This window comes from Caldifarcimen microaerophilum (assembly GCF_055387105.1).
In genome coordinates, this window is record NZ_AP038914.1 from 631,123 (window position 1) to 745,079 (window position 113,957).

Here is a 113,957-nt window from a genome sequence, read left to right on the forward strand (position 1 = left end):
TGCCAGCGCTTTCCGCCCCGGGTGGCCACAAGCAGGACTTCCAGATCGCCGTTCCGGCGGCGGAAGACCACACCCCCAGCGGAATGTTCCCGGATCATGGCGCGGATCCCACCACAGTAAGAAGGGATCGGTTTCGTATGCCTGTGCGCCGGTAGGAGGGAAGCTGCGGATGTTCAAAGGTGCAGGCGGGTGGAAGGGCCACCACGTCCACACCCAGGGCCTTCAGGCGTTCCCGGATGGCCCGCAGGAGATCAAAGTGCAGGGCCTGGTGGTTCCGGAACATCCAGGGCCGGGCCCAGTCCGTGAAGGTCTCCCCCACCGGATAGCACCTTCCGCAGATACCGGGACCGATGGCGGCCTGGATGGATCCGGCATCGTCCAGCCGGTTCACACCCTCCTCCAGAATCCCCCGGACAAATCCCCGCCACCCCACGTGGAGCACGGCGTGGGTTCCGGGTCGGGCGGGAACCCAGAGCACCACGGGATAGCAGTCGGCCGTGCGAACCCCCAGGGCTTTCCCTTCCCGGGTCAGGAGGCCATCGCCCTCCCCCGGCGGTTCCCGGTCCACATCCACCACCCGGGCGCTGTGGATCTGGCGCAGGGTGAGCACGCCTTCGGGATGGTGTCCGGGCAGGAACACCTGCACGGGATACAATGCAAGACGAAAGCCCTGGGGCGTTTCTTCCCACATGGCTCAGGGGATCACCGGAACGGCTGCGGTTTTGGACCGGACCACCATGCGCATGGACGCCGGGGTCACGCCGTCCCCTCCCATCGTGGTGTGGAAGGCGGTGGCGGTGAGGGTAAGCACTGTGGTGTCCGCAATGCCCGATGTGAGCGTGTCGGGGAAGGTGAGGGTCAGGGGCGAGGTGGGGTCACCCACCACCGTATCCACATTCACCCCGCTTCCGGAAAGCTGAATCCGCACGCTGTCCGGTGCCCCGGTGAAGGAAAGGCTCACGGTGAAAGACTGGCCTGCCTGAACGGGACTGGGGTTCACCACCGGATCCTGAAGACTCGCCCCCTCGGGCACAAGGAGTTCCACCGCCTGACCCTCGTGATCAATCCGGAGCCGGCTGGATCCAAACTGAATGGACACCGGCGCGGGAACGGGGAGGGTGTCGGCGATGGGGAAGAAATACAGGTCCACCGTGTCCTGGAAGGGGAGCACCGTCCCGTCCAGCGAGACCTGTGCCGTTTTCACGACCCCCTGCTCGTCAGCCACATACACCAGCGCCGTCTGCACAGACGGATCCAGGTTCTCGGTGGGAAGGTCGATGCCCAGGGCCTGTTCCACCGGTCCCGTGGCCGGACCCACCTCACCGAACACGGCAAGCACCGTGAGGGTGGGAAGTTTTTCTTTCAGCCAGTCGCAGGACGAAAACCCCAGGGCCACGCCCAGGGCCACCAGCCACACACCGCGCTTCATTCCATGCCTCCTGTTTGGTTCGTCAATACATCAGGGCATAGGTCAGGATGTTGATCCCCATCCGGAAGGCTTCTTCCCGTTTTTCGGGCGGGTCGTTGTGGGAGGGGGTCCATCCGTCCGAGATGTTGGTGTTGTAGGTGTAAAACACCACAATCCGTCCCCGAAACACCAGGGCGAGCCCCTTCGGCGGTCCGGGGTAATGCTCGTGGATTTTCGGGAGCCCCTGAGGGAAGTCGTACACGATATGGTAGATGGGATGATCGAAGGGAACCTCGATCCAGGTGGCCTCCGGAAAGACCTTGCGCATCTCCCGGCGAAAGGCCTCGTCCATCCCGTAATCGTCGTCCGCATACAGAAACCCGCCCCGCTCCAGATACGTCCGGAGGTTCCGGGCTTCTTCTTCGGAGAAATAGATGTTGCCGTGGCCGGTGAGATACAGAAAGGGATAATCAAAGATGCGGGGATCGTCCAGGCGAAGAACCACCTGGGCGGTGTCCACCTCAAGGCCCACCCGCGCCCGGGCTTCCCGGGCCAGATTGGGGAGAACGTCGGGGTCGTTGTACCAGTCCCCGCCCCCGTCATACTGCACCCGGACCAGGGAGAAAGCCAGGAGAAACCAGAACGTCATGCGGGTCGAATGCGGAAAAAGAGCACACCCACGCGGATGCGATCCTCGGGGCCCACCGGTGTGGGTTCCGTGATCCGGACCCTGTTCACATACACGCCGTTGGTGGATCCAAGATCTTCCACGAAAACCGTGCCGTTCTGGACAAAAATCCGCATGTGCCTTCGGGAGACGAACTCTGCACCGGGAAATTCCGAAAGGTCCACATCCACCGGCCCGGTGGACCGGGAAAACCGCCCCACCACCAGCTCGCCCGTAAGGGGAATTTCTTGAAGCACCTCTTTTTTGTGCTTCACCACCAGCACCCACTGAGTTCCCACCGCTGTGGACGGTTTTTCCTCCAGGGGTGTGGTGCTGGGCTGTGACGGGGGCGTTTCCGGACGGGGTTTGTATTCCCGTGAAATGGGAAGGGGACGATCCTCATCAAACCCCACATCTTCCCCAAGGTTCTCCACAATCTCCACCGCAATGGTTGAGGTTTCGGGAGAAACCTCGGCCTCTACCATGAGCACGCCACAGACCGGGCAGGATTTTTCTTCGTTCTCCTTGTGCCCGCAAATCGGACAGATGAACATCCACACCTCCTTCTCGAAGGATGGAACATTCAGATTGTAAGCTCCGACTTCAAAACTGTCAACGGTGGTCGGCGAAGGGATCTCTGCCTGGTTCTTTCACGGGAGCGGAACCTTTCCGTTTCGCGACGGATGGCGTATAATTGAAGGGCTTTCAAAACGAGGAGGCCTGCGGTGAAACTTCTTTCGCTGTTTGAGGGCCTGGCGGTCACTTTTCGCCATATGTTTCGCAAACGCTTCACGGTGCAATATCCGGAGGAGCGAAAACCCCTGCCTCCCCGAGCCCGATGGCTCCTCAATCTCCAGCGCCATCCGGACGGCAAGGAGCGATGCGTGGGATGCATGCTCTGTGCGGCCATCTGCCCCACCGAGGCCCTGTATATCGTCGGCGAAGAAAACGATCCGGACAACCCCATCTCCCACGGGGAACGCTATGCGAAAATCTGGGATTACGACACAGGCCGCTGCATTTTCTGCGGATTCTGCGTGGAAGCCTGCCCTGAAGAGGCCATCATCATGATTCCCGACTTTGAACTCGCCCGGACCAACCGCCGCGACATGATCCTCCACAAAGAGGACATCACCGTCCCCGTGGACCAGCAACCCATCCTGGCCTGGCAGGGCTTCTATCGCGACGTGCCCGAATCCCACGGTCCGGTCACCCGCCCCCTGGCGAAACACCGGCGGTATGAGTCCTACCTCTGGAAACCCGTGAAGCTCTCCAAAGAGGCGAAGCGGGAACTCAAGTTCCTGGAAGGGCCTTTCGAGAAACTCCTGAAAAGCGGAGCGGATCAATGATCACCCTGTACGTCCTTTTCTCCCTTCTTGCCCTGGTGGCCGGGTTTTCGGTCATTCTCCAGCGAAACCCCGTGTACAGCGCCCTGTCCCTCCTTCTCTCCTTTGTGGCCATCGGCTTCACCATGATCCTCCTGGGGAGCCCCTTCCTGGGGGCGGTGTTCCTCATCATCTACGCTGGTGCCATCATCACCCTCTTCCTGTTTGTGCTCATGCTCCTGAACCTGCGCCAGCCCGCCTTCGACTTTGACTTTTCTCTGCGCTCCTTCGTGGGGGTGATCGCCGTGGCGGCGGTCTGGGCGGGCACCCTGTTCGCCCTCTTTCGAACTCCCTCCCTCCAGGTGCCCTTCCGGGTCCAGACGTCCTTCCAGGCTGCCTTTTACCGGGAAGGCCTGTTCGGTTCCTATCTCGTGCCCTTTGAAATCCTTTCGGTGCTTCTTCTCGTCGCCCTGGTTGCCGTGTTCGCCCTCACCCGCAGGGAGGAAACCCCATGAGTCTGGCGGCAGCCCTGTCTTTCCCGGTGACGCTGTTCTTTCTGGGCCTCCTGGGCCTGGTGCTCCGCCGGAATCTGATCGTGATCCTGATGTCCATGGAACTCATGCTCAACGCGGCGGGTCTGGCTCTGGTGGTGTTCCACGCGACTTTTCCCTCGCCTGAACCGGTGAGTCTGGTGCTTCTCTTCCTGGGACTTGCAGCGGCAGAGGTGGCCATCGGTCTCGCCCTCGCCATCAACCTGGTCCGGCTGAAGGATTCCCCGGACGTGGACCTTGCCCGCATGCTTCGAGGCTGAGGAGGATGGCCATGGAAGCCTATCTCATCGCGATGCTTCTTTTCCCCCTGGGTGGGGCCGTGCTGAATGGGGTGCTGGGACGGCTGTGGGCCCCTCGCGCCCACTGGATTGCCCTGCTGGGTATGGGTGGGGCCTGGCTGTTTGCGGTCCTGGCGGCCTTCCGGTTCGCCGGGGATCCCGTCCACATCGTTCTCTATCCCTGGCTACCGGTGGGGGACCTGAACCTGTCGGTGGGATTCTATTACGATGCCCTTACCATGGTGATGACCCTGACGGTCACCACCGTGGCTTTCCTCATCCACGTGTATTCCATCGGCTATATGCACGGGGATCCGGGGTATGCCCGGTTCTTCGCAGCCCTCAACCTCTTTGTCTTCGCCATGCTCCTGCTCGTGACGGCCGACAGCTATCTTCTGCTCTTTGTCGGCTGGGAAGGCGTGGGTCTGTGCTCCTATCTGCTCATCGGCCATGAATACCACCGCAAGGCTGCGGCGGACGCGGCCATCAAGGCCTTCGTGGTGAACCGGGTGGGGGACGCCGGCTTTCTGCTGGGCATGTTCCTCCTGTTTTCCCTCACCGGGACGCTGGTGTATCCGGAGGTGTTTGCCTATTTCCATCACCTTCACGTCCTCCCGGCCGTGCTCCCTCTCGTGGGCCTCCTCTTTTTCGTGGGTGCGACGGGCAAATCCGCCCAGATTCCCCTGTACGTCTGGCTTCCCGATGCCATGGAGGGTCCTACCCCCGTCTCCGCCCTGATCCACGCGGCCACCATGGTGACAGCCGGGGTGTATCTCATCGCCCGCTCCGCCCCCCTCTATGACCTCATCCCCCACATCGGGCATTTCATCGCCTGGATTGGCGGACTCACCGCCATCATGGCCGCCTTTTATGCCCTCACCCAGCGGGATCTCAAGCGGATTCTCGCCTATTCCACCATCAGTCAGCTGGGCTACATGTTCATGGCGGTGGGTCTGGGGGCCTATGCGGCGGGGATCTTTCACCTCTTCACCCACGCCTTCTTCAAGGCCCTCCTGTTTCTGGGTGCGGGGAGCGTGATGCACGCCACCCACGGGGTGCTGGACATCTTCCGCATGGGAGGGCTCCGCAAAAAGATGCCTCACACCTACTGGACCTTTCTCATCGCTTCCCTGGCCCTTGCGGGGATTCCCCCTCTTGCCGGCTTTTTCTCCAAAGACGAGATCCTGAAGGCCGCCTTTGGTCTGGACACGGGGCTGTGGTGGATCGGGACCCTCACCGCCCTGATGACCGCTTTCTACATGTTCCGGGCGGTAATCGTGGCCTTCCACGGAAAACCGCGGGATCCGGACGTGTTTGATCACGTCCACGAATCTCCCCCTGTGATGACCCTGCCTCTGTGGGCACTGGCCCTGGGGAGCCTCACCGTGGGCTTCCTCGCCGAGCCCTTCCACGCGTTCCTCCACAGCCTCTCCCACCGTGCGCTGCCGGAGATCCATGCCACACCGGTGGTGGTGGCCTCCATCGTGGCCGCGGTCCTGGGAATCGCCCTGGCCTATCAGATTTTCTTCGTGGGAAGCCCCTCAGGCGAGACCCTCGCCCGAAAATTCCGGCTCCTGTGGGTGCTCTCCTACCGGAAGCTCTTTGTGGACGAGATCTACGACTTCCTGATCCGCAAACCCTTCAAGGGGCTGGCCATCGGTCTCTATTACGCCGGGGATCGGGGCCTGATTGACGGCACCGTCCATCTGACCGCGTGGGTCCAGAAGGGGATGGGTGCCCTGCTTTCGAGATTTCAGAACGGGCTCGTGCGGGCCTATGTGGTCTGGACGCTGGTGGTGTTCGCCTATCTCGTGTGGGTGCTTCAATGAGCAAGGAGGAGAACGATGATTCAGACTGCCCGGGGGCGGATGGAAGCCCTTTCGGTTGTGGACACCCATCCATACTGGGTCACAAGCCTCTATCTTGATCTTTCCCCTCAGGCCCGGGTGGGGACACAGTATCTCATTGCCTTCAAAAACCTTGAGAAGAAAGCCCGGGCACGGCTTTCGGCCAGAGATCTCCCCTCGGAAGTTCGTGCGTCTCTGGAGGAGGATCTTCGTAAAATTGAGCAGTACCTTGTGCCGGACAACCTGAAAGGAATGCGGGGCATCGCCATTTTCTCTGCAAGCGGCAAAGGCCTTTTTGAGGTGTTTGCTCTCCCCATGGTCTACCGGAACCGTCTGGTCCAGGACCCCACCCCCTACATCCGGCAGCTCCGGGCCATCATCGAAGATTTCCGTCCCACCGTCCTCTTGCTCATTGACCGCACGGTTGCACGGGTGTTCTTCATCGGCCTGTCCGCTCCCCAGGAGGTGGCGGATTACATCTACCCTGGCGGGAAACTCCCCCCCAAATTTCACGAGGACGAGGGCCCCAGCTTCAAGGGACGGTCGGTGGGAGGTTCCGCCCTTCCGGCTCACGGGTACGGGGAGCACAAGTTCCAGCGGAAAGAAGAACTCGTCCTGCACAAGCATTATTCCGAGGTGAACCGGAAACTTCTCCAGCTCCTCACGGAGCGCCCCTTTGATCGTCTGGTCATCGCGGGCCCCAGGGGAGAGGTGGAGGCTTTCAAGGAGTATCTCCATCCCTATCTTTCCTCCCGTCTTGTGGGTGTGTTTCACCGGGATGTGCGCCACATCTCGCCTGCCGAACTTCAGGACCTTGCCTTTGAGGCCATTGAGGAAGCCGAGCGGCGGGACGAGGTTCGTCTGGTGGAGGAGTGGAAGGAAAAGATGCCGTCCGGATGGGCGATCGCCGGGGTGGATGCGGTGCTCAAAGCCCTCTTCTATGGTCAGGTTCGGACCCTCCTGGTGAACGAGGATTACGGTCAGCCGGGCTTCCGCTGTCCGGAGGGACTGCTGGCAGTGGATCGAAAAAGCCTCGAGGCGTACTGCCCCGCCGACCAGATCCTAGAGGTGGAAGATGTGGTGGATGACGCCATTGAGCAGGCCATCGACATGGGATCCCAGGTGAACATCCTTCGCCATCCGGAAACCAAAGAGGTCCTTCCCGACCTGGGAGCCATCCTCCGCTACCGGATTGGATAAGATGCCACGCAGGAAACGGGGGCTGGGTTCGTTCGGTGCGGAGTTTCAGCAACCCCGCCTCCGGGTGAACCTGGCCCCCCTGGTGGACATTTCCCTGTCCCTTGTGATCATGTTCATCGTCTCCATTCCTTTTTTGATTGAATCGGGCGTGTTTGTGAGCCGGGGAGCCGCCGGGGGGAAAACCCAGCAGGTGGTGTCCAAACCGAAAGAGAAAGTCACGGTGAACCTCCATCTCCGGGCGGACGGAACGGTGCTTCTCAACAACGACCCGGTGGCGTGGGACGATCTCCCGGAGCTCATTCGGGAGCTCATGAAGCGGAGCACCACGAAAACGGCGGTGGTGTCGGCAGATTCGGAGGCGGTGTATCGGGACGTGATCCGGCTCATTGATCTTGCCAAACTGAACGGGGCCCTGGACGTGGCCATCCTCAAACGAGCACGGCGGCGATGATCCAACGGTGGTTTGCAGGCGAGCCTTTTGACGAACCGGAAGTGGAGCTTTCGGACGTTCTCCTGCCCATGGCGGGGGTGGCCCTGCTCGTGCTCATTATGCTCATGATGGGGGCCCCCAACCTTCTCTCCCAGGCCAACGTGAAGGTGGACCTGCCGGAAGCCCACGTGGTGGAGGCGGAACTGGAGGATCAGATCACCCTGACCCTCACCCGGGACGGGAAGGTGTATCTCTATGACAACCCTGTGGACCGGAGCGTCCTGGTGGACACCATCCGGGCCCTTCAACTCCAGGATACGGTGGCCCCCTTTTACCGCCTGGTGCTCATCCGGGCCGACGAGGGTGTTCCCTTCGGTCAGGTTCTGGAACTTCTGGATGCATCCAAAAAGGCCGGCTCCAAGCGGGTGGCCCTGGGCGTGATCCAGGCGAAGGATTAGCCGGCGATTTCCCGTCTCACCGAAACTCCTCCCACGGAGGCGTCCGCCCCAGCAGTTCGGTGAGTTCCGCCACGTGGGGCGCGTAATATTGTCGAAGTCGCTCCCGGTTTTCCCCATCCAGGGGTGGGACCGTCGGTGCTCGGACCTCCCGGGTGAGGATGAACCAGTTCACGTCGTGCCGGCGTCCCCCCAAAAGGACTTTGCCCAGCCGGTGGACAGGCGGAAAGGCCCGAAGCCCCTGCAGCATCCAGGCCATCCATTGCTCCAGCCGGGGGACCTCCCCAGCGTGGTGGCGCTCAAAAGGAAGTTTTTGAGGTGTGACGCCCAGAAATCGCTGGATCCCGGCCAGGACCTCCTCCGGATGCTGCACCAGTTCTTCCAAGAAAAACACCCCCACCCGATCAAACCGCTCCCGATAGGCCCGGAGAATCCGGGCGTATTCCCCGGCCACCAGAAGATGCCCTCCCGGATGCACATCCCCGGTGAGGGGATGCCGGCGGGCAAAGGCCAGGGCCTCGTCCCGGAAAGCACGTTCGAGAAAGGTGGGGAGGTCTTCCCGGACGGCCCCTCGCCGGACGTACATGGCATATTCCGAATAGAACCGGTCCACCGGGTTCCGGAGAAGGACCAGGATCCGGAGATCGGGGAACGCCCCGGAAAGAATCTCGGGCATCCGGGGATGAAACCAGTATTGGGGTGTGATTTTCCCCATCACCTTCCAGGGTTTCGGGAACACGTCCTCCGCAAAGGCCCGCCACCGCCCGGGGTCAGGCGGATACAGGTCGAAAAAGGGAACCTCTTTCCCCCGGGGGAGGGTGAGGTCCGGATGATGCTTGAGGGCGGCGTGAAGGCTGGTGGTGCCGGCCTTGGGCACCCCCACCAGCAGAAAGTGCAGACGGGGTTCCAGTGCACCCATCAGGGAAAGCGGAAGCCCGCGTGGAGGCGAAAGGCGGTTTCGGTGCGGTTCACCCCCACCTGATGCCCTGCATTCGTGACGGCATCCAGCCGGACCTCGGCTCCGATCCAGGATCTCCGGTTCCAGAACAGCCCCTCAAGCCCTCCTCCCACCCGGTGCTCCACCACCCCCCACATGAAGTGAGAACCGGAAGGAAAGGCCGATGGTCCGCCGGGATACACGGGCCAGGGGGTGTGGATGGTGTTTTCCCCTTTGTTCCGGATCCAGGCACGGGCCGAGATCCGGAGACCCTTCCGGAGATGGCTTCCCTCCAGGAGGATCTCTTCCACATCCGGGCCCAGGGGGTGGCCCATGGGAAAGCCCTGGAAGACCCAGTTCTGAAAGCTCCCCTCGTGGAGATAGGTCCAGGCATTCACCCGGGTGTAGCGGGCAAGAAAGGACCAGGGCCCCCGGGGGTGAACAATGCCCAGCATCCAGGCAAGCTGGTCGGGTTCCAGGGTGGGCGGAGTTTCATACTGGGCATCGTCAATATAGAGCTCCCCGAAGAAAAGGGTTCGCCCGAACCAGGCGTGGATGGAAAGATCCCAGGAGATGTTGTCCAGTCCGCCCCGGTTGAAATGGCCGGCGAGATAAAAATAGAAAGGATTAAGGTAGTGAGCCTCGGGTGGGCGGTTTTTCCCCGTGTAGAGCACGATCTCTGAAAGACGCAGACGAAACCGCCTTGTGACGTATTCCAGACCGTGCACAGAAAGGTAGCGCCGGAAAATGTCCCCGGCTTCGGCATCCGGGTAATACACTGCATCCCGGGTGGAAAGTTTCCAGGCATCCAGACCGCTCACGGCAAAAAAGCCCCGGAGGTTGCGATACCGGTAGGCACCAAAGAGCATGTCCAGCGGGGGACCGGACGGCCCCAGCATCAGGGCGGAGGCGAGGTCTCCCCCCAGAATCAGGGGGCTGCGACCCACCATCAACCACAGGCTTCCCCGGGTGTAGCTGGCTGCGCCGGTCATGAGATCACCGGTGAGTTTGCGGTTTCCTGAGAGACTGCTCGTCCACACCCGGGCGGGATAGAGCCGGGGGGTGTCGGAGCGGACCACCCGGGCGTTCCAGGAGAGATGAAAGTCTCCGGCAGGAACGACAAGCCACCCCTCCGCCATCCCCCACCCTGCCGAATCCCGAAGGCCCTCTATCCAGAGCCCCAGGGAAGGGCCTTTGACCTCCTGCGGAACGAGAAGGTCATAAAGCATCCGGGCCTCAGGGGTCTCCGGCGGATTCAGAAGGCGGGTTTCCACAGGGACCTGGAGCATGTCGGGGAAAGAACGGGGACTCCGGGCGTAGAGTTCAAACCAGAGGGGCGTCATCCAGGGGCTGTGGGGAACCACCCAGGCCAGGAGCCAACCGATCATTCATACGCCTCCAGCACGTCTTTGAGCCAGGGACCGAGATGAAGAGGGGCGCGGTCGGGATGCTGCCAGCCCTCCCGGGTTTTCAAAATCAGGTGCAGACGGTCTTCTTTCAGGAGGTTACTCTGCTGGAGGTCCAGGGGAACGGTCCCGATGGCGATGAACAGGTGGGCGAATTCCAGGAAGGGCCGGATCTGGGCAAGACCCATGCCCGGCGCAAAGTGGATGCCATAGAGATGAAAACGGGCTTCCTGAAGCTCGAGATATGCATATTGCACCCGGTGGGATTTGGTCCGGGCAAAACGGGCAAGGCCCAGGTCCTCATAGAAGGCCTCCAGCCACTCCTCCCGGGGTGAAAGCACGGCCACGTTGACAAAGCGAAACCCGGTGAAGGGGAGAACCTTTCCGTCCTTGAGGAGGCGGAGCTGACCGGCTGCAAGAAACCGGCCCATCGCCCGGAGGATGAGAAGGTCCGGGAGGTCTTCAAACGTGTCCAGAAGTTCGCCCACCGTCCGGGGAACCGAGAGGTGTTCCACCAGGAGGCGCCCGATCTCTCCTTCCAGATGATCGGTGGTGCGTTCCAGATGGGCCTCCAGGGGGATGCGCCTGATCAGGGCAAAAAACTCGTCCGTCTGCTGCTGGAGATACACGAGGTCCGTCAGGGTCAGGGCAAGATCGGTTTCCTCGAGGGGGGCATGCTGGATGAACCGGAACACGGAGGTTCCCGGTGTGGCCCAGATGCGAAAGAGGGCCTTGTTCCGGCGAAACCGCCCCGCTCGTGCGCCCACCACCCTGCCCCCGTCCACAAACACCGTCCCCCTCCCCCGGAGTTCCAGGGCGCCCCGGAGCCGTTCGTCCAGCAGGACCCGCACCACGTCAAACAGGGAAAGGGCGTCCCGGGCGACAAGACCCTTAAGGATTTCGCGCGGCTGATGGTCCATGAGATGCCTCCTTCTTGAGTTCGTCCATCAAAAAGTCCTCCAGGGAGGGGATTTCCCGGAAAGCGGCATCCATCCATTTGCCGGGGCCCGGGATGAGAACGGGGATGCGCTGTTTCATCCCCCGGGTGGGGAGCGCCCCCAGGGCGAGCATGTGATCGGAAATGGAAAGAAGATGGCGGATATCCCGGATGGGCGCACCGGGGGTGAGATGGACGGCGTACACGTGCACCCGGAAGGGGGGAAGATCCCGCACCGCATAGTAGATGTGCCCGCCCCTTCGCTGGACCGAGCCATGGATTCCCAGTCCGTGGAAAAAGGCATAGATGGCGGCCAGGGTGCGGGAAAACACCAGCAGGTTTTTCCGTTCCAGTTCCAGCGTGGGGGCCGGGGTGGAAACCGAAAGGAACTGGCCCAGCACCCACCCCCGGACGGTCCGGAGGATCATGGTGTCCGAAAAGGGCAATCGGTCCAGAATTTCCTGAAGGGAAAGCCCCTCTTCATGCTGGGTGAGAAGGCTCACCAGGGCCGCCCCGATCTCGTTTACCTCATCCGGGGCTTTGGCCAGAGCAATTTTCGTGGTGGGCGGAAAGTCCTTGAGAAGCACCCGGAATCCGTCAATCCGCTCCTGGACCGAGAGGAGATCCACCTCCGTCACCCGGAGGCGATCATCCTGGATCTCGGGAGTGGCGAAAAAGGACACCACATCCTGATCGGCGTTGAGCCACACCCGCTCCAGGGCCTTTTCCCCCCGGTAATGGTTGATCTCTGCACCCACCACCAGCCCTTCCCGGAGAAAAATCCGTCCCTTCGCTTTCCGGAACAGGAGTTCCCCCGGCAGGCCCGTGTGGAGGGCAAACTGAACAGTCTCGAAGAGGGTGAGTCCCTCCTCGCCCAGAAAGCCCCGAAACACCTCAACTTTGCCCATGATCTCCATCCCCCCGTGCGAGAAGGTCACGATAGAGCAGTGCCTGCGCCGTGAATGTAAGGGGACCGGTGATCACGATCCCCACCAGAAAGGCCATCAATCCCACCAGGTTCACCAGCAGACCCACCAGACCGAAGGCCACAAGTTTCCAGAACACACCCCGGGTGATCTCCCAGGAGGTCTTCAGGGCCTCCAGGGCCTTCTGGCCTTCCACAATGGCAAAAAGGAAGAATTGAAGGCGGATCGCCCCATAGACGCCGGGCAGGATCAGGGCCAGAAGGCCGGCCACGACCGAGAGAACGACGAGGACATAGGCGCCCAGTGCCGAGGGGAGATAGGGATAACCCTCCAGAAGATCCGCCAGTCGGGGGGAGACCCCATCCACGGCTTTCAGAACGGAGCGCAAGAGACCCAGGGCCAGGGTGAACTGGATGAGATAGGAAAGCCCCACCAGAGCCAGGCGAAAGAACGCCTGGTCCGGGATTTCCGCAACATAGGAAAGGAACACGCTCACAACGAAATAGAGGGTGACCACACCCATCAGGGCCGGCATGCGGGTGATCACCCCCCAGGCTTCACGGTAATAGGAAAGAACGGGTTTCATCCCACAGCCTCCAGAACGGTGACCCGGTGCATCACGGGGGTTTTCCCTTCCAGTCGAAGATCAATATGATAGGGCACGGGGGCGGGGGTGGGACAATCCTCCCGCCCATGCACCCCCCGGGTTTCCTCCCGAAACAGCGCTGCCTCCACGATCCATCGGGGAAGAGAAGGTTCTTTCAAAACGGCAAGCAAATGCTCAAGCCTCTCCTTTGTCCGCAGAGGTCCGACCTCCCGATCCATCCGGCGCGAAAGATCCGGGGGAAGCTCGGGAACAGGCGGCGTCACCTCCTCAGGGTCCCGGGGCCGCGAAGATTTCAGACGAGCCGCCTGCTCGCCCGCCCGGGTCCCCCACACCAGCCCTTCCAGAAGGGAGTTGCTCCCCAGGCGGTTGGCACCATGGACGCCGGTCCAGGTGGCCTCACCCACAGCATACAGGCGGGGCACACCGGTTTCTCCTCGATGGTTCACCACAACGCCCCCGAGGGCATAATGGGCGGCGGGACGAACCGGAACATGGGGCCAGTGCTTCCGGACCCTCGGATAGATGTGGGGAAACCGCCGGGCAAAGGCCTCTTCCTCAAAGGCCGAAAGGTCCAGAATCACGTGATCTGTCCCGGTGGCCGCCATCTCCTGAACGATGGCCCGGGTGACGGCGTCCCGGGGTGCAAGATCGCCCATGGGATGATACCGGTGCATGAAAGCTTCCCCCCGGAGGTTCCGGAGCACCCCTCCCTCCCCCCGAACCGTTTCGGAAATCAGGCCATACGGAGGCCGGCACAGCCAGGTGGGGTGAAACTGGACCAGTTCCAGGTTGCGGAGAACCGCACCGGCATGGAGGGCCATCCAGAGGCCTTCTCCCCGGTTGGATGGGGGGTTGGTGGTGGGATCCCAGAGAGCCGCATAGCCTCCGGTGGCAAGAATCACGGCATCTCCGGGGAGATAACCCCGATCCGTCCACACACCCACCACCTCATCTCCAGAACGTCCGAGGGCCAGCACCTCCGCACGGAGAAAGCGCACGCCCAGACGGCGGGCCCATGTCCGAAGGTGCCACTGCAGGGTGAGCCCGAACCGGTCGTGGCCGGCGTGCCAGACCCGGGGGACCGAGTGCCCCCCCTCCCGTGCCGGCTGGTCGTGGAGAGTGAGACCCAGCTCCCGCAGGAGACGGGGCCCCTCCCGAACCAGAAGATCCACAGCCCGGGGATCGGCAAGCCCCTGACCGCTGTCCAGCGTGTCCCGGAAATGTTGTTCCGGAGAGTCTTCGGGAAGAAGGGCGGCGGCGATCCCCCCCTGGGCATGGTGGGTGCTCCCCGAACGCCACCCCCGGTGGATCACCACCACACGCGCACCGTTTTCCCTCGCGCGTATGGCCGCAGCCAGACCTGCCACACCCGATCCGATCACCAGAATCATTCGTCTTCTTCGGAAAGGAGCTGCTGGATCTTTTCCCGAACCTCGGGAGGAGGTGGCGTGGGCGCGCCTTCTTCCAGGGACGCCTGTCGGCGTACGAACCGGTAAAATCCGAAGAGAACCGTCCCCCCGCCGGCGAGAACCAGGACCGGAAGCCACCACAGCAGACGGTTCACACCCCGGGCCGGAGGGACCGCCAGGATGGACTCCCCGTACCGCTGGACAAAATAATCCAGGATTTCCTGCTCGCTTTTGCCCTCCCGGAGCATCTCCCGGACCAGCGAACGCATCTCTTTCGCCACCGGGGAGTTGGACTCCGCCACGTTCTGACCTGCACACACCGGACAGTTCAGCTTCCAGTAGATGGCTTCTGCCTTCCGGGAAATCTCAAGGGAAACGCTGTCCGTCGGAGGGGCCACCATCAGGAAGACAAGCGCTGCCGCCACCATTCCATAACCTCCTGTTCGCTCCACAGTCCGGGAATTCGGGTTCCACAATCCGGACAGGTGCCATCCGGCTGAATCCGATTTTCAAGCACGGTGAATCCCCGCCGCCGGACCAGCACGCTGTGGCACCCCGGACACCGGGTGTGTTCCCACTCCGGGAAAAGGCCCGGCACGTTGCCCACATACACAAACCGCAGCCCTTCCTCCCGGGCGATTTCGGCCGCTCTTCGCAGAAACTGCGCCGAGGTGGGGGGGCGATCCTGCATTTTGTATTGCGGATAAAAGGCCGTGAGGTGCCAGGGGATGTCCGGTGACACGCTCACGAGAAAACGGGCCGCCTCCCGGATCTCCTCCTCCCGGTCGTTGAATCCCGGCACCACCAGCGTGACCACCTCCACCCAGAAACCCTTCTGGAAAACGTGCTCAATCGTCCGGAGCACGTGATCCAGCACCCCCCCGAGTTTCCGGTATTGCTTCGGATTCATCGTCTTGAGATCCACCTTGTAGGCGAGCAAAAAGGGCCACAGGTAATCCAGAACTTCCGGGGTCGCGTTGCCGTTGGACACATAGGCGGTGGCGATGGGTTTTCCCCGGGCCGGTTCAAACAGGGCCCGCGCCCACTCGGACGTGATGAGGGGCTCGTTGTAGGAGCTTGCCACCACCCGGGAACCCGTCTGCTCCACAAGTCGCCAGAATTCCTCCGGTGTGATCGTGTAAATCGGGCTTCCGGCTTTCAGGTCCCGGAGCGCCTGAGAAGTCACCCAGTTCTGGCAATAGGAGCAGTGGAAATCGCATCCCAGCATGCCAAAGGTGAGGGCGGTGCTCCCCGGAAGAAGGTGATAAAAGGGTTTTTTCTCCACCGGATCCGCCTGAAGGGCGGCGACGTATCCCCATGGGACATAGAGGGTTCCTCCCCGGTTAAACCGGACCTTGCAGATCCCCCGGAATCCGTCCGGGATCACGCACCGGTGCCCGCACGCCACACACCGGACCTTCCCCTTTTCCAGACGTTCAAACAGCTCCCCCTCCCGGACATACGTATCCAGAAGTTCCGCAAGAGGAACCACTTCCGGGGCAAGTCCCCGGTGCGTCCTGCTCGTCGCCATCGTGAAAATCTTACGGGATGAACCGCGTTCTCGCAACGTCCAGAAAGGACAAATTGAAAGGTCGGAGGGGAGGCTTTATCCTTCAGGGCACGAAAAGCGCAACCAAACAAGGAGCAGGGGATGAGCCAGGAGCTCTTGAGGAAGGAATACCACGGGGTGAAGTATATTTCCGGTCCCCTTGTGATTGTGGAACGCGCACCGGAGCTCTCCTATGGTGCACAGGTGGAGATCCTCCTCCCCGACGGTTCCCGGAGATCCGGTCAGGTGCTGGAGGTGTCCGACCAGTTTGCGGTGGTGCAGGTGCTGGAGGGGACACTGGGGCTGGACGTGGAATCCATCCGCATCCGCCTGCTTGAGGACGTGGTGCGGTTCGGGGTGTCCCGGGATATGGTAGGCCGGATTTTCAACGGCCGCGGTGAGCCTCGGGACGGTCTTCCTCCGGTCATTCCGGAGAAGCGTCTCCCCATCATCGGTCAGCCCATCAACCCCGTGGCCCGGGACAAACCGTCGGACTTTATCCAGACGGGGATTTCCGCCATTGACGGTCTGAACACCCTGGTGCGGGGGCAGAAGCTCCCCATCTTCTCCGGCGCCGGCCTTCCCGCCAACGAGATCGCGGCGATGATCGTGAAAAACGCCCAGGTCCGGGGCGAGGGGGAGGAGTTTCTTGTGGTGTTCGGCGCCATCGGGATCACCCAGCGAGAATACGCCTACTTTTTGCAGGAATTTGAAAGTGCCGGTGCCCTGTCCCGTCTCGTGGCCTTCATCAACCTGGCCGACGATCCCACCATCGAGCGGATCCTCACGCCCCGGTTTGCCCTGACCGCCGCGGAATATTTCGCCTTTGAGCTGGATTATCACGTGCTTGTGGTGATCACGGACATGACCAACTATGCGGAGGCCCTTCGTGAAATCGGCGCGGCCCGGGAAGAGGTACCCGGCCGCCGGGGTTATCCCGGATACATGTACACGGATCTCGCCACCATCTATGAGCGTGCGGGCCGGATCCGGGGCCGGAAGGGAAGCGTGACCCAGATCCCCATCCTCACCATGCCCGACGACGACATCACCCACCCCATTCCGGACCTGACCGGATACATCACCGAAGGGCAGATCGTGCTCTCCCGGGACCTTCACCGGACGGGGGTGTTCCCACCCATTGACGTGCTGACCTGCCTGTCCCGGCTCATGAACCTGGGGATCGGCAAAGGCAAGACCGAAGCCTATCACCGGGAATGGGCCAACCAGCTCTACGCCGCCTATGCCCGCGGAAAGGACCTCCGCCGTCTGGTGGCCATCGTGGGCGAGGATGCCCTCTCCGAAACCGACCGCCTCTATCTCCGGTTTGCCGACCGCTTTGAGCGGGAGTTCATCCACCAGGGCACCGAACCCCGGACCATCGAAGAGACCTTCCGCATCGGGTGGGAACTCCTCTCCATCCTCCCCGTGAGCGAGCTGTCCCGGATCCGCCGCGAATATCTGGAGAAACACCTGCCCAAGAAGGAAGTGGTCGGGGAGGGCGCTGCTTCCTGATGGCATGGGAAGCGGTCATCGGCCTTGAAATCCATGTGGAGCTTGAGACCCGGAGCAAGATGTTCTGCGGGTGCCCCAGCACATTCGGGGAAGAGCCCAACACCATGGTCTGCCCGGTGTGTATGGGGCACCCGGGAACCCTCCCGGTTCCCAACCAGGAGGCCGTCCGGGCCGCCCTGAAGCTGGGGGTTGCCCTGGGGAGCACGGTCCACATCACCTCCGTTTTTTACCGGAAAAATTACTTCTACCCCGACCTTCCCAAAGGCTATCAGATCACCCAGTACACCGCATCCATCCTCACGGGCGGGAGCCTGCGGGGTGTGGGGATTGAGCGGGTGAACCTGGAAGAAGAAACCGCCAAATCCTACCATGCGGAAGACGGCACGGTGCTCCTGGACTTTAACCGGGCGGGGATTCCCCTCATGGAAATCGTGACCCTCCCGGATATCCGGACCCCCCGACAGGCCCGGGAGTTTCTGGAGCACCTTCGCCTCCTGATCCTGTATCTCGGGATTTCCTCCTGCGATATGGAGAAAGGCCAGCTCCGGGTGGATGCCAACATCTCGGTGCGCCCGGAAGGAAGTGACACGTTCGGGACCAAAGTGGAAGTGAAAAACATGAACTCCTTCAAGGCGGTGGAAGATGCCCTCACCTTTGAATTTCGTCGCCAGACCCGTGCGCTGGAAGAGGGGGGACAGGTGGTTCAGGAAACCCGCCTGTGGGACGAGCACGAGAAAGAAACCCGCCCCATGCGCTCCAAGGAGGAAGCCCACGATTACCGGTATTTTCCCGATCCCGACCTTCCTCCCCTCGTGCTGGATCCCTCCTGGATCGAGGAAATCCGCCGGAATCTGCCCGAACTTCCGGAAGCCCGGAGAAAACGCTATCTTTCTTATGGGCTTTCCGAGAAGGTGGTGGAGGCCCTTCTCTGGGATCCCGCCCTGGGGGACTATTTCGAGCAGGTAGCCGAAGGTCTCTCCCGGAAAGACCTGGCCGGGAACTGGGTGGCCACCCAGGTTCTGCGGGTGTTGAACGAACAGAACCTCCCGGTGAAAGCCTTTCCTCTCTCCCCCGATGCCCTCCGGGAACTCCTCCAGCTTCTCGAAGAGAGCGTGCTGCATCACTCCTCTGCACAGCAGGTGTTTGAGGAGATGCTTTCATCCGGAAAATCCGCCCGCCAGATCGTGAAGGAACGGGGACTGGAGGTGGTGCGGGATACCGGCGTGCTGGAACAGGTGGTGACCGAAGTGATTCACGAGCATCCAGAGATCGTGGAGAAATATCGTTCCGGGAAAACCGGTGTGATCGGTGTGCTGATCGGTGCGGTGATGCGCAAAACCGGCGGGAAAGCCGATCCCCAAATGGTCCGGGAACTCCTTGTCTCCCGGCTGGAGGCCTGATGGCCCTCTCCGCAGAATCCAAAACCGAAACCTCTCGTCTTCTCAACGCCCGTTTCCTGATCTTTGCCCTGGTGGAAAGCCTTTCCCAGCTGGGGGACCGCCTCAACCACCTTGCCCTGGTGGCCCTTCTTGCCGCTCGGGCCAAGTATTCGCCCATTGCCTTTTCGGAGATGGCGGTCTATTTCACCTTTCCCAACCTGATTTTCGGCCCCCTTTCCGGGGTGGTGGCCGATCGGTTGGACCGGAAAAAACTCCTGGTCTGGGGGGACCTTCTTCGGGCGGTGCTGGTGGCGTCCATCCCCTTTCTGGTGCTGGCGGGGTTCCACCTCCGGGTGGTGTTTGCCATGGTGTTCGTGATCTTCACCATCGGGATCTTCTACAGCGCGGCCCGCATGGCCGTCATCCCCATGATCGTGCCGGACCGGGCGTCCTATCTCCAGGCCAACGCCTGGATGAACATCCTGGGGCGCCTGGCCACCCTGGTGGGGGTGGTCACGGCCGGCGTGGTGATTGACTGGCCAGGATGGGAACGCTACGGCGTGGAAGGCTGGGCGGTGGGGTTCTGGGGAGACGCCCTGACGTACCTTGTTGCAGGACTGGTGATCGCCCTCCTGCCCATCCGGAGGCCCCCCCGAAAACGGTCGGAAGGCAGGCTCCTGGCCACCCTCCGGGAGCAGGAGAAAACCTATCTCCACACGGTGATCGGGGATCTCCGGGCCCTCCTTCACCTCATCCGGAGCCGGTCCGATCTCCGGTGGGTGCTGGGGTCCGTTCTCCTTCTCGTGGCCCAGGCGGCCACCGTGTATACCCTGGGGCTTGTGCTCATTCAGCAGGTGTACGGCTATGGGACCCGGGGGCTGGGGTTCCTGGGCGGAAGTGCGGCGCTGGGCATGGTGCTGGGAGGCCTTCTCTATGCCCGGTTCGGGCGAAAGATCCGAAAACTGCCGGCCATCTACGGTGCGCTCACCGGGCTGGCCGCCACCCTCCTGGGCCTGGCCTTCCACCTCCCGTGGGAAATCCTCCTCACCCTGGGGATCCCGGGGGGGATGTTTCTGGTGATCGCCCTCATCGCCCAGGACACGGTGATCCACGAACGGATCGAAACCGGCTTTCAGGGCCGGGTGTTCTCCACACGGGATATGCTGCTGGCCCTGGGCTTTCTGGTGTTTTCCCTGATTTCCGGCGCCCTGGGAGAGGTGTTTGGCCCTCGAAATGTGGCCCTCTCCCTTTCGGTGGTGTTCATGATCACGGGTGTGCTGGGGATGGTTCGAACCCGGGAGGGATAAGATGAAAACCTGCGATTTCCTGAGGCTCCCCCGGCTGGGGCTTTCCCTCAAAAAACTCGCCCTGGCCTGGCTCGGCATGGTGGCGGTGTACGGAATCCACCTGGTGGGGAGCTACGGTGTGATGATGCTGGAGGGCACCAGCCTCCGGACCGCCTGGTCCCTCCACGGTCTCCTGCCCCTCGTGCGGTGGTCGGAACTGGAGGGAAGTGCCCGGCTTCTGGCGGTCCTTTTTCTGGTTCTTTCTCTGATTCCCCTCTATCTCTCGGCCGTGGCGGTGGTCCGGATGACCTTCCGTCAGCTTGCAGGGGACGAGTTCTATGAGGTTCGGGAAGCCCTGCGCTTTGCCTTTCAGAAAACCCGCACCCTCTTCCAGACCCTGGACCTTCTGGCCCTGGCCCTCCTCCTGGTCCTCCTTCCCCCCGTGCTGTTTGCCCTCCTGGCACGGATCCCGTGGATCGGGGGCCTGCTCTTCGTCCTCACCCTCCCGGTCGGGCTCTTTTTTGCCCTCCTCTTCCTCTATCTCCTGGTGGGATTTCTGGTGGCCCTCTTCACCACGCCCCCTGCGGTGGCCGTCGCCCGGGCCGACGCCTTTGACAGCATTTTTGAAGCCCTCACCACCCTCAACCAGGAAAGCGGACGATTCCTCCTTCACCAGATTTTCATCTTTCTGGGCGTCCTGGTGGGCGGAGTTCTGTTTGGTCTCTTCCTGGGAGGGGCCTGGGAACTGGCCGTGAGTCTTGCAAGGTGGCTGGGCGGGGATGCGGTGTCCGGGGTTCTGACCGCCCGGGATGTGTTTCTCGGGTGGAAGATCACCCGGGTGGGGGGACTCTCCGGCATTGCAGGTTTCATTCTGGCACTCGTTCAGGTGGGTTATCTCCTTCTTCTTCCGGCCTATGGATGGGCGACGTTCTGGGCCGGGGAAACCCTTTCCTTTTTGCTGGTTGCTCGTGCGAAAGACGGGCTGGATTATTTGAACATCGAGGAGGAGGACCATGACGAAAACCCGGGAAATCATTGATCGGCTTCTGGCCCTTCAGGAACTGGATGCCCAGATGGACGAAATCCGGCGTCAGCGGGACCGGATTCCCCAGGAGCAGGCCCGTCTCCAGGAAGAGAAGGCACGGCTGGAACAGCGTCTCGCGGAACTTCAGGAAGAGCGGGCATGGAGAGAGCGGGAAATCCGCCGCCTGGAGAGGGAAATCGCCTCCCTCCGGGAACAGGTGGACGAAGAAACCAAAAAGGCCCGCCGGGCGCGCACGTCCCGGGAACTGGAAGCCATCCAGAAGGAGATCGCCTATCTTTCCCGCCTGATCCGGGAAAAAGAAAACCAGATCCTGGAACATATGGAAGTGCTGGGAGACGAAAACACACCCGGGCTGGTGAGCCGGATCCGGGAAGTCGAAGAAGAGGTAAACGCCCGTATCCCCGAGATCAACAGCCGTCTGGCGGTGCTGGAACAGGATCTCAGGACCCTGGAGGAACGCCTGCTGGACTTTGAAGAAGAGCGGCAGCGTCAGATCCACTTCATTGACGTGGAGTGGCTGGAACTCTATGAGCGCATCCGCCGGCGTCAGGGATTGCCCGTACTGGTGGGACTTCTGGAGGGGGCCTGTGGAGGATGCGGGGCGGTGCTTTCCGAGGATCGGCTCATGGAACTGGAAGATCGGGGCATCATCCAGTGTGAAATGTGCGGACGTCTGGTCTTTGCTCCGGAGTGGCTCTGAGGCTCCGTAACGCTCGAACATGAGACTGTTTGGATTTCTCCCGGTGGGGATCGGGGATGTCCTGGACATCCTGATCGCCACCTTTGTGATCTATCACGTCCTCCGCTTTTTCCGGCAATCCCGGGCGGTGTATATCTTTCTGGGCATCCTCCTCATCACCGTGGTGGGCTGGCTCGCCCAGTGGCTTCACCTCGTGACCCTTGCCTGGATGACGGGACTGCTGCGAACCATCGGCCTGGTGGCCGTGGTCATCATTTTCCAGCCCGAAATCCGGCGGGCGCTCCTCACCCTCGGGCGAAATCCCATTTTCCGGCGGATGGTTCCGGAGACCGTGGATCCGGCCCTCCGGGAAATCGCCGAGGCGGCTTTCCGGATGGCCAGCCGGAACATCGGTGCCCTCATCGTGATCCAGCGAAGAGATCCTCTGCGGGACCTCGCGGAGCGGGGGGTGATCCTCCAGGCCCGGGTGAACCAGGATCTCCTCATGAGCCTGTTTCACCCCTCAAGCCCTCTTCACGACGGGGCGGTGATCGTGGAAGAAGACCGGATTCTGGCCGCCCGGGTGATCCTTCCCCTCCTTCCGGGAGCAGAAGACCTCCCCGAGACCTTCGGCACCCGTCACCGGGCAGCCTGGAGCATCACGGTGGAAACGGACGCGGTGGCGGTGGTGGTTTCCGAAGAGCGGGGCGAAGTTCGTGTGTTTGAGCACGGGCGCTTCGTCCTGACCGGCTCCCGGGAAGAACTCCTCCACCGGCTGGGAGAGGCGCTGCGGGAACTCGTGGAGTCCGGAGAAGAAACCGTGCCGTCATGAACGACGCGCCCTACTGGAGAAGCCCTTTTCCACGGACGATCAAACGCCTGATGGACGTGGTGGGTGCCGCCGTGGCCCTGGTGATCCTCTTCCCCCTCATGGCGATGATCGCCCTCCTGATCCGCCTCCGGATGGGCTCCCCTGTCCTCTTCCGGCAGGTCCGGGCCGGGCTTTTCGGCAAGCCCTTTGTCATGTTCAAGTTCCGGACCATGACGGACGAACGGGACGAACAGGGAAACCTGCTTCCGGACGAACAGCGCCTCACCCGCCTGGGAGCCTTTCTCCGCCGATATTCTCTGGACGAACTCCCCGAATTCTTCAACGTCCTGCGGGGAGACATGAGCCTGGTGGGACCCCGTCCCCTCTATGTCCGCTATATCCCCCGATACAGCGAACGCCAGAAGAAGCGCCTCCTCATGAAGCCGGGCATCACCGGATGGGCGCAGGTGAACGGACGAAACGCCCTTTCCTGGGAGGAACGCTTTGAGCTGGACGTGTGGTATGTGGAACACTGGAACCTTTGGCTGGACCTCAAAATCCTGTTCCTGACCCTGTGGAAGGTGATCACCGCCGAAGGGGTGTCCCATCCCGGATGGGCCACCATGCCGGAGTTCACCGGACCCAGCGGAAATCCGTCCGGGTCATCCCCTGAGCATACGCAAAACGAAAAGAAAAGCGATCCCCCGCCCGCGGCGTGAACACAAAGGGCCAGTTGGGGCACTTCACCGGATCGCACAGTTTCTCCCCTCCATCCCACACCTCCACCCCGAACACCACCACCTCCCCCGGATAGGACGAAAGATCCACGCGGTGGTGTTCAAGCCCCCGATCCGCCTGCCAGGTGAGGGCCACCGCCTGCACCTCCCACCGGTCAAAGTCCGGAAAAAGATCCGACACCAGCGCCCCTTCCAGCATCCGGAACATTTCAGGTGTCAGAACCGGTTCGTCCAGGTCTTCAAAAGAGACCACCTGCACGCCCAGCCGTCCGCCGTCGGGGAAAATCCGTGCGGGCTTGAAGGCAAGGCGCTCCAGGGCGCGGAGGCTCTCGTCATACAGGAGAGGGCCATACAGTTCCTGCACCAGAAGGTCCACCGGCTCCGGCGGAACAAAATCCTCCACAAGTCCCGGAACGATCTCCACGTCCTTCCACCGGGCAAAACGGGACCGGAGCACCTGGAGGGCCAGGGGATTTTCCTCCACAAGATAGAGTTTGCGGGGTCGAATCACGTCCAGAATGACCTCCGAAAGCCGTCCCAGCCCGGCCCCCGCCTCCACCACCACGCCCCCCGTCATCCCCAGCCGGGAAAGCCCGCGGGCCAGGGCCTGAAGACGCCCCTCATCCTCATACACCCCCAGGAACGCCAGAAATCCGTCCAGGTCCAGAAACCGTTCTTCGGGCAGATCGTTCAGGATCTCCATCACAGCCCACCCAGGCGTTTCAGGCGAAGATAGGCCCTGAACCTCCAGGTCTCTCCGTCCACCGCGGGCGAGAGTCCCAGGGGAAAGCGCACCTCAAGAAGCCACAGGTCCAGGGCAAGGCCCCCTTCCACGAAGGGCCGGGAGCGCTCCAGCCAGGCGACACCGCCATAGCCATAGAGCCGGGAGGCAAGGCGCAGGCGGAGGGTGGAAAGGAGGAGGCGATTTCCGGACAGGCCCCGTCCCCCAAAACCCCCCAGACCTTCGCCCAGGGTGAGATACCGTCCGGTGGTGGCCCAGTCTCCCCGGGAGGGGATCAGCAAGCTCCAGGGGAAGAACTCCCGCCCTTCCCCTTCCAGGAAAAACCGTTCCTGAGAAGGGGGCGTTCCGGTGATGCCTCCAGCCAGGAGGAACATTTCCAGGCGGTTCCACCGGGCCTCCAGGCGAGCCACCCCCTTGCCGAAGCTTGCTTTCTGCGGGAGGCGGTTCCATCCCCCGGTGCCCTGCAGATTCAGCTCGGCCCGCATCCAGGGGGTGCGATACCCACGCTGAAGGCGTGCCTGAAGGGCCAGGAACTCGCCGGGGGCATACACCATCGGGTTCGCATACGTGGTGTCAAACACCCGTTCCCGGTAAAGGGTGAAGGAAAGGTTCCGGTCCCCGAGGGGCCAGAAGGTCAGGCGCTGGTCGTTGGAGCCCTGCCAGTTGCCCAGCGCAAGCTGGAAGGAGCGTTCCATCCACAGGAGAAGCCCTTCGCCCCTTCGGCTCCGGGTGCCATAACCCCCATACAGGGCGCCGGTGTGACGCACCGTCCCCTGCGTCCATGCCATGGCGAACCCCGGCGTGAAGCCCTGATCCGAACCATAAAGCACCACCGGCAGACCCCACACCGAAAGAACGCGGGGCGAGATCTCCGGAAGGCGAACGAAACCGATGGAGAGGGGCGGCGGGGCACCCCAGAGGTTGTTCCACTCGTTGGCTTCCAGGAGATCGTCCTCCGGGTCCAGTTCCATCAGACGCACATCGGGCGGAAAAGCCACCCGGGCCGTGTCCACCCAGCGGGTGAGGGTATCCTCGCCCGCCACCGCCCGGACCTGAACGGGAACGGGAGGCCCGTCATACGCGAGGCGCACAAGGAGAGCTGTGTCGGTCCGGACCACTTCGCCAAACCGGACATCCCGCACCACGTCAAAGAGCTGAGGATCCAGAAAGCCCTCGGGGTGCACCCCCGTCTGGCGGAGGAGTTCCCGGACGTCTTCAATATGGACATGCCGGAGGGCCTTTTCCCGGTGGAGCGTCTGGAGATACCGGTTGAACAGGCTGTCCCCCAGATAGTGTTCGGTGTAGCGGACCACCCGCTTGCCCTTGTTGTAGATGGTGGCAAAATAGGACCGCATGCGATACGCCGGGACCGAAGCCACCGGTTCGTTGTCCTCCCCGGCCGCATAGCGATAAAGATACACCGCTCGCCCCCGCCGCCAGAGCTGGCCCATCCAGAACCCGGGGGAGAAGAGGGACGTGATCCGGAAGGGCCTCCGGTGTTCGGTGGTGTCGGGATGCTGCTCCTCCCACCAGTCCAGAAACCGGTCCGTGGCCCAGGAGGTCCAGGATTCATCCAGCCAGGGTTCGTCCATTTCGTTGTTGGCATACATGCCATAGAACCACTGGTGGGCGATCTCGTGGGCGAGCACCCCCCGCAGGCGGTTCACCCCCCAGGTTCGCCCGATGATCACCAGGGTGGGATATTCCATGCCGCTTCCGGCCCGGAGAGGTCCGTCCACCACCGTGAGCACCGGATAGGGGTAGGTTCCGAACCACGCCGAAAAGCGGTCCAGCATGTCCGGCAGGTCGGGAATCACCTTCTCATACATGGAGCGGTGCCGGGGCTTGAAAAGGATCCGGATGGTCACGTGCTTCCAGGTGGTCTCCTTCACCGCAAAGTCCGGTGCGGCCACCCAGGCGAAGTCGTGCACGCTGTCGGCAAGAAACCGGTACACCTCCACCGAGTCCCGATGGAGGCGGGCCACCAGCGACCCCGTGGCGCCCACGACAAAGCCTTTCGGGACGGTGATTTCCGTCCAGAAGGTCCCGAATTCGCCATAGAATTCCCCCACGTAGTGATATCCGTCCGGGTGCCAGAATCCGGACGGCCCCCGGTACGCCTCTTCCGGAAGGTCCAGCGGGGGTGCTTTGGGAGGAACGTGGTCATACACCACCATCTTGGGATACCACTGCGTCACGGCATAGGTGTGGCCTTCCCGTCCCATCCGGGAGAACACCCGGGGGATCTTCACGGTGAAGGCAACGTCCAGGCGCAGGGTGTCGCCGGGGGGAAGGGGTGCGGGAAGCCAGATCTGGCCCTCCGTGTCCACAATCCGGAGCACGCAGCCTTTCTCCTTCGGTGGTTGGGCCAGAAGGGCACGGTCTTCCAGGGGGACCGTCTGGACGGAGCAGGTGACGGAATCGTTCACGGTGAGGCGCCGAACGGTGATACCGCCCAGGTCTTCAGGAGAAGCGCGGTGAATCCGGAAGTCTCCCCGTTGGGCAGCTTCCCGAGCGAACACGGAATTTTGCCGATAGGCGTTGGGATACAGGTGGACCCACACGAAGGGAAGGGAATCCGGGGACGCGTTGGGATATTCCACCACCTCCCGGGCGGTGAGGGTGTGGGAGGCGGTGTCCAGTCGGGCCTGGATGGACACGGAAAGATAGGGCTGCCAGGCAAGAACAAGAAAAAGCACGCTCATGCCTCACTCCCTGTTGATGGTGCATAGCGTGCAGTGTGGGCGGGGAATTGTCAAAGCGGAGAAAACCGCCACCCCATGGAAACTCCGGGAAACTGGGAGAAGCGCCGCTTTCCTATGGAGACCCGGTTTGTTTCCAGTGAGCCGGTGAAGTGGACAGTTTTTCCCTTGCCTCCCGAAACCGGTCATACAGCACGAAATACCCCAGGTCGTTGATCCGCATGCCCCGTCCGATGTTCAACCGGTTCATGGCCCGGGAACGCCTGAAAGGAGTCGATAAGGCGTGGTCTTCCTGACAAAGAAAATTCGGGAGGGGAGAGACCCCCTTGACAATCTACCCCCCCCCCCCTGTATCCTTGGAGCAACACAGAACAGGAGGTTGTGAATGCTCGGACTCCTCCTTGCATGGATCACGCCCCTGGACCAATCCCCTGAAATCCGCCTTCATCTCAAAACACCCGCACCCAGCCGCGTCCTGTGTATCCTCCACCATGAAACCCTGAAAGCACCTGATGAAACCCTCTCCGTGCAGATCACCCGGGAGACAACCTTGGTGTTTCATCCGCAAAGCACCGTGGGATTCAATCGCGTACGACTCTCGGTGATCACCCATGGACGGCGGTTGTCCCGAACCTACTCCTGGGACATGATCCCCGCACCTACCCTTCTTCCCGGGCCTCGCAGGGCGGACATCCGCTTTGCCCTTCCGGGGAATTACACCCTGCACGTCTTTGATGTCCTGGGCCGATCTGTCCGTCGCGCAACCATCTCCGTCCGACAACCGGAAGACCGGGTTTCCCTTCGGCTCCTTCCGGGCGTGTACTTCCTTGAAATCCGTAAGCCCCCGTACCGATGGCGGGAAAAGTTCGTGATTTTTTAGAAAGGAGGTCCCCATGCTCCCGTGGATAAGCTTTTTCCTCCTTGCCCCTCCTGTAATCGAGGATACGCTTCTACTGGGAACGTTTCCAGGAGAAATCTGGGTGGAAGGCGAGGGGTGCACATGGGCAAGTGCAGCGCTTGCTCATTGTGTGACTCTTGTTATGGCCCCCTTTCATCGCCGGCCCAACTCCGGGCTTCCTCCCATGGGACTTCCAGACACGGCGGTGGGTCTTTTCCCCCGTCCGGGGGACAAGCGCCGGGGTCTTTCCCGATATAAGTCCTCCAGCAACCCTCTCGGGATGGAATATCCGCTCTACTGGAGCTGGGCCACCGTGGGGATCATGACGTTCAAGCTCCGGGTGGTGAATGGGGACACCATCCAGGAACCGTGGCCCACTTCGATCAATCTCACGGTGGAAAACGTGGTGGACACGATGATTCTGGGACCGGGAGGTGAAGTCTTCACCTGGAGCGGGCACCTCCACAGCTATCAGAACGACCGTCCCTTCAGCGAGCGCCCCCGGGGCGGATTCCTTGGGTATCTCTCTTCTCTCCCCTCCTGTCTTCTCCAGAACCGGTGTTATCCCGAAGATGTGACCACGTTCACACCGGAATGGGATTCCATTCCCACGGTTGTGGTCAGTCCTGAGGATCATGTGGCGGTTTCGGACACCATCATCTATCAGGCGAGTTACTATGCGGGGTACTACAGAATCCGGGCGGAAAGCGCCGGGGGCGAAGACTGGATGGCCATCGGGTTTCCCGCAACGGTGGGAGGACCCATTGTGTTGTTCCCGGCCGGAGAATATGGGAACCTGGCTCTCCTGGGGTATTTTGAAGGAGGAACCTGCAGGCATCAGGGAAGGATTGCCTGGTGGAAACTGGACACTCGACCGGACACTCCTCCGTATGATACGCTGTATCATGTCAACTGTCAGTGGACGATGGACTTCGAAAACCAGCATGCCACCCCTTATGCCACCATGGTGCTGTACAAACTTCTCAAGTTCGTGAAAGAAACCGCGGTTCAAAAAGCCCGGGACTCCACCCAGCCTGACACGTTTCGGGTGCTGGATATCAACGACATTTCCCTTCCCTGGGGAGGGGAATTTGACATTTACGCGGACTGGTCCACACCTCATCGCTCCCACCGCACCGGGCGGACGGTGGACATCCCCTATCGCATCATCCGTGCCACACCGGACTGGTCGTTCCTCCAGCACCTTGAAGGGCAGAAGAAGGTGATCAAAAAATGGCTCAAGAAATTCTTAAAGAACAAGTGCAGGGGTTGCTTTGACATTCTTGAGGAAGATGACACGAAGCATTTCCACCTCTGGATTGACCGGGGTGGAGCCCTGCTGGGGCATGAGGACCTTTATCCTATTTTTCGCTGAAGGGGGTGCGTCATGATGCTGATGGTTTTTCTTCTGGCCCAGACGTTCAACATGGACCGGGGGATCTGTTTTCGCCTGATTTCCGGGGATGGGGTGGAGGTGACCACGTGGGTTCATGTGGAGAAAATCGACTCCGTCCGGTTCCGGTATGTGTATGGGGTGTTCAACCATCCAGAAGCCACGCAGCCGCTGGAAATCTTTGATCTCATCATGCCCGAGGCAGACACGATTCAGCGGTTCATTGATGCACGACTTCCCTTTGACGAAGGAGACACCCTCTACCGGCCGGATTCCATGTGGGAAACCTATTTCACGGGATTCCAGGCGATACCCCGGATTCCGCCCTATCCGGTTCCCTTTGTCCATCCGGAGACCGGACTTCGGGAATCCGTCACCGTTATCCCCGAACCCCTCCCCGACTCCCTGAAACAGGATTCCCTGGGGTGGTTTAACGGCATCTATGGGTGGATTTATTCCTTTGACATCGACACCACCTGTCTTCCGCCGGGGGACACGGTGATCGGGTTCGGTGTGGTGGTGAACCGGCCGCCGGATGTGGGGAAAATCTATGTGGAAGGCCATCACCCGGAACCCACCCTGTGCGAGGAGAGAGATACCCTTCCCCCCTACGTCCCCCCTCCCGATAGTCTCGCCGACCTCCTGCGGGCGTATCGCAATCTCACCCCCTATGGTCCCGGGAAAATCTATCCCGGCGTGGTGCCCGGTCACCCCATTCCGCCCTTCCCCACCGCGTTTTCCGATCTTTTGAAGATCTCCGCACGGGTGGATTCGGTGGGGTGGTATCGGGATCCATCCCTTCGCCAGGAGGTGGACAGCCTGATCCATGCCGCCCACACCCACTGGAAGTTCCGCCGGTATATGGATGCCTATCGGGCGCTTTCCCTTGCGTACAACAGGGTGGTTCAGGGGAAAGGAACGCGGATCACCCATGAGGGGTTTGTGGTGATGGGGTGGAGGCTGCGGGAGACCCGGGACCGCCTGCCCGGACCCACGGCCATCGAAAGCCTGGACCGGCGGTAAGGAGACAACCGGGGCTGGCATAACGGGCCAGCCCCCTTTTCGGAGGGTGGTCAGCGAGACCCCCGATCCTGAATTTTGATCGGCGAAGCCGGAAGTTTTTCTCTTGCTTCCCGAAAGCGGTCATACAGCACGAAATACCCCAGGTCGTTGATCCGCGTTCCCTTGTCACCTCCCCAAAGATCAAGATCATCACGGGGCACTTGTTCTTGCTCCCGGGGGATCTTCGCCCCCCGGCCAGAGGCGGATGTCATAGCGCGCCACAGGGCAGGGAAGGCCGGAAAGTTCCTCCCGCCACCGGGCAAGTTCCTCTTCCACATCCCCAGGGGGCAGACCCGGCAGGTCCCCCACCGGGACATAGGGGGAAAGATACACCTGATCCTCCCGATCCAGGGGGAGGCGATGCAGGAGTTCCAGACTGGCATCCCGGTGTCTCTCCCGCACGGGTTCTCCTCCCACCCCCACCAGAAAAATGAGCCCCACCGCCACCCCGTGCTCCTTGAACGCCCGCACCACCCCCTCAACATCCCGGGATGTCTGGGGTTTGATCAGCGCCCTCAGAAGGGCGTCATCCCCGGATTCCACCCCGAGATACACCCGCCGCAGGCCAAACCGCCCGAGTTCCGAAAAGAACCGCGGACCCCGACGGAGGGAGGACGGAAGATCCACAAAACTGAACACCGCCCGGCGTTCCACCATCTCCGGAAAGACCCGCCGGACGGTTTCCAGCGCCCGGAACAGGGTGTCTTCCGGCAGGGCAAGGGCGCTTGCATCCGCAAGAAAGAGGCGATCCCGGAGGGTCAGGACCGGCTCCATCCACGCCCGCACGCTCCGCACGTGCTCCTCCCAGGCCCGGCCGGTGCGCACCCGATAGGGGGTGTCCCGATAAAAGGTGCAGAACCGGCACCGGTTCCAGGGACAGCCCCGGGTGAGCTGAAGCACCACCGTGAGATACTGGTCCGGGGGAAGGATGGGGAGCCGTCCATAAAGCGCCTGAAAACGGCGGCGATCCTCCCTCAGCACGACTTCACCGGCAACCTCCACGCCCTCCGCCACCTCCTGAAGCCGGCGCACCGCCTGACCATACAGGGACAGACTCTCTTCGGAAGAGAGGGACACAAAGTGGAGGGAACCGCTCCGGTGGTGCCGGAGCACAGCCTGTCCGTTCAGGTGAAACCACACCCCTCCCCGATCCTCACGGAAAGCATACACCAGCCGTCCCCGCGGATCCAGCATCCAGTGCTCCACGGGTGTGTCCTGAAGGAGAACCGCTGTCCCCCGGGGACCCGCCCGAACGATCACCTTCTCCGGAGCAGTCCTGTTCACGGTCTCGGTTCCTCACAGGTGCCAGAGCATGGTGCCCACGAGGCGGAGAAACCGGAGGGTGTCCACCCCCCGGTGGATGTGGGAGGAAGACGAAGAGACCACCGGAATGGGAAGAAACACCACCCGGGCACCCAGACGAAGGGCTTTGAACAGGATTTCGCTCTCTGTTTCATACCGCGAGGTCCAGAAGGGGAAAAGGCGGGCAAGAAGATCACACCGGAGGGCACGATAGCCGGATTGAGAGTCGGGGATGCGTTTTCCCGTGAGCACGGAGAGCACCAGGCTGGTGAGACGGTTGGAGATCTGGCGATCCCGGGGCATCCGGGCGAGGGCATGACGCCGGCTCCCCACCACCAGGTCCGCGACCCGCAGGGCATCGGCAAAGCGGGGAAGGAGTTCGGGGGGATGCTGGAGATCCGCATCCAGATGGATCACCCCGTCAAAGGCGTGATCCAGGGCGAACTGGAACGCGGTGGCCAGCGCCTGCCCCTTGCCCATGTTCCGCCCATGACGGATGACCTCTGCCCCCATCTTTCGGGCCACCTCCGCCGTGGCGTCGTCGGATCCGTCATCCACCACCAGCACCGGTCCGGTCCACACCGCACGGATGCGGGTGAGGAGAGCCGGGAGGGTGGACGCGGCCTGAAACGCCGGAATGGCCACCAGAAGGGAGGAGGGCTCCTTCAGGGGACGGGACGTCATGGGCAGTGAGGCGAGGAGGGAGAAAAAGAAAACGTCGGGGCGAGTGGATTCGAACCACCGACCTCCGCCACCCCAAGGCGGCGCGCTAACCAGGCTGCGCTACGCCCCGACGTGAACGACACTATTATACACCTCCACCCCAAAACCCTCAAGAAGTCTTTGAAGTTCTTCTCACGGAACACCCCCGGCAAAATGCCTGGAACCTTCCTGTTCCACGTTTCTTTGTCAAAAACAAAACACCTGTGCACCCAATTTTGCTCACCGGGCCCCAGGCATCTCACGAGATCGTCCTGCACCGCCTGAAGGAGTGCTTTCTCCATTCCTGTGATCAGTACCAGATATATTCGCTCATATCGGAAGAATCCATCGAAACCCCCAGCCCAGAACAGGAGAGAATCTTTGTATTTCTGCACGAGGTCCCGTAACAGTTGTTTTTGGGTTAGTCTGTCGACGAATTTCCTGTAATTTTGTGGTCGGGCCCTCGGATTTCCAGGATCTTTGATTTCTATGAAACACACCGTATTTTTCAGCAAGACAACAAAGTCCACAGCCTTAACACCGCAATGGGTAAGCCTCCTAACCCCAGGATCCGCATCGAGCTTCAAAGCCATAGCGGAAGAGGGAATAAGGATTTCAAGATCCCCTTCTTTAAGCGTCCTCATAAGGGCCTGCAGCCATCATGCGGTCAATCTGGCGCTCATACAAATCAGAAAACGTTTCTGCGATGGCGTTGGGGTGAATGTCTCTGTATTCCTCTGTGGAAACGCACCGAATTTGTTGTTCCTTGTCAAAATAGAACGCGTGAAACAGCACATGATCCTCGGATCTTTTCCGGAGGTCGAATTCTTTCAGGATGACATAATCATGCGTCGCAAGAAAAATCTGCACACCCATTCGTTGAAGTTCAAGGAGAATTTCAACGAGTGGCCCCATGAGCTTGGGGTTCAGATTGGCTTCAGGTTCATCCCAGAACAGGATTGATCCCTCAAGGAGCGTGCCATTCTGGATCAACAACCACAACAGCCCGAACTTGCGAATGCCCTCTGCAAGAAGTGAAAACTCCAGCTTCCCCCCCCGGTCGGTCAGGAAAAACTCCTCATCTTCAACGATCACTCGCCCCTGGATGATCTTTCGGATCTGCTCCAGGAGTTTCTCCCGACGTTCCTCTGGACGTCCCCGAATTGGAGGAAGATACGCCCGATCCAGGATGTCTACATATACCTCGGGGAAGTGGATTTCCCTCTGCGCGTAAAGGGAGCGGAACCCTGGTGCACTGGAAAGCATCTCTTTCACGGGGATATAGACGGCTTCCACGCGTGCCGCATACCAGGGGTCTTCCCCCTCGACCCTGGCTTTTTTAGACCTGGTTGCAAAAGAAGCCCGAAGGGAAATTCGGGTAGAAGCGAAGGCTCTCTGAATTTCAATCCTGCACCTTTGATGTCCTTGTCGTCTCCGAACGAGTCGTCCGAGAACTTTTTTGTGGGGAAGGAACACCCGGACAAGCTTCTCGTCAAAACGTATACCGGTTCGGGTAACGTCACATGCCGCGTACATCACTTTCAGCAAGTGGGTTTTCCCCGTACCGTTTGCGCCGATCAGAATGTTCACACCCCGACCAGGCTCCCAGTCCAGCCTAGAAAAGGCTGTGAAATTCTCCAGCCGTACCCGTGTGATCATCGTTTATCCCCCTCAGATCCACTCACCGAATCCCGGCGAGTTCCTGGAGCAACCGCCAGTTCTTGAGGCGGTCTTCCTGGGCACGGAGGAGGGCTTCCGAAGGGTTGCCGTCCTTGTCAAAGTGCTTGGCGAACCGCCCCTCCCCCCGGGCAAAGGTGACGAAGTCAATCACCTCACCGGTCCTGGGATTCTTGTACCAGTCTTCTTTGGGCGCGGGGTTGCCGGCAAGGGAGAGCCGGTCCTTGATGCGCTCGCCCTTGCGCGGATCATACACGAGCAGAGGAAACGCCCGGGAATACACGGCCATCCGCGCCCGCAGGAAGGATTCGTTGTCCGCAATGCCGTGCTCGGGCTGGCAGGGGGCATACACGTTCACCACCGCCGGACCGGGATAGTCGTTGGCGTCCATGATCGCCTTGTAGAAGTGGTTCACGTGATAGGCGGTGGTCTGTGCCACGAACACGTCCGGATGCATCATCAGGATCTGGGCGATCTCTTTGCGGCGCTCCACTTTCCCGGCCTGAGCGCTTCCAAAAGCGGACATCTTGGCTTCCTGCCCCATGAAACTCGCGGTGGACGCCTGCCCACCTGTGTTGGAATACACCTGGGTGTCCAGAATGAGCACCTTGATGTCCATCCCCGTGGTGAGCATCCGGGACAGGGACTGGAAGCCGATGTCGTACATGGCACCGTCCCCACCCAGCACCCAGAGCCGGACCCGGTCTTTCCCTTCTTTGTTCAGCGCCATCCGGACACCCACGGCGACGGTGGCGGCGTTCTCAAAGAGGGAGTTCATCCAGGGCACGGTGAAGGGGTTGAAGGGATAGGTGGAGCCATACACCGTGTTGCACCCGGTGGCCGCCACGATGGCGATGTTTTCCTTGCCATACTGAAAGGCCGTGGCCGCCAGCATCATCCGGATGGGTGTGGCTTCCCCGCATCCCGCGCAGGACCCGGCGCCTCCAACATAGAGGAGGGTGTCCTCCGCCAGCATCAGGTCCCCCACCGCCCGCTCGTTGATGTACTCCCGGGGGGTGGTGGGGAGCTTCTTGTAGAAGTCAAAGGTCTTCCGATACCGGGGTACCGTCTCTTCGGTCTTGCGGATCATCCGGAGGGCGTTGTAGCCCTGTTCCTCGCACACCGTCACGCACTCGGCACATCCCTTGCACTTGGTGGGATCGATGAAGATCCCGAACATCGCCCCTTCCAGGCCCTGCTTCTGGGGAAGCTCATAGAATTTCTTGGTCTTCGCGAAATGCAGTCGATAGATGGGGCGTTCGCCTTCGGGAATTTCCTGAAGGTGCTTTTCCAGCACGCTTTCAGGGACGGCTTTCCCCAGAATGGCGGTGTCGGGACACTCCGTGACGCACTTCATGCACCCCACGCACTTGTCAGGGATGAACTCCGGGATTTCGGGGGCGATGTAGCTGAAATCCCGGAGATACCCTGAACCGGGGGCGTTCCAGGACAGGGCCGTGGAGAGATCGGCGGGGAGCTCGTCGGGTCCCCAGCCTTCGTTGTAGGCTTCCACAATGTCCCGGAACTTCTCAATGTATTCTTCCGGCTTGAGAATGGAAACTTTCGGGCTCATGGCTCACCTCCTACGCGTGACTCCCCACCATCAGATCGGAGGGGATGGTCTGAACCTCACGGTAGCCCCGGCGGACCGCCGTGAGGTTGGCCTGAACCACCGCTTCACCACGCTTGCCAAAGTATTTCCGGAGCACGTTTTCCACGGCCTTCCACACCTCTTCCTCCGGAAGTTCCCGCTCCCGGATGAAGGGGGCCACTTTCAGGAACACGCCCAGGAGGACAATCCCCTGCATCCGCTGTTCCAGATCCGGCGTGGGGGCCACATCCCGGGCAATGGCCAGCGTGTCCAGATAATAGACACTGAGCTCCTTCTCCACAATCTCATCCCGCACCTTCCAGGGCAGGGCTTTCCAGAGTTCCTCGGCAGACGCGTGTTCACTCTGGATAAAGAGGTTTCCGCCCGGCACCAGCCCGGCAAGGGGCCGGGTATAGAAGAACGCGTCAAAGTCGTTCACCACCACGAATTCCACCGTTTTGAGCTCGCTGTGGATCCGGATGGGCTCCGTCGCCACGGTGAGGTAATAGGTGGTGGGCAGGCCCTTCTTCTCCGCACCGTATTTGGGAAACGCCTGCACATACAGGTCCAGAAGATCCGCCACCACCGAGGCGATCACCTTGTTGGTGGTCACCGAACCGAATCCGCCCACCGAATGGCCCCGCATGGAGAAGGAACCGGCCGGACGGAGATCAGGATCTTCCCGGCGTTCCAGGGCGAGTTCGTGGGCAATGCCCAGAACGAAATACCGGCGGGGTTCGCCCTGAACCATGTGCTCCACGGTGGCGATGAAGTCGCCCCCCCGCACATCCCGTCCGCCAAGCCCCGCAGAGGCGCTGTGGATCACGGGGATCCGATCCACGGTCGGATAGGTCTCATGAGGCAGGACCGCGCCGGTGAGGGCATCGGCAAAGGCGGCTTTGATCTCCCGGGTGAGGTGGTTGGACTGGGCCGGGGGATCGTCCATCCGCTCCACCACCGTGAGGGCCTTCACGTGCTTCAACGCCTCCACGATCTCCGGACCGGGGAAGGGCCGGAAGGTGCGCACGTTGAGCACCCCCACCCGCCAGCCCTTCTCCTCCCGCATCCAGTCCACGGCCGCCTGGGCGGTCTCCACCATGGTGCCCATGGTCACGATGGCGTATTCCGCATCGTCCAGCCGGTAGGCCTCCAGGAGGTCATAGGGTCGTCCGGTGAGTTCGCTGTAAAAGCGCATGTTCTCCCGGAGAATGCCCTTGAGGGGGTGATAGAAGGCTCGCTGGGCGATTTTGCCCTTCATGTAAGAATCCTGGTTCTGGACGGTTCCGATCTGGAGGGCATATTTCGGATCCAGGAGGTTCATCAGGCGTTCCCGGGGATCGCCCACAAACTCCTTCATGAGTTCGGGCTCAGGGAAAAGGACGTTTTCCAGGGTGTGGGTGGTGAGGAAGCCGTCCTGAACCACCATGAAGGGGGTGAGGGCGTCTTCGGCGGTTCGCCGGGCAATGAGGGCGAGATCAGCCGCTTCCTGAACGTTTTTGGCAAACACGATGCCCCAGCCCGTATCCGCAACACCCATCACATCATCGTGTCCGGCATGGACGTTGAGGGCCTGGGAGGTGAGAGCCCGGGCCCCGATGTGGAACACCACGGGCAGGCGTTTCCCGGAAATCACATACAGGACCTCTTTCATCAGGATGAGGCCCTGGCCGGAGGTGAAGTTCACCACCCGTCCGCCTGCGGCCGCGAAGCCTTCGGCAGCCGACGCGGAGCTGTGCTCGGACTCCGGTTCAAAGAACTGGAGGGGCGTGCCCCACAGGTTCTTCATCCCTTTGGCCACCGCCGCCTGATAGCCTACCCCCATGGGGGTGGAAGACGTGATGGGATACGCCACGGCGGCTTCGGTGATGTGGGTCTCCACCCACACCACCGCCCCGGCTCCGTCCGATGTGGTCCAAATTCCCTGATAACGAGGCTTCATCGCAAACCTCCCGCGTTCGTGCGCTCGAAAAGAACCGATTACAACAAGTATACGACGGAAAAGAGAATTCTTCAACTTTCGCCCTGACCCCACGACAAGAAAAACCGGGCGGGTTTCCCCGCCCGGCTCTGGGTTGGCCTTCCAGAACAGATCAGTATCCGGGCACGCGGATGTGGGCCGTCCGGCACTGGCCGCCCGAGCACACCTCCATGGAAAGATACACGTTCATGCCAAAGGGAGGAACGGGCTGCACCTGCATCTGGATCTGGTTGAACCCTCCGCTCACCGAATAGCCCATCCCCTGGAACAGGCGCTGGAGGGCCCCCGCGCTGTCGGCAAGGACCACCGTGCCGCCGGTCTGCTGGGCGATGGTCTGCATTTCCTGGCTGTAGTAACTCAGGGCCACAAAGAACACGCGATGGCCGGTCCGGAGGGCCACCTGGATCACGCTGTCCATGGTGATGGCCTGGTTCGTGATGGTTCCTGACGCGTAATCCTTCCGGGGGCAGTTCTGGGAATCGTTGTCCCCGCCGTCGGTGAAGCTCACCAGCACGGGAGCCCGGCCCGACCAGGATTGACTGGCGGCATAATCCATGTTGAGCACCAGGGAACACCAGAGGGGGGTGAGATCGTTGGCCGTGAGAGAATCCAGGGCCGCAAAGAGGGCGGCGGTGTCGGCAGGGGAGGTGTAGTCCTGGAGAATTTCGAAATAATAGTCGTCAATGCTGTCACCGTTGGCATCCCCGAAGGTTCGGGAAAAGCCAAAGATCCCCACGAGATCGGACGTCCGCCCGGCCTGATTCAGGATCCGGATGAAGTCCTTCCCCGCCGGAATGCGGAGATTGTTGGGGTCCGTGCCTGCGAGGCTTCCGCTGTTGTCAAAATTGAGGGAAATCCCCATGTCTCCCGAGGCCGAAAGCTGCTGAAACTGGTTGCCCAGGATGTTCACCTGATAGGTGGTGTCCGTCACCCCCGCAAGGGCTGCACCGGAATGAACCGGAACCCGGACCTCCGCCAGACGGGACTCCCCCCCGATGGTCTTGTTCTTGAGAAGGGAATACGACACGGAATCCACGGACACTGTGATGCTCGCTGACGCGAGATCAAACGCCTCGTTCTGATCGGACACGCCCACCACGCTCACCTCAAACTGCCCGTTCGTGTCAATGGGTGTGACGCCCAGGACATAGAGATCCTGGAGCACGGGCCCTTCGCCCCCACCCTCGGTGGTCTTCTTGCTGCAGGCCAGGGTGAGGCTCAGGGCCAGCACCGCGACCCCCGTCACCCATGACGTTTTGCGGAGATCCATATTTCCCCTCCTGGTTCTGGGCACCCCTCCCGCGGGGTACAGGGTAACCATACACCCTGTGAAGCGAACGGTCGAATATCATGACCGCATTGTCTCGATCAAAATCTACACAAAGAACATGGTTGCCTCACGAAAAGATCTACATGAAATTCTCCATGCCCTTCTCTCCCTTCTCTCATCGCATGCACGATCCCAAAATGAACCACCTCAACCTCCCCCCTTCACCACATCCTCAAGATGCACCACCTCCACGTCCACCTGTGTGTGGAGGTACGCATCGAGGAAAGGTTTGTGGGAAGCCCCCACGATCACGAGCACCCGTCCCCCGGGCTCCTGGGCCATGACCGCTCGAATATTCGCCGCCATCCGGAGGTTCCGTACTTCCCACATGGCCACCCGGGCCCGATCCAGACCGGAGGGCAAGCGGGTACGGAACAGAACCTCCCATTGCTCCAGCATCCGTCTCAGAGCCGCGGGGCGGTTGAGCTCTACGTAGAAGGGTACGACGTCCCCTTTCTGAACCCACCCGTGAAAACGCTCCGTCTGAGCGCGTGCTTCATGTTCCATACGTGCCACAAACTCCCGGAACACCTCATTCTCCTCAAGTTCTTCCATCAAAAGAGGGATCTGTTCTGGATCCGGAAGATCCTCGGCCATGCCATCCACAGGATCCATCCGCTGGTGTCCCAGTCGCCGGGCCAGTTCGATCCCGATCACCCGAATTTCGTTCCGGGAACGAAGATCTTCTTCCAGATCTCTCCGGACGTTTGCAGGGATCCGTGACGTGTGACGCCTCACATCCTCCGGAAGGTAGGACCATTGAAGAAGGGCGGTATGCCACGCATACGCAGCCACCCCCATCGCAACCGCCTCGATCCGATCCTCCGGAGGACTCTGTGGATGGAGACGTTGCACAAGTCGTTCGCTCTTTTCAAAGGCTTCTTCCCATGAAACGTTCAGGTGAGCCTGAAGAGATCGACCATGGCGCCCCATCTTGCCCATGGCCTCCGGCCCCTTACGTTCCACAAGCTGGGCCACAACAGAGGGGGGCAGGACCTCCACGCCGATCCTGTCCGGGGCAAATCGCTCCAGCACCTTCAGAAGGGATTCAAATGACTGGAGGGGGAAAGAACCCACTTGACTCTGGATCACATCGCGAGATCCTGCAAGATGAAGGGTGCCCAGCACCAGCACCCGCGTCCGAACGTGCTCTCCTGAAGGGACAAAAGGAGCGCAGACAGCTTGTTCGTTCACGGCGTATCCCCAAGCAGCACCATATACAGATCCCCCACATTGGTGCAGGTGGGACCGGTGCGAAGAAGACCTCCCACCCGGGAAAGATACGTGTACGTGTCAAAGTTCTCAAGATACGGTACGGGATCCAGAAACCTCGTCCACCGGGGGCTCATCACGCCTCCCGCGGCATCCGTGGGGCCGTCCGTTCCGTCCGTGCTTCCCCCCAGAACCACCACCGGATTCTCAGCCGAAAGCCGGGATGCCGTGTGTACCGCAAAATGGGTGTTGCGCCCTCCTTTGCCGGCCCCCCGAACCCGCACCCGCACCTCCCCTCCCGCAAGCAGAACAAGGGGAGGAGGAAGGGGATGGCCCGAAACGAGGGTTTCCTTCACCACTTCCACCATCATCTCGGACAGCCCCTCGAGCGGAAGGTCCACAAAGGTCGTGAGGAGAAGCCCCCGGTATCCCAGACGTTCGGCTTCCTGCAGAGCCTGAAGAAGGGCATCCCGGTTCCGCCCGATCGCGGCATACGCGCTTCGTTCAAGGAGAGGATCTCCCGGTTTCAGGGTTTCGTGACAGGCAACCAGTGCCTCGCGCACCCGGGGAGGGACCTCCTTGAGGATCCCCCCGCGGCGCAGGGCCTCCAGGGCATCCCCACAGGTGGAAGGGTCCGACACCGTGGGACCGGATCCGATGACGGATGGATCGTCCCCCACCACGTCGCTCACCGCCAGGGTGATCACCCGGGCCCGGGTGTGCCGGAGGAGTCCCCCGCCTTTGATCCGGGAGAGGTGTTTGCGGACCGCGTTGATCTCGTGGATGGAAAGACCCGCCCGGAGCATCCACCGCGTGGTTTCCTGAAGGTCCCTCAGGGTGAGGGGTGGGTGAAGGGCCTCCATCAGGGCGGAGGCACCTCCCGAGAGCAAAACCAGGAGCGTCCCCTCTTCCGGCACGCTTTCTGCAAACTCGAGGGCAGCCTGGCCGGCCTGGAGGCTGCGTTCGTCCGGCACCGGATGGGCTGCTTCCAGTTGAGGGCAGAGGAGATCCGGCAGACGGTGCCCTTCTTTGGTGATCACAAGGGCGCGATGGATGCCCTCCCCCATCAGCCGAAACACCACCGCCATCATACAGGAGGCGGCCTTTCCCACCGCAAGCACATGAACCGGGGGCACGAGGGGATGGCCCGCCACCCACCACCGATCGCCTCTCCGTTCAAACCACCGGGGAAGCAGGGTTTCCGGGCGAACGGCGTTCAGGGCTGCACGGTAGATCCGGAGGGCATGGTGAATCCGCCGGGCCTCGGACACCGCACTCATCCGGATCGGTCCAGACGGACCTGCATTTCCTCCACAAACAGGGGAACCAGTCGGGGATCAAAGTGGGTGCCCGCGTCCTCCTGCAGAATTTTGAGGGCCTTTTCCGGGGGAAGCCCCTTCCGGTAGGGGCGGTCCGTGGTGAGGGCGTCAAAGGTGTCCGCAATGGCAATCACCCGGGCCTGGAGGGGAATGCTCTCGCCGGAAAGCCGGAAGGGATATCCCCGACCATCCCACCGCTCGTGATGATGAAGAACCCCGGGAAGCACGTCAGCCAGATCCCGCACGTGCTTCAGGATTTCCACACCTTTTTCCGGATGGGTTTTCATGATCCGGTATTCTTCCTCTGTGAGCCGGCCTTCTTTGAGAAGGATCCGGTCGGGAATGGAGATCTTGCCGATGTCGTGGAGGAGGGCGGCGAGCACAAAGGTGGCTCGTTCCGCCGGAGCAAGATCCATGCGGCGCACCAACCACTCCACATACTGGGCCACCCGCTCCGAATGCCCGGCGGTGTAGGGATCCCGGGCGTCCACCGCCGCCACCAGGGCCCGGATGCTTTCGTGGAACAGGCGCCGCTGGCGTTCATACAGGCGGGCGTTCTGCAGGGCAATGGCGGCGAATTCCGCAAGGGTGGAAAGAACGTTCAAATCCTGTTCTCCAAACCCTCCGGGTTTGTTCAGGACCTCAGCCACGCCCAGGATCTTCCCCCGGTGCGCCAGGGGCACGGCGATCAGGTTGTCCGTGTGAAATCCGGTTTTTGCCTCAAGGTCCCGGAAAAACAGGGGGTGACGTTCCGGATGGTTGACGATGAGGGGTTTGCCGGTGCGGGCCACCTCACCGGCGATGCTTCCTTCCATGGGCACGCGGATGCTCTGGAGGATCCGGGAGTCCGCACCGCCGCTTGTGGTGTAGAACACCAGGTCCCCCGTGGTTTCATCCACAAGAAACACCGATCCGGCCGTTCCCCCCGTCAGGGCCTTGGCCTCCTCAATGATGCGGAGAAGGACCTCCTGCACCTCCAGGGTGTCGTTGAGGACCTTGGCGGTCTCCACCAGTGCGGCCAGCAGTTCCCGTTCCGTCATCGGAGCATCCTCCGCCCCCGGTCCTCATAAGAAAACACGAACGCCACCAGCCGGCCGGGATCAATCCGGAACCGTCCGTTCTCCCGCGGCCAGCGGGAGGGGAGAAAATCCCCCACCCGGGCACTGCCCTGCGTGGGATCCGAGGCTTCCAGCATGCGCAGGACCTCCCGGAAACGATCCTGCCACCGGGCCATGTTCTCCGGTGTCAGGTCCACCCATTCGGCATCCCGGAATCGCCGAAAGGCCTCCGGTGTCAGGGCATCCACCCCCCGCTCCCAATCTTTGAGATCCCGGAGACCTGCGGACTTCCGGGACACATAGAGCAGGCGTTTTCCGTCGGGCAGGAGGGCCGCAAGACCGATGGAGAGGAGAAGACGACGTGCCGGTGCCTCTTCCCGGAGGACCCGTTCCATCGCCTCGCTCATGGCCACCGGGGAAACCTGGAGAGCCTGCTCCATATCGCCGTAAGCCCGGGAGAGGAAATATGCTTCAAAAAGAAGTTTGGACAGACGGGGCGGTCCCAGGATCTCAAAGGCGATGCTGGGCACATCCACATTCGCCTCTTTGCTCGCTTCCGCAGCCCACCGGTCCACTTCCTCCACCAGCATCCCGCCCCGGTAGGTGGGTCCCATGATGGAGGCGTTGAGGGAGGCAATCACGTCCTTCCCCGTGTTCCGTCCCAGGATTTCGTGCACCACCACCTCGGCGATCTCCTCAGGCGTGACCACCTCCATCTGCCCCAGGTTGGTGATGGCTTTGGTCTCTTCCACTGAAAAAACGCCGTTTTCGCCCGTGTCCACATACACACTCACGAATCGATCCTTCACCACCCTCCCCCGGTCCTCCGCGAGGGGCCGGAAAGGCCGACCTTCCGGGAGGGGAACGGGTTCCTCGGCGTCATACAGGGGGAAGGGCGTTCCCCCCCGACCGATGGGTCCCACGCCCAGCGATTTCCATGCAATGAGCGCGGCGGGTTTGACCTCTTTGATCACGGGACCCTCCCGGGGTTCCCAGCGGATGGACCGATCGGACAGGGCTTCCAGGAAGGACATCCGGGGAGAGCGGGAGGCGAGAAGAAGGAGGAGGGTGTGGGCCCCGGCCAGGGCACTCTTGGAAAGGAGCATCCGGGATGGGCGCTCTTCTCCATGGGTGTAAGGGATGTTGAGGCCCATGCCCCCCGTGCCCGTGGTTCCCACCTTGACATACACCCGGGCATCGGCCGCAATCAGGGCTTCCCACAGAATCTGGACATGACGGACCAGCTGGGGGATGGAAAGGCTCATGAGGAGGCGGAGGACATCCTGCTCAAACGTCTCGTCCTTCGCCTGCCCTTGCTGGATTTTTCCGAACACGGTGGAGGCCGTGTGATAAATGTTCTGATAGGCCACGGCGGTGGCGGTGTTGATGGTGTCCACCACCACAGCCGGGCGGTGTTCCACGAGCAGGCGATAAAGAAAGGCCCGTTCCACGCTCTCCCGGGAGAGCTCACCCAGCACGTCCTCAATGATCACCTTCTGGAGATCCACATCCTCGAGAAACCGGCGTCGGGGAAGGCCCTGGTGTTCGACCCGGGCAAAGATATCCCCCCACTTCCCCACAAGCTCCACCCCCCACAGGTCCGCATCGCCTCGAAGGCGTTCCAGGGCCTGTTCCACCTCCTCCCGGGTGAGCCCCACCACCACCACCTGCGCCGGGCGCTCCCGGAACATCCGGAGGGCCACCGCCTGTCCCACCTGGCCCGTCCCGCCCAGGATCATCACGCGCTGATCGTGGAGAATCATCCGTATGCTCCCCGTTAGAGAAAGGTTCCGTTCTCCATCACCAGCGTGCCGTCCGCATAAAGCCGGCCACCCTGACGCAGGTCAAACACCATATCCCAGTGGAGGGCGGAGGTGTTGGTTCCACCGGCCTGCGGAAAGGCATGGCCAAGGGCCAGGTGAACCGTTCCACCGATTTTCTCGTCAAAGAGGGTGTTCCCCGTGTATTCCTGGATGTTTTCGTTGGTTCCGATGGCAAATTCCCCGAGATACGAAGCCCCTTCGTCCATCTCCAGCATGGCCCGGAGGAAGGCTTCGTTCTCCTGTGCGTGGGCTTCCACGACTTTGCCTTCCCGGAACACCAGCCGCACACCCCGGACTTCCCTCCCCCCGAACATGGAGGGCATGTTGAAGGTGACGACGCCTTCGGTCTCCGTTTCCACAGGGCTTGTAAAAATCTCCCCGCCGGGGAAATTCAGCCGACCGTCGTCGTTGATCCAGGTCCGTCCCTCCACCCGGATGCGGAGATCCGTCCCGTCTCCTTCCAGACGGAGTTCCCGAACCCCCTCGAGCCGGCGGATCAGCTCCTCATTGGCTTCCCGCTTGCTCCTCCAGTAGGCCAGGGGATTGGGATCGTTGAGGTGCAGGGCGTGGAACACGAATTCGGTGAAGTCCCGCAGGGACATCCGGGCTTCCTGGGCCTGGGTAACGGTGGGAAACAGGGTGATGCACGCCTTCACCTCGCCGGAGTCGATCTTTCGCATCCAGGCTTCCTGAAGTTCCCGGCGGGCGCCATACACCAGCTGCATCTTCCGGGGATCTCTCCGGGTTTCCCCCCGGAGGTTTCCCGGCGTCCAGATGTTGAGCACCGCCCGCACATGGTCCAGTTCGGCCCGTTCCAGGGGGGAGACAAACCGGAGCTGCTCTTCAGAGGCCTTTTCGTAAAACACGTCCATCAGGGATTCAGACCCCCCGATCCGCACGTAGGGATGGGCCCCGACCTCCAGGGCCTTCTCAAACACCGCCACCACGAGGGGCTCCGCAGCCACGCCCGCTGCAATCTTCAGGAGGTCTCCCTTTTCAAGCCGGAGACTGTGATGGACCAGAACCTCGGCCCACCGCGAATATCGTGGATCCCACATCGTGATCCTCCTGTCCAGCGCCTGCTTCCAGCCGCCACCGGTTCTGAAACTGCGCGTGGAACACCTCCCATGTCCCTTCCCGCAGGTGGTGACGGATGGTTCGCATCAGGTCCATATAAAACCAGAGGTTGTGCAGCGTCAGAAGCCGGGGGGCCGAAGGCTCCTCAGCCTTCAACAGGTGTCGCAGATACGCCCGGCTGTAGCGCATGCACACCGGACACCGGCATTCCGGATCCAGGGGCTTTTCATCCGTCGCATACCGGGCGTTTTTCAGGTTGAGACGTCCGCTCCGGACAAACAGCGTCCCCTTCCGGGCATTGCGGGTGGGCAGCACACAGTCAAACAGGTCCACACCGCGGTCCACTGCATCCACGATGTCCTCGGGATACCCCACGCCCATGAGATACCGGGGACGATCTTCCGGAAGGGCCTGGAGGGTGGCCTCCACCGCCCGGTTCCGCTCCAGGGACGGTTCCCCAAAAGCAAGACCCCCGATGGCATAGCCGTCAAAGTCCAGCCCGGCCAGTTCCCGGGCGTGGGCTTCCCGCAGGTGGGGATACACGCTCCCCTGAACGATCCCGAAAAGAAGCCCCCGGTATCCCTGTCGCCGGTGGTGTTCCAGGGAGCGGACAGCCCAGCGGGTGGTCCGCTCCATATGGCGGCGGGCTTCCGTTTCCGTGACGGGATAGGGGGAGGGTTCGTCCAGCACCATTCGGAGATCCACCCGCATGGCCTCCATGGCATCCATCACCTTCTCCGGCGAGAGAAACACCTCCTGGCCGTCATAGGGCGAGCGGAAGGTCACCCCCTCTTCTGAAACGGCCCGGAGGGTGTCCATCCGGTAGACCTGAAATCCCCCCGAATCCATGGCCACCACACCCCGGTAGCCTCCCATGAACGTCCGCACCCCTCCCAGGTCGGCCACCACGTCCACCCCCGGACGCAGCCACAGGTGGAACAGGTTGGTGATCAGGATATCCACCCCGAGATGGGCGAGATCCTCCAGATCCAGACCCTTCACCGCGGCCCGGGTGGCCACCGGCATGAAGGCCGGCGTCTCCACCGTTCGCCCGTCGGGCATCCCAAGGCGTCCCAGACGGGCCTGGCCCCGGCGTGCAAGAACCCGGAACCTCACGGTGTGTCGTCCTGTGCGCTGGGGTTGTATTCCACCCGATACCGCTCCTTGAGTTTCTCCACCAGTTCCCGTTCTTTCTTCCGGATCTTCTGGGCTTTGAGCCGGCCTTCAAGAAAACTCCGCACCTCCTCAAAGGGACGCGTCCGCTGGGGTTCAATTCGTTCCAGCGTAAAGATCACCCAGGTGGCCCCCACTTTCACCATCCGGGCTTCCCCCGGACGGGCCGTGAAGGCGGCCCGGGCCAGGTCCGAAGGTTTGGTGGACTTGTGGATTCGGTCTTCCACCACCTGAAGACCCAGACTGTCCAGGGGTTTTCCACTGCGCACGGCTTCAAAAAGGATGCGGGCTCGGGCCGAGTCGTCCACCACCACCTTCCGGATCACCGCCACCGCCGGAATCACAAACTGATCCTTGGAACGTTCATACGCTTCCCGGAGTTCCTCTTCGCTCACCGTGACCCGGCTGCGGACCTTCTCGTTGAGGTACACATGGGTGAGGATCTTGCGCTTTTGCTGTTCCAGAATCTCCTGAACGTCCGAGCGGGCAAGAAAGCCCTCATCCAGGGCGGCGCGAAAGAGAAGTTCCTGCGCCACAAGCTTCTCCAGGAGGGCCTTCCGCGCCCTTTTGTCCCGATAACGCATCCGTTCAAAGGGCGGGAGGCTTTCGATCACATGGTCCAGGTCCACCTCGGTGATGGGGGTGCGCTCCACCCGGGCAAGCCACCCCTCATAGGTTTTTCGGAACACCCGTTCCGCCCCCTCCAGGGCGTCCCGGGCGTAGGGGCTGTGGGGAAATCGAACGGCCAGGTCCTGATAGGCTTTGGCAGCTTCAGGATAGTCCTCCAGACGTTCCCGGGTCAGAGCATAGAGATACAGCCAACGGGCCTCAAGGGATTCGGGGATGCGGGGATGGCGGGTCTCCATGAGATCTTTTGCCTGGAGGAGCCGGGCCAGGGCGAGCTGGGGCTGCTCCCGGTGGAGGAGTTCCACCTCCGCAAGGTCCAGCAGGGCCTCCACCCGGTCCAGGGTGAGGAGTTTTCGCTGGGTGAGCACATCTTCCAGAACCTGGCGGGCGGCATCCACCCTGCCATTCCGCAGGAGTGTCTTCACATCCGCCTGCATGGGATAGGCAAGCAACACGAACATGAGCAGCATCGTTCATCCTCCTTCTTCGTTATGCGTCCTTTACCCGGTGTCGGCCTTTCGTTTTTCCTTTCTTTCTGAGATTCGTGTCCATCACCCGCCTCCCAGGATCCAGACCAGCGCCCCGGCGAGGGGAACCCACAGGTTGTCCCGATCCACCCCGTGTTCCACCAGGGTGGCCACCAGGACGGTTGCCCCCACCCGCACAGACGAGGCGCCGGGGAGGAGGGAGAGGAGCAAAAGACCTGTGGCGGCGAAGGCCAGGCTCCCCTCCAGCGATTTGCGGTGGAGCCGGATCCGTCCGTGTCTGCCGGCCCACCAGGCGGCCGTATCGGCAAACACCAGGAGGAGAAACCCCGCGACGGCCGCGTCGGGGGGAAAGAGGGTCACAAGCAGGGCGGAGGCGAGGAGGTGCCAGAAGGCGTCCGTGAGGGCACCTTCCCGCTCCCGTTCCTTCAGCATGACCCCCAGGATCCGGTTGAACATCCTTCGCCCCACGGGGGTTCGGCGAAGGCCCTCCACCCCGATGGCCACCGCGAAAGCAAACCACACAAGACGCTGAAAACCCCCATAGCCCCACAGGGGCAGGGCAAGGAGCATCAGGCCGGAGCCCAGGTGGATGGCTTTCCGGGAGAGCATTCCCCCTTCCCTCAGCGATAACATCCACATGCCCTGGACGTCCGGTGCAGAGAGGACCCGCCCCATCACGGTTTTGCCCTTCTGCTCACCGGGCATAACTCACACTCCAGCGAAAGGAGGACCCCAGTTCCAGGTGAAAGCGATAGGCCCCCGAAATCCGGAGACGTCCCCGGGAGAAACGGATCCCCACACCGGGATTCCACCGATCGGCCCCCACCAGCACCTCCAGGGGGAGGGAAGAAAAGGCCCTCCATGTCATCAGAAATGCGAGATCCACGCCATAGGGACCCGCCTGGAACGTGGATCCCTCGGTCTGCCCGTCCAGGAAGAGACGGGCAAAAACAGAAGCGGCAAGCCGTGGGGAGAAGGACCGGAGCACACCGGCGGCCAGGGTGGGCCGGGCGTATTCCACCGCATCCGGGAAGCGGACCACCAGAGGCACCCCGTTCTCCACCCCCGCAACAAAACGCCAGGACTCACGGGCAATCCGGGCCCATCCATCCAGTCCCACCCCATACGCCCGGACATGAGGGGAAAGGAGGGCCAGCCCCCGAACGGCAAGCCCCCACATGCCCCGGAACCACGCCACCTCTGTGATCACATCGTGCACAGCAAACACGCCGTCCACATAGGGCTGGTTGTCCGGAGAAGGAGGAGAGGAAGGATCCGGCAGGCGGGTTTCGGGAAGATCCGGAATCCGGTGCAGGGCGAACCGAACGAATCCATCTCCCCCGTCCCCGTGGAATCCGGCTCCTGCCCAGAAGGACGTGAAAGCTCCCCCAAAACTGTTCCCCTGACCTGCGCCCACCGGGCGGCCGGGGAAAAACCCCCGCAAGTCCGCCTGAAGCCACGCCGCAGGTCCTCCCACCAGTTCATCTGGAGCAAGGGGGACCAAAAACACCGCCTGCAGGGCCGAGGTACCGGTGAGTGCGGCGAGGAGAAAGGGGATCATTCACGCACCAGGGGAGACTTCCTCTTCTTAAGCTCTTTGAGCGCCTTGTCCACCTCTTTCTTGCCGATCTCTTCCCGGGCACGCCGGACGAGGCTATCAAAGAGATTCCGGAAAACGGTGAGAATGGCGTCGTGGGGGAGGGAGCGCAGGTGATGGACCACCAGGCGCTTGTCTTCGCTCTTGAAGGTTCCGGGAAAGCCGCTTTCCTCGATGGCCCGTTCCACCGTGTGGGCCAGGCTCCGGTAGGAATACTTTTTGATGTAGGGCATGGTAATCTGTTTGATGAAGGTGTTGAGATCTTCCATGTATTGCTGGATCTCATACACCGGGAAGACCTTCTCCCGGCTCTTCCAGGGGAGGGTCTTCCGTTTGCCCTTTTCCAGGGCGTAAAGCTGAGCAAACGCCTGGTCCGTGAGCACTTCAAAGGGCGATTCATGGGCAGCCCAGGTCTCCAGATCATAGGCGCCCAGGTATTGCCCTTCAAAGAACAGCACGGCCGCTTCCCGATCGGGGAGAATCACCTTCAGAGCCCCCGAAAAGTTCCGCTGGACGAGAAAATCCAGAAACGTCCCCGGCTGGATCCGTTTCACCTGGAAGGTGTCCCCTTCCCGGGTTTCTTCATAGAGAGGAAGCACCGCCCAGACCATGCGCGGGGGCATCTGAGCAAAAGAAAGAAGGTGCTCCACCTCCTGGCACACCTGGTTGAAGTAGGCAATGGCCCGACCCTCGGTGAGAACCTGCTCCAGAGGGGTTTTCCACCGGGCGAACAGGATGTTGCCTTTATAGAGCACAAGGGATCCCTTCCCTTCACTTCCTTCGGCCTGGAGAATGCCGGACCACTGATCTTTCACCGCGGTGAGGGCAAGACGCTCGGGCGGGAACTCCAGGGAACTGGCATTCTGAAAGGCGAACTGAACGGTTTCCCCCACGCCTTCAAAAGGTGAGGTTGGCGTCTGGGGAAGCTGTCCCTCCTCCATCTTTCGGGAGAGGTCCAGCAGGAGCTCATGGGCCGGCTTCTGGATCGTCCGGCGCACCGTTTCCGAAGCCGCCTCCACTTCAAACTGCCCTTGCCGCTGGGCGAGGAGGAGGGCCAGGGCATGCTCGCCTTCTTTTCCGAGGAACTGTGCATTCACGATGGCCCCGCCCCGGATGAACACCGCCCCCTCTCCCCGGGGGGTTTTCACATGAAGATCGGCCGAAATGCCAAGCACGGAAAGGCTCTGAAGCACATTGAGGAGGGAGATCTCCTCCAGTCTGCCCTGCATCAGCATCGTGCAACCTCCCCGGTTTCCATGGGCCCGGAGGGACTCGAACCCCCAACCCGCGGATTATGAGTCCGCCGCTCTGCCATTGAGCTACGGGCCCTGAAACACATCATGACTTTTCTTCGTATGTTTCGAGTTTGAGTTCGTACACTTCTCCCTCGTCATTGATGGTTTTGAGATACACGGGCAGGGCGATGTCATCCACCACGCAGCTTTCGTATTTCACCTCACCGTTTTCCTTCATAACGTATTTCCGCCCTTCCCTGCCCTGAAAGGAACAGGATTCCACAAGGTATTCCACCGTCTGGTCTTCTCCCTTCATCACGTGTTTGGACCCTTCCTCGCCCCCCGCTGTGAAGGCCGTCATCAGGGCGGTCATCATCCCCTGGGCGAACAGGGTTACGGAAAGGGGGGCCATCCAGGGGTTGAAAAACATCTGCGTCAGCAGGGTTTTCTGAAGATCGTCTCCCGAACCCACCTTGACGGTGGAGGACCCTTCGTACTCTCCGAATTTCCCTTCCAGTTTCACCACAAATTTCTTGCCCTCCTTCCCCAGGTCAATCACATAGTGCCCTTCGGTTTTCTTTCCGTTTTCCACCTCGAGCAGGCTGTATTCAAACCGTTCGTTCCCCTTGAAGGCATAGGGTTTCCAGGTTTTCTCGGCCCGGGCCAGGCCCGGAACCATCATCACGGCAAGAAGCAGGGTCCAACGCATACGCCACCTCCTGTTTCCTAGCCGTTCGGTTGCATTGTACAAAACCGGGGCCGATCCTTCAAGACTCGCCCCCGAACAAAAACCGGCGCGCCAGAGGCGCGCCGGCAACACCCATCCTTCCATCCAAAAATCAGGGCGTGTACTTCACAAGTTCAAGCGTATAGTGGGTGCCTTCATCCCTGTCCACCATCCGGAGTCCCACCGGGAGGGCGACGTCCTTCACCACGCAGGATTCATACACCACCTCGCCTGCCTCCCTGGCCACATACTTACGCCCTTCCTTGCCCTGAAAGGAACAGGTCTCCACCACAAATTCCACCGTTTCACCCTCCTTGTTCTTCTGAACCGATCGGGAACCCGGCTCGGCGCCCATGGCGGCAAAAGGCATGAAGGTGAAGGTCTGGGCAAACAGGGTGATGGTGAGGGGAGCAAGCCAGGGGTTGAACAGCATCTGGGCAAACAGCTGACCCTGGATTTCTTCGGCCGACTTCACCCGGATGGTGGACTGTCCCTCCATGTCCCCGAACTTCCCGTTGAGTTTGATGGCGTATTTTTCTCCATCCCGGGAAAGGTCGATGACATAACTCCCCTCCGTCGTTTCCCCATCTTCCTTCTGCATCACCTTGTATTCGAAGTGCTCGGTGCCCTTGAACTGGTAGGGCTGCCAGTAGGGCTCGTTGCCCCCCGCCCCCAGAACACCCACCGCCAGCAACATCAGGAGTGCACGCATGGTCCCCCTCCTTGGTTTGAAATGGGTTCTTCCCGTAGGATACGTCCGGGACACCGGTCTGTCAAATTCGGCACATATACGCGTCGAAATCCGTACAATATACCCATGCGCTCTGAAAACGCGCCACCGGGTGATCCCATCGTGGCCCTGGCCACGCCGCCGGGGGTGGGGGCCCTTGCCGTCCTCCGGTTCTCGGGCGAGGGGGTGTTTGAGCGCCTCTCCCCCCTGTTTCCAGGTGATCCCCCTCTCCCCAGCTGGGAACCCCGAACGCTGTATCTCCGGAGCCTTGTCCGGGAGGGAGAGGTGCTGGATCAGGTGATGGCGGTGCGGTTTGTGGCGCCCCACAGCTACACGGGGGAAGATATGGTGGAGGTGTTTTCCCACGGAGGCTGGATCATTCCCCGCCGGATCCTGCAGGCGGCCCTGCGGATCGGATTCCGGGAAGCCCGGCCGGGGGAATTCACCTTCCGGGCAGTTCTCCACGGAAAAATGGATCTTCTCCAGGCGCAGGCGGTGCACGAACTTGTGGTCTCGGGGAGTGAAGAGGGGGCCCGGCTGGCCCTCCGCCGCCTTTCGGGAGAGGATTCCCGGGAATATCAGGCCATCCGGGAAACGCTGCTGAGACTCCTGATGGAAATGGAGGCGCAGATTGATTTTCCCGAAGACGTCCCGCCCATCGATGGGACGGTGATGCTCGAGCGGCTTGAGGACGCGCTGGGCGCGATTCAGGAAGCCCTGGAGGAAGGGGAACGGGGGCGGCGCTGGGTGGAAAGCCATCAGGTGATCCTGGTGGGTCCCCCCAATGCCGGAAAGTCCACGCTGTTCAACGCCATGCTCGGAGAAGAGCGGGCCATCGTGACGGAGCTTCCGGGGACCACGCGGGATGTGCTGCGGGAACGGATCATCTTTGAAGGGATTCCCCTCACGTTTCTTGACACCGCGGGGCTTCGCGCCACACCGGACCCGGTGGAAGCCGAGGGGATCCGGCGGGTCCAGGAGCACCTTGACGAAGCCGATCTCGTGCTGTTTGTGGCATCTCCTGACACGCCGTTCCAGGAAGCGTGGGAGGTGTTTCACGCCTGGGGCTATGGGGGCCCCGTGGTGTGGATCTGGAACAAAACGGACCGATACGCACCACCAGATGTCTCACCGGCGGGGTTGCCGGTGGTGAAGACCTCAGCGCAGAAAAGGCAGGGGCTGGATGATCTTGCCCGGGTGCTCCGGGATCTTCTGGGGGATCGCCCACCGAAGCGGATGCTGTCCGAACGGGATTTCTTCCGGATGGAGGCGGCCCGAGCCCGTCTGGAAGAGGCGCGGGGGCGTCTCCTGCGAGGTGAGCCGCTGGAGGTGGTGGCCCTGGTGGTTCGGGAGGCGGTGGGGGAGCTGGAGGAACTCCTGGGGATTGAGGACCTCACCGAGGCCGTGCTGGATGAGATTTTCTCGCATTTCTGTATCGGGAAGTGAACGGGTGGAAAGCGTGAGGGGGCATCTGTATACTATGACCGATGCCGTCTCAAAGCGCGCAGCGCGAACTCCGTCGCAGCCGCCGCAACCGGATGATCGCGGGTGTGTGTGGCGGGCTGGGTGAGTATTTTGGCATTGACCCCGTATGGGTGCGCCTTGTGTTTGTTATCCTCATTTTTGCCAACGGTCTGGGCCTCATCCTCTATCCCATCCTCTGGTGGATCATGCCGGAAGAACCGGCGGAAACGGGAGAAGTCACCGTGGGATCCCCTTCGGGCAAACGGCTGATGGGCCTTATCCTGGTGGGGCTGGGGGCTGTGTTCCTTCTTCAGAACCTGGGCCTCATCCGGGTGGACTTTGACCTGGTGTGGCCCGTTCTCCTGATCGTGGCCGGACTGTATCTCCTCTTCTCCGGCTCATCGAACCAGCATCCGCACGGCCACAAAGAGGAGAAACAGGGCAAAGAGGCGGGAGAGGGTTCGGACGGGCAGGGCGTTGGCGATCACGCCTCCCACCCAGGCCCCCAGGAATAACCCCAGCGCAATCAGGAACGCCCCCCTCAGGTGGACGTGGCCGTGACGGTAATAGGTGAGAAATCCAAGAAGTCCCACCGGAAGGAGAAGGGCGCCGAGGGACGTGCCCTGGGCAGTGTGCTGGTCCATATGCATGAGAAACACCAGAGCGGGGATGATGATGAGGCCCCCGCCGATCCCGAAGAGACCCGACAGAACCCCGGCCGTGAGGCCGATGGCAAGGAAAAGCAAGGTTTCCAGACTCATGGTTGCTCCACTCCTCTGAAGGCACGGGTGAGAAAGCCGGTGAAGGCCACCATCTGCTGAACGGGTCGGGACTTTCCTTCCCGCATCAGCCAGTCCCGCTCCAGAATTTCCACCGTCCGGATGCGGATGAAAGCGTGATCTTTCAGGGTGCGTACGGTGCGTTCCGCCTGCTCCACGGTGGGCGACAGCGAGACCCACGTGCCCCCCGGGACCAGGACCTCCCGGAGGACGGGGACCAGATCCCACGGCTGGGGCACGTCCACCAGCACCGCATCCACCGCATTCGGGAGCACCGGGGGGGCTTCCACGAGATCCTGGTGATGGAACCGGACCCGGGACGAAAGGCCCGCCGCCTCCACATTCCGGCGGGCCAGTTTGAAGAAATCTTCCCGGCGTTCAAAGGTGAAGACCTCCCCTTCTTCGCCACACCAGTACGCCAGGGCGAGGGTGGTGGCCCCGGAACCGGAACCCACCTCCAGAACCCGCTTCCCCGGTCCGATGTGGCTGTGGAAAAACGCCCATCCCATATCCTTGGGATACAGGATGGTGGTGGCCCGCTTCACGTGCATCATCCGGTCCGCCACCGTGGGACGCAGGGCCCACAGCGTCACCCCTTTGTGGGTTTTGAGGGGGGTTCCGGGCAGGAGGTTCTCCGGCAACGTGAGATGCCCCACGTGGAGATAAAGGGTTTTTTCGGGCTCATACACGCGGAAAAACTCATATTCCCTTCGGGTCCCCACTCCCCACAGAAGGAGATGTTCACCCGGCTTGAAAGCGTCCACGACGTTCCTCCTGATACCAGGCAAAGTCGTGCCCCACCGGATCGTCCGGGTCCTGGGCGCGCAGGTGCTCCATGATCTCCTCCACCGTCTTCCAGTCCGGCGTTTTCCGGCGCGTCCATCCCATCCGCCGGCTCAGACGGAAGATGTGGGTGTCCAGAGGAATGCACAAGGCACGGGGCGGAATGAAGGTCCAGAGGCCGAGGTCCGGAGGCTCTGGACGAACCATCCACCGGAAGAAGAGGCACCACCGTTTCAGGGCGCTGTTTTTCTCCGGATCCGCCACCAGTGGATGATCCCCCGGAAGGGCGAGTTCCCGATGGATCACCTTCATCACCTCCCGGAGGCGCCGGTGGTCGGGAGGATGGTCGGAAAACCCTTCCCAGGCTCTGCGGGCAAGGGTCCCAAGGCTTCCGTGACGGTTCAGAACTCCGGAAAGACCTGTGAACATCCTGTCCAGATCCCGGGCATCCACGTACCGGTACCGGAAAGACCGGGGAACCCGGACCGTCCCCTGCCGGAGACGCAAGTACGGTGAGGGGGCAAGGAGGTGAAACACCCTTTCCAGCGCATCCAGCATGGCCTTCACGTTCCCGAAGGCAAAAGAAGCGGCGATGAAGGCAGCCACCTCCCGATCCTCCGGGCGTTCGTGGCGCCAGGCAAAACGCACGGGATCGTCCAGATGCTGAAGGTCTTCGACGGTGAAGTATCCCATGGCTCCGAGCAGGGTCTGTGACGCCATAGTATAGGGTTTATCCCGTGGACCGTCGAACCGGAGGACACTGAGGTTCACCCATGAGTTCGGACATTACATTCCCGATCTGGATGAGGAAGTCGAAAATGTCCATGCTCCCCCTCCCCCAGCCCCTCCCACCAGGAGAGGGGAGAAGATACCTTAAGCCGTGGATAGATGGTTACTCCCTCCCCCTTGACGGGGGAGGGTTGGGGTGGGGGTGTCCGAACTTATGTCCGGAGCTCACGGAGGACATACCCCGCGATGATCCTCTTCTTTCCGGGTTCACATAGCGGGAAAAACGTTGTCCGGTCTGTTCCTCCAACCTATGTCCTGGCGGTTTTCCTTCCATAACTCCTCGTTCATCGGTCTCCTGAAGGGGTTGCATCGTCCCAAACCCTGTATCAGAATTTATATGTTGAATGTGTCCATCTAAAGAACAAACCAGGAGCAGACGCTCCGGTTGATTTCGGCACCACGTTCAACGGAACCGAAAGAGTAAAACAGGTCGAACAGGAGGTTCCGTCATGATGGGTGGTATGGCGGTGTGGGTGCTGGTGGGTGCGGTTTACACCCAGATCCTTTATCCGGAGGGAAAGCTCCTGGAGTCCTTTTCCTTCCCGGTGGACGGGGAACGCGTTGTCACCCTTTCCTGGTCTCCTCTCGATTCGGTGCCTGACACCCCACCGGATTCGGTGTTCATCAGCACGGAAGACACGGTGGTCTGGAAACCGCCCTCCGTCCTGGAATGGCTCCAGACTGACGATCGTCTGGTGGTCACCGTGTATCCGTGGTCGGGTTCCTATCGTTACACGGCCATTCAGATCACCTATACTACCGAGCCGGCCCCCCCACCCTTCCCCAAAGTCCCCCTGGAGACGTTTCTCCAGATGGCCCAGCTTCCGGTGAACGTTCCGCCCGAGAACCTGCAGGGTCCTCCCGATCTCGTCCTGGTCACCCCGCCTTTTCTGCTGGGTGCTGCGAAAGATTACGTGAGCGCCCGTCTCTTCACCGGGCATTACACGGTCATCTACACGACGGACTGGATTGACGGTCGCCCCGGTTCCACGCGTCCAGAGCGCATCCGGAACCTCTTCCGGGAGATCCTGAACCGGTGGGGCCGTTTCAGCGCCTTCCTGGTGGGACCGGCGAGCGAACTGCCCGGATTTCCCACCTGGGTTCCCTATAGAGGCAATCCCGCCCATGACCAGTTCCCCACCGACTATTTTTACAGCGCCCTTATGAGTGACGTGCTGGACCGGGACGGCGACGGCTTTCTGGGTGAAAAGGAAGACTCGGTGGACCTTTCGGTGCAGATTCCGGTGGGTCGGCTGGTGGTCAGTGATTCGGCGGCGTTTGCCCGGTATCGGGAGAAAATGTGGGACTGGTGGACGAATCCTCCGAACGTGAACAGCATCCTGAAAAACGTGGCCGAGTTTCCTGAACATGCCTATACGGGCCAGCTCTATGTCAACTATGCCCTTCAGAACCTCGCAGCCCTCATGGACACCACCACGCTGTATGAGGATTCCGATTCCATCGTGAACATTACCCTGGACCTTTTCCGGGACTCTCTGACGGCGCCTCACCGGGCGGTGGTGTCCCTCTTTGATGGATTTTTCAACAAATTCCAGATCAACACCACACCACAGATCGAATTCTGGCGAACGGACGGTGCATTCTTCGACACCACCTCCGCACGGTTTCTGTGGTTTCCCTTCGTCTGTGACGCCGGCGCCTATGACCAGAGCGGGTTGATCCCCGACTACGTTAACCGGCGCGGGGGACCTGTGGGGGCCTGGACGACCGGAAGGTTGAATTTCCCACAGATGTCCCAGTATTTCTACCGCTGGCTCTTTGACCGTCTGGCCCAGAAAACCACCGTGGGGGATGCCGCCCGGTGGGCGCTGAACAACGCGGCCCCCTATGGAGGAACCCTGTTCGCCCGTTATCATCTTCTGGGATTCGTTCTTCACGGGGACCCCCTCCTTCCCCTCTGGATAGGCCCGGTCTCACCGCCCAAAATCGACCCGGCCTATGTGGTTCAGGGGAGTCAGGTGGAGGTGGACGTCCGGTTCTCCTTCCCCGGAGGCGACAGCGGGACGGTGGTGGTCTGGCGACCGGCCACCGGGGAATATCGCCGAACCTTTGTGGTGGGAGAGGGGACCCTGATTTTCACCTTTGATCGGATCGGTGAACCCGACACCCTCTGGGTCGCCGGCGTGGGGAAGTCCAGCCCCCTCGTTATCAACTTTGTGGTGCTCCCCCAGGATAACCGTCCCTACCTTGCCGACCACTGGGTGGAATACACCGCTGCCGGCGGCATTTATGTCCACACCCGGGTGGTGGACCCCGACGGCGAGGGGACCTTCACCGTGTATCCCGCCGAAGGCACCTGGAGCCCCTCTTCGGTCACCCTGACGGATCTCACCACCGACACGGTGATCACCTGGCGCCATGAGGACGGCCCCCTTCCCGCCTTCTACACCTTTGTGGTGGACCAGAAATCCTGGAAAATCTGGGTGGGTGAACCGGAAGCCGCTCCCGAACGCCGCCTCTGGACCGCCCAGCACCGGGATACCCTGGAATGGGTGTATGACCTGGGATCTTCCGGCACCTACCGCCTCCAGCTCACCGGGGCGAACGGAAGTCTCACCCGCACGGGAACGCTTCTGGAAGGCACAGCATACCGCTTTCTCCTCCCCTATGAGCCCCACTCGGGCGAAACCCTTCAGGTTCGGGTTGACCGATACATTTCCCTCCTTCGCACCTGGACGCGGGTGCTGGAGGACACCCTGGTCTGGCAGAGTCCTCCCCCTCCACCCGGACCGGGGGGATTCGTGGCTATTCCCGGAGGGGTGCGGGTTCTGGGGAGCACCCCCGAGGGTGTGCGGGGGCTCCGGATTGCGGGATCGAGCGGGGTGGGCTTCCTCTTTGACGGAACCCTTCCGGCCCAGGTGGGCCTCAACGGGCCTGAATCCCTGTGGCTCTACACCCTGGACTCGGCCCGCATTCTGTCTGCCCCGGCGTTTGCCGGCCTGACCGTTCCGGGACCCGTCAAGCTCTGGGAAGTGGATCTCGGAAACGTTCAACCCCTGTGGGCTCCGGTGGTGCTTTCGGACACCACCGTCCTGATCTGGGACGACGGAGGTCACCTCCATGCCATCATTCCTGAAGGCAAGGAACAGTCCGGCTTTCCCCTTGCCGTTTCGGGGGTTCCCGTTCGGGATCCCGTCGTCTGGGAGCGGGGTGAAACTTTGATGGTGGCCTGGCCCCTCAACGCGGACCTGTTCGTGCTGAAAGCCTGGCCCGGAGGAATCACCTATGGACCGTCGGGACTTCCCGGTCATGTGCGGGTGGTGGGCCTCCCCACTGACAGCGGGGTGACGGTGTTCGCCTTTGCCGGAGACAGACGGGTTTTCCGGTATGACGGCAGCTGGACGGTCGTGGACACCCTGCCCGCCGGGCTTTTGGCTTCCCCGGCCGTGTGGAACGACACCGACGGCCCCGTGCTCGTCCTCCCTCTTTCTGGCGTGGGCCTGGTTCGCTGGGATGGCGAGATCACGGACACCCTTTTCACCGGTGGGGTGGATTTTGTGGCGGCAGGAGATGTGGACACCCTGAGGGCAGGTGAAGAAATCGTCTGGCGGGTGGGTGACACCTTAAGCGACACGCTTTACGTTGGAGGTCGAAATGGAAACGGAATGTTTGAAGTTCTTCACACCTGGTATGGTGCGGGACTTCCCGACACGGTGGTGGGAATTCTGGGAGGTCCGGATCTCTGGCTGTGGAACACCTCCACCGCGGTCCGGGTGAACCTGCTCACCGGAGGCCGGGAGGTCACCGATTTCACCGGAACCGCCACCCTCATCCGTGCCGAAGGTGTGATCGCCGGGGACGGTGTGATCCTGCCCACCGCGGGCAACCGGACCATGGGCGTGAACGTGGACGGGTTTCCGCTGGAGATGGGGGAAATTCAGCACACCCCCTTCGTCCTGGGGAATCTTCTGGTGGCCGCTCTTGGCGACGGACGGGTGGTGGGACTGAAACTCCTGCCCACCGATCCATCCAGCACGTGGTTCACCGGAAGCCATGATGTGTACCGCACCCGAAATCTCTCCACCGCCAATCCCGCGCTGGTGTGGCCTGAAGCCACGTCCGGCGTGGCCACCCGCGGCACCCGCGTGCTCCCTGTCCTCCGCCTTCCCGGACTGATGCGGGCCGGCCAGGTGCTCCTCGTGAACCCCGTGGAAGTGCCCCTCAGCCTCCGCATCTACAACGCCCTGGGACGGAAAGTTCAGACCGTGGAACTGGAACCCCTCGGCACCCGGCCGCTCCGGCTCACCGTTCCCGGGGTGTATTTTGTTCAGGTTCACCCGGAGGGTCAGGTTCGAGTTCGGAGAAAGCTTGTGGTGATCCGATAGTATTTGGAACAAAAATCAGGCAGGAGGGACACGATGTTTGCCGTACCCGTGATCCTGTGGCTGGCCGTCCCACCGGCGTGGTGGGCCACGTTTGGTGAACGTTACCAGACTTACAACGTGAATTCCGTCGCCCAGAGGGAAGGCGTGGCGTTGCTTGCAGGCTACCGGAAGATCACGGATTCCTCCTTCGGCTGGCTTGTCGGACTGGACGATGAACGGGGGGTTCGCTTCGTTCGGGATGTGCCGGAGGTGGGTGTGTTTCACTGGGTGCTTCCCACATCCCGGGGATTTGCGGTGTGGGGTACCCCCAGCTGGTCTGTGTGGGACACCCTCCTGGCCTACACGGTGGATGGGTCGGGCAATCTCTCTCCCCCGGACACCCTGGTGTTCCCTTTCTCCGTCTTTAGAGTCTGGTGGACAAACGAAGATTCTCTCCTCCTCCTCGCCCGTCCGGACAGTGGTCCCTCCTTCCTGGTCTGGTGGGCGGGCCATGCACCCGTGGACACCCTGCCCCTCCCTCCCGGTGTGTACGTGACCCGGGTGGCGGTGCTTTCCGACCGTTCTGTGATGGTTGCAGGCTGGTTTTATGCGCCCGCCGACACGCTGCCCTTCAAAGCCGATGCGTGGATTGGCAGGCTGGATCGGGACGGCACCCTTCTCTGGGCCGACACCCTTTCCACCCCGGAAGTGGACCAGTTCTATGCCGTTTCGCCCACCCACAACCCGGGGTTGATCTGTGCCGCGGGGATGGAAAAACGCGATGGGATGCTTGCCCTCTACACCCTTTCCGGGAACCGGATCGCCACCTATCGGATCGGTGCCCAGCCTGATATCCCTCTGGTTCCCATGCTGGAATGGGGTGAAGCCTGCCGAAAGGAGCGGGAAACCTGGGTATTTCCGGGGTGGAAAAGCCCGGGAGGGTTCCCCGATGCCGATCCCTGGATGGGCGTGGTTCGCCCTTCCGGACGGGTGGATACCGTTTCTCTGGATGAGCCGTGGATTTACACCATCCAGACGTTTCCCCCCCTCCGTCTCCGGCCATGGACCTATGTTTTTGTCCGGAATATCTCGGAAGCCGGTGACTGGATGGTTCGGATCGTGGCCTACCGGGACACCGCCCGGCCCGTTATCGTTCCCCTTACACCGGACACGGTGATGGGTGACACGGTCCTCCTTCAGGTGGCGGCCGTGGACTCCTTTTCCGGTGTGGACACGGTGGAGATCTTTTATCAGACCGAAGGTGATTCGCTCTGGCAGGTGCACACCTGCATCGCGCAGGACACCTGCGGCGTGCCGGTCGTTTTTCCGCCTTCTGCCCGGATCCTTTCCTGGTATGCCCGGGCGGTGGACCAGGTGGGGAATGCACAGACCTCTCCCGACCCAGGGGCCTGGACGGTGGTTCGCGTGGATGTGGCCGAAGGTCCCGCTCCTCTCCCATCGGAGCCCCGGATCCGGCTGATCCCCGGAGGACTGCGTTACCACCTTCCCGAGGGCGCGGTGCTCACGGTGATGGACGTGACCGGACGGGTGGTGGCCCGGGTGGGAGACCGGCGGGAGGGCCGGCTCCGGTTGAAGCCAGGCCCCTATGCCCTTGAGATGGGTGGGGAAATCCGGAAAATCCTGATCCTGCCGTGAAAAAAAAAGCGCGGCGGCGCCACCGGCGCCGCCGCAACTTACCTTCTCACCGGGTTCAGCGGCTTTTCGTGGCCGCCATCTTTTTCCGGCTCTCGATCACCTTCTCCGCAATCTCCCGGGGCACCTCACCGTAGTGGTCGAACTCCATATAGAAGGAGGCCCGACCCTGGGTGATGGAGCGCAGATGGGAGGCATAGCGCAGGAGCTCCGAAAGAGGCACCAGGGCGGTGATGAGCTTGGCACCCCGGCGGTCCTCAATCCCCTGGATGATGCCCCGCCGGCGGTTGATGTCGCCGATCACATCCCCCATATACTCTTCCGGCGTGGTCACCTCCAGGCGCATGATGGGCTCCAGCAGGATGGGCTGCCCCTTCTGAAGGGCCTCCTTCGTGGCGATGGACGCGGCCACCTGGAAGGCGTAGTCCGAGCTGTCCACCTCGTGAGCCGACCCGTCCACCAGCACCGCCTTGATGTCCGTGACCGGATATTTGGCCAGCACCCCCTGTTCCAGGGCCATGCGGAAGCCCTTCTCAATGGAGGGCACGAACTCCCGCGGGATGTTCATCCCCCGCAGGCGCTCCTCAAAGACCACCCCGCTTCCCCGCTCCAAGGGCTCAAATTCCATAATCACATGACCATACTGGCCACGTCCACCCGTCTGACGGATGAACTTGCCCTCGGCGGAAACGGGAACGGAGATGGTCTCCCGATAGGCCACCTTGGGTTCACCGAGATCAATGTGGGTTTTGAACTCCCGGGCCAGCCGGGACTGGATGATCTCCAGATGGAGCTCGCCCATGCCGGAGATCACCGTCTCCCCGGTCTCCTCATCATAGGTCACCCGGAAGGACGGGTCCTCCTCGGCGAGCTTCTGCAGGGAATCAAACAGCCGGTCCTGATCCTTCTGGGTCTTGGGGAAGACCGCGGCGGACACCACCGGCTCAGGCGTTTCAATGGACTCCAGCACCACCGGATAGTCCCGCTCGCACAGGGTGTCACCTGTCCGCACGTTCTTGTAGCCCGCGATCACCCCGATGTCCCCGGCGGCGAGTTCCTCCAGCTCTTCCCGCTTGTCGGCGTGCATCCGAAGGATCCGGGACACCCGCTCCGTCGTGCCCCGAACGGGGTTATACAGGGTCATGCCCGGCTCAATCTTCCCGGAATACACCCGCACAAAGGTGAGTTTCCCCACATAGGGATCGGTGAAAATCTTGAAAGCCAGGGCGGCCAGGGGTCCGTCCTCGGTGGTGGGAAGGGTGACCTCTTCCCCGGTCTCGTGATGCCATCCCTTCACCGGGGGGATATCCAGGGGAGAGGGGAGAAAGTCCACCACCGCATCCAGAAGCGGCTGAACGCCCTTGTTCTTGAAAGCCGATCCCACCAGCACCGGGAAGGCGTCCAGGTTCAGGGTCACCCGGCGGATGGCCTGACGGATCTCCTCTTCGGTGAAGTCCTCGCCCTCAATGTATTTTTCCATCATTTCCTCATCGAACTCTGCCAGGGTCTCGATCATCTCTTCCCGGGCTTTGAGGGCCGTTTCCCGATATTCTTCCGGAATCTCCATCACCTCAAACTCGGCGCCCAGGTGATCCTTCTCCCAGATGATGGCTTTCATCTGGATGAGGTCAATCACGCCTTTGAAGGTTTCTTCCTCACCGACGGGGAGTTGAATCACCAGGGGCACCACACCCAGCCGATCCCGAATGGACTGGAGGGAGTGTTCAAAACTGGCCCCCAGTTTGTCCATTTTGTTGATAAAGATAATCCGGGGGACCCGGTATTTGTCTGCCTGACGCCACACCGTTTCGGACTGGGGTTCCACACCGGAGGAAGCCTCCAGAATGGTGATGGCACCGTCCAGCACCCGGAGACTCCGCTCCACCTCGATGGTGAAGTCCACGTGTCCCGGCGTGTCCACGATGTTGATCATATGCCCCCGCCAGAAACAGGCGGTCGTGGCAGCCGTGATGGTGATGCCCCGTTGACGCTCTTCGGGCATCCAGTCCATCGTGGCTTCCCCTTCGTGGACCTCGCCGATTTTGTGGGTCCGTCCTGTGTAGAACAGGATACGCTCGGTGGTGGTCGTTTTGCCCGCATCGATGTGGGCAATGATTCCGATGTTCCTGACCTTTTCAAGCGGCCACCGGCTCACAATTTCACCTCCTGAAACCTTCTGGGTTTCAACGTTTGGTTTGGGGTACACACCAACCCTTTCAGGAAGGGTTCAAGCGCTGGAAACCTACCCCCATATTCTTGTGTTGTGCGTGAAGTATACACGATGAGGAAAGGCCTGTCAAATGGTCATGCTCTGATTCCCGGACCCGTCTCAGGTGTCCCGTGGTTGCCCTGTGTGGACCCGTCCGGTCATCCCCCGATCGTACAATATTCGACAATGAACCAAAAGGGGCGATCACAGGGACCGGGCGACTTCCCGGGTAAGGCGATCGGCCCGGCGGATGGGTTCGGGAAGGCGAAAACGGGGAGCCAGGCGTAGGACCCATTCCACCGCCTCCTCGAGCGTTACCCGGTGACCGACGGACACATACACCGGCTTCACCCCCGTCCGGGTCCGGACGACCGCCCCCTTCTCCTCCATCCACACCGACCCCCGTTCCCGTCCGGGCATCCCCTGCGGCCGCACCAGGGGCGATTTGGCCACCCCCACCGTGGGCTGGTCCACAAGAAGGCCAAAGTGGGCGGCCACACCGAAATCCCGGGGGTGCCAGATCCCCTGCCCATCCACCAGAAAGAGATCCACCGGCGTCGAAAGCCTTTTCACCGCACGCCGGAGGACGGGAAGCTCCCGGAAGGAAAGGAGCCCGGGGATATAGGGAAAACACACCGGCATCACCTCCGTGACCGTCTCCAGCACCTCAAGTCCGGGAAAACGCATCACCACAATGCCGCCCACCATCTGGCGGGAGGGGCGGTGATAGGACACGTCCACCCCGGCGACCGTCCGCACCGGACGGATGAGGGGTGTCAGACGCACCCGGGAAGCAAGGCGGCGCTGGAGGGCCTGGAGACGGCGAACGTCACGGACGAACCGCACGATAAAGCACCACCGTTTCCAGGGTGAGGGCCGTGGAGCGAACCTCCCGAAATCCTGCCTCCTGAAGCTCGCTCCGGATCACCCGCGGGGGCGGGAACGCGGCGATGGAATCGCCCAGATACCGGTAGGCGTCCACCACCTCCTCTCCCGCCACGAGACGGACAAGCACGGGGGCGATGCGGCGCAGATAAAAGAGATACAGCGGACCCCACACCGGCAGGCGGGGGGTGTTGAACTCCAGGATGTGGAGGCGTCCGCCGGGTCGGAGCACCCGGAAAAATTCACGGAAGGCCTGCCTTCGATCGGGAAAATTCCGGATACCGAAGGCCACGGTGATGAAGTCCACAGCGCGGTCCCTCACGGGAAGGTGAAGGGCATCCCCCTGGACAAAGGCACCCGGACGAAGGCGACGGCCCAGAAGAAGGGGAGCGCGGGCCACATCCAGCCCCACCGCCAGACGGACCCCCGGACGGATCATGAGCCGTTCGGTGGACTCCCCGGTTCCCGCCGCCACGTCCAGACCCACGCCGGTGAGCTCCCGCACCATGTGATAGCGCCACCAGGCGTCCAGACGGAAGGAGAGGAGATGGTTGAACCGATCATAGACGTGGGAAATGCCTTCAAACATCCACCGGGTACTCACGGGATGCCTCCAGATGGCGGGCGAGCACCTCCTCACCCCGGATCACCTGTCCAGGCCAGGGGGTGGAGGACACCGGCAGACGAACATCCACCACCGTTGCGGAATCCGGAATCATGGCGAGGAAGTCCGGCTCGGGTTCGACCACCGAGCACCAGAACAGAACGTCCACAGATCCCAGAAACTCCTGGAGCGGACGAACGGGATGGAAGGTCAGGCTGAACACGTCAAATAGTTTCTGCGTATCAATGGGGGCCCGCCGGGTGATCAGGCGAACCTTCCGGGCACCGGCCCGTCGGGCCGCATACACCGCACTCCGTCCGGTGTGCCCGCTTCCCACCACCCCCACCACCCGATTCTTCATCGGAACCATCGAGAAAAGCGCCCGCCACAGGGGATGCACCCCCACAAAGCCCTCCCGCGTCCGGAGCAGCATGCTCACGGAACGAATATCCACCGTTTCCTGATCCAGATGGACGAGATGGGGCAGCATCCGGATGCCATAGGGAGGGAGGAGGACCACCCGATCATAGGGGAGAGCCCGGAACACCTCCTGAAGGTGGCGGAGATCCCGAACCTCGTGGAGGGTGATCGTTTCCCCCTCCCGAATCTCCAGTCTCCCTTTCCCTTCGTCCAGAACGCCCAGGGGATGGGAAAGCGGAACAGGGCGTGGCGAAAGCAGAAGGGGGTTCACCGGAATTTCCTCTCCAGATAGGGGAGCCAGCGCTCCCGGAGTTCCTTTTCGATGAGTCCCGCCACCCACCGGTATTGCGTGATGGGCTGACCGATGGGATCGGGCATGTCATAGGAAGCAAAACGGCGAACTTTGCCCTTTCCTCCGAGTTCCTCCACCGCCCGGACGTGCTCGCCCGTCATGGCCAGGATGAGGTCTGCCCAGGCGATCCATTCCGGAGTGAGCTGGTGAGACATGTGGGAAAACGCAATCTCGCGCTCCTTCAGGACCGTGACCACCTCCGGAGCAATGGATGCGCCCTCCAGGGCAAAGGTCCCGGCCGAGTCCACCTCCACGGGCAGCCCCCGTTCCCGCACCCAGGCGGCAAGCATTCCGTGGGCCAGAGGACTCCGGCAGGTGTTGCCGGTGCACAGGAAAAGAACGCGCAGGGGACGATTCACCCCCCACCGGATCTCTTCCCCCAGCACGTCTTCCAGAGCAAAAACGCCCACCGGCCCTGGACGGAGAAGACGAGGAGGGGAGGTGGTACAGTCCAGCACGGTGGAGGGCATGCCCCCCGGAGACTCGCCGGGGAGAACACCTCCGAGCTGCTGGAGAAGGTCTGAAGGAAGATCTTCGGGTTTTCGGGCAGGGGGCTCTCCGCTCCGGTTGGCGCTTGTGGAGGCAAGCCCCTCCGGGAAAGCCTCCAGGAGCTCCTGAGGAAAGGGAGGCGCGGGGTGACGAACACCCAGAGTTCCCCGATGGGTAAGGCCATCCGGGTATGCTTCCGCCGGAACCACCAGGGTGAGAGGGCCCGGCCAGAAAGCCTGTGCGAGACGGAGGGCGCAGGGGCAGGTCCTGGAAAGAAGATCCGGCAGGTGGGCTGCGGTGGTGAAGAGAATCAGGGGTTTCTCCCGGGGTCGTCCTTTGATCCTGTAGATGGCATCCACCACGTCAGGGGTGGGACGTCCCACCAGCCCCATGACGGTGTCGGTGGGAACGGCGAGAACGTGCCCTTCCCGGAGGATCCGAACGGCTTCCTCAAGGGAAGACAGGCGTTTCATAAAGTGAACTGAAAGCCGAAGATCACGGGGATGGGGGAGCCTTCCAGGGGAAACGCCACCTCCAGGGCCAGACCCGCCGGAGGCCAGGAACCGGTGGCCTGACGGGACATCATCCGGACACCCAGATACAGGGCACGGTAGGTGTGCAGGGCCTCCACGCCAAAGGCCTCGTTGAATTTGGAAAGCCCCGTGGCGGGGGAGTGGGCATAGTCCGGCATCCGGACCATGGCGAATCCCCCATAAATGGAAGAATACCGGGAAGGATCAAAACTGAACAGGAGATCACCCCGCCAGGTGAGGGCGGCGGCCGTGGGGTGATAGCCCAGAAAACCCACGATCATGCCGTTGAGGGCCGAAGGAAGGACATGTCCCAGCCACTGAAAGCGGAGGGTGGGCCCCAGCCCCTCTCCGAAACTTCCCCGCAAGCCCCCGTCCAGACCGGGGCCGATGCCATACAGGAGATGCCCGCCGAAATTGGGCAGACCATACACCGTTCCTTCGGACTCGGCTTTGTTGCGGTCCTGGCGGGTAGCGTAGAGGGGGTAGTTCACGAAGAACCCCCACTCCGAATGGCCGGGAGCCACGGCGCGGGCGGTCTGAAAGGTGCCGAAAAAGCAGGCGGTTTGAAGAAGAAAGGGGAGGAGAAGGAGGGCACGGAGAAGGGAGCCCGCGGGCGGACTCGAACCGCCGACCTCGTCCTTACCAAGGACGCGCTCTGCCTCCTGAGCTACGCGGGCCCTCCGAAGCAAACCGTGTCTGAAATCCATTCGTGTCCCGGAAGATGGAGCGGGCGACGGGACTCGAACCCGCAACCCCCAGCTTGGAAGGCTGGTGCTCTACCATTGAGCTACGCCCGCAGAAAAAAACGTGGGAGGGGGAGGATTCGAACCCCCGAAGGCGAACGCCACCGGGTTTACAGCCCGGCCCCTTTGGCCGCTTGGGTACCCTCCCACGTCGTTGCCAAAGATCCTTGTGTTCAAGCTGGCGGAGGGATTCGAACCCCCGACCGGCGGATTACAAATCCGCTGCTCTACCCCTGAGCTACGCCAGCCTGTGCCCTGTTGGGCGGAGGGTATTGTACAGGGACGCCCTGAAACTGTCAACGACGGATGTACAGACCTCCGGACATGAGTTCGGACACCCCTACCACATGTGCCCCGAACATGAAGAGTATTCCCTGAACTGGCGGGGTCCCCAACCAGTTTCCTCCGGAAACTGGTGAGGGTGTCTTCTCCCCTCCCCTGGTGGGAGAGGCTGGGGGGAGGGGCATGGGCATCTTCGATTTCCTTATCCAGGTCGGAACCGTAATGTCCGAACTCATGGATGGACCTCAGATTCCTCAAAAAATTGCGGGTTCACGGGAGAGCGTGTATAATTGAGCCAAACCAACGAGAAGGAGGAGATGTGGTATGGCCCTGAACAAGGACAGGAAACGGGTGATCGTCCAGGAGTGGGCAAAACACGACAAGGACACGGGTTCCACGGAAGTCCAGATCGCGCTCCTCACCGCCCGCATCCGGGAGATCACCGAACACCTCAAGGCTCATCCCAAAGATGTCCATTCCCGCTATGGGCTCACGAAACTCGTGTCCCGGCGGAAGAAACTCCTGAAATACCTGCGCCGCACCGACTTCCAGAAATATCAGGAAGTCCTTCGCAAGCTGGGTCTTCGGGGATGAGGGCCATCGAAGTGTCCCGCGAGATCGCGGGACGTTCCCTGAAACTGACCACGGGCAAGGTTGCCCGCCAGGCCCATGGGGCCGTGCTCGCCCAGTATGGTGACACGGTGGTGCTGGCCACCGCCGTGTGGAAACGGGCATCCACCCCCATGGGATTTCTTCCCCTCCTTGTGGAATACCGAGAACAGACCTTCGCAGCCGGCAAAATTCCCGGGGGATTCCTCAAGCGGGAAGGGCGTCCCAAGGACCGGGAAATCCTGATCGGACGCGCCATCGATCGGGCCCTTCGTCCCCTGTTCCCCGAAGGGATGATGGACGAAGTGGAGATCGTGGTGCAGCTTCTTTCCTATGACCTGGAGAACGAGCCCCATTTCCTGGGCATCCTGGCCGCTTCCAGCGCCCTGATGGTGTCGGAAATCCCCTTTGAGGGACCTGTGGCGGCCGTTCGCCTGGGCTATCGGGACGGGCATCCCACCCTGAACCCCACCAACTCGGAGATTTCCTCGTCCCGGTTTGATCTCCTGGTCGCAGGGCGGGATCCCGGAACGGTAAGCATGATTGAGTTCACAGGCTCTGAGGTGGAGGAAGACGCCCTCCTGGAAGCCCTGGAGTTCGCCCAGGAACCCCTTGAGACCCTCCGGGACATGCAGGAAGAGCTCGCATCCCGGGTGGGGGTGAGCAAGGCCGAACCCACCCGCATCGAGATTCCGGATGCCCTCTTCAACGCTGTACGGGAGCGGGCAGAGGAGCAGATCCGCGGTCTTTTCGGGATCCCCGGCAAGGTAGAACGTGAGTCCGCCCTGTTCGCCCTGGAGGATACGGTGGTCCAGGAGCTTCTGGAGACCTTTCCCGACGAGGTGGCCATCCGGGCCGCGCTCTATAAGCTCGAAAAAAGCATCTTCCGGGAGAGGGTGTTCGCCGGCGAGCGGATGGATGGCCGTTCTCCGGAGGCCATCCGCCCCATTGACATTGAGGTGGGGATTCTTCCCCGCACCCACGGTTCGGCCCTGTTCACCCGGGGCGAAACCCAGGCCCTGGTGGTGACCACCTTAGGGACCGCCGAGGACGTTCAGCGGATGGGAGAACTGGATCCGGAAGAGTTCAAGCGCTTCATGCTTCACTATAACTTTCCGCCCTTTTCCACCCGGGAGGTCAAGCCCCTCCGGGGACCCTCCCGCCGGGAAATCGGTCACGGCGCCCTCGCCGAAAAGTCTGTGGCTCCCCTGATTCCGGATGAGGAGGCCTTCCCCTACACCATCCGGGTGGTCTCGGAAATCCTGGAGTCCAATGGCTCGTCTTCCATGGCCACGGTGTGCGGTGCCTCCCTGTCCCTGATGGACGCGGGGGTTCCCATCCGGAGTGCAGTGGCCGGCATCTCCATCGGGCTGGTGGCCGATGAATCCCGGCACATCCTGCTCACCGATATCATCGGGGCAGAAGACCACTACGGGGAAATGGACTTCAAGGTGGCCGGGACCCGGAAGGGCATCACCGGCATCCAGCTGGACCTGAAACGCACAGGGCTTCCCCTCTCCTGGGTGAAGGAGGCCCTGGAACGGGCAAACGAAGCCCGGCACCACATTCTGGACATCATGGACCGGGTTCTCCCTGAACCCCGGAAGGAGGTGTCCAAACACGCTCCCAAGGTGGTGGCCATCACCATCCCGAGAGAAAAAATCGGCGAGGTGATCGGTCCCGGCGGGCGGACCATCCGGAAAATTCTGGAAGAGACCGGAACCAAAATCGACATTGAAGACACCACCGGGCGGGTCACCATTGCAGGTCCCACCTATGAATCCGTGGAGGAAGCCCGTCGCCGGATTGAGGAGATCACCACGGAGGTGGAGGTGGGGTCCACCTTCATGGGGAAGGTGGTGCGCATTGAACCCTATGGGGCCTTTGTGGAAATCAAGCCCGGAAAGGTCGGGCTCCTTCACATCTCCGAGCTTGCCCCCCACCGGGTGAACCGGGTGGAGGATGTGCTCAAACTCGGGGACGAGGTGCTGGTGAAGGTGATCGATGTGGACCCGCAAGGGGGGAAATTCAAGCTCTCCCGCAAGGCGGTGCTGCAGTCCGGGGTCAAAATCCGCCGTCGCAAGCCTGCTTCGTCCTGACGGGGCCGGATCCGGAGCAAGACGTGGCGGGTGGGTGGTCGTTCGCGTTCTTCCTGGTGTGGGGGGTGGTGCTGGTCGTGGGAGGATGGATCTTTCGCCGCCATCTCCCTGATCTCGCCCTCCACACCCTGAGCCTCCTGTTGCTCCTTCCCGCATGGTCCCCTCCAGAACGGTCCTCCCGGCCCACTCCGGCCCTGCTGGTGGACGTCTCCCGAAGCATGGACACGCCCTCCAAACGGGCGTTTGTGGACGAAGCCCTCCGGATCTTCCGCAACCGGTATCCCGGGGCTCCCGTTTTTGCTTTTGCGGAACGGACGGTCCCCTATGACCGGCGAGACCATCTCCGGGGATGGCCCACCCGTCCTCCCCGGGCAGAAGGCCCGGCCCTCCTCCTCACGGACGGACAGTGGGACGAAGGGTGGGCACGGTTTTCCGATCCCGTCTGGCCCTGGATTCCCGAAGAGGCCCCCACCGACCGCATCACCATGGAACTTCCCCTCACCGCCTCTCCCGGCCCCGTGAGCGTCCACCTGGTGACCCCGGAACCGGGGACCCTTCAGGTCGGAACCTCCAGACGGGCGGTCTTCGCCGGAACCACCACGGTGCGCGTACGGCTCTCTCCGGGATTCCACCGGACCCGATTCGCCACCCCTTCGGACACCGTCCGGCGGGGGGTGCTGGTTCGTGCGCAGGGGATCCGTGTGGGGATCTATGTCCGCAGGCCCCATCCCGATGCAGGGGCCCTGCGCCGGATGCTTCGCGAGCTCGGTATGGAACCTGTGGGGGTCTTTCAGGACCGTCTGCTCCTGGACGATCGAGTGGAAGAGGGGCCTCCTCCCGAAGTGTGGGGATGGTTTGTGCTCGACCCGCCTTCCATCACCCTCCCCGGGATGTGGACCGTTTCGATGGATCGGGCCCTCACCGGCGTCCGATGGTCTCCCCATCCCGTGTTCTCCGGGCTTCTTCGGGCAAGCTTTCCGGGACCGGCACCGGATTCGCTGGGGCTCGTTCCGCAGGGAGAGGCCACCTATGCCTGGACACTGGGCAACGTGTTCCGGATGGCTCTCCGGGAGCCTGACAGCTTCAAGGCCCATCTCGAGGGCATCCTGAACGCCATGCGCGCCCGCCATCCCCGCCTCCAGATCTATGCCCTCACCGACGAGGTGGTGATCCCCGACACGGCGCGGTTCTGGGTGGAGGTGATGCCCCCCTCCACACCGGTGGGGTTTTCCCTCCCCGCCCGCGCGCTGGAACCGGGGTTGTATGAGGTGACCTTTCCCGTCCCGGACACCGGATGGGTGGACACCCTCCTGACCCTTCGCGTGGGCGAAGACACCCTCCTCCGGAGGCTCCGGGTTCGGGGGGTGGTGCGGGAAGAGCAGCCCACTGAAACCTACGATGTGGCCCTGCTTGAAGCCATCGCCCGTGCATCGGGCGGAGACGTGATTCGGGGAACGGTCCTTCCGGATCTTCCCCTCCCGGTTCGATCCACACCCTGGCCGCGATGGCCTTTCTTGCTCCTTGCGGGGCTTGCCCTCATCGCCCGCTGGGGGGTGCAGTACCGAACCGGTCGAACATGAAGGATGTAGACATGAGCACAACCATGCATTTCGGCGCGACCACCAGCGCCTATCAGGTGGAAGGGTGGAACGTGTTTGCCGACTGGTGGATGGAGGAACAGAACGGACGTCTCCCCCTTTCCCTGGAAGCGGCAGATCACTGGAACCGGTGGGAAGAGGACTTTCTTCTCATGGCCAGCGCGGGCTTCACGGCTTACCGGTTTTCCATCTCCTGGCCCCGGGTGGAACCCCAGGAGGGACGATGGGACGTTCGGGCGCTCGAACGGTACCGCCGGATGCTGGAGCGCCTCCATGAATTAACGATCACGCCCGTGGTCACCCTCCACCATTTCGTGAACCCCTACTGGTTCTATCGCCAGGGGGGGTGGCTCCGACCGGAGGCCCCGTTCGCCTTCCAGAAATACGTCCGGGTGGTCCTCCAGCATCTGGGGGACCTCGCGTCCATCTGGATCACCTTCAACGAACCGGTGGTATATGCCTATCACGGCTTTCTGGAGGGGATCTGGCCCCCCTTTCTCCGGAGTCTCCGGAAAACCTATCGCGTTCTCCGGCACATCCTCCTGGCCCACGAACTCGCCACCCAGGTGATCCGGGAATACTGTCCGGACGCACGGGTGGGGATCGCCAAGCACCTGATTGACTTCCGGCCGGCAGGACGGGGGCTTTCGGAAAAGGTGGCCTCTCGGGTTCACCGGATGTTCAACCAGGACGTGCTGGACATCCTGGTCACGGGAACGATGCGCATGCCCTATGGGCGGGAGGACCTGGGAAAAACGCTGGATTTCATCGGGGTCAATTATTACATGACCCGGACCCTCCGGTTTTCCCTGCGCGCCTTCACCCGCTTTTTCGCCCAGGAGGTCCCCACCGAAAGCCTCTATCCCAACACCATGGGCTGGTCCATGGACGCCTCCGGACTGGAAGGGGTTTTGCGCTTCGCGGCCTCCTATGGTCTCCCCCTCTGGATCACGGAAAACGGCATCGCCACCGCCGAGGGGCACGAGGATCCCGTTCGGGAGACCTTCATCCGGGACCACCTGCAGGTGGTTCGCCGGATGCGGGACGAGGGGCTTCCCGTGGAAGGCTATCTGTACTGGTCCCTTCTGGACAACTACGAGTGGGCGGAAGGCTTTGAGAAACGTTTTGGCCTGGTGGAGGTGGACTACACCACCCTGGAACGCCGGCCCCGAACGAGTTTCATGGCCTATCCCCGTCTGGTTCAGGACATCGTGGGGGCATGATCGGGTCGTCCTTTCCCCCTGCCGATCTCCGATCCCGCGTGCTCTTCCTCGTGGACGGATTTCTCCGGGAAGGGGATCGGGTGGTGGTGGCCTTTTCGGGAGGCGCCGACTCCACCTTTCTCCTCTGGATGGCCTATCACCTCGCGAAACTCCGGGGGATTCGCCCCGTGGCCGCCTATCTCAACCACGGCCAGCGCCCGGACGCACCTCATGAGGAGGCCCACGTGCGCAGGGTTCTGGAGTCCTGGGGATATCCCCGGGTTCTGGGGCGACTGCGAAAGAAAGTGGAGCGGAATCCCGAACATGAACTCCGGCGCATCCGGTACCGGTTCCTGGAGGGTGTGCGCCGGCGTTTCGGGGCCCGGTGGGTTCTCACCGCCCACACCGCCGACGATATGGTGGAGACTCTCCTCCTCCAGCTTGCCCGGGGCGGTGGGGGCTGGATGACGGGCATTCCTCTTGTCCGGCGGCGGGTGCTCCGTCCCCTCCTCCTCCTCACCCGCAGGGAGATCCGGGAAGCGCTGGAAAATGCGGGATTTCCCTGGTATGAGGACCCTTCCAACCGGGATCCCCGGTTCTTCCGGAACCGGATCCGGCAGGTTATGGACCTCTTCCCTTCTCTTCTCCCGGCCACCCGGCAGGCCCTCCTTCGTCAGCGGTTTCTCCGGGCGCTGGAGGGTCGGGGAGGGCTCGCCCTCACCCGGGCGATACGTCCCACCTTCCCCGGAAGCCTTCGCCTTGACAGGACGGTGCTTGCAGGCTATGATAAGGCGCAGATCGCCCTGGCCCTTTCCTCTCGATTTCCCCGGGTGGGGAGGGCGTTCTGGTTTGCGTGGGTGGTGGAGAAGGGAATGGGCCACGGGCAGCATGGAGGTTATGATCTCTGGATGGATGCGAAAGAAGTGTGGGTGGGCCGTGCCCGCGCGCTGGGGTCCCGGGTGGTGACGCCGGGACGTCACGTGTTTCCCGAAGCCAATCTGGTGCTGGACCTTCGTCCGGATGCCCGGGGTGTGATCCCCGAAGGGGCGCTGGAGATCCGGGGGGTCGAGCGGGGAGACCGGATGGGGGAGAAGCGGGTGGCCACCCTCCTGAAAGCCCGGGAAATCCCCCGGTGGGCCTGGCCCCTGTGGCCCGTGGTGGCCCGCGGGCATGACGTGGTCTGGATGCTCGGGGCCGAACCTCGTTATCGTGGCCCTGGATACACGGTTGAGGTGAAGAAACATGAACCGGAAGATTTCGGGATACCTGATCTCACCGGAAGCCCTGAATAAGCGGGTAAAGGAGCTTGCCGAAGAAATCCGGCGGGACTATGCCGGACGCTCTCCCGTGCTGGTGGGGGTGTTGAAAGGATCCTTCATTTTTCTTGCCGATCTCGTGCGTCATCTCGGTGATCTGGACGTGCGCATCGATTTTCTCGCCGTGTCCAGCTATGGGGCGGCCACCGAATCCTCCGGCGAAGTCCAGATCCTGAAGGACATCACCCTCCCGGTGGAGGGAGAAGACGTCATCCTGGTGGAGGACATTGTGGACACGGGCCTCACCCTGCGGTATCTCTGGGATCTCTTCCAGCAGCGCCATCCCCGGAGCCTCAAAATCTGCGTGCTCCTGGACAAGAAAGAACGCCGGCAGGTGGAGATTCCCGTACACTACGTGGGATTTGAGATCCCGGACCGTTTCGTGGTGGGATATGGCCTGGACTGGGCGGAGCGGTTCCGCCATCTCCCGGGGATCGCTTTCGTGGAGGAGGAACAATGAACAACACCTTTGTCCGGACCATGCTCCTCTGGATGTTCGTCTTCCTGGGCGCTCTTCTTCTTCTGGAACTGGTGTCGTCCGATCGGTTCCGGACGGTGGAGATTCCCTTTTCCCAGTTCTACACGTATGTGCAGGAAGGCCAGGTGGCCTCGGTCACCTTTGAGGACAACCTGATCCGGGGGAAATTCCGGGAACCGGTGAAAACGTCCCGGGGGTCCTTTGAGCAGTTCCGGACCACCCTTCCCATCCCCATGCCCTCCCTGGTGGACACCCTGCTCGCCCGGGGCGTGGTGGTGAAAGCCCGGACGCCCAGTCCCTGGTGGCAGATCTTTGTGAACTGGACCCCCTGGATCGTGTTCCTGCTTTTCTTCTGGTTCTTCTTCATCCGGCAGATGCAGGCGGGGCCCCGGGATGCCCTGCGATTCGGACAGAGCCGGGCGAGGATCTATGTGGAAAACCGGCCCCAGGTGACCTTCCAGGATGTGGCCGACGCCGAAGAGGCCAAAGAAGAACTCCAGGAAGTGATCGAATTCCTGAAAAATCCCGAAAAATACCGCCGGATCGGCGCCCGGATTCCCAAGGGGGTCCTCCTGGTGGGACCGCCCGGAACGGGCAAAACCCTGATGGCCCGCGCGGTGGCGGGGGAAGCCGGTGTGGCCTTCCTCTCCATCAGCGGTTCGGAATTCGTGGAGCTCTTTGTGGGCGTGGGCGCGGCCCGGGTTCGGGATCTCTTTGATCAGGCCCGCAAGCACGCCCCGGCCATCATCTTTATCGACGAGCTGGACGCGGTGGGCAGACTCCGGGGAGCGGGTCTCGGAGGAGGACACGACGAACGGGAGCAAACCCTGAACCAGCTTCTCGTGGAGATGGACGGATTTGACACGTCGGCAGGCATCATCGTCCTGGCTGCCACCAACCGTCCGGACGTCCTGGACCCGGCCCTGCTCCGTCCCGGCCGGTTTGACCGGATGGTGGTGGTGGACCGCCCGGACGTGGACGGAAGGCTGGCCATCCTGAAAATTCACGCCCGCAACGTGGTTCTCGCCCCCGACGTGGATCTGGAAGCCATCGCCCGGGCGACCCCTGGCTTTTCCGGCGCGGATCTTGCCAATCTGGTGAACGAGGCCGCCATCATCGCGGCCCGAAAAGGGAAAGAACAGGTGGAACAGGAAGATCTTCTGGAAGCCAAGGACAAGGTGAGCCTGGGGAAAGCCCGGAAGAGCCTGGCCCTCTCGGAAGAAGAGAAGAAGCGCATCGCCTATCACGAGGCGGGGCATGCGGTGGTGTCCCGCTTTGTCCCCAACGCGGACCCCATTGAGAAGGTGAGCATCATCCCCCGGGGCATGGCCCTGGGGGTCACCCAGTCCCTCCCGGAGGAGGACCGCCACATCTACACGTACAGTTATCTGATGGATACCATGGCGGTGATGCTGGGCGGCTATACGGCCGAGCGCATCGTGTTCAACGAGGTGTCCACGGGCGCCCAGAACGACATCGAACGGGTCACGGAGCTGGCCCGGCGCATGGTCACCACCTGGGGAATGTCGGAGGAACTGGGACCGGTGGCTTTCGGGAAGGAAGAGGGGGCGGTGTTTCTGGGTCGGGAACTGGGGGTGCGCAAAACCTTCTCGGAACGGATCGCCGAACGGATTGATCTTGAAATCCAGCGCCTGGTGAAAGAGGCCCTCCACCGGGCCGAGACCATTCTCCGGGAACACCTCTCTGGCCTCCACGCCCTGGCGCAGGCCCTGCTGGAGAAAGAAACCGTGATGGGAGACGAGGTGGACCGGATCCTGGGGCTTGCCCCCCAGACGGATGAGATCCCCGCATGACCTTTGCCCTCCCCTTTCTGGACGGATGGTTCCTCCGGGGCGCCCTGGGCGAAACCGGACGGCTCCGGCATCTCCGGCTTGTTCGGGATGCAGGTCCGAAAGCGCCGGATAACCCTCCGGCGTGGTGGGGGGCCTTCTCCGAAGGCATGGCAAGGTACGTTCAGGGGAAACCGGTGGATTTCCGCCTGGTTCCCCTTGCCTGGGAAGAGGTCACTCCCTATGCCCGGAAGGTGCTCTCCCTTCTCCGGGACCATGCGGGCTGGGGGGAGGCCCTCACCTATGGGGATCTTGCCCGCCTGGCCGGGGGGTCCCCCCGATCGGTGGGGCAGGTGATGCGCCGGAATCCCTGGGTGATCGTGGTGCCCTGCCACCGGGTGGTGGCCACCCGGGGCCCAGGGGGGTATGCCTATGGCACTGACGTCAAACGGTTGCTTCTTGAGCTGGAGCGGGGAACACCCGCCCGAACCGGGAGGTGATCATGAGTCAGCCCGAACGTATGGGAGCAGAATTCGCCCTGGTGGGATTTTTCACCTTCGTGGGGGAGGAGCCCTCGGCGGTGCTCCGGGAATTTAAAGAAATCCCCCGGGAGAAGATCCAGGCCCTGGAAGAGGCCATCCGGGACGTGTTTTTCAAAGACTCTTCCGTCCAGGTGGTGCTGTATCCCGCCGTGGTCCCTGTGGACTATGCCCAGGAAGCCATCCGGGACTTTCACCGAATCCTGGAAACGGGGGTGGGTGAGGACAATGCCGGAGACGCCTGACGATCTCAAGGCCGTTCTCCGTCATTATCCCACCGGCATCACGGTGGTCACGGTTCTGGCCCCGGACGGAACGCCCCATGGCCTCACGGTGAACGCCTTCATGTCCCTCTCCATGGCGCCTCCCTCGGTGGTGGTGTCCCTCAACCGGGAAGGGCGCACCGCGCGGGTGCTGGAGGAAGCACGGAAATATGCGGTGAACATCCTGGGCGAAGGTCAGGAGGAGCTGGTGGGGCGGTTTGCGGATCCCCGGCGCTCCATGGAGAAGCGGTTTGAAGGCCTCACGGTGGAAAGGCAAGAGGGATGGGTGATCCTGCCCGAAAGTGTGGGGGTGATCCTTGCGGACGTTCGGGAGACCTTCCCGGTGTACGATCATATCCTGTTTGTGGGGGAGGTGAGGGAAGCCCGCCTGCTCCACCCGGAGCGCCAGCCTCTGGTGTACTGGAACCGGGAGATCTTCCGTGGCCCACATCGTGATCGTTGAGGACGATCCAGACCTGAACCACCTTCTGGCCCTCACCCTCAAAGAACACAACGTCCGGACATTTGACAACGCAGAAGATGCCCTGTTTTTCATGGAAACCCACCCGCCCGATCTCCTGGTGCTGGACTGGATGCTTCCGGGGATGGACGGGCTCCAGGTGCTGCAGTTTCTCCGCACCCGCCCCCGCCTGCAGGGTGTTCCCGTCCTGATGGTCACCGCCCGCACCCACGAGGAAGACGCGGTGGCGGCCCTGCGGGAAGGGGCGGATGACTATATCCGGAAACCTTTCTCCATCAAGGAGTTCACCGCCCGGGTGGAGGCGCTCCTGCGAAGGAAGGAGAAAACCGGGGGGCCCGTATCTTTCCTCCGTTCCGGGGATCTCCTGGTGGATCTTGACGAAAAGACCGCCTATCTGGACGGCAGCCCCCTCCGGCTCACCCCCATGGAGTTTCAGATTCTGGAACTCCTGATGCGCAACGCCCGGCACGTCCTTTCCCGGGAATACATCCTGAGCGCCCTGGGTGTGGTGGGGGATGTCACCCCCCGGACGGTGGACGTCCACATCCGGCACCTGCGTCAGAAACTGGGGGCGTATGGGAAATACATCGAAACCCGCCGGGGTTTTGGCTACCGGTGGGCCGGACCTCCCTGAACCGCCATGAGCGTGTTTCTCTCGGTCTTCCTTCCCCTCTTTGCGGCCATGGATCCCTTCGGGATCTTTCCCCTCTTCGTGGGCTCCACGGCGGACCTCCCACCCCGCTTGGTTCGACGTCTGGCCCTCCAGGCCACCCTCACGGCCATCGGCGTGGGGCTGGTGTTTCTCTTTGCGGGCAAGGCCTTTCTCACCCTGCTGGGGATCTCCATTGAGGATATGCTCGTGGCCGGGGGATTGCTCCTTCTCGTGATCGCCATCCAGGACATGACGTCCGGGGACAAGCCCCAGCGGAAGATCCGCTCGCCCTATTTCGGGGTGGTGCCCATCGGGGTGCCCCTCATCGTGGGACCGGGGGTGATGACCACCCTCCTCACCCTTTCCCAGCGCTATCCTCTGTCGCTGGTGTTTCTGGGCTTTTTCGCCAACACCGCCCTGGTGTTTGTCCTTCTCTTTTTCTCCCGGAACATCAGGGAGCGGATCGGCACCGCCGCAGCCGAGATTCTGTCCAAAATCCTGATGATCTTCCTGGCCGCCATCGGCGTGTCCATGATCCGGGCAGGATGGGGAACCTGATCCTTCACCCGGAAGGTTTGCGTTTCTCCCAATCCTTTAAGAACACTCGAAGATCCTCTATGGGCATGGGCTTTGCAAAATAATACCCCTGCCCTTCGTCGCAGCCCCAGGATCTCAGAAGGGCGAGTTGCGTTTCGGTTTCGATCCCTTCGGCCACAGCCCGGGCTCCCAGATCGTGGGCAAGGTCGATGATGGTCTCTGCAAGGTGAACGGCCCGGGGATTTTCAGAAAGGTTGGCCACAAATGAACGATCCAGTTTGATCCGGTCCAGCTCCAGATTCAGAAGCTGGGTCATGGAAGAATAGCCGGTTCCAAAATCGTCCAGCGCAATCTGACAGCCCAGGTCCTTGATTTGATGGAAAATCTCCTGCGCATCTTCCGGGTTGTGCATGGCGGCGGCCTCCGTGATCTCCACCACCACCCGCTCTGGGTCCACGCCCGTCTCCCGTAGCGCCCGATCGAGCCGCCCCAGCATCTGACGGGTATAGAGTTCACTGGGAGAAAAATTCACCGCCAGCCATAAGGAATCCTTCTCGAGCGAGGCAAGATCTTCAAGGCTTCTCTGAAGGACAAATTCTCCCAGTCTGCCGATCAACCCCATCTCTTCTGCCAGGGGCACAAACTTGCTGGGCGGGATGCCTCCCAGAAGAGGATGATACCACCGAACCAGGGCCTCAAGGCCCACCACTGCCAGCGTCTCCATGTTCACCACAGGCTGATAAGCCACATCCAGACGGTCCCCCTGAAGGGCGGCTACCAGTTCATTCCGAAGAGGCACCACTTCGAGGAGGCCTTTTTCCATCTGTTCACTGTAATATGATTTTACAGACGTGGTGGTGGGGCGAATGGTGGTGATGGCAAGCCGCGCACGAAGCAAAAGATCCCGTGGGTTATCCGCATCCAGCGGGAATATGGCCACCCCGATGTGCGGGGTCAGGTAAATCTTTTCTCCCCCGTCTTTTTCCACGATAAAGGGCTGATCAAAAGATTCATTGATGCGATCCACCAGCTGAACAAGGTCCTGAAATCCCCTGACTCCCGTGAGCGCAAGGGCAAATTCCTCAAGTCCCGTCCGTCCCGCGATCGCATTGGATCCAACCACCTCCCAAAGGCGCTCTACAGTATCCTGGAGGATACGATCGCCTATATCATGGCCGAATAACACATGCACTTCGTCAAAGCGGTACAGACGAACCACGACGACGGGCAGGAACGCCGGATCCGAGTGCAGCACATTCTGAAGTCTGTGGAAAAAGGCTTCCCGTGTGAGCGCACCGGTCACCGGATCCCTTTGCTGGGCAATGCCCAGCACATAGGGGGGCGCTTTCAGACTCTCAAAATCAAAATCGTACAACGATAGCACCCTGTAACGTTCCTTCTCCATCGCCTCTGCGCTCAAAAAGGTCCGAATCCACTGCCAGGTCTTCCGAAAACGGTAACGAACAAAAAAAGAATCCGGAGAAGGCGCACGCACTTCTCTCATCAGAGGTTCCCGATCCTCCGGGTGGACCCGTTCCCAGAATCCGTCATCCAGAAGGTCCTCCCCCTTCAGATCGGTATACATTACCCAAGAACGATTGACCTGTGAGTTCAGGATCCGGACGGTTCCCCCGGACAGATCCCACTCTTCCATCCGCGCCGGAAGGGGAATTAGTTCCACGTTGATCCGATACATGCCCACCCCCTTTTCCATAATGCTTCTCGGTACACAAAGTGTATCATCGCCCCCCCGAACCATCCACCACGCACACCGAAACTCCTCTTTTCTACAAGGAAAATCCCGCCCCTTTCGATCGTTCCGCGGTCGTTCCCTGTCCCATTGTGAAACTGCTCGGCCGTTTCTCACACCCCTTCCAGGGCCTGATCCAGATCCGCCACCAGGTCGTCCGGGTCCTCCACTCCCACGGAGATCCGGAGCAGCGTGTCCACGATGCCCCGGGCGATGCGCTCCTCCTCGGGGATATAGGCGTGGGTCATGGTGGCCGGGTGGTTCACCAGGGACTCCACCCCACCGAAACTCTCGGCAAGCTGGAAGATCTGGAGGCGATCCAGAAAGCGCTGGAGCCCGGCCCGGTCCGTGGCCAGGACCACGCTCACCATCCCCCCCGTGTCCGCCATCTGTTTCTGGGCGACGGGGTTGTCGTCTGTGAAATACACCCGTTCCACCTTCGGGTGCCGCCGGAGAAAGTCCGCCACCTTCCGGGCGTTGTCCGAATGGGCCTTCATCCGGAGGGGCAGGGTGCGAAGCCCCCGCAGAACGAGAAAGGAATCCATGGGCGAGGGCACCGCCCCCACGGCATTCTGGATATACCGGAGCCGCTCATACAGTGCCGGGTCCCGGGTGACCACCGCACCCCCGATGATGTCGCTGTGCCCGGAGAGGTATTTCGTGGTGCTGTAGACGGAGAAGGTGGCCCCCAGGTCCAGGGGGCGCTGGAGCACCGGCGTGGCAAAGGTGTTGTCCACCGCAAGCCAGATCCCCTGGGGAGCCGTGACTTCGGCAAGACGGCGGATGTCCACCACCTTCAGGAGGGGATTGGTGGGGGTCTCCACCCACACGAGCCGGGTGTTGGGGGCAAAGTCTCCATACGCCTCGGGCTTTGAAAAATCCCGGTATTCCACCTCAATCCCCAGCTTCCCATACACCCGATCCAGAATCCGCCGGGTGCCCGCATACACATCCTCCTCGCACACCACCCGGTCTCCCTTTTCCAGAAGGTGGAGGACCGCATCCATGGCGGCAAGCCCTGAGGCAAAGGCCAGGGCTTTCCCCCCTTCCAGCGCACCCAGGGCTTCCTCCAGCGCCCACCGGGTGGGGTTGCCCGTCCGGCCGTATTCCGTGCCCCCCAGGGGTTTTCCCGGCTCGTGCTGGCGAAAAGTGGAAGAGAAATACACCGGGGGATTCACCGCGCCATACGGATCGTTTTTGAGGACACCCGCCTGCACCGCCAGCGTCCGGAGTTTCCAGTCAGGCTTCATCGTTCTCCTCCAGATCGTCCAGAAAGGTGTAGCCCCGTTCCTTCAACCATTCGGGGTTATAGACCTTGGAAAGATACCGCTCCCCCCGGTCCGGAAGCACCATCACCACCCGCCGAATCTCCGGATGGGCCTGGAGGTATTTCAGGGTTCCCGCCAGAATGGCCCCGCCTGAACCACCGGTGAAGATCCCTTCCCTGCGAGCAAGAAGGTGCGTAAAACGAAAGGACTCCTCATCCGTCACGGTCACCACGTCGTCCACAATGGAGAGGTCCATGGTGGAGGGGAAGAAGTCCTCTCCGATCCCTTCCACATCGTATTGGTGAGGCGTGATGGTCTTCCCTTCCCGCACATAGGGGCCATACACGGATCCCACCGGATCCACCCCCACCACCCGGATACCCGGGATACGCTCTTTCAGGAATTTCCCGGTCCCGCTGATGGTGCCTCCCGTGCCCATGCCGGCGATGAAGGCGTCCAGTTCTCCGCCGGTTTCCTCCAGGATTTCCGGTCCCAGGGTTTCGTAATAGGCCCGGGGGTTGTTGGGATTGGCATACTGGTTGGGATAAAAGGCCCCCCGTTCCTCGGCAATGCGCCGGGCAACGGAATAATAGCTTCGCGGGTCGTCGGGAGGCACCTCGGTGGGGCACACCACCACCTCGGCCCCCAGGGCTTCCAGAGCCCGGATTTTCTCCGGGGCCACCTTGTCCATCACCACGAGCACCAGGCGATACCCCTTGATGGCTGCAATCCAGGCCAGGGAAAATCCGGTGTTGCCGGAGGTGGGTTCCACGATCCAGTCGCCGGGTTTGAGGCGTCCCTCCCGCTCAGCGGCTTCAATCATTTTGAGGGCCATGCGGTCCTTCATGCTTCCCCCGGGATTCAGAAACTCCAGTTTGGCCAGGATCTCCCGGGGCGGATCCAGGTTGGGACCGAAATGAACGAGACGCACCAGAGGCGTGCGTCCGATGATGTCAATGAGGGTGGGGATGTCCTTCATGTTTCTCCTCCAGAAAGCGTTTTCCGTATTGCTCGAAAAGCCAGAGGGCACCCCGAAAGGGGACATCGGATTCCACCTGAAAATCCGGAAGGGCCCGGGCGAGAAGGGGGGCATCCCCTCCGGTGAGAAAACGCGCGGATGCGGGAAAAAGGCGGGATTCCAGAAAGGAGGAAAGCTCCCGGACGGCACCGGCGCTTCCCCGAACCACGCCCAGTCTCATGGCCGATTCGGTGGAACAGCCCGGGTCTTCGGGGATGTCCGCGCCCACCAGGGGAAGGAGGGACGTGTGCCGATGGAGGGCACCGAAAGCCATGGAGAGTCCGGGCAAAATGGCGCCCCCCGCATAGCCCCGTTCCGGGTGAATCAGGTTCACGGTGATGGCCGTCCCCGCATCCACGATCAGGGTGGGGACCTTCCGGCTCATGCCATAGGCCACCAGGAGAAGACGGTCTTCTCCAAAGGTTTCCGGACGGGCATAGCACACCGGGAGAACGTCGCGAAAGGCCCCCCCCCGGAGAAGGTGACGGCTCGTCTCCTCAAGCAGGGGCCAGGCACGCTCCTCTTCCGCCCGGTTCACGCTGAACCACAGCGTCACGTCCACCCGCCGGGTGGGGGCGGGAAAGGGGTAGGTCCCCTCCTCCCGGTGGCGGATCTCTCCTCCTTCCGCAAGGGCCGTTTTCCAGCGGGTGTTTCCGAACACCACCACACGCACCATCGCAACCTCCCTGATGGGGGAAAGTATAGGGAGCGGGGGATGAAGGCTCAAGGGGAAACCACGCCCCGAGATATGCCAGAAACCTTATCCGGTGTCTATGGAAAGGCTCCCGGCGGATGGCGTGCGCCATCCCCCGGACCGTGTTCAGGGACCCCCAGATGACCCTGCATGAAAAATTCAGGGGTCCCAGGCGTTGCCGTATGGCAACACCTGGGATAGTTCGCCCAGCGTGCGTTTTTCACTCTTCCGGCGCGGCTTCCTTCACCCCCTCCAGCACTTTCTGGACTTCCATCTCCATGTCTTCCACATCGGGAAAGAACCGGTGGCCCATCCCCCGGAAGCGGATCATGAAGGGCGGCTCGCTCATGAGTTTGGCGAAGGCCTCACTCCCCAGGGTTCGGTGCAGGGCCAGGAGGGCCTGCTTCTCGATCTCGTGAAGTTTGGCCCGTTCGCCATTCAGCCGATCCAGCGCACGGCTCAGGTCCTTTTCGGATGCGTCCGGGTCCCGGAGGGTGCGGTCCACGGCGAGTTCGGCAATCCGGACCTCGGTGTGCTGGCGCATCCATTTCGGCACCCATTCCGACTCCAGTTTCTCCAGATCCTTCGCCTTTTCCGGTGCGACCTCCCGGGCCTGGCGGAAGAGCTGGGGGAGGTCCCGCCTCGGCCGCCAGAAAGGCATGTCTCCGCCGGGCTGGGCGGTACCCGGCGTGGCCCATCCCAGTGCCAGGATCAGGGCAGCCACCGCCATGCGCATGGTTCACCTCCTGTTGGATCCAGCCATCCTGATAGACGGGCCCGCCCCCCTTCCGGTTCCCGAACCATTTTTCCCGCTTCGCATGAGCAATTCCCCGGGCACCAGTGGGGCCGGATCTTGACAGGGCGGAGGGCCTTCTATATCATTCGGCCGATGCACACGAGGGGGTAGGATGAAGCTGTTCCTGACTGTGCTTCTGGCGATGGGGGGTGCCGATCTGAACGCTCGCTTCATCCAGGGCCTTGCAGACTGCGAGCCCTTCGAACAAGCCCTCCTCCAGTTCCTCCCCGAAACCCTCGTGGTCTTCCCCACTGAAAACTATTACTATTTCCACGTCTCCCACTGTGGTGAAGAATACCGCGGGAACCTGAACTTCTCCATCTTCTATCCCGAACCCGAAGTCCGGGTGGTGTACTATCCCACGTTCAACCTCTCCCTCTACGATTCGGCGCTCAGCCTCGACCCATCCATCACCGTTCATCGCTTCACTTCAAAGAACGGGCTCGAAATCCATCCCCTCAAGAAGGACCTTTTCAAAATCCATATCCCTCTTGGCGATTTCCTCGTTCGCTTTGCGGAAATCCCCCAGTCACCTCCGCCACTTCCTCCAGGGTTCTCTTTTATTTTTCGAACCATGGATGAATCGGGCCTTCTCTTTGTCCTGGCCTATGAACACCAGGCGGAAGACTTCGTTTGGTTTCTGAGCGATACGCAATTTGTTCCTGTTCACCTTCAACAGATTGGAAAGGAACCCATCTCTGTTCATCCCCGTTCAGGGTTTGTCTTTGTCCAGGTGGACTCCATGCTCGTCCTCGTGGGGGTGCCCGAGATCAACCGGGTGGAAAACAACTGGTATGACGGCCCCTTTGACCAGCTGAACGACAGAGCATGGAACCCTGAACTTTCCCGTATTCTTCAACGGATTGCTCCGAAACACGCCCAGAAAGAGGTGGACAGTCTGGGTTATTACAAGGGGCAGGACACCCGATTCGCCATCGGGAATTACAGTCACTACATAACCATTGGAGATCTGATTCAGAAAATCCGGGGCTGTGCGGATGAGAACTACTCCCTGGCGTGTCTGCGCAGCTCTGGTGTGATAGGGTGGTCATCGTTCTAACCAAACAGGAGGTGTCCCATGAAGGGTCTCAAACTGACCGCCGTCCTCCTCACCCTCTCCCTCGCACTCCCCGCCGTGGGAAGTGCACAGACGTATCACAAACCCGACGTAAGTCAAGCCTGGTGCGAAGGCACACCAAAATGTATGCTCAGTACTCCGCGCGCAGGCGTGCCCATGCTCAAAATCCTTCTGGAACATTTCCGCAAATCTGAGAGGAAGGGGGCGCAGCCGCGCCTTCATCACAACTTATGTGCATCCTGGCGGGGAACTGTGCGTGATTGCAGCTAATCCCGTGTAAATGGCCACCCTCCCCTTCCTGAATCAAATCCCCAGGAGGGGGAGGGTTATAGGAAATGATGTGACATGGTGAGGAGTGTTTCTTCGGTTGTTATGTTCTGTTTGTTTGCGATCTTTGACAACTTCCTACCTTCATCCAATACTTGTCCCGTCTTTATCACAGGAGGTGTGGGATGGACCTGGTGGTCGCGCTGCTTCTCACCACGGTCCCGGGACAGCCTCCCACCCGGGAATTTCTGCGGAAACGGGAGGCCTTTCAGCATCTCCCCCGCCTCACCGCTTTCTGGCCCCAGCAGCAGGGTTTTGACATCCTCTCTTATGACTACACCCTCCAGCTCGTCCCCGATTCGAACTATATCTTCGGCACCGCGCAAGTCCTCATCGTCTGCACCTGGTCCGACTCCGGCCGCATCATGCTGGACGACACCCTTTTCACCGTGGACTCCTTCCTTGTGAACGGGAACCCGGTCACACCTCTCCGCATCGAAGATACATTATTTTTCCCCCTCCCCGCCGAAACGTCCCAAGTGACACTGGGATACCATGGTTCTCCTATGGGCTGGAATTTTCCTCTTCCCGGTGTACCGCGACACTTCGCGTCTTTTGCTGAACCCTACGACGCCCACCGGTGGATCCCGGTCCATCTCGCCTGGAACGAAAAAGCCGACACCGTCCGGTTTCACGTTCTGGTCCCCCCGGATGGATCGTGGCCGCCAACGGCCTCCCCACCGGAACCGACACCACAGGCCCCTGGTGGATCTATCACTGGGAAACCCGCTATCCCATTGCACCTTATCTGATTTACATGAGTGCTTCACCGGAATACGTGGTTTTGAAAGACACTGTCCAGATCCAGACCGACACGGGTGTGGTCTTTCTTCCATACTGGAACTTCTTTTTTGAAGGGGACTCGGCCGACTTTGGTGCCGTTGCCCATGTGCCGGATATGCTTCAGTATCTGAGCGACCTCTTCGGGCTTTACCCCTTTGCCCGGGAAAAATACGGCCACGCCTCGGGATACAGCGGTATGGAAAACCAGACCATCACGGCGTACACACCCCTTTCCTCAGATCCCTACAGTGCAGACTTCCTTCTCGCTCACGAACTGGGTCATCAATGGTGGGGAGACTGGATCACCCCCATCAACGTGGACCATCTCTGGCTCAAGGAAGGCTTTGCCACCTGGGCAGAGGCCCTGTATATCGGTCACCGGGATTCCAGTCGACGGGACACCGATATTCCGCGATTTTATTTTGTTTATATGAACAGCATTATGGACGACTTCTTCACGTACGGCATGGATCAGGGCGATCATCATTACCCCATTGTCCCGCCTCTGCCCAACTATTACAACACCAACTCTTATGACAAAGGCGCCTGCATCTTCCACATGCTCCGCTTCATCCTGGGCGACCCGGTCCTCTTCGGAGCCCTCCGCGTCTGGGGCAACCTCCACGCCTACGGCAACACCACCACCGACGACCTCATCCAGATCCTCCAGTGGACCAGCGGCCAGGACCTCTCCTGGTTCTTCAACCCCTGGCTCTATGAACCCGGCTTCCCCTTCTATCTCTACGGCTGGCGCCAGGAAGGAGACACCCTGGTGATCGGCATCCGGCAGGTCCAGGATTCCCTCGTGACCCCCTCCGCCCCCCTCTATCGCATGCCCCTCCCCTTCGAACTCGTCTTTTCCGACGGCGCCCGAGACACCATCATCCTCTGGAACGATGCCGTCCCCTTCCAGACGTTCCGGTATCCCGTCGGCAACCACGTCGTCACCGCCGTGAACCTGGACCCCCGGAACTGGATCCTGGAAAAGCACGTGGAAGACCCGGACGTCTTTGTCTTTGAAAATCAAACCCCGCGTGTGAGCGCCCGTCGCTGGAAGGTGATGGGACAGGGCAGGGTTCTTCTGGTCGGTCCCTGGAAACGCCCCCGCTTCGCCCTGGACCTGATGGGCCGCAAAATCCCTCTCCGCGTGCGTCCCACCCCTCAGGACTATCTCCTGGAACTCCCCCGTGGGGTGTATTCCGTTCAGGGCGTGCGCATCCTGGTGCCGTGAGGGGCTGAGTCCGACCTGACCGTGTGGAGGGCCACGCCCTATCGGATCAGGGTGACGCGACCCCGAAAGCGTCGTGATCCGTCACGGATTTCCCAGAACATCACCCCTTCATGGAGCCCATTCCCGAACCGAAGGGGATCGCGGATGGGGCCTGACAGCCACCTGTCCATGGCTTTTCGCCAGGAGAGGCATTCTACCAAAGGATGTGCAAGATCTCTCTAGTTCCGAGGATGAAACACTCCCAAAACTACAAGCCGTAATCCCATAGATCCAGGGCCAAAGAACGATTCCGGAAAAACGAAGGGGGGCCCGAAGGTCCCCCTTGTAGTCATGCACCCGGTTGCCTGCACATCAGCGCAGGATGGGCACCCGCTTGACCACCTGGCGGCTTCCCGCATCCAGACGCACGAAATACAGGCCACTGGCCAGATCCTTCGTGCTCACCTGGACGGTGTGCACACCCGCCTCCATCCGACCCTTCGCCAGGGTCCGCACCCTCCGGCCCATCGCATCGAAGAGGGACACCTCAACCTCTCCCGGATCGGCCAGGACAAACCTGACCGTGCATCCCTCCCCATGGGGCTTCACCGTCAGGGCCAATAGGAACGATTCCTGACCCGTCCAGGATTCCGTTACATCGTCAGGCACGCACCACGAGATAAATCCATAAAGAAATTGTATCATTGCCGTCGTGTCATAGTCGAAGGCCTCGGGCACACCGTCAGGTCCTCCTCCCGCCGTGTCCACAATGTTCGTCACGAAATCGTGAATGGGCGCTCCCGAGAAATAGGTGCAGAATGTCCCCGCGTCGTGCGCCACGCCCACCACATCCTGGGTCGGATCGTCGTACAGGAAGTCCTCACCCACACCCGCAACCGAGAACACATAGGGCAGCCACAGGTTGTTGTCATACACATACACGCCACCCGAAAGGGCACCCGTCACCGGAGAAGTCGCATCCCCCAGGAAATGAATGGTCGTGTCGTTGTTCGCCGTCAGCCCACCGCTCGCCGGATCCGTCCCCACAAAGTCGTCAAACGCCTCCCCAATCCCGAGATAGTCATACGCAAACTGACCCGGCGACAGCGTGATCGGCGCATCGTACGGACCATAGCCAAACCCACCCGCAAACAGATCCTGGGAAATCACCAGAAGATTCCCACCGTTGTCCAGATACTGCGCAAACAGCGCCGAATCCACCGCAACCTCGCCAGCAGAAAAGCTCGTCACAACGATGGCCTCATAGGGGGTCGGGTTCCACTGGGGATCCCCCACAATCACCGACGCATCCGGAATCCCCGAAAACGCTGTCTGCCAGATGTCCGGGCTCTTGCCAGCCGCACCCAGCACGGTGAGGAGGGCGTTGTAAAACGCAAGAATCCCATCGTCCACGTTGTCCGAAAGGATCCACAGCACCTCACCCACCTTCTCACCAATCACAAAGGACGCCTGCGCACTCTGACCCGCTACCCCCTGAAGGTCCGTCGCACTCACATAATACAGTACCTCCGTCCCCGCCGCCAGCGGATTCCCCGTAAAGTCCAGCGTCCCTTCCCACACACCATTCGTCGAATCCCCACTCACCAGACTCATCGCCACCGAATTCCACGTCGCCCCTCCATCCGTCGAATAGTTCAGCATCACCGTCGCCGGATCCACACCACTGCTGTCCGCAGGCACACCCAGATCCACGATCGACGCCTGAATCACAAACGGACCATCACGATCATACGTGTCCGACAGATCCACCACGTCAATCTGCGGCGGAATGTTCTCATAATACTCCACCGCCGCATAAATCGTGTGCGCATGCCAGTTGTTGTACCACCCAGGACTCACCCCAAAACTCGCAAGATCCTGCTGATACACCAGCGAATGCCACCCATAGTTGTTCGTCTGATCCCCCGCCGAAATCACCATCCACGGCTCACCCGATCCATCCGTCCCCGTCGTGAGCGGCGTGTACCCCGCCACAAAAATGCTCGTCCCCACATCCACCGGCGCAGGAAGCGTCAACCACGTGATCCCACTCGCCGTCACCGTCGTGAACACCTCCCCATATTTGTTCGCAAGATCCCACGGCGACGGTCCCGGCTGGTCAATCCCCAGATGGTAGTCCACATAGTCCCCCCGACCATTCTGACCAGGCGTCTCCACATCCACTCCCGCAGCCAGCGGCGCCACCACCCCATACAGGTCCGCACTCGTCACCGTGTTCAGATACACATAAAACCCCACCGCATACAGCGAACACGCCGCCTGGCACTGAAACCACGTCGCAAGCGTGTCCTGCGGATCAATCCCCGAATAGATGTATTGAGGGTTCGTCGAATACGTGAACGTGTCCGGAATCCCCAGCAACTGCTCCGATCCTCCTCCCACTCCACTCAACCCCACCACATCCGTCGGCAACCCACCTTTCAGCGGTACCACGTCCACCCCGCCTCTCCCATCCGGCACCAGCAGGGCCCGCGTCCCCGCTCCCAGACTCCCCGCCATCATCAGCAGGGAGAGCGTCAGGCCTGCCACAACACCCTTCATTGTTTTCCCTCCTGCCCAATCAAAAAACAAAGGGGGGCCCAAAGGCCCCCCTTGTGGTCATGCACAGGGATGCCTGCGCTTCAGCGCAGGATGGGCACCCGCTTGACCACCTGGCGGCTTCCCGCATCCAGACGCACGAAATACAGGCCACTGGCCAGATCCTTCGTGCTCACCTGGACGGTGTGCACACCCGCCTCCATCCGACCCTTCGCCAGGGTCCGCACCTCACGACCCATGGCGTCGAAGAGGGACAGCCGGACATCGCCCGCCGTCGGCAGGGCGAAGGAGAGGGTGAGCCCACCCACACCGGGCTTCACCGCGAGCTGGAGGCTGCGCGCCTGCGGCGGCACGAGCTCCTGCACATCCGTGGTCCAGGTGAAGAAGCCCGCCAGGAAGTTGATCATGGACGTGGTGTCATAGTCGAAGGCCTCGGGCACACCGTCCGCACCACCACCCGCCGTGTCCACAATGTTCGTCACGAAGTAATGAACGGGCACACCCGAGAAATAGGTCTTGAAGGTGTCGGCTCCTGTGAAAAACGCATGGGCAACACCGGCGTTATCCTGGGTGGGTGAATCGTAAATGAAGTCCTCATAGTACGTGTGCCCCGCTTCACCTGCCGAATAGACGTAGGGCAGCCACAGGTTGTTGTCATACACATACACGCCACCCGAAAGGGCACCCGTCACCGGAGAAGTCGCATCCCCCAGGAAATGAATGGTCGTGTCGTTGTTCGCCGTCAGCCCACCGCTCGCCGGATCCGTCCCCACAAAGTCGTCAAACGCCTCCCCAATCCCGAGATAGTCATACGCAAACTGACCCGGCGACAGCGTGATCGGCGCATCGTACGGACCATAGCCAAACCCACCCGCAAACAGATCCTGGGAAATCACCAGAAGATTCCCTCCGTTGTCCAGATACTGCGCAAACAGGGCGGAATCGGCCGCAAGCTCCGAAGCGGCAAAACTCGTCATCACAATGGCCTCATAGGGGGTCGGGTTCCACTGGGGATCCCCCACAATCACCGACGCATCCGGAAGACCCGAAAACGCCGTCTGCCAGATGTCCGAACTCTTGCCGACCGAGCCCAGCACGGTACCCAGCGCACTGTAGAACGCCAGGATCCCGTCATCCACGTTGTCACCCAGGATCCACAGCACCTCACCCACACGCTCCCCGATCGCAAAGGACACCTGCGCACTCTGCCCCGCCGCACCCTGAATGTCCACCGCCGTCACATAATACTGCACCTCCGTCCCCGGCGCCAGCGGATTCGCCGTGAAGTCCAGCGTCGCCTCCCACACACCGTTCGTCGAATCCCCACTCACCAGACTCATCGCCACCGAATCCCACGTCGTCCCTCCATCCGTCGAATAATGCAGATACACCGTCGCCGGATCCACACCACCGCTGTCCGCAGGCACACCCAGATCCTCGATCGACGCCTGAATCACAAACGGCCCATCACGATCATAGGTGTCCGAGCGCCCCGCCACGCTCACCTGCGGCGGAAGGTTCTCATAATACTCCACCGCCGCATAAATCGTGTGCGCATGCCAGTTGTTGTACCACCCAGGACTCACGCCAAACCCACCAAAATCCTGCTGATACACCAGCGAATGCCAGCCATAGTTGTTCGTCTGATCACCCGCAGAAATCACCATCCACGGCTCACCCGCTCCATCCGACCCCGTCGTGAGCGGCGTATACCCCGCCACAAAAATGTTCGTCCCCACATCCACCGGCTGGCTCAGCGTCAACCACGTGATCCCGGTCGACGTCACCGACGTGAACAACTCCCCATACTTGTTCGCAAGATCCCACGGCGACGGTCCCGGCTGGTCAATCCCCAGATGGTAGTCCACATAGTCCCCCCGACCATTCTGACCAGGCGTCTCCACGTCCACTCCCGCAGCCAGCGGCGCCACCACCCCATACAGGTCCGCACTCGTCACCGTGTTCAGATACACATAGAACCCCACCGCATACAGCGAGCAGGCCACCTGGCACTGGAACCATGTCGCAAGTGTATCCCCCGCATCGATCCCCGAATAGATATACCGCGGATCCGTCGAATACGTGAACGTGTCCGGAATCCCCAGCAACTGCTCCGATCCTCCTCCCACTCCACTCAACCCCACCACATCCGTCGGCAACCCACCTTTCAGCGGTACCACGTCCACCCCGCCTCTCCCATCCGGCACCAGCAGGGCCCGCGTCCCCGCTCCCAGACTCCCCGCCATCATCAGCAGGGAGAGCGTCAGGCCATACACACGTCTCATTGGAAACCTCCTGTTAAGGCACACCGTGGTCATAGTTTACGGGACCACCACGAACCTGTCAACCTTACGGCGACCCGTTGCCTGAACCTTCACGAAGTACGTTCCAGGTGCAAGGTGGGCATCCAGAGCAAGGTGATGGAACCCAGGCTCGAGATGAAAGGAACGGGTGACGATCTGCCGCCCCAGGGCATTCAACACCGCGACCTGGAGATCCCCGGCTTCGGGCATCGCCACTTCAAATGCGAGTTTGTGCGCGTTTTTGACCACAGGATGGGTGAGGGCGAAAGAAAACGCGGTGGGACGGGCAGCCTGACCATTGGCCACAAGGGCAAACATCCCAAGCTGGTCCGTCAGGAGCTCGACGCGGTCTTCCTGCACGCGACGGGCTTCCACTTTCTGCCATCCATCCGCTGTATACCGGAACACGCGAATCTCCTGATCACGAACCTCTGAAGGGATCTCCAGCAACAGACGTACCGGCTGAAGGAGATGGACAGAAGCGCTTCCCACCTGATAGACCTTCACGGCACCATCAAGAGGCTGAGTCTGAAGAACCAGCAGCTCGGGTGACTGCCCATCCAGCGCCCGCACGAACACTCTGACCTCACGTGGAACCGCACCCGCGGGAACTTCAAGGCGAACCCCCTGGCCTGCAAGGACGGCAGACGCTCCAGGTTTGAGGAACCACAACGTGAGGGTGTCCGAAAGGGTGTCCATGAGGTTTCCAAGCCGATCTTCTCCGACCACCGTCACATTCATTCGATCGGCCAAAAGGCTCACCGGAATACGATACACAACCCCATCGTAGTGCACGCCACTCACAACCCTGTCCATGTGGGCTGCAGCCGTGTCATACAACCCGTAAGGATTTTTCCACACCCCAACGAACCAGGGACCTTCCACCGGAAGGGGATCCATATCCTGCGCAACATCCGCGAACAGGGGCTCATTGGCAAAGAGATAATAAAAGCCCCGAGTATCTACAAGTGGATCCTGGATGAAGCCGGCATATACCTGTGGCTTCTGGAAGCCCGAAATAGTGATGGCCGCTCCTGCTGGGCGATCCCCTTCTGGGAATCGTGTCAGAACCAGAAATGCACGGTCACCTGGAACAGGACCTCCCGACGGCGGATCCACAAGTGCCAGATTCAGATGGAAAACGGAATCACGGGTAATCGCCGCATCCAGGTTGAACGTCGTATCCAGCGAAATCTGATCCCCAACGCCCCGGAAAGCCACTCCATAAACCTGAAGGGTATCCCACACGCGGATGGCAAACCGAAGGGAGTCCACACGCAGGGTTTCTGTGCCGGTGAACTCATAATTGTTATCCAGGCGCACAAAGGCGAAGCCATAGGGAACAATCTGCTCAACCGTAACATCCGTTCCGCGAGAACTGTAGGGCGTCAGAAAGCTTTCAAGGCTGACACGCGGAAGCAGAGCAATTTGACGACGGGCGAGTTGTTTCAAGAAATTCATGTAAACATCTGCAAAGGATGCGCCACCCGTGAGCTGAACCACGAGGTCCTTTCCTGTGGCACCGGTTGCGTTGACAAAATCCGGAAGCGTCAAATTGTAACCCCCGACCAGGTACTTGAAAAAGACGTACAGGAAATTCCGAAGTAGTGGTGGATCATCCGCTGTTTCGAAGTATCCCGACGTCCACTGATCAATCCGGAAAGCCACGGGAATTTGTCCGATAGAATTCAGCATGGTGTCGGGAGCATCAGGGAGTTGTCCCGTCCTCAGGGTTCGCTCGACAACAGAGGCCAGCCCTTCAGCGATCCAGGACTCCTCGTTCTTCCGGTGGGAATAAACCACCAGCCGGGTTAATGCACGGATCACAGCGTCCAGAGCAAAGGGTTCAGCAGGATCGCTTTCCTGCAGGGCCTGCGCATAGCTAACAGGATGGGGCAACGTCTGGCCGCGAATGGGACTACTGGGATGATGAGGAGGATCAATGGGTTCAGCAAAATTGACATCCAGCACGAAGCATTCCATCGAATCAAAATGCTCGGACTGGGGATCGAAAAGTGAGGGATCCACGACGTCGAACACGGGGATTCTCCCGCCTTCTTTCGCCGGGAGATGCGATACGTCGGCCAAGAGAACAGCCACCCTCGGATCTCCATCCACGTCTGAACCCAATCCGCCCACCAGGTTCTGCACCTCCTGCCAGATTCCGTTGGTCGTGAACTGCGAGCTGTCTTCCAGAACCCGTGCCAATTCCGCAACCTGTTCACGGCTCGCTTCAGTTTTTTCCGTGCGCATAAAGTTCGTGCGATCAACCTCACGGAACGACTGGAATCGATCGGTCGTCAGGAAATATCCACCATAGGTGGCCACAATAGCCGTGTCTCCACCTTCCCACAGAAGGAACTTTGCATCCCGGACCCATGAAATGGGATCATGCATCGCCATGCGGGAAGAAAGATCCTGCCAGCTTTGGCCGCCATCTCCGCTCACGAACACACCAGCATCTGTCGCAACCAGAAACGAATCCGGGTTGGTCTCCGAAACCGTGAAATCTCTCACCTCCGACACCTGGGGATCTACAGAAATCTGGGAAATCTGAGCCGTACCAGGGTTCGGGACATCCACCTGGTAGAGTCCACCATCCTGCGAAATAAACCAGAAGGTAAGGGATGAAACTGCTGGAGAATTGATCAACTTTTTGACATTGACAAGCCCCTGGGCAATGAGTTCCCATCCCGATCCCGTCACATACCGAAAGAGCGTTCCTCCTTCGGTGAGGATAAAGACGTCGGGCGTTGTTCCCACATCCCCCAGGGCCAACCGATAGGAAGGAGCGACTCGAACTCGATCAAGGAAGAGTCTCCCGGCTGGAACATCGAAACGGACCTGATCCAGCCCCAAGACCTGATTCACCGCAAGGGTCTCCTGCGCTGACACCACGGGACGCCCACGCACCAGAACATCGATCGCAAGAAGAACCCTTGAGGAATCCGCTCCGTCATAGCCCAGAGAGAGTTGAACTTTCACCGGTTCACGGAACGTGGCTGAAAGGTTCAGCGTCCCGAGTGGCTTCTCCTGCCCCATCCGGATCTTGACGGTATCCCCAGCGATCCCCACACGCCACTCCTCATTCCCGGCTTTCAGCATCTCGAACCAGAAGGCGTCCTGCGAGGAAAGCCCCAGAGAAAGATCCACCGAAAGAGGAAGGTCCTGAACAGGCAGAGAAAAGAATTTGGAAAACCGGGCTCCATTTTCCGCAAGAACCCCCCGGAACGGTTGGCCATCCAGGTATGCAACCGACTCTGACGCAGTCCCCTGATCAAGCGTCCAGTCCGTTAAAAATGTACCCGCATCGTTAAAGGGGCGATCCTGTTCAAAATGGTCGTCCACATACAGGTCCTGGCTCAAAAGGCCAAGACGCCAGGTAGCACGTGAAGGACGATCGTGGACAAACACGGAATGGGACTGCAGAACGTAAAGTTTTGCGCTATTCTGGCTAACTCCTGGATTTCGCGGTGCCAGGGCAATGTCCTGAATAGGCGCATCCGGGAAGGTAAAGAAAGAGCTGGAGGTCCACTTACCCATCGGAGACGAGGGGGCTTTGGCAAGTTTAACACCTTGAAAGCCAAAAAGCAACGCCAGCCCGGAATAACCGAATCCGTCACCCCCCTGAAGTTGGAGGGTTAGGTTCAAATCGGGGTTGACATAGGTCGTGTCCAAATACCAGAGGGAAGAATCTCCAATAAAGAAGTGAGGAAATCCATCAATCAGCGACGCCACCATGTTCCGACGGAGCGACCCGAACACGGGCCCTATGGGGAAAGGCACCTGAAGCGACATGATGTAGAAGTTCGGTGTCACCGTGTCCACCAGGAATACCCCCTGATAATACCCTGACGATTGACCAGCATCACGGTACCAGAGGGTCAATGTGTCCCCTTGAGCAAAGGGTCTGGCCCCAAGGCCATGGAAATAGGGAATCAACGTAAGGAAGAGCACCATTCTCAACGCCCTCATGTCCTTCCTCCTCGTTTACCAAGTTTCTGCTTGTTCAATCAACAAAGCAAGTTGTTGAACCACCTCAGGTGTGAAGATGGTGTCCGGAGGAATTTGGACGCTTCCGTAGATTTCGTTCACCTTTTGCGCAGCGTTCTTGTACAGGAACATCATCCAGTATGCCTTGGCCTGGAGGATACGCGCCCTCTGAAGGGAGAACCGAGAAGCAAGCGCTCCGTCCCCCAGAGGGTCCCACGCAAAATCCTGGGACCCCATTTCATGAATAAGCGTCTCCGCAGCACGCGCATAGGCTGCAACCCGGGGCCACACATTGGGATCGTTCACCGTTTTGATTATTTCCGCTGCAGAACGAAGGAGGTAAGCCAGCACCTGGACTGTGTCGGCAGGAACCCCCGCGCTTCTCACAAGAAAGGAGGCCAAAAGGGTGTCGTCTGCAAAAATGGGACCCAATCCCTTCGGCATACGCAGCGTGTCGCGAAACACCAGCGTTGTCTCCAGCACTACAGTGTCCCCAGGTACATAGTACACCGTGTCCACAACCGTATCAGGAACAGACAGGACATTTACAACGGGAAGGGAGTCGCTAATCGCTGTCCCGACACTCTCGGGGTACATCAGGACCACCGAGGAATCACCCAATTCCCAGAGAAAGACAGACCCATTGGACCCCTGGAAACCAAAGGGAATGAAACCGTTCAAGATCGCAAAGGTATCGGTATGCTGTGGTCCCAGGCGCAATACGGCTTTCCAACCTTTGTAGGTGGTATCATAATCCGAGATTCCGAAAGAGATGCCATCCAGGAAGCCGATGACGGGTTCACCGAAATCAGCACGCACCACAAGAGAGTCACTGGAAAGAGAAACCACATTGACAAGAGGTTTGTTTTCCTCTGCGTGAAACGCGTCGTTTCCCCGAAGGCTGATCGCAATCCCAACCTCGCTTTCCGCTGTCGAGATTTTCCCCTGAGGTAAGGCTGCAAACGCTTTTGCCACGTGGGCATAGGGATCCGCCGTTGTAACAAGTGTCAGGATCGTGTCAAACTTCTCCTCAGCCAGGGCATAGTTGCCTTGACTATAGGCTTCCCACCCTTCGGTCCAGAGTCGCTCGTAAGTTGGGCCCACAAGCGATGGGCGTTCCTCTTTCTTTGCACACGCCAGAACGGCAAGAACAGCTGAAGCAAGCAACAGTTTCCGAACACTTTTCATCGCACACCTCCCTGTCCAAAGACCTGGGTGAATCCAATGCGATGAAGATCATCCATCAGCCGGGAATTGGTGAAGCTGTAATCAATCTGGAAGTTTCCAACCCGGAAGCCCGCACCCGCACGGATCACATTGTTCTGAACGGAATTGCCCGCACCACCGTATCCGGTCACATACCCCGCCCGGAGGAAAAACATGCCGGCATAGGCGTATTCCGCACCCACGAAGAAGCGCTCGGCCTGGTTGTTGGGATGTTCCATGTCCAGGGCCACCGTGAGCCGCTGGTTTTCGTCCTCAATGGGGTTGAAGGCCAGACCCAGACGGAAGGTGAGGGGAAGGGGATAGGTGTCATACGCTTCCTCTGTGCTGTCACGATAGACGAACTTCTTGCCACCTGGCCGGAGGTCCGGGCCGAGATTGCGCATGGCCATGCCGAATTTGAACCCTCTCCACTTCAGGTCATACACCGACCCCACATCCAGCGCAACGCCAAGGGCCGAGGTGAAATCGCCAAACCGCTCATACACACCCTTCACCTGAATGGCCATCACGGCACGGTCCGTGTAGCGCCGGGCATACCCCACACCCATAGCGATGTCGGACACCGAAAAGGTCCCAAGATCCTGAACGGCACCGTCCGGGAGAACGGCAAAACCCTCAAAGTTGGAGGAATTCATGAACCGAGCAAAGCCATAGACGCGCTGATAGGGATCCAGGGGATGGACATAGGAGATGCCGCCAAAATAGGTGGACACCCAGTAAGGCAGGATGGACACGAAAAGGCTCCGCTCGTTCACGAAGTTCACGCCTGCGGGGTTCCCAAAAGGCGACGAGGGATCCAGCACCGCAGCCGTGAAGGCCCCACCCAGGGCTTCGGCCCGGGGGGAGAGTTCCACGGAGAGGAACTCCGCCCCGGCCGTCCCCACCCGGCCAAAGGAGAGGCCGGAGGATTCCTGGGCGGAAGCCACACCCATCACCACGAAAAGAAGCCAGAGACGCTTCATCATGAACCTCCTTTACCGCAACACCAGGAATTTCTTGACAACATAGTCCCCGGAGGGGGTTTCCACGCGATAGTAATAGATCCCCGTGCGAATCCGCTCGCCGTTCCGGTTGAGCATGTCCCAGCGCTCCGAACCCGTGCCGTTGTTGTGGTCAATCACCTTCACAATGTCACCGTCCAGGGTCAGGATGGTGATCCGGGCAACCGGCGGGAGGTTCTGGAATTCGATTTCGTTCAGGAGGGCTGTCTTGGACCAGGGCACGCTTCCACGGAAGGGATTGGGCACAACCCGAACGGCGTCCTTCCAGTTCGTGGAGGTGGTGTCCCCCGCGGGTGTGCCCAGAAACACCGCAACCGGAGCTCCTGTCTCGCTCTTGCGGTAGTTATCTTTGGAGGATTCCACACTGGTCTGAGAGGCGGGATCCCAGTCAAAGGCCGTCACCGCGTAATAGAGGGGGAACCCGGCCGGCGCGGTTGTGTCTTCAAACACCCGGGAGAACGGAACCTCCGGGACCGCTTCCCATCCATACTGGGCCTTGATGGCATCTTTCTCCGCCTGAGACAGAGACGAAGCAAACATCACCGCAATGGGTGGATCTGTGAAGGAAGGCCCATACAGGGCACGGTAAATGGCATATCCCGCAAAATCCACCACCCCTTTCACAGGATCCGGTGTGACTTCCGCCTTGTTATCCCACACAAGCTGGATGGCCGATTTGCTCGTCGTGGCCACGGAAGCATAACTCAGGGTTGGCGAGGGCGGAGGCACCGGGATACGCCAGTGAAGGTCGGCATCCGGATCGGAAGGATGGGCCGGATCACTGGACAGTGCACCGCTATAATAGGCCTGGAGGGCACGTTCCATCACCTGACGAAGACCGGGAAGCCAGGGGTTCCCCGGTCTCCATTTGGGATCCACACCTCCCGAAAGACCCTGCCCCACACCTCCGATGAACACAAGTTTCAGCGTTTCACCCGCCGCGATGGAAAAGGGGCCGGCCGCAAGCAGGAAGCGATAGTCAAACTCGCTCGCACCAAGGTCAAAGGGATGGGGTCCGTATTTGTGGAATTTGGTGGCGGGATGCTGACCCATCATATACTGGTAGCGATCAGGATCCGAGGGAGGATCACTCTCCCAGTTCCACCACTGGTGGGCGTTGGGCTGGATGATCCGGAAGCCCATGGGCCCGATGGAATCGTTGGGGCTGGGAGGGGCGTAGAGCCACATGCCTCCGATGTATCCTGCACAGGTTCCTCCCTCACCCGTGTCGTTCCCGGGCACCGAAGGGTTGTCCCCATCGTAAATATAGGACATGTTTCGGGGAATGGCGTAGTAGTAGTAACCCAGCGTCTGGGCAACACCGCCGTTCTCATCATAGATCACGAGTTGCTGGCTGTCCGGCATGGGATTGCCCGTGCTCGCCGCCCACTGCGCGGTGATCTCCTTCTCCACGTCATCGTCCCCCCAGATGAAATAGCCGTCGGGGATTCCGTCGCAGGGCGAATACCCGCACACGATGGTGGTGTCCGAAAGCACCGCCAGCGTGTCCTCCATGCCGCCCAGCATCAGGGGGCCCCAGTCACCTTTCGTGTCACCGTCAAAGGCCACGAGGTCGTCAATGTGGGGATCGGAGGGATCACCGCCACACACGTCGGAGTCAAACACGATGGTCACGAACACCGAATCCAGCACCCCCCCCACGCCCGGGACATCCGCCTTGGAGGGATCAAACGTGATGTAGAACTCGTTGGCGAGGAAGTCGTTGTAGGGTTCGTTGGGCCACTGCATCGTCCGCTGGATGATCTTGAGTCCGAGATGCCGACCAGACTGGTTGTACGGGTTGTCGGAAAAATCGTCAAACGCTCGCACCACATCCAGGGCGCCCTTGCCGGGCCCGATGTACAGAAAGCCCGTCCCGGGGTCGTTTTCCTCGCTGGGCCCCCACTCCCAGGCTCCATACTCCGCCTGGGTGACATATTTCACCCCACCCACCTGGGCACCCACCCAGAACCGACCTTCCCACTGATAATAGTTGTTCACCCCGGGGGTTCCACCGGGCCAGGAATAGGAGGGCTGAACCGAGTTTGGATCCCCGATGGACCCGAAGTTCGACTCGGTGTTCCAGAGTTCCCCTTTGTCCATCACGAAAGTGGCACGACCGGGACGTGCGGTGAGGGTGGGTGGGGTACCCTGTCCCCCACCGGACAGGCGAACTTTGGCGAGGTTGGGGCGTGCTTCACCCCACCCCATCAGCATCAACAATCCAGCCATCCACCATGCCTTCGACCACTTCATCCTGAACCTCCTTGCCTTCATCAATACTGAAGAGAGATCTCCACACCGATTTCACCGTGACGGGGACGCTGACGGGTCGTTTGATTTCGCTCCGCGCCCTCGGCCGCTGCAGGATTCACATGCTCGCCCGTCTGAGGGTCATACCCGAAGGCGTAATAGAAGTCACGGTCTGCAAATCCGACAGGCGTTCGGTTGTTCAGAAGGTTATAGATGTTGGTGTAGAGGCGGATTCGTCCCACATTGCCCAGACCAAAGGTCAGATAGGCATGGAGATCGGTGGTGGACACGGCGGGCATCCGCAGGGAGTTGGTCTGCTCCAGCGCACGTGCCCGATCGCGGATGGGCGGACTCCAGGGGTCTCCCGAGTGATACTGATACGTCAGGCTCGCTCCCACCGTTTCAAAGCTGAGTCCGCTCCCGAGCGCTTTCTTCAGAGACTTCCGGTAACCGAGGAGCACGTTCAGCTGAATGGGACGGTCCCAGTCCAGAGGGAGTTCTTCGTTGAAGGCGAGAGGAATCCCCGCCCACTGGAGGGAATAGCGATCCGTCGGGCTGGAGAAGGTCCCGGTGGCCCGCATCAGGGTCAGGTTGGCACGGAGGCTGAAATCCGGGAGAAACGCGGCACCGTAAAGGCGCTCAAATTCGAGCTCGATTCCCCGGGACGAGGCAAAGTCCGAGTTGAAATAGGTGGTCACGTTGAGCTGGTTGGGAAGGGTGGTCATGTTGCTCTGGATGAGATCCCGCACATCCTTCTGGAAGGCGGTGATGTCCACCATGGTGTAGGGGTCAAAAGCATGGCGGAATCCCACCTCAAAGGAGATGGTCTGTTCGGGTCGCAGGTTGGGATTCCCCAGGATGGGAAAGGCCCCCGTGAACCAGTAGGTCATGTTGGAATAGAGCCGGGCCATCTGCGGAATCTGGAAGTAATACCCGTACGTAAAGTGCAGAACGTCACGCTCGGTGAAAGGATGGGAGATCCCGATCCGGGGACTCACCAGCCATTTGGGTTTGGCTTTTGCCAGTTTCGTGGAATCCAGGGCCTGGGGTCCACCTTCAGGATAACGGCGGAAGTCCACATAGGAAACCAGACTGGAAATGTCGGTGGAGTCCAGAACAGGCGGGTAATAGGCATTGGGATCAAAGTAGTCAAAGCGCAACCCCAGATTGGCCACGAGGCCTTCGTACTCAACCTTGTCCTGGATGTAATAGGCAAACTCCCGGGGCTTCACGTCCACGATGTCCACATAGATGTTGCCACCCGAGGCAAAGTCAATATGGTTGCGCCAGATGTGGTGCTGGCGAAACTCCACACCCGTCTTGAAGGTGTGGATCCGCCGGAAGGCCGAAACAAAGTCCGCACGGAAACTCCAGATTTCCGAGGAGTCTTCATGCCAGACGAAACGATCCCGGGTCCAGGCATCGGGGATGTACTGATTCGCCACCAGGCTGTCCATGTCCGGATCGCTCACGATGGTGAAATTCGTCACCGTGTCCTGACCAAAGAACAGAAGGGTGTCCTGGATCCAGAAGGTGGGGACATAGGCCTTCTCCCGCTGACCGGTCCGGGGATTCACGAAGTCCACCAGGAGAAAGTCAATGTTGGAGCGCTGGAAGACAAAACTGGGATAGAGACCGTCCACCTCCCACCAGTAGGCGTTGAGCTCAAGCCGCCCGTTTTCCTCCGTGGCTCCGCTCACAAGCTGGTCATACTGCGCCTGGGAAAGATAGCCGGCCCGCACGAGATAATCCAGCCAGCCGGGGTCCACCTCCGGCCGCTGGTCCCCGTCCAGATCCGTCCAGTCGTCCACACCATCCTTGTCCAGATCTTCCGAATCGTTCAGAAGGAGGTGCGTCACAAAGCGGCCGCCACGCACCTCCAGATAGGTGGTGGGACTGAAAAGATAGTTGAATCCAAATACAAACTGACGGCGAATGGCAGTGCGGCGAAACATTCCGGTGGGAGCAAGACGGAACTGCACATCATACGGGATATTCCGTTCAAAGTTATACAGCCCGCTGGTGAACAGTTTCAGCTTGGCAGTCGGGGTCCAGGTGACCTTCCACTGAAGCCCGTCCTGATTGGTGGGGAACCCCTGGAAACGCCCATTGGAATTGAGCAGATCCCCGGAGAAATAGAATTTCAGATCCGAAAGGTACGGAAACGGACCGCCCAGCGCAAAAAGCCACCGCCTGTAACCCGTGTTCCAGTCCTTCCCGGCATAGTCCGCATTCAGCACGTCGGGGGTTCCATCCCCTGTGGTGATGAAGGTGTCGATCTGACCCGGGGTGGATACCACCGGACCGATGGGAAGGTCATAATAGAATTTGGCTTTCTTGAGCACACGGTCCCCCCGCTCGGCATCCAGGAACATGGGACGGGAGCGGAACTCCAGGTTCCCCTCATATTTGTCCCGTCCCTCCCGGGTCACGATGTTGAACACCGCCGAGGCGGCGTTTCCGTATTCGGCACCAAACCCACCTTTGGAAAAGGCAGCTTCCTGAATGGCCGAAAGGGGAATTTCAATATCCGAGGTTCGGGCATAGGGGTCCATCACCACCGCACCGTCCACCACATACACCACCTCACCGGGACGACTCCCCCGGACGTGGATGTCTCCACCACTGATCACAACACCCGCCTGCTGACCAATCACGTCCTCCACGGTCTGAACGGCCTGCTCCTTCACGTCCTCGGTCTTCACCACGTCCAGACTCTGGGTGACGTCCGGACGCATGGCCTGGGTGATCCGGGTTTCAATCACCTCCACCACTTCGGTCTGCACCACCGTGGGCGAGAGTTCCACATTGATTTCGGTGGTGCGGTCGGCCTCCACCACCACACCCTGGATCTTTTTGGTCTGATAGCCCACATAGGAGACCGTGAGGGTGTATTCTCCCGGAGGGACGTTCAGAATAATGTAATACCCGTCCAGGTCGGTCGCGGCCCCCATCCGGGTGCCTTCCACCACCACGTTGGCACCCACCAGAGGCTCGCCCGTCTGGGCGTCCACCACGCGACCGGTGATCTTCCCGGTCGTCCCCGCCCAGAGACCTCCTGCCAGGAACAGCAAACCAAGCAAGCGCAACCAGCGCATACCAAACCTCCTGTTTGGTTTCACTGCAATTTGAACTGGAAGGGGATCATCACCCACACCTTCACCGGCTTGTCCCGCTGCATTCCGGGCGTGAACACGAACTGCTTTGCCGCCTCCAGGGCTGCGGGACCCAGCACCTCCTTCACCTCCGGCGGACGGGCACCGTAGATCTCCGCACGGACCACCCGTCCATCCTCCCCCACCAGCACACGCACAAACACCTGCCCCTCGATCCCGGCCCGCCGGGCGAGTTCGGGATACCGGGGCTGCACCCGCTTCACCACTTCCGGTTTTTTCTCCACCGCCCAGAACTCAAAGGTCTCCTCCGTCACGGGAGGAGGCGGCGCTTCCAGTTCGTTGAACTCGGTTGTGGGCGCAATATCCACTTCTTCTTCCTCCACCTCCGCCTCCTCCTCTGACGTGGCTTCTTCCACCTCCACTTTGGGTTTCGGCGGCGGCGGAGGCTCATCCACGTCCTCCACGGTGAGGTCCACGTTCTCCTGGAGGACTTCAAACTCCGTTTTGGGCGAATAGGGATGAACTTCCAGGCCTTTCACGAACGTGAAGAGACCGATCATCAGCACCAGGGTGATGGTAATCCCCAGCTGAAGGTTGAAGGGATATTCATCCTCCAGCCGGCGTCCTTCCCTTTCCTTGATTTCCTGCAGATTCTTCATCCCTCACCCCCTGTCATCGCCGAGGCTCCTCCGTGGCGAACACCAGCCGGATGGCCGGGGCTTCACGGAGGGTTTCTCGCAGGTTCTCAATGACGTCGTCCACCTTCCCGTAGGGGGCTTCCCTGTCCGCTTTGATCTGAACAATCAGGCCAGGATTTTCCGCATATTTGGTCTTGAAAATCAGGGCAGCCTGCTGGGGATCCACCAGCCGGTCATCCACCGAAATGCGCCCTTCCTTGTCCACATACACGTTGGCGATATCCCGGCTTTTCAGGATCCGCTCCGTGTTGCTGGCCTGGGGAAGGGCCACCGGAAGGCCCACCTCCTTACGGAACACGGTGGTGAGCACAAAGAAGATGATGAGAAGGGTGGCGATGTCGGACATGGACGCCGTGGGGATGAGCACCCGACCGGTTTTTCGCTGACGCTGGGTGAATTTGGGCATGTTATTCCTCCGGACGGATGGCCTTCACCGCAACCCGGTTGGCTTCGGGGACGTTGCGCACCTGGTCAAACACCTCGATCATCTTTCCATAGGGAGCGTTTACGTGGGTCCGAATCAGAACCACCGCTTCGGGCTCCTCTTCAAGGCGCTGGCGGAGCAGGTCCGGGATCTGGGCCGGATCCACCGGCTCATCCCCCACAAACACCTGCCCCGCATCGTTGATGGAGATCTTGAAGAGCTTCTTCCCTTTGAGTTTCACCACGGTGGTGGTGTCACTCTTGGGGGTGACGGCGAGCTTCAATCCCTTGTCCCGGGCGAACACGGCGGTGGCCATAAAGAACACAATGAGCAGGAAGGAGATGTCCGCCATCGATGCGGTCGGAATCTCTGCTTCCTGCACTTCCATCTGCCGGCGAAAGCGCATCATGGCCGCGCCTCACATCTCCGCGAGCACACCGCGCTCCAGGAGATATTCCACCAGCCCGTTGGTGGCTTCCTCCATGCTCCTCAAAAATCCGTTGATCCGGCTGGAAAACACGGCATAGAAAAAGGCAACGGGAGCCGCGATAATCAGACCCGTCGCCGTGGTGATCAGGGCTTCTGAAATCCCGGCCGCCACCAGGCTGGGCTCCACCTCACCCGCCACGGCAATGGCCTGGAACGCCCGGATCATTCCGGTCACCGTCCCGAGAAACCCGAGGATGGGAGCCAGGGTGGCGATGGCGGTGAGATACACCATCCCCCGGTCAAGAAAGCCCAGCTGACTTGCCGCCTTCTGGGCCATGGCTTCCTCCACCACCATGCGGCCTTTCTCAATCCGCTCCAGACCGTGGAGGATCACCTTCGCCACAGGATTGGGGTTGCGACGAAGGTATTCAATGGCTTCCTCCATCCCCTCCGTTTCAAAGATTTCAATGGTTTTCTCCGCGATTTTGGAGGGGTCCCCTGCCCGAATGAACAGGGTGATGATCCGCTCAAAGATGATGGCAAGCCCCACGATCGCCAGGATCAGGAGGGGCCACATCATGGGACCACCTTTCTGGAAGTAGTCGACGAGACCCTGCATCGCTTCAGCCTCCCTTCGTTTGGTTGCGGTTCATTTTCACCTTCGCGGTTTATTATAGATGAGACCCATGGACTTGTCAAGTCCCCACCGTTGTCCGATCATAACGGGCTTCCCAGACGTTTGACCGCGCGGTCAAACGCCTCCAGGGTGTCTTCCACCACCTCCTCGGTGTGGGCGGTGGAGAGAAAGGCCGTCTCAAAGGGGGAGGGGGCGAAATAGACCCCCTCTTCCAGAAGGGCGTGGAACAGCCGTTTGTAGGTCTCTGCCGAAGAGGTCTTCACTTCATCCAGATTCCGGGGGGCGGATTCCCGGAAAAAGATGCCGAAAAAGCTCCCGATCCCTGGAAGACTCGCGGGGATTCCGTGCCGGTGGAAAATGTCCCGGATGCCTGCAGTGAGGGTCTCCCGAAGCCGGGACAGCCGTTCATAGGGGTTGTCCCGCTCCAGGATCTCCAGGGTGGCCAGACCCGCCTCCATGGCCACGGGGTTTCCCGAGAGGGTCCCCGCCTGATACACCGGCCCGTCGGGGGCCACCAGGGCCATGATTTCGCCCTTCCCGCCATAGGCTCCCACCGGAAAGCCCCCACCGATCACCTTCCCGAGCGTCACCAGATCGGGCTCGATACCGAAATAGGTGGAGGCCCCTCCAAAATGGATCCGGAATCCGGTGATCACCTCGTCAAAAATGAGGAGAGCTCCATAGGATTTCGTGATTTCCCGGAGTCCCTCAAGAAAGCCAGGATCGGGGAGCACCACCCCCATGTTCCCCGCCACAGGCTCCACGATCACCGCCGCGATCTCCTCTCCCCGCTCTTCAAACAGGGTACGCACCGCATCCAGATCGTTGTAGGGAAGGCTGCAGGTGTGACGCACCAGGTCCGCCGGCACACCGGGAGAGGACGGCACGCCAAAAGTGAGCGCACCGGAGCCAGCCTGAATCAGGAAGGTGTCGGCATGTCCGTGATAGCACCCGGAGAACTTCACCACCCCATCCCGATTCGTGAAGGCCCGGGCAAGCCGGACAGCGCTCATGGTGGCTTCCGTCCCCGAATTCACAAAGCGCACCTTCTCCACGAAGGGAAACGCCCGGATGATCATTTCGGCCAGGCGGATCTCCACCTCCGTGGGAGCCCCGAAGGAACTCCCTTTCAAAAGACGCTCCACCACCCGGACGGTGACCTCCGGATGCCGGTGTCCCAGGATCAGGGGTCCCCAGGAAAGGACATAGTCCACATACCGTTTCCCCTCCACATCCCACACGAAGGCCCCCTCCCCCCGAACGAGAAACCGCGGCGTGCCTCCCACCGCCCCGAAGGCGCGAACCGGACTGGACACACCTCCGGGCATCACACGGCGGGCCCGTTCGAACAACGTGGCGTTACGCTCCATGGGAATCCTCCCGGGCCGGCATTGGATCCACGCCCTTCACAAAAGACGTGAGAAATGCTTCCAGCTCCCGGGCAAAGCGATCCCAGGACAGACTCTCTGCAAAGTCCCTCGCCTTCTGTCCCAGCGTTTCTCTGAGTTCACGGTTCTGAAGGACGTCCACAATGCGCGCACCCAGGGCCATCACGTCCCCATAGGGGACAAGGAATCCGGTTTCCCCGTGTCGCACGCTGTCCCGAATGCCTGGAGCGTCAAAGGCCACCACAGGGGTGCCGCAGGCCTGGGCTTCCGTGTTCACCATGCCCCAGCCCTCTTTGGGCGACGTGTTGACCAGCACCCATGCCTGCTGGAGATAGCGGATCTTTTGCCCCTGGGGCACCAGACCCGTGAAGGTCACACGTTCCGAAAGGCCCAGATCGGCTGCGATTCTTTTAAGGGGCTCCAGATAGTCCCCCCCGCCCACCACCACCATCCGGGCTTCCGGGATTGTTTGAAGCACTCTGCGAAAGGCCTGAAGGGCCAGATCCACCCGTTTGTACCGCTTCATTCGCCCCAGATAGACCACCAGGGGTGTGGGGGATTTCTCTCCGGGCACATAGCGGGTGGTATCCACGCCGGGCAGAAACAGGTGAATGTTTTCCGGTGGGACCCCTCTGCGGATCAGGTCCTGACGAGTGCTTTCCGAAATGGCGATAAAAGGGGTTCTCCGGTAGACCCGGGGGATGGGACGTTCCATCAGCACCACATAGGAAGCAAGGAGAGGATTGGTCTCCTCAAAGGCGGTTTCCCCAAACAAATGGGGCACAAAGGTCACGATGGGCACTTTCCGCTCCCACAGGGGAAGAAAGGTGGGGACCTTCGTGATGCTGTCCACCACCACATCCGGGCGATGATGCCGGCGCCATCGGAGATAGAGGAGAGGGGTCGTCACGTTGGAGAGATGCCAGGGCCCCATCCGGTGATAGGTGATGCCGTCGGGTCCCTTCTCCACCGGAGCCATCCCCCGGGCCCGGGCACCGAACCAGTGAATGTCGTGGCGATGGGCCAGACGGGAGAAATATTCCCACAGGTAGTATTCCGCGCCCCCGGCGTAGGGGTGAGCGGGGTCCTGCCAGTTCACAATGGCAATCTTCATTCGGGCGGGAAACGACGGTGCGGATCCAGATAATAGTTGATCTGGTCCCGGATCACCTCCCGGAGGGATCGCCGGGGCTTCCATCCCAGGTCCCGTTCCGCCTTCCGGGGGTCCGCCAGGAGGATGGGCACCTCGGCGGGACGGAAACGGGACGGATCAAACCGGACAATCACCTCGCCCTTTTCGGTCTCCAGCCGAAGGCCCCGGTGTTCCAGCGTAAAGTCCACCTCACCGTCCAGGATCATCCGATCCACCCGGCTGGCCTCAAAGGAAAAACCGAACCGATCCAGGACCTCTGTCTCCCCGGGGTTTTCGATCCGGATCCCCCCTTCCAGGGTTTCCAGGCGGTGCACCGTCCAGCCCACCTCCGCAAGCGCCCAGAGCAGATAGGTGAGCACGCTGTTGGTCCTTCGGGAACCCAGGTTATAGACCTCTCCGGGTTCTCCACGCTCGGCCTGGGCCAGATATCCCTCCACCACATCCAGCACATGGGACCAGTCCCGGAAGGCCGCCACATACCCCAGCCGGATCTCGTCCTGTTCGCCCATAATCCGGCGCATCACCTGGTTGGCGATCTGGGAGGTGACAAACATGGGTCCCCGTCCGGCCCCCTCGTGGTTAAAGGCCCGGGAAACGATGGTGGGGATGCCGTAGCTGTGGAAATAGTTGCGCATCATGAAATCCCCCTGGACCTTGCTCACCGCATAGGGAGACATGGGCCGGAGGGGGTTTTCCTCCCGGATGGGGAGCTCGGGGAGATGCTCGGGTTCCGGGAACACCGTTCCGTATTTTTTCCGGGCCCGCTCCAGCTGGGCCTCGTCATAGAACACAAGACCGTATTCTTCGCTGGATCCCGCAAACACCACCCGAATTTCCGGATTTTTGAACCGCACGGCCTCCAGGAGATGGGCGGTGCCGAGGGTGTTGAGTTCAAAGGTTTCGGTGGGATACCGGAAACTCCGGGCCACGAAGGACTGAGCCGCCAGGTGAAAAATCACCTCGGGTCTGGACTCGTCCAGAGCCGAGGCAAGGCTGGCCAGATCCCTCAGGTCCCCCACCACCAGATGGACATCCCCCTCCAGTCCCATCTCCCGGACCCGCTCCGGGACCCGCCCGTCCGCCCGGGGTCGAAACAGGCCAAAGACCTCGGCACCCCGATCTAGCAGGGCCTGGGCAAGGTACGGTCCCACGAAACCGCTGATGCCGGTGATGAGCACGCGTTTTCCCTGCCAGAATCCCATCATTCCCTCCCTGTTAGGGCCGCCAGGGGAATTTCCGGAAGTTGGGCTTCCGTTTCTCCAGGAACGCCCGCTTCCCTTCCTGGGCCTCATCGGTCATATAATAAAGCATGGTGGCGGTCCCGGCCAGGTCCATGAGACCGATCTGGCCGTCCACGTCGGCATTCATGGCATATTTGATGGCCCGGATGGCAACGGGGCTCTTTTCCAGAATCTCCAGCGCCCAGCGGATGCCCTCGTTCTCCAGCTGCGCCAGGGGAACCACCTTGTTCACAAGCCCCATCTCCAGGGCTTCCTGGGCAGAATACTGGCGGCAGAGATACCAGATCTCCCGGGCTTTTTTCTGGCCCACAATCCGGGCAAGATAGGCCGAACCCAATCCCGCATCAAAACTTCCCACCTTCGGACCGATCTGGCCAAAAACGGCGTTGTCCGCCGCGATGGTGAGGTCACACACCACATGAAGCACGTGTCCTCCCCCGATGGCATAGCCCGCCACCAGGGCGATCACCGGTTTGGGAGTGGCCCGAATGAGGCGATAGAGGTCCAGCACGTTCAGCCACTCCTGCCCCGTCTCGTCCCGGTATCCCGCTTCCCCCCGGACTTTCTGATCTCCACCCGCACAGAAGGCCCATTTGCCGTCTTTTGCGGGACCGGCACCGGTGAGGAGGATCACGCCGATGTTCGTGTCTTTCCGGGCATCCACAAGAGCCTGATACATCTCAAACACCGTGCGGGGACGGAAGGCGTTCCGGACCTCCGGCCGGTTGATGGTGATCTTGGCAATGCCCTCTTTCGCCTTGTGATACAGGATATCCTGAAAGTCAAAGCCCTCCACCGGAATCCATTCCACCAGCGGTTTTTCCAGCATGGCTTCCTCCTTTACCCCTGAACCACAATCCGTGAAAGGTCGGCGTAGCGTTCAAACCGATCCCGGACCGCCCGCAAGAGGCGGAGGCGGTTCAACCGGATGCCCTCATCGTCCACCATGACAAACACCGTGTCAAAAAAGCGGTCAATGAGGGAACGAAGGGAAAACAGGGCCTCCAGCGCCCGGGGATAATCCCGTTCCCGCAGGGCCTCTTCCAGCACCCTGTCCACACCGGGCAGGGCGTCCCACAGGGCCTGCTCGGCCTCTTCTTCAAAGCGTGACGGATCCGGATCTCCTGACACGTCCACACCCTTCAGGATATTGTTCACCCGCTTGAGACCCACCACCACACCGGTGAACCGGTCTTCGTCCCGTTCCAGGAGATCCTGCAGGGCGCAGGCACGGTCGTGGACATCCACCAGGTTCCAGTTCCCCAGGGCCATCACCGCATCCACAATATCATACCGGATCCCTTCCCGATCCTCCAGGTGGTGCTCAAACCGGTCCATGAGAAAGGCCTCAAGATCCGGAAGGGCGCGGACGGCATCAAGACCTTCCGGATAGAGCCGGGCAGATTCGGCAAGAAGCTCCTTGAGATTCAGATCCATGGAAAACCGGAGGATGAGATCAAAGGCTGCGCTCGCATCCCGCCGCAACCCGAAGGGATCCCGCGATCCCTTGACCCGCTCTCCCATGGCAAAAAAGCCCACCAGGGTGTCCACCCGGTCCGCCAGCCCCACCACCGCGCCTTCCAGAGATGCCGGGAATTCCTCCCCTTTCGGGAGGTGATGTTCGAAAATCACCCGGGCCACCGGTTCAGGATAGCCCTGGCGAAGGGCGTATTCCATGCCGATGCGACCTTCCAGTTTGGTGAACTCCTTCCCATCCCGGATCATGAGGGTGGTCTGGTCCACCTTGGCAAGCCAGGCACCCTCCTCCACCACGTCCCGATCCGCCCCCACCCGTTCGGCGATCCACAGAGAAAGGTTGACCAGTCGCTCGGTTTTGTCATACAGGGTGCCCAGACGTTCCACCCAGAACACCCCTTTCAGCATGGGAATCCGGTCTTTCATCGGGATTTTCAGATCTTCCTCAAAATAGAACCGGGCGTCTTCCAGCCGGGCCCGAACCACCCGTTCCACCCCCTTTCGGACCTCATCGGCGCGGTCCGCAGGCATGTTCATGGGGGCCAAAAACACGGGCGCCAGGTTGCCCTCCGCCGTGCGCGCCCCGAAATACCGCTGGTGCTGCTTGAGGGCGGTGAGGATCACCACGTCGGGAAGATCAAGAAACACCGGGTCGAATTCCCCCATCACCGATTCCGGATATTCCAGAAGATGGGTATTCTCCAGAAGGAGTTCCTGGTCCTCAATCCGTTCCACGGCCCGCATCCGGGCGAGTTCATCCATCCGGCGGGCAAGCCGGTCTTTGCGCCTTTCGGGGTCCACCACCACGCCGGCCTCTTCCAGAAGGTGTTCATAGTCCCGGGCGTGGGGGATTTCGAGGTGCGGACGAACGAAGCGGTGACCACGGCTTTCGCGCCCCGCAGAAAGACCGGCGAAAGAAAGGTTGAGGACCTCGTCGTCGAGAAGGGCCACCAGCCACCGGATGGGGCGAGGGAATCGCACCCCCTCTCCGTTCCAGCGCATGGTTTTGGGGAATTCCAGTGAAGCAAGAAGGTGAGGGATACCGTCTTCCAGGAGTTCCCGGGCGGTTTTTCCACCCCGGCGCACCACCGCCACCACATACACCCCTTTCTCCCGCTCCTCCACCTGCAGGGCATCCAGGGGGACACCGAGTTTTCGGGCAAATCCTTCGGCTGCGGGGGTCCAGGCATCACCCTTCCGGGCCACGTGAAGGGGTGGCCCCTGGACTTTCTCCTCCCATGCCTCCTGTTCCGGAGCCACATCCGCAAGCACCGCAAGACGCCGGGGGGTTCCGAGCACCCGCAGCGAACGAAAGGGCAACCGGGAGGATTGGAAAAAGGTTCGGAAGGCCCGGTCGAGCTGGTGCAGTGCCTGTTCCACAGCCCAGACGGGCAGTTCCTCCGTGCCCACCTCCAGAAGAAAGGACCGGTATGC

General features: G+C 61.1%; 101 protein-coding genes and 6 tRNA genes (2 of these 107 only partly in view). 36 read left to right on the plus strand and 71 right to left on the minus strand.

What is annotated here, in order from left to right; genetic code table 11:
- The 5 genes in view from AC6HU3_RS02965 to AC6HU3_RS02985 are tightly spaced (at most 22 nt apart) and all read right to left on the minus strand, a layout consistent with a single transcriptional unit that may run on beyond the window.
- A protein-coding gene (locus AC6HU3_RS02965) for an NUDIX hydrolase (protein ID WP_497474526.1) crosses the window boundary here: on the minus strand, nt 1-98 show its 5' end (the start). The gene continues 340 nt to the left of window position 1, outside the view; the window shows 98 of its 438 coding nt (coding positions 1-98); its start codon is at nt 96-98; the stop codon falls past the left edge of the window.
- On the minus strand, nt 95-691 hold the full coding sequence (locus AC6HU3_RS02970) for a purine nucleoside phosphorylase YfiH/LACC1 family protein (RefSeq protein WP_497474527.1): 597 nt from the start codon (nt 689-691) through the stop codon (nt 95-97). The genes AC6HU3_RS02965 and AC6HU3_RS02970 overlap by 4 nt, the downstream gene beginning before the upstream one ends.
- A gap of 3 nt (nt 692-694) precedes the next feature.
- Nucleotides 695-1,429, minus strand: coding sequence for a hypothetical protein (locus AC6HU3_RS02975; RefSeq protein ID WP_497474529.1), 735 nt, complete (start codon nt 1,427-1,429; stop codon nt 695-697).
- A gap of 22 nt (nt 1,430-1,451) precedes the next feature.
- Nucleotides 1,452-2,057, minus strand: a complete 606-nt coding sequence (locus tag AC6HU3_RS02980) for a DUF4159 domain-containing protein (protein ID WP_497474530.1) — start codon at nt 2,055-2,057, stop codon at nt 1,452-1,454.
- The gene (locus AC6HU3_RS02985) at nt 2,054-2,629 is read right to left on the minus strand and encodes an FHA domain-containing protein (RefSeq protein WP_497474532.1); all 576 of its coding nucleotides are present in this window, start codon (nt 2,627-2,629) and stop codon (nt 2,054-2,056) included. The genes AC6HU3_RS02980 and AC6HU3_RS02985 overlap by 4 nt, the downstream gene beginning before the upstream one ends.
- 171 nt (nt 2,630-2,800) lie before the next feature.
- Here AC6HU3_RS02985 and AC6HU3_RS02990 point away from each other — a divergent pair, with 171 nt between their 5' ends.
- Genes AC6HU3_RS02990 through AC6HU3_RS03020 form a run of 7 tightly spaced genes read left to right on the plus strand, consistent with a single transcriptional unit; the run spans nt 2,801 to nt 8,164 of the window.
- Nucleotides 2,801-3,424, plus strand: a complete 624-nt coding sequence (locus tag AC6HU3_RS02990; protein WP_497474533.1) for a NuoI/complex I 23 kDa subunit family protein — start codon at nt 2,801-2,803, stop codon at nt 3,422-3,424.
- Nucleotides 3,421-3,915: an NADH-quinone oxidoreductase subunit J family protein gene (locus AC6HU3_RS02995; protein WP_497474535.1), complete on the plus strand. Its 495-nt coding sequence runs from the start codon at nt 3,421-3,423 to the stop codon at nt 3,913-3,915. The genes AC6HU3_RS02990 and AC6HU3_RS02995 overlap by 4 nt, the downstream gene beginning before the upstream one ends.
- A complete protein-coding gene (gene nuoK, locus AC6HU3_RS03000) occupies nt 3,912-4,211 on the plus strand; it encodes an NADH-quinone oxidoreductase subunit NuoK (protein ID WP_497474537.1) in 300 nt (99 codons plus the stop codon). Before AC6HU3_RS02995 ends, nuoK begins: the two co-directional genes overlap by 4 nt.
- A gap of 11 nt (nt 4,212-4,222) precedes the next feature.
- Nucleotides 4,223-6,058 carry an NADH-quinone oxidoreductase subunit L gene (nuoL, locus tag AC6HU3_RS03005; protein ID WP_497474538.1) on the plus strand — a complete coding sequence of 612 codons (1,836 nt, stop codon included), beginning with the start codon at nt 4,223-4,225 and terminating at the stop codon, nt 6,056-6,058.
- Between the two features lie 15 nt (nt 6,059-6,073).
- Nucleotides 6,074-7,276, plus strand: coding sequence for a baeRF10 domain-containing protein (locus tag AC6HU3_RS03010; RefSeq protein WP_497474540.1), 1,203 nt, complete (start codon nt 6,074-6,076; stop codon nt 7,274-7,276).
- A 1-nt stretch (nt 7,277) separates the two neighbouring features.
- Nucleotides 7,278-7,727, plus strand: a complete 450-nt coding sequence (locus tag AC6HU3_RS03015; protein ID WP_497474542.1) for an ExbD/TolR family protein — start codon at nt 7,278-7,280, stop codon at nt 7,725-7,727.
- Nucleotides 7,724-8,164, plus strand: a complete 441-nt coding sequence (locus AC6HU3_RS03020) for an ExbD/TolR family protein (RefSeq protein WP_497474544.1) — start codon at nt 7,724-7,726, stop codon at nt 8,162-8,164. The genes AC6HU3_RS03015 and AC6HU3_RS03020 overlap by 4 nt, the downstream gene beginning before the upstream one ends.
- 16 nt (nt 8,165-8,180) lie before the next feature.
- Here the strand turns inward: AC6HU3_RS03020 and AC6HU3_RS03025 are convergent, their stop codons facing one another.
- The 8 genes from AC6HU3_RS03025 to amrS are packed head-to-tail and all read right to left on the minus strand — an operon-like array spanning nt 8,181 to nt 15,914.
- Complete coding sequence (locus AC6HU3_RS03025; protein WP_497474546.1) at nt 8,181-9,080, minus strand: sulfotransferase family protein; 900 nt, start codon at nt 9,078-9,080, stop codon at nt 8,181-8,183.
- On the minus strand, nt 9,080-10,486 hold the full coding sequence (locus AC6HU3_RS03030) for a capsule assembly Wzi family protein (RefSeq protein ID WP_497474548.1): 1,407 nt from the start codon (nt 10,484-10,486) through the stop codon (nt 9,080-9,082). Before AC6HU3_RS03030 ends, AC6HU3_RS03025 begins: the two co-directional genes overlap by 1 nt.
- The gene (locus AC6HU3_RS03035; protein WP_497474549.1) at nt 10,483-11,424 is read right to left on the minus strand and encodes a hypothetical protein; all 942 of its coding nucleotides are present in this window, start codon (nt 11,422-11,424) and stop codon (nt 10,483-10,485) included. The genes AC6HU3_RS03030 and AC6HU3_RS03035 overlap by 4 nt, the downstream gene beginning before the upstream one ends.
- Entirely contained in the window at nt 11,396-12,349 is a 954-nt protein-coding gene (locus tag AC6HU3_RS03040; RefSeq protein ID WP_497474551.1) for a hypothetical protein, read from the minus strand. The genes AC6HU3_RS03035 and AC6HU3_RS03040 overlap by 29 nt, the downstream gene beginning before the upstream one ends.
- On the minus strand, nt 12,336-12,953 hold the full coding sequence (locus tag AC6HU3_RS03045; protein ID WP_497474553.1) for a DUF7847 domain-containing protein: 618 nt from the start codon (nt 12,951-12,953) through the stop codon (nt 12,336-12,338). Before AC6HU3_RS03045 ends, AC6HU3_RS03040 begins: the two co-directional genes overlap by 14 nt.
- The gene (locus tag AC6HU3_RS03050) at nt 12,950-14,365 is read right to left on the minus strand and encodes an L-aspartate oxidase (RefSeq protein WP_497474554.1); all 1,416 of its coding nucleotides are present in this window, start codon (nt 14,363-14,365) and stop codon (nt 12,950-12,952) included. Before AC6HU3_RS03050 ends, AC6HU3_RS03045 begins: the two co-directional genes overlap by 4 nt.
- Nucleotides 14,362-14,811 carry a cytochrome c-type biogenesis protein gene (locus tag AC6HU3_RS03055; protein ID WP_497474556.1) on the minus strand — a complete coding sequence of 150 codons (450 nt, stop codon included), beginning with the start codon at nt 14,809-14,811 and terminating at the stop codon, nt 14,362-14,364. Before AC6HU3_RS03055 ends, AC6HU3_RS03050 begins: the two co-directional genes overlap by 4 nt.
- Complete coding sequence (gene amrS, locus AC6HU3_RS03060) at nt 14,784-15,914, minus strand: AmmeMemoRadiSam system radical SAM enzyme (RefSeq protein ID WP_497474558.1); 1,131 nt, start codon at nt 15,912-15,914, stop codon at nt 14,784-14,786. Before amrS ends, AC6HU3_RS03055 begins: the two co-directional genes overlap by 28 nt.
- Nucleotides 15,915-16,034: 120 nt before the next feature.
- Here amrS and AC6HU3_RS03065 point away from each other — a divergent pair, with 120 nt between their 5' ends.
- The 7 genes from AC6HU3_RS03065 to AC6HU3_RS03095 are packed head-to-tail and all read left to right on the plus strand — an operon-like array spanning nt 16,035 to nt 23,366.
- Nucleotides 16,035-17,447, plus strand: coding sequence for a V-type ATP synthase subunit B (locus AC6HU3_RS03065; protein WP_497474559.1), 1,413 nt, complete (start codon nt 16,035-16,037; stop codon nt 17,445-17,447).
- Nucleotides 17,447-18,847 carry an Asp-tRNA(Asn)/Glu-tRNA(Gln) amidotransferase subunit GatB gene (gatB, locus tag AC6HU3_RS03070; RefSeq protein WP_497474561.1) on the plus strand — a complete coding sequence of 467 codons (1,401 nt, stop codon included), beginning with the start codon at nt 17,447-17,449 and terminating at the stop codon, nt 18,845-18,847. The genes AC6HU3_RS03065 and gatB overlap by 1 nt, the downstream gene beginning before the upstream one ends.
- Nucleotides 18,847-20,133: an MFS transporter gene (locus tag AC6HU3_RS03075; protein WP_497474563.1), complete on the plus strand. Its 1,287-nt coding sequence runs from the start codon at nt 18,847-18,849 to the stop codon at nt 20,131-20,133. Before gatB ends, AC6HU3_RS03075 begins: the two co-directional genes overlap by 1 nt.
- 1 nt (nt 20,134) lies before the next feature.
- Nucleotides 20,135-21,151, plus strand: a complete 1,017-nt coding sequence (locus AC6HU3_RS03080) for a hypothetical protein (RefSeq protein WP_497474565.1) — start codon at nt 20,135-20,137, stop codon at nt 21,149-21,151.
- A complete protein-coding gene (locus AC6HU3_RS03085) occupies nt 21,126-21,857 on the plus strand; it encodes a zinc ribbon domain-containing protein (RefSeq protein WP_497474566.1) in 732 nt (243 codons plus the stop codon). The genes AC6HU3_RS03080 and AC6HU3_RS03085 overlap by 26 nt, the downstream gene beginning before the upstream one ends.
- Before the next feature lie 19 nt (nt 21,858-21,876).
- Entirely contained in the window at nt 21,877-22,668 is a 792-nt protein-coding gene (gene cdaA / locus AC6HU3_RS03090; protein ID WP_497474567.1) for a diadenylate cyclase CdaA, read from the plus strand.
- Entirely contained in the window at nt 22,665-23,366 is a 702-nt protein-coding gene (locus AC6HU3_RS03095; RefSeq protein ID WP_497474569.1) for a sugar transferase, read from the plus strand. The genes cdaA and AC6HU3_RS03095 overlap by 4 nt, the downstream gene beginning before the upstream one ends.
- On the opposite strand, the gene AC6HU3_RS03100 is transcribed toward AC6HU3_RS03095, so the two are convergent.
- From AC6HU3_RS03100 to AC6HU3_RS03110, 3 genes are all read right to left on the minus strand, one after another.
- Entirely contained in the window at nt 23,281-24,087 is an 807-nt protein-coding gene (locus tag AC6HU3_RS03100; protein ID WP_497474570.1) for an SAM-dependent methyltransferase, read from the minus strand. The two genes, AC6HU3_RS03095 and AC6HU3_RS03100, sit on opposite strands and share 86 nt — an antisense overlap.
- The gene (locus AC6HU3_RS03105) at nt 24,087-26,831 is read right to left on the minus strand and encodes a M1 family metallopeptidase (RefSeq protein ID WP_497474572.1); all 2,745 of its coding nucleotides are present in this window, start codon (nt 26,829-26,831) and stop codon (nt 24,087-24,089) included. Before AC6HU3_RS03105 ends, AC6HU3_RS03100 begins: the two co-directional genes overlap by 1 nt.
- A gap of 112 nt (nt 26,832-26,943) precedes the next feature.
- Nucleotides 26,944-27,078 carry a hypothetical protein gene (locus tag AC6HU3_RS03110; RefSeq protein WP_497474573.1) on the minus strand — a complete coding sequence of 45 codons (135 nt, stop codon included), beginning with the start codon at nt 27,076-27,078 and terminating at the stop codon, nt 26,944-26,946.
- Between the two features lie 135 nt (nt 27,079-27,213).
- Here AC6HU3_RS03110 and AC6HU3_RS03115 point away from each other — a divergent pair, with 135 nt between their 5' ends.
- The 3 genes from AC6HU3_RS03115 to AC6HU3_RS03125 are packed head-to-tail and all read left to right on the plus strand — an operon-like array spanning nt 27,214 to nt 30,142.
- Nucleotides 27,214-27,708, plus strand: coding sequence for a T9SS type A sorting domain-containing protein (locus tag AC6HU3_RS03115; protein ID WP_497474575.1), 495 nt, complete (start codon nt 27,214-27,216; stop codon nt 27,706-27,708).
- A 13-nt stretch (nt 27,709-27,721) separates the two neighbouring features.
- Nucleotides 27,722-29,101: a hypothetical protein gene (locus AC6HU3_RS03120; protein WP_497474577.1), complete on the plus strand. Its 1,380-nt coding sequence runs from the start codon at nt 27,722-27,724 to the stop codon at nt 29,099-29,101.
- Nucleotides 29,102-29,113: 12 nt separating this feature from the next.
- On the plus strand, nt 29,114-30,142 hold the full coding sequence (locus tag AC6HU3_RS03125) for a hypothetical protein (protein ID WP_497474579.1): 1,029 nt from the start codon (nt 29,114-29,116) through the stop codon (nt 30,140-30,142).
- A 50-nt stretch (nt 30,143-30,192) separates the two neighbouring features.
- Here the strand turns inward: AC6HU3_RS03125 and AC6HU3_RS03130 are convergent, their stop codons facing one another.
- From AC6HU3_RS03130 to AC6HU3_RS03230, 21 genes are all read right to left on the minus strand, one after another.
- Nucleotides 30,193-30,342, minus strand: coding sequence for a hypothetical protein (locus AC6HU3_RS03130; protein ID WP_497474581.1), 150 nt, complete (start codon nt 30,340-30,342; stop codon nt 30,193-30,195).
- Nucleotides 30,332-31,465 carry a radical SAM protein gene (locus AC6HU3_RS03135; RefSeq protein WP_497474582.1) on the minus strand — a complete coding sequence of 378 codons (1,134 nt, stop codon included), beginning with the start codon at nt 31,463-31,465 and terminating at the stop codon, nt 30,332-30,334. The genes AC6HU3_RS03130 and AC6HU3_RS03135 overlap by 11 nt, the downstream gene beginning before the upstream one ends.
- A 12-nt stretch (nt 31,466-31,477) precedes the next feature.
- Complete coding sequence (locus AC6HU3_RS03140; protein WP_497474584.1) at nt 31,478-32,167, minus strand: glycosyltransferase family 2 protein; 690 nt, start codon at nt 32,165-32,167, stop codon at nt 31,478-31,480.
- Between the two features lie 34 nt (nt 32,168-32,201).
- Nucleotides 32,202-32,276 (minus strand) — tRNA-Pro (locus AC6HU3_RS03145).
- Between the two features lie 539 nt (nt 32,277-32,815).
- On the minus strand, nt 32,816-33,844 hold the full coding sequence (locus tag AC6HU3_RS03150) for an AAA family ATPase (protein ID WP_497474586.1): 1,029 nt from the start codon (nt 33,842-33,844) through the stop codon (nt 32,816-32,818).
- Nucleotides 33,845-33,866: 22 nt separating this feature from the next.
- Nucleotides 33,867-35,435 carry a thiamine pyrophosphate-dependent enzyme gene (locus AC6HU3_RS03155; RefSeq protein WP_497474588.1) on the minus strand — a complete coding sequence of 523 codons (1,569 nt, stop codon included), beginning with the start codon at nt 35,433-35,435 and terminating at the stop codon, nt 33,867-33,869.
- Nucleotides 35,436-35,445: 10 nt separating this feature from the next.
- The gene (locus tag AC6HU3_RS03160; protein WP_497474590.1) at nt 35,446-37,392 is read right to left on the minus strand and encodes a 2-oxoacid:acceptor oxidoreductase family protein; all 1,947 of its coding nucleotides are present in this window, start codon (nt 37,390-37,392) and stop codon (nt 35,446-35,448) included.
- A 151-nt stretch (nt 37,393-37,543) separates the two neighbouring features.
- Nucleotides 37,544-38,701 carry a vWA domain-containing protein gene (locus AC6HU3_RS03165; RefSeq protein WP_497474592.1) on the minus strand — a complete coding sequence of 386 codons (1,158 nt, stop codon included), beginning with the start codon at nt 38,699-38,701 and terminating at the stop codon, nt 37,544-37,546.
- Nucleotides 38,702-38,908: 207 nt separating this feature from the next.
- Complete coding sequence (locus AC6HU3_RS03170) at nt 38,909-39,955, minus strand: DUF5694 domain-containing protein (RefSeq protein ID WP_497474594.1); 1,047 nt, start codon at nt 39,953-39,955, stop codon at nt 38,909-38,911.
- Nucleotides 39,952-41,253, minus strand: a complete 1,302-nt coding sequence (locus AC6HU3_RS03175) for a glycerate kinase type-2 family protein (RefSeq protein ID WP_497474596.1) — start codon at nt 41,251-41,253, stop codon at nt 39,952-39,954. The genes AC6HU3_RS03170 and AC6HU3_RS03175 overlap by 4 nt, the downstream gene beginning before the upstream one ends.
- On the minus strand, nt 41,250-42,332 hold the full coding sequence (locus AC6HU3_RS03180) for an HD domain-containing phosphohydrolase (protein WP_497474597.1): 1,083 nt from the start codon (nt 42,330-42,332) through the stop codon (nt 41,250-41,252). The genes AC6HU3_RS03175 and AC6HU3_RS03180 overlap by 4 nt, the downstream gene beginning before the upstream one ends.
- Nucleotides 42,329-44,113: a short-chain dehydrogenase gene (locus AC6HU3_RS03185; protein ID WP_497474599.1), complete on the minus strand. Its 1,785-nt coding sequence runs from the start codon at nt 44,111-44,113 to the stop codon at nt 42,329-42,331. Before AC6HU3_RS03185 ends, AC6HU3_RS03180 begins: the two co-directional genes overlap by 4 nt.
- A gap of 14 nt (nt 44,114-44,127) precedes the next feature.
- Nucleotides 44,128-45,231 (minus strand): aminopeptidase, encoded by a 1,104-nt coding sequence (locus AC6HU3_RS03190; protein WP_497474601.1) that lies wholly within the window; start codon nt 45,229-45,231, stop codon nt 44,128-44,130.
- Nucleotides 45,170-46,366 (minus strand): tRNA guanosine(34) transglycosylase Tgt, encoded by a 1,197-nt coding sequence (gene tgt, locus AC6HU3_RS03195; protein WP_497474603.1) that lies wholly within the window; start codon nt 46,364-46,366, stop codon nt 45,170-45,172. The genes AC6HU3_RS03190 and tgt overlap by 62 nt, the downstream gene beginning before the upstream one ends.
- Nucleotides 46,363-47,520 carry a peptidyl-prolyl cis-trans isomerase gene (locus AC6HU3_RS03200; RefSeq protein ID WP_497474605.1) on the minus strand — a complete coding sequence of 386 codons (1,158 nt, stop codon included), beginning with the start codon at nt 47,518-47,520 and terminating at the stop codon, nt 46,363-46,365. Before AC6HU3_RS03200 ends, tgt begins: the two co-directional genes overlap by 4 nt.
- An 81-nt stretch (nt 47,521-47,601) precedes the next feature.
- Nucleotides 47,602-48,243 carry a diacylglycerol/polyprenol kinase family protein gene (locus AC6HU3_RS03205; RefSeq protein WP_497474607.1) on the minus strand — a complete coding sequence of 214 codons (642 nt, stop codon included), beginning with the start codon at nt 48,241-48,243 and terminating at the stop codon, nt 47,602-47,604.
- Complete coding sequence (locus AC6HU3_RS03210; RefSeq protein ID WP_497474608.1) at nt 48,233-49,099, minus strand: hypothetical protein; 867 nt, start codon at nt 49,097-49,099, stop codon at nt 48,233-48,235. Before AC6HU3_RS03210 ends, AC6HU3_RS03205 begins: the two co-directional genes overlap by 11 nt.
- The gene (locus tag AC6HU3_RS03215; RefSeq protein WP_497474610.1) at nt 49,096-50,370 is read right to left on the minus strand and encodes a DUF4388 domain-containing protein; all 1,275 of its coding nucleotides are present in this window, start codon (nt 50,368-50,370) and stop codon (nt 49,096-49,098) included. Before AC6HU3_RS03215 ends, AC6HU3_RS03210 begins: the two co-directional genes overlap by 4 nt.
- 22 nt (nt 50,371-50,392) lie before the next feature.
- Nucleotides 50,393-50,464: transfer RNA gene (locus tag AC6HU3_RS03220), tRNA-Met, on the minus strand.
- Nucleotides 50,465-50,473: 9 nt separating this feature from the next.
- Nucleotides 50,474-51,079: a hypothetical protein gene (locus AC6HU3_RS03225; protein WP_497474611.1), complete on the minus strand. Its 606-nt coding sequence runs from the start codon at nt 51,077-51,079 to the stop codon at nt 50,474-50,476.
- Nucleotides 51,080-51,209: 130 nt separating this feature from the next.
- Complete coding sequence (locus AC6HU3_RS03230; RefSeq protein ID WP_497474613.1) at nt 51,210-51,809, minus strand: hypothetical protein; 600 nt, start codon at nt 51,807-51,809, stop codon at nt 51,210-51,212.
- 105 nt (nt 51,810-51,914) lie between these two features.
- On the opposite strand from AC6HU3_RS03230, the gene mnmE reads away from it, so the two are divergent.
- Both mnmE and AC6HU3_RS03240 read left to right on the plus strand, forming a co-directional pair.
- The gene (mnmE, locus tag AC6HU3_RS03235; protein WP_497474615.1) at nt 51,915-53,273 is read left to right on the plus strand and encodes a tRNA uridine-5-carboxymethylaminomethyl(34) synthesis GTPase MnmE; all 1,359 of its coding nucleotides are present in this window, start codon (nt 51,915-51,917) and stop codon (nt 53,271-53,273) included.
- A 41-nt stretch (nt 53,274-53,314) separates the two neighbouring features.
- The gene (locus AC6HU3_RS03240; protein WP_497474616.1) at nt 53,315-53,806 is read left to right on the plus strand and encodes a PspC domain-containing protein; all 492 of its coding nucleotides are present in this window, start codon (nt 53,315-53,317) and stop codon (nt 53,804-53,806) included.
- Here the strand turns inward: AC6HU3_RS03240 and AC6HU3_RS03245 are convergent.
- From AC6HU3_RS03245 to AC6HU3_RS03255, 3 genes are read right to left on the minus strand one after another with little or no spacing between them, the layout of a single operon-like run.
- Nucleotides 53,690-54,052 (minus strand): TSUP family transporter, encoded by a 363-nt coding sequence (locus AC6HU3_RS03245; protein WP_497474617.1) that lies wholly within the window; start codon nt 54,050-54,052, stop codon nt 53,690-53,692. The genes AC6HU3_RS03240 and AC6HU3_RS03245 overlap by 117 nt on opposite strands.
- Nucleotides 54,049-54,834 carry a tRNA (adenine-N1)-methyltransferase gene (locus tag AC6HU3_RS03250; RefSeq protein ID WP_497474618.1) on the minus strand — a complete coding sequence of 262 codons (786 nt, stop codon included), beginning with the start codon at nt 54,832-54,834 and terminating at the stop codon, nt 54,049-54,051. Before AC6HU3_RS03250 ends, AC6HU3_RS03245 begins: the two co-directional genes overlap by 4 nt.
- Complete coding sequence (locus AC6HU3_RS03255; protein WP_497474620.1) at nt 54,812-55,573, minus strand: TIGR02757 family protein; 762 nt, start codon at nt 55,571-55,573, stop codon at nt 54,812-54,814. The genes AC6HU3_RS03250 and AC6HU3_RS03255 overlap by 23 nt, the downstream gene beginning before the upstream one ends.
- 518 nt (nt 55,574-56,091) lie before the next feature.
- On the opposite strand from AC6HU3_RS03255, the gene AC6HU3_RS03260 reads away from it, so the two are divergent.
- Together AC6HU3_RS03260 and AC6HU3_RS03265 are read left to right on the plus strand one after the other, a co-directional pair.
- A complete protein-coding gene (locus AC6HU3_RS03260; RefSeq protein ID WP_497474622.1) occupies nt 56,092-59,988 on the plus strand; it encodes a C25 family cysteine peptidase in 3,897 nt (1,298 codons plus the stop codon).
- Nucleotides 59,989-60,021: 33 nt separating this feature from the next.
- Complete coding sequence (locus AC6HU3_RS03265) at nt 60,022-61,623, plus strand: hypothetical protein (RefSeq protein ID WP_497474624.1); 1,602 nt, start codon at nt 60,022-60,024, stop codon at nt 61,621-61,623.
- A gap of 55 nt (nt 61,624-61,678) precedes the next feature.
- Here the strand turns inward: AC6HU3_RS03265 and fusA are convergent, their stop codons facing one another.
- From fusA to AC6HU3_RS03315, 10 genes are all read right to left on the minus strand, one after another.
- Nucleotides 61,679-63,778: an elongation factor G gene (gene fusA / locus AC6HU3_RS03270; RefSeq protein WP_497536280.1), complete on the minus strand. Its 2,100-nt coding sequence runs from the start codon at nt 63,776-63,778 to the stop codon at nt 61,679-61,681.
- Between the two features lie 255 nt (nt 63,779-64,033).
- Entirely contained in the window at nt 64,034-64,675 is a 642-nt protein-coding gene (locus tag AC6HU3_RS03275; RefSeq protein ID WP_497474625.1) for an endonuclease V, read from the minus strand.
- The gene (locus AC6HU3_RS03280) at nt 64,659-65,318 is read right to left on the minus strand and encodes a ubiquinone/menaquinone biosynthesis methyltransferase (protein ID WP_497474627.1); all 660 of its coding nucleotides are present in this window, start codon (nt 65,316-65,318) and stop codon (nt 64,659-64,661) included. The genes AC6HU3_RS03275 and AC6HU3_RS03280 overlap by 17 nt, the downstream gene beginning before the upstream one ends.
- A complete protein-coding gene (locus tag AC6HU3_RS03285; RefSeq protein ID WP_497474629.1) occupies nt 65,296-66,009 on the minus strand; it encodes a Rossmann-fold NAD(P)-binding domain-containing protein in 714 nt (237 codons plus the stop codon). The genes AC6HU3_RS03280 and AC6HU3_RS03285 overlap by 23 nt, the downstream gene beginning before the upstream one ends.
- On the minus strand, nt 66,006-67,052 hold the full coding sequence (locus AC6HU3_RS03290) for an L-threonylcarbamoyladenylate synthase (protein ID WP_497474630.1): 1,047 nt from the start codon (nt 67,050-67,052) through the stop codon (nt 66,006-66,008). The genes AC6HU3_RS03285 and AC6HU3_RS03290 overlap by 4 nt, the downstream gene beginning before the upstream one ends.
- On the minus strand, nt 67,049-67,603 hold the full coding sequence (locus AC6HU3_RS03295) for a hypothetical protein (RefSeq protein WP_497474632.1): 555 nt from the start codon (nt 67,601-67,603) through the stop codon (nt 67,049-67,051). Before AC6HU3_RS03295 ends, AC6HU3_RS03290 begins: the two co-directional genes overlap by 4 nt.
- A gap of 113 nt (nt 67,604-67,716) precedes the next feature.
- Nucleotides 67,717-67,789 (minus strand) — tRNA-Thr (locus AC6HU3_RS03300).
- 45 nt (nt 67,790-67,834) lie between these two features.
- Nucleotides 67,835-67,909 (minus strand) — tRNA-Gly (locus AC6HU3_RS03305).
- An 11-nt stretch (nt 67,910-67,920) separates the two neighbouring features.
- Nucleotides 67,921-68,003 (minus strand) — tRNA-Tyr (locus tag AC6HU3_RS03310).
- A gap of 28 nt (nt 68,004-68,031) precedes the next feature.
- A tRNA-Thr gene (locus AC6HU3_RS03315) sits at nt 68,032-68,103 on the minus strand.
- A 358-nt stretch (nt 68,104-68,461) separates the two neighbouring features.
- On the opposite strand from AC6HU3_RS03315, the gene rpsO reads away from it, so the two are divergent.
- The 12 genes from rpsO to AC6HU3_RS03375 are packed head-to-tail and all read left to right on the plus strand — an operon-like array spanning nt 68,462 to nt 79,722.
- Nucleotides 68,462-68,731: a 30S ribosomal protein S15 gene (gene rpsO, locus AC6HU3_RS03320; RefSeq protein WP_497474634.1), complete on the plus strand. Its 270-nt coding sequence runs from the start codon at nt 68,462-68,464 to the stop codon at nt 68,729-68,731.
- Nucleotides 68,728-70,845 carry a polyribonucleotide nucleotidyltransferase gene (locus AC6HU3_RS03325; protein WP_497474636.1) on the plus strand — a complete coding sequence of 706 codons (2,118 nt, stop codon included), beginning with the start codon at nt 68,728-68,730 and terminating at the stop codon, nt 70,843-70,845. The genes rpsO and AC6HU3_RS03325 overlap by 4 nt, the downstream gene beginning before the upstream one ends.
- Nucleotides 70,846-70,868: 23 nt before the next feature.
- Nucleotides 70,869-72,425, plus strand: coding sequence for a hypothetical protein (locus AC6HU3_RS03330; RefSeq protein ID WP_497474638.1), 1,557 nt, complete (start codon nt 70,869-70,871; stop codon nt 72,423-72,425).
- Between the two features lie 11 nt (nt 72,426-72,436).
- Nucleotides 72,437-73,666 carry a glycoside hydrolase family 1 protein gene (locus tag AC6HU3_RS03335; RefSeq protein WP_497474640.1) on the plus strand — a complete coding sequence of 410 codons (1,230 nt, stop codon included), beginning with the start codon at nt 72,437-72,439 and terminating at the stop codon, nt 73,664-73,666.
- Nucleotides 73,663-74,937 carry a tRNA lysidine(34) synthetase TilS gene (gene tilS / locus AC6HU3_RS03340; protein ID WP_497474642.1) on the plus strand — a complete coding sequence of 425 codons (1,275 nt, stop codon included), beginning with the start codon at nt 73,663-73,665 and terminating at the stop codon, nt 74,935-74,937. The genes AC6HU3_RS03335 and tilS overlap by 4 nt, the downstream gene beginning before the upstream one ends.
- Nucleotides 74,888-75,421: a hypoxanthine phosphoribosyltransferase gene (gene hpt / locus AC6HU3_RS03345; protein WP_497474644.1), complete on the plus strand. Its 534-nt coding sequence runs from the start codon at nt 74,888-74,890 to the stop codon at nt 75,419-75,421. Before tilS ends, hpt begins: the two co-directional genes overlap by 50 nt.
- Nucleotides 75,418-77,253 (plus strand): ATP-dependent zinc metalloprotease FtsH, encoded by a 1,836-nt coding sequence (gene ftsH / locus AC6HU3_RS03350; RefSeq protein ID WP_497474645.1) that lies wholly within the window; start codon nt 75,418-75,420, stop codon nt 77,251-77,253. Before hpt ends, ftsH begins: the two co-directional genes overlap by 4 nt.
- The gene (locus AC6HU3_RS03355; protein WP_497474647.1) at nt 77,250-77,729 is read left to right on the plus strand and encodes a methylated-DNA--[protein]-cysteine S-methyltransferase; all 480 of its coding nucleotides are present in this window, start codon (nt 77,250-77,252) and stop codon (nt 77,727-77,729) included. Before ftsH ends, AC6HU3_RS03355 begins: the two co-directional genes overlap by 4 nt.
- Nucleotides 77,730-77,731: 2 nt before the next feature.
- Nucleotides 77,732-78,013, plus strand: a complete 282-nt coding sequence (locus AC6HU3_RS03360; RefSeq protein ID WP_497474649.1) for a hypothetical protein — start codon at nt 77,732-77,734, stop codon at nt 78,011-78,013.
- Nucleotides 77,997-78,494 (plus strand): flavin reductase family protein, encoded by a 498-nt coding sequence (locus AC6HU3_RS03365; RefSeq protein WP_497474650.1) that lies wholly within the window; start codon nt 77,997-77,999, stop codon nt 78,492-78,494. Before AC6HU3_RS03360 ends, AC6HU3_RS03365 begins: the two co-directional genes overlap by 17 nt.
- Nucleotides 78,472-79,146 (plus strand): response regulator transcription factor, encoded by a 675-nt coding sequence (locus AC6HU3_RS03370; RefSeq protein WP_497474652.1) that lies wholly within the window; start codon nt 78,472-78,474, stop codon nt 79,144-79,146. The genes AC6HU3_RS03365 and AC6HU3_RS03370 overlap by 23 nt, the downstream gene beginning before the upstream one ends.
- Before the next feature lie 6 nt (nt 79,147-79,152).
- On the plus strand, nt 79,153-79,722 hold the full coding sequence (locus tag AC6HU3_RS03375) for a MarC family protein (RefSeq protein ID WP_497474654.1): 570 nt from the start codon (nt 79,153-79,155) through the stop codon (nt 79,720-79,722).
- Nucleotides 79,723-79,726: 4 nt separating this feature from the next.
- Here AC6HU3_RS03375 and AC6HU3_RS03380 read toward each other — a convergent pair whose 3' ends face one another.
- The 5 genes from AC6HU3_RS03380 to AC6HU3_RS03400 form a co-directional block, all read right to left on the minus strand.
- Nucleotides 79,727-81,397, minus strand: coding sequence for a putative bifunctional diguanylate cyclase/phosphodiesterase (locus tag AC6HU3_RS03380; RefSeq protein WP_497474656.1), 1,671 nt, complete (start codon nt 81,395-81,397; stop codon nt 79,727-79,729).
- Nucleotides 81,398-81,564: 167 nt separating this feature from the next.
- Nucleotides 81,565-82,701, minus strand: a complete 1,137-nt coding sequence (locus AC6HU3_RS03385) for a trans-sulfuration enzyme family protein (protein WP_497474658.1) — start codon at nt 82,699-82,701, stop codon at nt 81,565-81,567.
- Nucleotides 82,691-83,698 carry a PLP-dependent cysteine synthase family protein gene (locus tag AC6HU3_RS03390; protein WP_497474660.1) on the minus strand — a complete coding sequence of 336 codons (1,008 nt, stop codon included), beginning with the start codon at nt 83,696-83,698 and terminating at the stop codon, nt 82,691-82,693. Before AC6HU3_RS03390 ends, AC6HU3_RS03385 begins: the two co-directional genes overlap by 11 nt.
- The gene (locus AC6HU3_RS03395; protein ID WP_497474662.1) at nt 83,673-84,413 is read right to left on the minus strand and encodes a type III pantothenate kinase; all 741 of its coding nucleotides are present in this window, start codon (nt 84,411-84,413) and stop codon (nt 83,673-83,675) included. The genes AC6HU3_RS03390 and AC6HU3_RS03395 overlap by 26 nt, the downstream gene beginning before the upstream one ends.
- A gap of 238 nt (nt 84,414-84,651) precedes the next feature.
- A complete protein-coding gene (locus AC6HU3_RS03400; protein ID WP_497474664.1) occupies nt 84,652-85,167 on the minus strand; it encodes a hypothetical protein in 516 nt (171 codons plus the stop codon).
- A 172-nt stretch (nt 85,168-85,339) separates the two neighbouring features.
- Between AC6HU3_RS03400 and AC6HU3_RS03405 the strand changes: the two genes are divergently transcribed.
- From AC6HU3_RS03405 to AC6HU3_RS03415, 3 genes are all read left to right on the plus strand, one after another.
- On the plus strand, nt 85,340-86,287 hold the full coding sequence (locus tag AC6HU3_RS03405) for a hypothetical protein (protein ID WP_497474665.1): 948 nt from the start codon (nt 85,340-85,342) through the stop codon (nt 86,285-86,287).
- Nucleotides 86,288-86,757: 470 nt separating this feature from the next.
- Complete coding sequence (locus AC6HU3_RS03410) at nt 86,758-87,384, plus strand: hypothetical protein (RefSeq protein ID WP_497474667.1); 627 nt, start codon at nt 86,758-86,760, stop codon at nt 87,382-87,384.
- On the plus strand, nt 87,291-88,646 hold the full coding sequence (locus AC6HU3_RS03415) for a M1 family aminopeptidase (protein ID WP_497474669.1): 1,356 nt from the start codon (nt 87,291-87,293) through the stop codon (nt 88,644-88,646). Before AC6HU3_RS03410 ends, AC6HU3_RS03415 begins: the two co-directional genes overlap by 94 nt.
- A gap of 351 nt (nt 88,647-88,997) precedes the next feature.
- Here the strand turns inward: AC6HU3_RS03415 and AC6HU3_RS03420 are convergent, their stop codons facing one another.
- From AC6HU3_RS03420 to glyS, 16 genes are all read right to left on the minus strand, one after another.
- Nucleotides 88,998-91,187 carry a T9SS type A sorting domain-containing protein gene (locus AC6HU3_RS03420; RefSeq protein ID WP_497474671.1) on the minus strand — a complete coding sequence of 730 codons (2,190 nt, stop codon included), beginning with the start codon at nt 91,185-91,187 and terminating at the stop codon, nt 88,998-89,000.
- A gap of 80 nt (nt 91,188-91,267) precedes the next feature.
- Complete coding sequence (locus AC6HU3_RS03425; RefSeq protein WP_497474673.1) at nt 91,268-93,469, minus strand: T9SS type A sorting domain-containing protein; 2,202 nt, start codon at nt 93,467-93,469, stop codon at nt 91,268-91,270.
- Nucleotides 93,470-93,505: 36 nt separating this feature from the next.
- A complete protein-coding gene (locus tag AC6HU3_RS03430; protein ID WP_497474675.1) occupies nt 93,506-97,030 on the minus strand; it encodes a T9SS type A sorting domain-containing protein in 3,525 nt (1,174 codons plus the stop codon).
- Between the two features lie 447 nt (nt 97,031-97,477).
- Complete coding sequence (locus AC6HU3_RS03435) at nt 97,478-98,668, minus strand: hypothetical protein (protein WP_497474676.1); 1,191 nt, start codon at nt 98,666-98,668, stop codon at nt 97,478-97,480.
- Nucleotides 98,665-99,672 (minus strand): PorV/PorQ family protein, encoded by a 1,008-nt coding sequence (locus AC6HU3_RS03440; protein ID WP_497474678.1) that lies wholly within the window; start codon nt 99,670-99,672, stop codon nt 98,665-98,667. The genes AC6HU3_RS03435 and AC6HU3_RS03440 overlap by 4 nt, the downstream gene beginning before the upstream one ends.
- A gap of 9 nt (nt 99,673-99,681) precedes the next feature.
- Nucleotides 99,682-101,964 carry a hypothetical protein gene (locus AC6HU3_RS03445; RefSeq protein ID WP_497474680.1) on the minus strand — a complete coding sequence of 761 codons (2,283 nt, stop codon included), beginning with the start codon at nt 101,962-101,964 and terminating at the stop codon, nt 99,682-99,684.
- A 20-nt stretch (nt 101,965-101,984) separates the two neighbouring features.
- On the minus strand, nt 101,985-105,059 hold the full coding sequence (locus AC6HU3_RS03450; protein WP_497474682.1) for a TonB-dependent receptor domain-containing protein: 3,075 nt from the start codon (nt 105,057-105,059) through the stop codon (nt 101,985-101,987).
- Nucleotides 105,060-105,079: 20 nt separating this feature from the next.
- Nucleotides 105,080-105,736: an energy transducer TonB gene (locus AC6HU3_RS03455; RefSeq protein WP_497474684.1), complete on the minus strand. Its 657-nt coding sequence runs from the start codon at nt 105,734-105,736 to the stop codon at nt 105,080-105,082.
- 13 nt (nt 105,737-105,749) lie between these two features.
- A complete protein-coding gene (locus AC6HU3_RS03460) occupies nt 105,750-106,181 on the minus strand; it encodes an ExbD/TolR family protein (protein WP_497474685.1) in 432 nt (143 codons plus the stop codon).
- A gap of 1 nt (nt 106,182) precedes the next feature.
- Nucleotides 106,183-106,608, minus strand: coding sequence for an ExbD/TolR family protein (locus AC6HU3_RS03465; protein WP_497474687.1), 426 nt, complete (start codon nt 106,606-106,608; stop codon nt 106,183-106,185).
- A gap of 9 nt (nt 106,609-106,617) precedes the next feature.
- Nucleotides 106,618-107,247, minus strand: coding sequence for a MotA/TolQ/ExbB proton channel family protein (locus AC6HU3_RS03470; protein ID WP_497474689.1), 630 nt, complete (start codon nt 107,245-107,247; stop codon nt 106,618-106,620).
- Nucleotides 107,248-107,345: 98 nt separating this feature from the next.
- Nucleotides 107,346-108,635 carry a glutamate-1-semialdehyde 2,1-aminomutase gene (hemL, locus tag AC6HU3_RS03475; protein ID WP_497474691.1) on the minus strand — a complete coding sequence of 430 codons (1,290 nt, stop codon included), beginning with the start codon at nt 108,633-108,635 and terminating at the stop codon, nt 107,346-107,348.
- Nucleotides 108,625-109,767 (minus strand): glycosyltransferase family 4 protein, encoded by a 1,143-nt coding sequence (locus AC6HU3_RS03480; RefSeq protein ID WP_497474693.1) that lies wholly within the window; start codon nt 109,765-109,767, stop codon nt 108,625-108,627. The genes hemL and AC6HU3_RS03480 overlap by 11 nt, the downstream gene beginning before the upstream one ends.
- Complete coding sequence (locus AC6HU3_RS03485; protein WP_497474694.1) at nt 109,764-111,011, minus strand: GDP-mannose 4,6-dehydratase; 1,248 nt, start codon at nt 111,009-111,011, stop codon at nt 109,764-109,766. Before AC6HU3_RS03485 ends, AC6HU3_RS03480 begins: the two co-directional genes overlap by 4 nt.
- Nucleotides 111,012-111,021: 10 nt before the next feature.
- Entirely contained in the window at nt 111,022-111,876 is an 855-nt protein-coding gene (menB, locus tag AC6HU3_RS03490; protein WP_497474696.1) for a 1,4-dihydroxy-2-naphthoyl-CoA synthase, read from the minus strand.
- Between the two features lie 11 nt (nt 111,877-111,887).
- A protein-coding gene (glyS, locus tag AC6HU3_RS03495; RefSeq protein ID WP_497474698.1) for a glycine--tRNA ligase subunit beta crosses the window boundary here: on the minus strand, nt 111,888-113,957 show its 3' portion. The gene runs 6 nt beyond the window's last position; only the last 2,070 of its 2,076 coding nucleotides appear in the window; its start codon lies beyond the right edge, outside the window; it ends in the stop codon at nt 111,888-111,890.

Excerpts from the sequence above, each read along its gene's own strand:
- AC6HU3_RS02970 (WP_497474527.1), bottom strand. The coding sequence starts at position 691 with ATGTGGGAAGAAACGCCCCAGGGCTTTCGTCTTGCATTGTATCCCGTG.
- AC6HU3_RS02975 (WP_497474529.1), bottom strand. The coding sequence starts at position 1,429 with ATGAAGCGCGGTGTGTGGCTGGTGGCCCTGGGCGTGGCCCTGGGGTTT.
- AC6HU3_RS02980 (WP_497474530.1), bottom strand. The coding sequence starts at position 2,057 with ATGACGTTCTGGTTTCTCCTGGCTTTCTCCCTGGTCCGGGTGCAGTAT.
- AC6HU3_RS02985 (WP_497474532.1), bottom strand. The coding sequence starts at position 2,629 with ATGTTCATCTGTCCGATTTGCGGGCACAAGGAGAACGAAGAAAAATCC.
- AC6HU3_RS02995 (WP_497474535.1), top strand. The coding sequence starts at position 3,421 with ATGATCACCCTGTACGTCCTTTTCTCCCTTCTTGCCCTGGTGGCCGGG.
- nuoK (WP_497474537.1), top strand. The coding sequence starts at position 3,912 with ATGAGTCTGGCGGCAGCCCTGTCTTTCCCGGTGACGCTGTTCTTTCTG.
- nuoL (WP_497474538.1), top strand. The coding sequence starts at position 4,223 with ATGGAAGCCTATCTCATCGCGATGCTTCTTTTCCCCCTGGGTGGGGCC.
- AC6HU3_RS03010 (WP_497474540.1), top strand. The coding sequence starts at position 6,074 with ATGATTCAGACTGCCCGGGGGCGGATGGAAGCCCTTTCGGTTGTGGAC.
- AC6HU3_RS03015 (WP_497474542.1), top strand. The coding sequence starts at position 7,278 with ATGCCACGCAGGAAACGGGGGCTGGGTTCGTTCGGTGCGGAGTTTCAG.
- AC6HU3_RS03020 (WP_497474544.1), top strand. The coding sequence starts at position 7,724 with ATGATCCAACGGTGGTTTGCAGGCGAGCCTTTTGACGAACCGGAAGTG.
- AC6HU3_RS03025 (WP_497474546.1), bottom strand. The coding sequence starts at position 9,080 with ATGGGTGCACTGGAACCCCGTCTGCACTTTCTGCTGGTGGGGGTGCCC.
- AC6HU3_RS03030 (WP_497474548.1), bottom strand. The coding sequence starts at position 10,486 with ATGATCGGTTGGCTCCTGGCCTGGGTGGTTCCCCACAGCCCCTGGATG.
- AC6HU3_RS03035 (WP_497474549.1), bottom strand. The coding sequence starts at position 11,424 with ATGGACCATCAGCCGCGCGAAATCCTTAAGGGTCTTGTCGCCCGGGAC.
- AC6HU3_RS03040 (WP_497474551.1), bottom strand. The coding sequence starts at position 12,349 with ATGGGCAAAGTTGAGGTGTTTCGGGGCTTTCTGGGCGAGGAGGGACTC.
- AC6HU3_RS03045 (WP_497474553.1), bottom strand. The coding sequence starts at position 12,953 with ATGAAACCCGTTCTTTCCTATTACCGTGAAGCCTGGGGGGTGATCACC.
- AC6HU3_RS03050 (WP_497474554.1), bottom strand. The coding sequence starts at position 14,365 with ATGATTCTGGTGATCGGATCGGGTGTGGCAGGTCTGGCTGCGGCCATA.
- AC6HU3_RS03055 (WP_497474556.1), bottom strand. The coding sequence starts at position 14,811 with ATGGTGGCGGCAGCGCTTGTCTTCCTGATGGTGGCCCCTCCGACGGAC.
- amrS (WP_497474558.1), bottom strand. The coding sequence starts at position 15,914 with ATGGCGACGAGCAGGACGCACCGGGGACTTGCCCCGGAAGTGGTTCCT.
- AC6HU3_RS03065 (WP_497474559.1), top strand. The coding sequence starts at position 16,035 with ATGAGCCAGGAGCTCTTGAGGAAGGAATACCACGGGGTGAAGTATATT.
- gatB (WP_497474561.1), top strand. The coding sequence starts at position 17,447 with ATGGCATGGGAAGCGGTCATCGGCCTTGAAATCCATGTGGAGCTTGAG.
- AC6HU3_RS03075 (WP_497474563.1), top strand. The coding sequence starts at position 18,847 with ATGGCCCTCTCCGCAGAATCCAAAACCGAAACCTCTCGTCTTCTCAAC.
- AC6HU3_RS03080 (WP_497474565.1), top strand. The coding sequence starts at position 20,135 with ATGAAAACCTGCGATTTCCTGAGGCTCCCCCGGCTGGGGCTTTCCCTC.
- AC6HU3_RS03085 (WP_497474566.1), top strand. The coding sequence starts at position 21,126 with ATGACGAAAACCCGGGAAATCATTGATCGGCTTCTGGCCCTTCAGGAA.
- cdaA (WP_497474567.1), top strand. The coding sequence starts at position 21,877 with ATGAGACTGTTTGGATTTCTCCCGGTGGGGATCGGGGATGTCCTGGAC.
- AC6HU3_RS03095 (WP_497474569.1), top strand. The coding sequence starts at position 22,665 with ATGAACGACGCGCCCTACTGGAGAAGCCCTTTTCCACGGACGATCAAA.
- AC6HU3_RS03100 (WP_497474570.1), bottom strand. The coding sequence starts at position 24,087 with ATGGAGATCCTGAACGATCTGCCCGAAGAACGGTTTCTGGACCTGGAC.
- AC6HU3_RS03105 (WP_497474572.1), bottom strand. The coding sequence starts at position 26,831 with ATGAGCGTGCTTTTTCTTGTTCTTGCCTGGCAGCCCTATCTTTCCGTG.
- AC6HU3_RS03110 (WP_497474573.1), bottom strand. The coding sequence starts at position 27,078 with ATGAACCGGTTGAACATCGGACGGGGCATGCGGATCAACGACCTGGGG.
- AC6HU3_RS03115 (WP_497474575.1), top strand. The coding sequence starts at position 27,214 with ATGCTCGGACTCCTCCTTGCATGGATCACGCCCCTGGACCAATCCCCT.
- AC6HU3_RS03120 (WP_497474577.1), top strand. The coding sequence starts at position 27,722 with ATGCTCCCGTGGATAAGCTTTTTCCTCCTTGCCCCTCCTGTAATCGAG.
- AC6HU3_RS03125 (WP_497474579.1), top strand. The coding sequence starts at position 29,114 with ATGATGCTGATGGTTTTTCTTCTGGCCCAGACGTTCAACATGGACCGG.
- AC6HU3_RS03140 (WP_497474584.1), bottom strand. The coding sequence starts at position 32,167 with ATGACGTCCCGTCCCCTGAAGGAGCCCTCCTCCCTTCTGGTGGCCATT.
- AC6HU3_RS03150 (WP_497474586.1), bottom strand. The coding sequence starts at position 33,844 with ATGATCACACGGGTACGGCTGGAGAATTTCACAGCCTTTTCTAGGCTG.
- AC6HU3_RS03155 (WP_497474588.1), bottom strand. The coding sequence starts at position 35,435 with ATGAGCCCGAAAGTTTCCATTCTCAAGCCGGAAGAATACATTGAGAAG.
- AC6HU3_RS03160 (WP_497474590.1), bottom strand. The coding sequence starts at position 37,392 with ATGAAGCCTCGTTATCAGGGAATTTGGACCACATCGGACGGAGCCGGG.
- AC6HU3_RS03165 (WP_497474592.1), bottom strand. The coding sequence starts at position 38,701 with ATGGATCTCCGCAAAACGTCATGGGTGACGGGGGTCGCGGTGCTGGCC.
- AC6HU3_RS03175 (WP_497474596.1), bottom strand. The coding sequence starts at position 41,253 with ATGAGTGCGGTGTCCGAGGCCCGGCGGATTCACCATGCCCTCCGGATC.
- AC6HU3_RS03180 (WP_497474597.1), bottom strand. The coding sequence starts at position 42,332 with ATGACGGAACGGGAACTGCTGGCCGCACTGGTGGAGACCGCCAAGGTC.
- AC6HU3_RS03185 (WP_497474599.1), bottom strand. The coding sequence starts at position 44,113 with ATGATTCTCCACGATCAGCGCGTGATGATCCTGGGCGGGACGGGCCAG.
- AC6HU3_RS03190 (WP_497474601.1), bottom strand. The coding sequence starts at position 45,231 with ATGTGGGATCCACGATATTCGCGGTGGGCCGAGGTTCTGGTCCATCAC.
- AC6HU3_RS03200 (WP_497474605.1), bottom strand. The coding sequence starts at position 47,520 with ATGCTGCTCATGTTCGTGTTGCTTGCCTATCCCATGCAGGCGGATGTG.
- AC6HU3_RS03205 (WP_497474607.1), bottom strand. The coding sequence starts at position 48,243 with ATGCCCGGTGAGCAGAAGGGCAAAACCGTGATGGGGCGGGTCCTCTCT.
- AC6HU3_RS03210 (WP_497474608.1), bottom strand. The coding sequence starts at position 49,099 with ATGATCCCCTTTCTCCTCGCCGCACTCACCGGTACCTCGGCCCTGCAG.
- AC6HU3_RS03215 (WP_497474610.1), bottom strand. The coding sequence starts at position 50,370 with ATGCTGATGCAGGGCAGACTGGAGGAGATCTCCCTCCTCAATGTGCTT.
- AC6HU3_RS03225 (WP_497474611.1), bottom strand. The coding sequence starts at position 51,079 with ATGCGTTGGACCCTGCTTCTTGCCGTGATGATGGTTCCGGGCCTGGCC.
- AC6HU3_RS03230 (WP_497474613.1), bottom strand. The coding sequence starts at position 51,809 with ATGCGTGCACTCCTGATGTTGCTGGCGGTGGGTGTTCTGGGGGCGGGG.
- mnmE (WP_497474615.1), top strand. The coding sequence starts at position 51,915 with ATGCGCTCTGAAAACGCGCCACCGGGTGATCCCATCGTGGCCCTGGCC.
- AC6HU3_RS03240 (WP_497474616.1), top strand. The coding sequence starts at position 53,315 with ATGCCGTCTCAAAGCGCGCAGCGCGAACTCCGTCGCAGCCGCCGCAAC.
- AC6HU3_RS03245 (WP_497474617.1), bottom strand. The coding sequence starts at position 54,052 with ATGAGTCTGGAAACCTTGCTTTTCCTTGCCATCGGCCTCACGGCCGGG.
- AC6HU3_RS03255 (WP_497474620.1), bottom strand. The coding sequence starts at position 55,573 with ATGGCGTCACAGACCCTGCTCGGAGCCATGGGATACTTCACCGTCGAA.
- AC6HU3_RS03260 (WP_497474622.1), top strand. The coding sequence starts at position 56,092 with ATGATGGGTGGTATGGCGGTGTGGGTGCTGGTGGGTGCGGTTTACACC.
- AC6HU3_RS03265 (WP_497474624.1), top strand. The coding sequence starts at position 60,022 with ATGTTTGCCGTACCCGTGATCCTGTGGCTGGCCGTCCCACCGGCGTGG.
- AC6HU3_RS03290 (WP_497474630.1), bottom strand. The coding sequence starts at position 67,052 with ATGAAACGCCTGTCTTCCCTTGAGGAAGCCGTTCGGATCCTCCGGGAA.
- rpsO (WP_497474634.1), top strand. The coding sequence starts at position 68,462 with ATGGCCCTGAACAAGGACAGGAAACGGGTGATCGTCCAGGAGTGGGCA.
- AC6HU3_RS03325 (WP_497474636.1), top strand. The coding sequence starts at position 68,728 with ATGAGGGCCATCGAAGTGTCCCGCGAGATCGCGGGACGTTCCCTGAAA.
- AC6HU3_RS03335 (WP_497474640.1), top strand. The coding sequence starts at position 72,437 with ATGAGCACAACCATGCATTTCGGCGCGACCACCAGCGCCTATCAGGTG.
- tilS (WP_497474642.1), top strand. The coding sequence starts at position 73,663 with ATGATCGGGTCGTCCTTTCCCCCTGCCGATCTCCGATCCCGCGTGCTC.
- hpt (WP_497474644.1), top strand. The coding sequence starts at position 74,888 with ATGAACCGGAAGATTTCGGGATACCTGATCTCACCGGAAGCCCTGAAT.
- ftsH (WP_497474645.1), top strand. The coding sequence starts at position 75,418 with ATGAACAACACCTTTGTCCGGACCATGCTCCTCTGGATGTTCGTCTTC.
- AC6HU3_RS03355 (WP_497474647.1), top strand. The coding sequence starts at position 77,250 with ATGACCTTTGCCCTCCCCTTTCTGGACGGATGGTTCCTCCGGGGCGCC.
- AC6HU3_RS03360 (WP_497474649.1), top strand. The coding sequence starts at position 77,732 with ATGAGTCAGCCCGAACGTATGGGAGCAGAATTCGCCCTGGTGGGATTT.
- AC6HU3_RS03365 (WP_497474650.1), top strand. The coding sequence starts at position 77,997 with ATGCCGGAGACGCCTGACGATCTCAAGGCCGTTCTCCGTCATTATCCC.
- AC6HU3_RS03375 (WP_497474654.1), top strand. The coding sequence starts at position 79,153 with ATGAGCGTGTTTCTCTCGGTCTTCCTTCCCCTCTTTGCGGCCATGGAT.
- AC6HU3_RS03380 (WP_497474656.1), bottom strand. The coding sequence starts at position 81,397 with ATGTATCGGATCAACGTGGAACTAATTCCCCTTCCGGCGCGGATGGAA.
- AC6HU3_RS03385 (WP_497474658.1), bottom strand. The coding sequence starts at position 82,701 with ATGAAGCCTGACTGGAAACTCCGGACGCTGGCGGTGCAGGCGGGTGTC.
- AC6HU3_RS03390 (WP_497474660.1), bottom strand. The coding sequence starts at position 83,698 with ATGAAGGACATCCCCACCCTCATTGACATCATCGGACGCACGCCTCTG.
- AC6HU3_RS03395 (WP_497474662.1), bottom strand. The coding sequence starts at position 84,413 with ATGGTGCGTGTGGTGGTGTTCGGAAACACCCGCTGGAAAACGGCCCTT.
- AC6HU3_RS03400 (WP_497474664.1), bottom strand. The coding sequence starts at position 85,167 with ATGCGCATGGCGGTGGCTGCCCTGATCCTGGCACTGGGATGGGCCACG.
- AC6HU3_RS03405 (WP_497474665.1), top strand. The coding sequence starts at position 85,340 with ATGAAGCTGTTCCTGACTGTGCTTCTGGCGATGGGGGGTGCCGATCTG.
- AC6HU3_RS03410 (WP_497474667.1), top strand. The coding sequence starts at position 86,758 with ATGGACCTGGTGGTCGCGCTGCTTCTCACCACGGTCCCGGGACAGCCT.
- AC6HU3_RS03420 (WP_497474671.1), bottom strand. The coding sequence starts at position 91,187 with ATGAAGGGTGTTGTGGCAGGCCTGACGCTCTCCCTGCTGATGATGGCG.
- AC6HU3_RS03425 (WP_497474673.1), bottom strand. The coding sequence starts at position 93,469 with ATGAGACGTGTGTATGGCCTGACGCTCTCCCTGCTGATGATGGCGGGG.
- AC6HU3_RS03430 (WP_497474675.1), bottom strand. The coding sequence starts at position 97,030 with ATGGGTAAGTGGACCTCCAGCTCTTTCTTTACCTTCCCGGATGCGCCT.
- AC6HU3_RS03435 (WP_497474676.1), bottom strand. The coding sequence starts at position 98,668 with ATGAAAAGTGTTCGGAAACTGTTGCTTGCTTCAGCTGTTCTTGCCGTT.
- AC6HU3_RS03440 (WP_497474678.1), bottom strand. The coding sequence starts at position 99,672 with ATGATGAAGCGTCTCTGGCTTCTTTTCGTGGTGATGGGTGTGGCTTCC.
- AC6HU3_RS03445 (WP_497474680.1), bottom strand. The coding sequence starts at position 101,964 with ATGAAGTGGTCGAAGGCATGGTGGATGGCTGGATTGTTGATGCTGATG.
- AC6HU3_RS03450 (WP_497474682.1), bottom strand. The coding sequence starts at position 105,059 with ATGCGCTGGTTGCGCTTGCTTGGTTTGCTGTTCCTGGCAGGAGGTCTC.
- AC6HU3_RS03455 (WP_497474684.1), bottom strand. The coding sequence starts at position 105,736 with ATGAAGAATCTGCAGGAAATCAAGGAAAGGGAAGGACGCCGGCTGGAG.
- AC6HU3_RS03460 (WP_497474685.1), bottom strand. The coding sequence starts at position 106,181 with ATGCCCAAATTCACCCAGCGTCAGCGAAAAACCGGTCGGGTGCTCATC.
- AC6HU3_RS03465 (WP_497474687.1), bottom strand. The coding sequence starts at position 106,608 with ATGATGCGCTTTCGCCGGCAGATGGAAGTGCAGGAAGCAGAGATTCCG.
- AC6HU3_RS03470 (WP_497474689.1), bottom strand. The coding sequence starts at position 107,247 with ATGCAGGGTCTCGTCGACTACTTCCAGAAAGGTGGTCCCATGATGTGG.
- hemL (WP_497474691.1), bottom strand. The coding sequence starts at position 108,635 with ATGGAGCGTAACGCCACGTTGTTCGAACGGGCCCGCCGTGTGATGCCC.
- AC6HU3_RS03480 (WP_497474693.1), bottom strand. The coding sequence starts at position 109,767 with ATGAAGATTGCCATTGTGAACTGGCAGGACCCCGCTCACCCCTACGCC.
- AC6HU3_RS03485 (WP_497474694.1), bottom strand. The coding sequence starts at position 111,011 with ATGATGGGATTCTGGCAGGGAAAACGCGTGCTCATCACCGGCATCAGC.
- menB (WP_497474696.1), bottom strand. The coding sequence starts at position 111,876 with ATGCTGGAAAAACCGCTGGTGGAATGGATTCCGGTGGAGGGCTTTGAC.